The sequence below is a fragment of the Burkholderia stagnalis genome (assembly GCF_039848545.1).
Classification (GTDB): domain Bacteria; phylum Pseudomonadota; class Gammaproteobacteria; order Burkholderiales; family Burkholderiaceae; genus Burkholderia; species Burkholderia stagnalis.
In genome coordinates this window covers 3,513,341-3,625,660 of record NZ_CP156685.1, presented here as the reverse complement: position 1 = coordinate 3,625,660, position 112,320 = coordinate 3,513,341, and the positions used below count along the sequence as shown (strand labels likewise).

Annotated in this window: 109 protein-coding genes, 1 tRNA gene, 1 other RNA gene and 2 pseudogenes (2 of these 113 only partly in view); 69 read left to right on the top strand and 44 right to left on the bottom strand. The window is 67.7% G+C overall.

What is annotated here, in order from left to right:
* Window positions 1-519: the 3' portion of an ATP-binding protein gene (locus ABFO07_RS16860; protein WP_059564585.1), read on the top strand. 351 nt of this gene lie to the left of the window's left edge; the window shows 519 of its 870 coding nt (coding positions 352-870); the start codon falls outside the window, past its left edge; its stop codon occupies window positions 517-519.
* Window positions 516-959: an NUDIX domain-containing protein gene (locus tag ABFO07_RS16855; protein ID WP_059564584.1), complete on the top strand. Its 444-nt coding sequence runs from the start codon at window positions 516-518 to the stop codon at window positions 957-959. The genes ABFO07_RS16860 and ABFO07_RS16855 overlap by 4 nt, the downstream gene beginning before the upstream one ends.
* 48 nt (window positions 960-1,007) lie before the next feature.
* Here the strand turns inward: ABFO07_RS16855 and ABFO07_RS16850 are convergent, their stop codons facing one another.
* The 9 genes from ABFO07_RS16850 to ABFO07_RS16810 form a co-directional block, all read right to left on the bottom strand.
* On the bottom strand, window positions 1,008-1,208 hold the full coding sequence (locus ABFO07_RS16850) for a DNA gyrase inhibitor YacG (RefSeq protein ID WP_124490831.1): 201 nt from the start codon (window positions 1,206-1,208) through the stop codon (window positions 1,008-1,010).
* 28 nt (window positions 1,209-1,236) lie between these two features.
* Window positions 1,237-1,992: a cell division protein ZapD gene (gene zapD, locus ABFO07_RS16845; protein WP_059878699.1), complete on the bottom strand. Its 756-nt coding sequence runs from the start codon at window positions 1,990-1,992 to the stop codon at window positions 1,237-1,239.
* 132 nt (window positions 1,993-2,124) lie between these two features.
* Window positions 2,125-2,733 (bottom strand): dephospho-CoA kinase, encoded by a 609-nt coding sequence (gene coaE, locus ABFO07_RS16840; RefSeq protein WP_059564582.1) that lies wholly within the window; start codon window positions 2,731-2,733, stop codon window positions 2,125-2,127.
* Window position 2,734: 1 nt separating this feature from the next.
* Window positions 2,735-3,643: a prepilin peptidase gene (locus tag ABFO07_RS16835; RefSeq protein ID WP_059564581.1), complete on the bottom strand. Its 909-nt coding sequence runs from the start codon at window positions 3,641-3,643 to the stop codon at window positions 2,735-2,737.
* A 44-nt stretch (window positions 3,644-3,687) separates the two neighbouring features.
* Entirely contained in the window at window positions 3,688-4,899 is a 1,212-nt protein-coding gene (locus tag ABFO07_RS16830) for a type II secretion system F family protein (protein WP_347467978.1), read from the bottom strand.
* Entirely contained in the window at window positions 4,896-6,155 is a 1,260-nt protein-coding gene (locus tag ABFO07_RS16825; protein WP_059996489.1) for a GspE/PulE family protein, read from the bottom strand. The genes ABFO07_RS16830 and ABFO07_RS16825 overlap by 4 nt, the downstream gene beginning before the upstream one ends.
* A gap of 83 nt (window positions 6,156-6,238) precedes the next feature.
* Complete coding sequence (locus ABFO07_RS16820) at window positions 6,239-7,531, bottom strand: HlyC/CorC family transporter (RefSeq protein WP_059564578.1); 1,293 nt, start codon at window positions 7,529-7,531, stop codon at window positions 6,239-6,241.
* 138 nt (window positions 7,532-7,669) lie between these two features.
* Window positions 7,670-7,746, bottom strand: a tRNA-Pro gene (locus tag ABFO07_RS16815).
* Between the two features lie 218 nt (window positions 7,747-7,964).
* Window positions 7,965-8,960, bottom strand: a complete 996-nt coding sequence (locus ABFO07_RS16810; RefSeq protein WP_059564616.1) for a polyprenyl synthetase family protein — start codon at window positions 8,958-8,960, stop codon at window positions 7,965-7,967.
* A 209-nt stretch (window positions 8,961-9,169) separates the two neighbouring features.
* Between ABFO07_RS16810 and rplU the strand changes: the two genes are divergently transcribed.
* The 4 genes from rplU to proB all read left to right on the top strand — a co-directional run bounded on the left by rplU (window position 9,170) and on the right by proB (window position 12,212).
* Window positions 9,170-9,481, top strand: a complete 312-nt coding sequence (gene rplU / locus ABFO07_RS16805) for a 50S ribosomal protein L21 (RefSeq protein WP_006025184.1) — start codon at window positions 9,170-9,172, stop codon at window positions 9,479-9,481.
* Window positions 9,482-9,505: 24 nt separating this feature from the next.
* Window positions 9,506-9,769, top strand: coding sequence for a 50S ribosomal protein L27 (gene rpmA / locus ABFO07_RS16800; RefSeq protein WP_006400419.1), 264 nt, complete (start codon window positions 9,506-9,508; stop codon window positions 9,767-9,769).
* Between the two features lie 154 nt (window positions 9,770-9,923).
* The gene (gene cgtA, locus ABFO07_RS16795; protein WP_059564577.1) at window positions 9,924-11,018 is read left to right on the top strand and encodes an Obg family GTPase CgtA; all 1,095 of its coding nucleotides are present in this window, start codon (window positions 9,924-9,926) and stop codon (window positions 11,016-11,018) included.
* Window positions 11,019-11,093: 75 nt separating this feature from the next.
* A complete protein-coding gene (proB, locus tag ABFO07_RS16790; protein ID WP_059564576.1) occupies window positions 11,094-12,212 on the top strand; it encodes a glutamate 5-kinase in 1,119 nt (372 codons plus the stop codon).
* Between the two features lie 92 nt (window positions 12,213-12,304).
* On the opposite strand, the gene ABFO07_RS16785 is transcribed toward proB, so the two are convergent.
* Window positions 12,305-12,913: a CNP1-like family protein gene (locus ABFO07_RS16785; protein ID WP_059564575.1), complete on the bottom strand. Its 609-nt coding sequence runs from the start codon at window positions 12,911-12,913 to the stop codon at window positions 12,305-12,307.
* A 13-nt stretch (window positions 12,914-12,926) separates the two neighbouring features.
* Entirely contained in the window at window positions 12,927-13,574 is a 648-nt protein-coding gene (locus ABFO07_RS16780; RefSeq protein WP_059878713.1) for an RNA pyrophosphohydrolase, read from the bottom strand.
* A 217-nt stretch (window positions 13,575-13,791) separates the two neighbouring features.
* On the opposite strand from ABFO07_RS16780, the gene ABFO07_RS16775 reads away from it, so the two are divergent.
* Entirely contained in the window at window positions 13,792-15,528 is a 1,737-nt protein-coding gene (locus ABFO07_RS16775) for a proline--tRNA ligase (protein ID WP_060271548.1), read from the top strand.
* A gap of 21 nt (window positions 15,529-15,549) precedes the next feature.
* Entirely contained in the window at window positions 15,550-16,152 is a 603-nt protein-coding gene (locus ABFO07_RS16770; RefSeq protein ID WP_026045027.1) for a MarC family protein, read from the top strand.
* A gap of 77 nt (window positions 16,153-16,229) precedes the next feature.
* Here the strand turns inward: ABFO07_RS16770 and ABFO07_RS16765 are convergent, their stop codons facing one another.
* Window positions 16,230-16,781, bottom strand: coding sequence for a hypoxanthine-guanine phosphoribosyltransferase (locus ABFO07_RS16765; protein WP_017333491.1), 552 nt, complete (start codon window positions 16,779-16,781; stop codon window positions 16,230-16,232).
* A gap of 94 nt (window positions 16,782-16,875) precedes the next feature.
* Window positions 16,876-18,243: a signal recognition particle protein gene (gene ffh, locus ABFO07_RS16760; protein WP_059564572.1), complete on the bottom strand. Its 1,368-nt coding sequence runs from the start codon at window positions 18,241-18,243 to the stop codon at window positions 16,876-16,878.
* 87 nt (window positions 18,244-18,330) lie between these two features.
* Here ffh and ABFO07_RS16755 point away from each other — a divergent pair, with 87 nt between their 5' ends.
* The 7 genes from ABFO07_RS16755 to ABFO07_RS16725 all read left to right on the top strand — a co-directional run bounded on the left by ABFO07_RS16755 (window position 18,331) and on the right by ABFO07_RS16725 (window position 26,253).
* Window positions 18,331-19,227: a cytochrome C assembly family protein gene (locus tag ABFO07_RS16755; RefSeq protein ID WP_059878718.1), complete on the top strand. Its 897-nt coding sequence runs from the start codon at window positions 18,331-18,333 to the stop codon at window positions 19,225-19,227.
* A gap of 14 nt (window positions 19,228-19,241) precedes the next feature.
* Window positions 19,242-19,550 carry a PP0621 family protein gene (locus ABFO07_RS16750; protein ID WP_059564570.1) on the top strand — a complete coding sequence of 103 codons (309 nt, stop codon included), beginning with the start codon at window positions 19,242-19,244 and terminating at the stop codon, window positions 19,548-19,550.
* Complete coding sequence (gene ampD / locus ABFO07_RS16745) at window positions 19,547-20,137, top strand: 1,6-anhydro-N-acetylmuramyl-L-alanine amidase AmpD (RefSeq protein ID WP_059984888.1); 591 nt, start codon at window positions 19,547-19,549, stop codon at window positions 20,135-20,137. Before ABFO07_RS16750 ends, ampD begins: the two co-directional genes overlap by 4 nt.
* Window positions 20,138-20,587: 450 nt before the next feature.
* Window positions 20,588-23,569 carry a ribonucleoside-diphosphate reductase subunit alpha gene (locus ABFO07_RS16740; RefSeq protein WP_059564568.1) on the top strand — a complete coding sequence of 994 codons (2,982 nt, stop codon included), beginning with the start codon at window positions 20,588-20,590 and terminating at the stop codon, window positions 23,567-23,569.
* Between the two features lie 363 nt (window positions 23,570-23,932).
* Complete coding sequence (locus tag ABFO07_RS16735) at window positions 23,933-25,144, top strand: ribonucleotide-diphosphate reductase subunit beta (protein WP_059564567.1); 1,212 nt, start codon at window positions 23,933-23,935, stop codon at window positions 25,142-25,144.
* 82 nt (window positions 25,145-25,226) lie between these two features.
* Complete coding sequence (locus ABFO07_RS16730; protein ID WP_081059754.1) at window positions 25,227-25,553, top strand: hypothetical protein; 327 nt, start codon at window positions 25,227-25,229, stop codon at window positions 25,551-25,553.
* Window positions 25,554-25,581: 28 nt separating this feature from the next.
* Complete coding sequence (locus tag ABFO07_RS16725; protein ID WP_060016483.1) at window positions 25,582-26,253, top strand: histone H1-like DNA-binding protein; 672 nt, start codon at window positions 25,582-25,584, stop codon at window positions 26,251-26,253.
* A gap of 204 nt (window positions 26,254-26,457) precedes the next feature.
* On the opposite strand, the gene ABFO07_RS16720 is transcribed toward ABFO07_RS16725, so the two are convergent.
* The 11 genes and pseudogenes from ABFO07_RS16720 to ABFO07_RS16670 all read right to left on the bottom strand — a co-directional run bounded on the left by ABFO07_RS16720 (window position 26,458) and on the right by ABFO07_RS16670 (window position 35,793).
* Complete coding sequence (locus ABFO07_RS16720; RefSeq protein ID WP_017333499.1) at window positions 26,458-26,931, bottom strand: glycine zipper 2TM domain-containing protein; 474 nt, start codon at window positions 26,929-26,931, stop codon at window positions 26,458-26,460.
* 19 nt (window positions 26,932-26,950) lie between these two features.
* Window positions 26,951-27,889, bottom strand: a complete 939-nt coding sequence (locus ABFO07_RS16715; RefSeq protein WP_059809209.1) for a carbohydrate kinase family protein — start codon at window positions 27,887-27,889, stop codon at window positions 26,951-26,953.
* An 88-nt stretch (window positions 27,890-27,977) separates the two neighbouring features.
* Window positions 27,978-28,481: a thiol peroxidase gene (tpx, locus tag ABFO07_RS16710; RefSeq protein WP_059564614.1), complete on the bottom strand. Its 504-nt coding sequence runs from the start codon at window positions 28,479-28,481 to the stop codon at window positions 27,978-27,980.
* Window positions 28,482-28,555: 74 nt separating this feature from the next.
* Window positions 28,556-29,572, bottom strand: a pseudogene (locus ABFO07_RS16705) (DUF3426 domain-containing protein); the annotation flags it as partial.
* Between the two features lie 1,227 nt (window positions 29,573-30,799).
* Window positions 30,800-30,994, bottom strand: a pseudogene (locus tag ABFO07_RS34730) (MJ0042-type zinc finger domain-containing protein); the annotation flags it as partial.
* A gap of 45 nt (window positions 30,995-31,039) precedes the next feature.
* On the bottom strand, window positions 31,040-31,942 hold the full coding sequence (gene prmA, locus ABFO07_RS16695) for a 50S ribosomal protein L11 methyltransferase (RefSeq protein ID WP_059809216.1): 903 nt from the start codon (window positions 31,940-31,942) through the stop codon (window positions 31,040-31,042).
* A 4-nt stretch (window positions 31,943-31,946) separates the two neighbouring features.
* Window positions 31,947-33,314 (bottom strand): acetyl-CoA carboxylase biotin carboxylase subunit, encoded by a 1,368-nt coding sequence (gene accC, locus ABFO07_RS16690; protein WP_059564563.1) that lies wholly within the window; start codon window positions 33,312-33,314, stop codon window positions 31,947-31,949.
* 85 nt (window positions 33,315-33,399) lie between these two features.
* Window positions 33,400-33,879 (bottom strand): acetyl-CoA carboxylase biotin carboxyl carrier protein, encoded by a 480-nt coding sequence (gene accB, locus ABFO07_RS16685; RefSeq protein WP_059564562.1) that lies wholly within the window; start codon window positions 33,877-33,879, stop codon window positions 33,400-33,402.
* A gap of 66 nt (window positions 33,880-33,945) precedes the next feature.
* Entirely contained in the window at window positions 33,946-34,398 is a 453-nt protein-coding gene (gene aroQ, locus ABFO07_RS16680) for a type II 3-dehydroquinate dehydratase (RefSeq protein WP_059809219.1), read from the bottom strand.
* Window positions 34,399-34,592: 194 nt separating this feature from the next.
* Window positions 34,593-35,141 carry a TlpA family protein disulfide reductase gene (locus ABFO07_RS16675; RefSeq protein WP_059564613.1) on the bottom strand — a complete coding sequence of 183 codons (549 nt, stop codon included), beginning with the start codon at window positions 35,139-35,141 and terminating at the stop codon, window positions 34,593-34,595.
* A gap of 7 nt (window positions 35,142-35,148) precedes the next feature.
* Window positions 35,149-35,793 (bottom strand): hypothetical protein, encoded by a 645-nt coding sequence (locus ABFO07_RS16670; protein WP_059809222.1) that lies wholly within the window; start codon window positions 35,791-35,793, stop codon window positions 35,149-35,151.
* Between the two features lie 235 nt (window positions 35,794-36,028).
* On the opposite strand from ABFO07_RS16670, the gene mpl reads away from it, so the two are divergent.
* The 18 genes from mpl to ABFO07_RS16580 all read left to right on the top strand — a co-directional run bounded on the left by mpl (window position 36,029) and on the right by ABFO07_RS16580 (window position 55,949).
* Window positions 36,029-37,417, top strand: coding sequence for a UDP-N-acetylmuramate:L-alanyl-gamma-D-glutamyl-meso-diaminopimelate ligase (gene mpl / locus ABFO07_RS16665; protein WP_059907763.1), 1,389 nt, complete (start codon window positions 36,029-36,031; stop codon window positions 37,415-37,417).
* Entirely contained in the window at window positions 37,414-37,983 is a 570-nt protein-coding gene (locus ABFO07_RS16660) for a YqiA/YcfP family alpha/beta fold hydrolase (RefSeq protein WP_059889671.1), read from the top strand. Before mpl ends, ABFO07_RS16660 begins: the two co-directional genes overlap by 4 nt.
* An 84-nt stretch (window positions 37,984-38,067) precedes the next feature.
* Window positions 38,068-40,173, top strand: coding sequence for an RNB domain-containing ribonuclease (locus tag ABFO07_RS16655; RefSeq protein WP_322231406.1), 2,106 nt, complete (start codon window positions 38,068-38,070; stop codon window positions 40,171-40,173).
* The gene (gene aroE / locus ABFO07_RS16650; RefSeq protein ID WP_059564558.1) at window positions 40,170-41,036 is read left to right on the top strand and encodes a shikimate dehydrogenase; all 867 of its coding nucleotides are present in this window, start codon (window positions 40,170-40,172) and stop codon (window positions 41,034-41,036) included. The genes ABFO07_RS16655 and aroE overlap by 4 nt, the downstream gene beginning before the upstream one ends.
* Before the next feature lie 16 nt (window positions 41,037-41,052).
* Window positions 41,053-41,793, top strand: coding sequence for a monofunctional biosynthetic peptidoglycan transglycosylase (mtgA, locus tag ABFO07_RS16645; protein ID WP_059809236.1), 741 nt, complete (start codon window positions 41,053-41,055; stop codon window positions 41,791-41,793).
* 430 nt (window positions 41,794-42,223) lie between these two features.
* Window positions 42,224-43,840: a S10 family peptidase gene (locus ABFO07_RS16640; protein ID WP_124490828.1), complete on the top strand. Its 1,617-nt coding sequence runs from the start codon at window positions 42,224-42,226 to the stop codon at window positions 43,838-43,840.
* 97 nt (window positions 43,841-43,937) lie between these two features.
* Window positions 43,938-44,333, top strand: coding sequence for an EF-hand domain-containing protein (locus ABFO07_RS16635; RefSeq protein ID WP_059878745.1), 396 nt, complete (start codon window positions 43,938-43,940; stop codon window positions 44,331-44,333).
* 329 nt (window positions 44,334-44,662) lie between these two features.
* Window positions 44,663-45,565: an IclR family transcriptional regulator gene (locus ABFO07_RS16630; RefSeq protein ID WP_059564554.1), complete on the top strand. Its 903-nt coding sequence runs from the start codon at window positions 44,663-44,665 to the stop codon at window positions 45,563-45,565.
* Window positions 45,562-46,590: a 2-dehydro-3-deoxygalactonokinase gene (locus tag ABFO07_RS16625; RefSeq protein WP_347467969.1), complete on the top strand. Its 1,029-nt coding sequence runs from the start codon at window positions 45,562-45,564 to the stop codon at window positions 46,588-46,590. Before ABFO07_RS16630 ends, ABFO07_RS16625 begins: the two co-directional genes overlap by 4 nt.
* A gap of 29 nt (window positions 46,591-46,619) precedes the next feature.
* Window positions 46,620-47,297: a 2-dehydro-3-deoxy-6-phosphogalactonate aldolase gene (locus ABFO07_RS16620; RefSeq protein ID WP_059564552.1), complete on the top strand. Its 678-nt coding sequence runs from the start codon at window positions 46,620-46,622 to the stop codon at window positions 47,295-47,297.
* Window positions 47,297-48,076: an SDR family oxidoreductase gene (locus ABFO07_RS16615; RefSeq protein ID WP_059923771.1), complete on the top strand. Its 780-nt coding sequence runs from the start codon at window positions 47,297-47,299 to the stop codon at window positions 48,074-48,076. Before ABFO07_RS16620 ends, ABFO07_RS16615 begins: the two co-directional genes overlap by 1 nt.
* Window positions 48,077-48,188: 112 nt before the next feature.
* On the top strand, window positions 48,189-49,184 hold the full coding sequence (locus ABFO07_RS16610) for an arabinose ABC transporter substrate-binding protein (protein ID WP_059809249.1): 996 nt from the start codon (window positions 48,189-48,191) through the stop codon (window positions 49,182-49,184).
* 66 nt (window positions 49,185-49,250) lie between these two features.
* The gene (gene araG / locus ABFO07_RS16605; protein WP_347467967.1) at window positions 49,251-50,762 is read left to right on the top strand and encodes an L-arabinose ABC transporter ATP-binding protein AraG; all 1,512 of its coding nucleotides are present in this window, start codon (window positions 49,251-49,253) and stop codon (window positions 50,760-50,762) included.
* A gap of 72 nt (window positions 50,763-50,834) precedes the next feature.
* On the top strand, window positions 50,835-51,851 hold the full coding sequence (gene araH, locus ABFO07_RS16600) for an L-arabinose ABC transporter permease AraH (RefSeq protein ID WP_059564610.1): 1,017 nt from the start codon (window positions 50,835-50,837) through the stop codon (window positions 51,849-51,851).
* A gap of 19 nt (window positions 51,852-51,870) precedes the next feature.
* Window positions 51,871-52,659, top strand: a complete 789-nt coding sequence (locus ABFO07_RS16595) for an SDR family NAD(P)-dependent oxidoreductase (RefSeq protein WP_059923761.1) — start codon at window positions 51,871-51,873, stop codon at window positions 52,657-52,659.
* Between the two features lie 59 nt (window positions 52,660-52,718).
* Window positions 52,719-53,786: an aldose 1-epimerase gene (locus ABFO07_RS16590; RefSeq protein WP_059923762.1), complete on the top strand. Its 1,068-nt coding sequence runs from the start codon at window positions 52,719-52,721 to the stop codon at window positions 53,784-53,786.
* Between the two features lie 39 nt (window positions 53,787-53,825).
* Window positions 53,826-54,653 (top strand): orotidine-5'-phosphate decarboxylase, encoded by an 828-nt coding sequence (pyrF, locus tag ABFO07_RS16585; RefSeq protein ID WP_059809258.1) that lies wholly within the window; start codon window positions 53,826-53,828, stop codon window positions 54,651-54,653.
* 237 nt (window positions 54,654-54,890) lie between these two features.
* On the top strand, window positions 54,891-55,949 hold the full coding sequence (locus tag ABFO07_RS16580; RefSeq protein WP_059878763.1) for a phosphorylcholine phosphatase: 1,059 nt from the start codon (window positions 54,891-54,893) through the stop codon (window positions 55,947-55,949).
* 13 nt (window positions 55,950-55,962) lie between these two features.
* Here the strand turns inward: ABFO07_RS16580 and ABFO07_RS16575 are convergent, their stop codons facing one another.
* The 3 genes from ABFO07_RS16575 to thiL are packed head-to-tail and all read right to left on the bottom strand — an operon-like array spanning window position 55,963 to window position 58,079.
* Window positions 55,963-56,463 (bottom strand): CinA family protein, encoded by a 501-nt coding sequence (locus tag ABFO07_RS16575; protein ID WP_059564545.1) that lies wholly within the window; start codon window positions 56,461-56,463, stop codon window positions 55,963-55,965.
* Between the two features lie 43 nt (window positions 56,464-56,506).
* Window positions 56,507-57,055: a phosphatidylglycerophosphatase A family protein gene (locus ABFO07_RS16570; RefSeq protein ID WP_059564544.1), complete on the bottom strand. Its 549-nt coding sequence runs from the start codon at window positions 57,053-57,055 to the stop codon at window positions 56,507-56,509.
* Window positions 57,045-58,079: a thiamine-phosphate kinase gene (gene thiL / locus ABFO07_RS16565; RefSeq protein ID WP_347467964.1), complete on the bottom strand. Its 1,035-nt coding sequence runs from the start codon at window positions 58,077-58,079 to the stop codon at window positions 57,045-57,047. The genes ABFO07_RS16570 and thiL overlap by 11 nt, the downstream gene beginning before the upstream one ends.
* A gap of 140 nt (window positions 58,080-58,219) precedes the next feature.
* Between thiL and ABFO07_RS16560 the strand changes: the two genes are divergently transcribed.
* The 5 genes from ABFO07_RS16560 (at window position 58,220) to ABFO07_RS16540 (ending at window position 63,140) form a co-directional block, all read left to right on the top strand.
* Window positions 58,220-60,520 carry an NADP-dependent malic enzyme gene (locus ABFO07_RS16560; protein WP_059878769.1) on the top strand — a complete coding sequence of 767 codons (2,301 nt, stop codon included), beginning with the start codon at window positions 58,220-58,222 and terminating at the stop codon, window positions 60,518-60,520.
* A 340-nt stretch (window positions 60,521-60,860) separates the two neighbouring features.
* A complete protein-coding gene (locus ABFO07_RS16555) occupies window positions 60,861-61,292 on the top strand; it encodes a ribonuclease (RefSeq protein ID WP_059564541.1) in 432 nt (143 codons plus the stop codon).
* A gap of 16 nt (window positions 61,293-61,308) precedes the next feature.
* Window positions 61,309-61,875, top strand: a complete 567-nt coding sequence (locus tag ABFO07_RS16550; RefSeq protein ID WP_059564609.1) for a barstar family protein — start codon at window positions 61,309-61,311, stop codon at window positions 61,873-61,875.
* Window positions 61,876-62,084: 209 nt separating this feature from the next.
* Window positions 62,085-62,822 carry a hypothetical protein gene (locus ABFO07_RS16545; RefSeq protein ID WP_063894157.1) on the top strand — a complete coding sequence of 246 codons (738 nt, stop codon included), beginning with the start codon at window positions 62,085-62,087 and terminating at the stop codon, window positions 62,820-62,822.
* Between the two features lie 39 nt (window positions 62,823-62,861).
* Window positions 62,862-63,140 (top strand): hypothetical protein, encoded by a 279-nt coding sequence (locus ABFO07_RS16540; RefSeq protein WP_059878771.1) that lies wholly within the window; start codon window positions 62,862-62,864, stop codon window positions 63,138-63,140.
* A gap of 86 nt (window positions 63,141-63,226) precedes the next feature.
* Here ABFO07_RS16540 and ABFO07_RS16535 read toward each other — a convergent pair whose 3' ends face one another.
* The 3 genes from ABFO07_RS16535 to speE all read right to left on the bottom strand — a co-directional run bounded on the left by ABFO07_RS16535 (window position 63,227) and on the right by speE (window position 65,361).
* Window positions 63,227-63,994, bottom strand: coding sequence for a 16S rRNA (uracil(1498)-N(3))-methyltransferase (locus ABFO07_RS16535; protein WP_059889690.1), 768 nt, complete (start codon window positions 63,992-63,994; stop codon window positions 63,227-63,229).
* On the bottom strand, window positions 63,991-64,407 hold the full coding sequence (locus tag ABFO07_RS16530) for a VOC family protein (protein WP_059564608.1): 417 nt from the start codon (window positions 64,405-64,407) through the stop codon (window positions 63,991-63,993). The genes ABFO07_RS16535 and ABFO07_RS16530 overlap by 4 nt, the downstream gene beginning before the upstream one ends.
* A 96-nt stretch (window positions 64,408-64,503) precedes the next feature.
* Window positions 64,504-65,361: a polyamine aminopropyltransferase gene (gene speE, locus ABFO07_RS16525; protein ID WP_059878777.1), complete on the bottom strand. Its 858-nt coding sequence runs from the start codon at window positions 65,359-65,361 to the stop codon at window positions 64,504-64,506.
* 252 nt (window positions 65,362-65,613) lie between these two features.
* On the opposite strand from speE, the gene tkt reads away from it, so the two are divergent.
* Both tkt and gap read left to right on the top strand, forming a co-directional pair.
* Window positions 65,614-67,686: a transketolase gene (gene tkt, locus ABFO07_RS16520; RefSeq protein ID WP_059878796.1), complete on the top strand. Its 2,073-nt coding sequence runs from the start codon at window positions 65,614-65,616 to the stop codon at window positions 67,684-67,686.
* A gap of 90 nt (window positions 67,687-67,776) precedes the next feature.
* The gene (gene gap, locus ABFO07_RS16515) at window positions 67,777-68,787 is read left to right on the top strand and encodes a type I glyceraldehyde-3-phosphate dehydrogenase (protein WP_010091320.1); all 1,011 of its coding nucleotides are present in this window, start codon (window positions 67,777-67,779) and stop codon (window positions 68,785-68,787) included.
* Window positions 68,788-68,873: 86 nt separating this feature from the next.
* On the opposite strand, the gene ABFO07_RS16510 is transcribed toward gap, so the two are convergent.
* Entirely contained in the window at window positions 68,874-69,764 is an 891-nt protein-coding gene (locus ABFO07_RS16510; protein WP_059809272.1) for a LysR family transcriptional regulator, read from the bottom strand.
* Window positions 69,765-69,908: 144 nt separating this feature from the next.
* Between ABFO07_RS16510 and ABFO07_RS16505 the strand changes: the two genes are divergently transcribed.
* The gene (locus tag ABFO07_RS16505; protein WP_059881637.1) at window positions 69,909-70,682 is read left to right on the top strand and encodes an SDR family NAD(P)-dependent oxidoreductase; all 774 of its coding nucleotides are present in this window, start codon (window positions 69,909-69,911) and stop codon (window positions 70,680-70,682) included.
* 11 nt (window positions 70,683-70,693) lie between these two features.
* Window positions 70,694-71,752 (top strand): L-idonate 5-dehydrogenase, encoded by a 1,059-nt coding sequence (locus ABFO07_RS16500; RefSeq protein WP_347467958.1) that lies wholly within the window; start codon window positions 70,694-70,696, stop codon window positions 71,750-71,752.
* Window positions 71,753-71,839: 87 nt separating this feature from the next.
* Here ABFO07_RS16500 and ABFO07_RS16495 read toward each other — a convergent pair whose 3' ends face one another.
* A complete protein-coding gene (locus tag ABFO07_RS16495; RefSeq protein WP_060159877.1) occupies window positions 71,840-73,039 on the bottom strand; it encodes an MFS transporter in 1,200 nt (399 codons plus the stop codon).
* Between the two features lie 216 nt (window positions 73,040-73,255).
* On the opposite strand from ABFO07_RS16495, the gene cynR reads away from it, so the two are divergent.
* Window positions 73,256-74,146 (top strand): transcriptional regulator CynR, encoded by an 891-nt coding sequence (cynR, locus tag ABFO07_RS16490; RefSeq protein WP_059564533.1) that lies wholly within the window; start codon window positions 73,256-73,258, stop codon window positions 74,144-74,146.
* Window positions 74,147-74,203: 57 nt separating this feature from the next.
* Here the strand turns inward: cynR and ABFO07_RS16485 are convergent, their stop codons facing one another.
* Window positions 74,204-74,926: a FadR/GntR family transcriptional regulator gene (locus ABFO07_RS16485; protein WP_081059829.1), complete on the bottom strand. Its 723-nt coding sequence runs from the start codon at window positions 74,924-74,926 to the stop codon at window positions 74,204-74,206.
* A 213-nt stretch (window positions 74,927-75,139) separates the two neighbouring features.
* On the opposite strand from ABFO07_RS16485, the gene ABFO07_RS16480 reads away from it, so the two are divergent.
* The 3 genes from ABFO07_RS16480 (at window position 75,140) to ABFO07_RS16470 (ending at window position 78,089) form a co-directional block, all read left to right on the top strand.
* Window positions 75,140-76,462 carry a C4-dicarboxylate transporter DctA gene (locus ABFO07_RS16480; RefSeq protein WP_059564531.1) on the top strand — a complete coding sequence of 441 codons (1,323 nt, stop codon included), beginning with the start codon at window positions 75,140-75,142 and terminating at the stop codon, window positions 76,460-76,462.
* 80 nt (window positions 76,463-76,542) lie between these two features.
* A complete protein-coding gene (gene alc / locus ABFO07_RS16475; protein WP_059564530.1) occupies window positions 76,543-77,550 on the top strand; it encodes an allantoicase in 1,008 nt (335 codons plus the stop codon).
* 14 nt (window positions 77,551-77,564) lie between these two features.
* Window positions 77,565-78,089 carry an ureidoglycolate lyase gene (locus tag ABFO07_RS16470; protein WP_059564605.1) on the top strand — a complete coding sequence of 175 codons (525 nt, stop codon included), beginning with the start codon at window positions 77,565-77,567 and terminating at the stop codon, window positions 78,087-78,089.
* A 91-nt stretch (window positions 78,090-78,180) separates the two neighbouring features.
* Here the strand turns inward: ABFO07_RS16470 and fur are convergent, their stop codons facing one another.
* A complete protein-coding gene (fur, locus tag ABFO07_RS16465; protein ID WP_017333432.1) occupies window positions 78,181-78,609 on the bottom strand; it encodes a ferric iron uptake transcriptional regulator in 429 nt (142 codons plus the stop codon).
* A gap of 142 nt (window positions 78,610-78,751) precedes the next feature.
* Between fur and ABFO07_RS16460 the strand changes: the two genes are divergently transcribed.
* From ABFO07_RS16460 to ABFO07_RS16420, 9 genes are all read left to right on the top strand, one after another.
* A complete protein-coding gene (locus ABFO07_RS16460; protein ID WP_059564529.1) occupies window positions 78,752-79,534 on the top strand; it encodes an outer membrane protein assembly factor BamE in 783 nt (260 codons plus the stop codon).
* 62 nt (window positions 79,535-79,596) lie between these two features.
* Window positions 79,597-80,394, top strand: coding sequence for a 4-hydroxy-tetrahydrodipicolinate reductase (gene dapB / locus ABFO07_RS16455; RefSeq protein ID WP_059809288.1), 798 nt, complete (start codon window positions 79,597-79,599; stop codon window positions 80,392-80,394).
* 18 nt (window positions 80,395-80,412) lie between these two features.
* Window positions 80,413-81,081: a MotA/TolQ/ExbB proton channel family protein gene (locus ABFO07_RS16450; RefSeq protein WP_059908894.1), complete on the top strand. Its 669-nt coding sequence runs from the start codon at window positions 80,413-80,415 to the stop codon at window positions 81,079-81,081.
* A 22-nt stretch (window positions 81,082-81,103) separates the two neighbouring features.
* The gene (locus tag ABFO07_RS16445; RefSeq protein ID WP_060027040.1) at window positions 81,104-81,553 is read left to right on the top strand and encodes an ExbD/TolR family protein; all 450 of its coding nucleotides are present in this window, start codon (window positions 81,104-81,106) and stop codon (window positions 81,551-81,553) included.
* 245 nt (window positions 81,554-81,798) lie between these two features.
* A complete protein-coding gene (gene leuS, locus ABFO07_RS16440; RefSeq protein WP_347467952.1) occupies window positions 81,799-84,393 on the top strand; it encodes a leucine--tRNA ligase in 2,595 nt (864 codons plus the stop codon).
* 39 nt (window positions 84,394-84,432) lie between these two features.
* A complete protein-coding gene (lptE, locus tag ABFO07_RS16435; RefSeq protein ID WP_059996460.1) occupies window positions 84,433-84,984 on the top strand; it encodes an LPS assembly lipoprotein LptE in 552 nt (183 codons plus the stop codon).
* A gap of 18 nt (window positions 84,985-85,002) precedes the next feature.
* Window positions 85,003-86,106: a DNA polymerase III subunit delta gene (gene holA, locus ABFO07_RS16430; protein ID WP_059809293.1), complete on the top strand. Its 1,104-nt coding sequence runs from the start codon at window positions 85,003-85,005 to the stop codon at window positions 86,104-86,106.
* Between the two features lie 134 nt (window positions 86,107-86,240).
* A complete protein-coding gene (locus tag ABFO07_RS16425; protein WP_347467950.1) occupies window positions 86,241-87,512 on the top strand; it encodes a glutamate-5-semialdehyde dehydrogenase in 1,272 nt (423 codons plus the stop codon).
* A gap of 17 nt (window positions 87,513-87,529) precedes the next feature.
* Window positions 87,530-87,952 carry a CopD family protein gene (locus ABFO07_RS16420; RefSeq protein ID WP_155631841.1) on the top strand — a complete coding sequence of 141 codons (423 nt, stop codon included), beginning with the start codon at window positions 87,530-87,532 and terminating at the stop codon, window positions 87,950-87,952.
* Window positions 87,953-88,034: 82 nt separating this feature from the next.
* On the opposite strand, the gene ABFO07_RS16415 is transcribed toward ABFO07_RS16420, so the two are convergent.
* Window positions 88,035-88,883, bottom strand: a complete 849-nt coding sequence (locus ABFO07_RS16415; RefSeq protein ID WP_059809302.1) for a MurR/RpiR family transcriptional regulator — start codon at window positions 88,881-88,883, stop codon at window positions 88,035-88,037.
* Window positions 88,884-89,178: 295 nt separating this feature from the next.
* Here ABFO07_RS16415 and edd point away from each other — a divergent pair, with 295 nt between their 5' ends.
* The 4 genes from edd to ABFO07_RS16395 all read left to right on the top strand — a co-directional run bounded on the left by edd (window position 89,179) and on the right by ABFO07_RS16395 (window position 93,786).
* Entirely contained in the window at window positions 89,179-91,035 is a 1,857-nt protein-coding gene (gene edd, locus ABFO07_RS16410) for a phosphogluconate dehydratase (protein WP_347467947.1), read from the top strand.
* Window positions 91,036-91,060: 25 nt separating this feature from the next.
* Entirely contained in the window at window positions 91,061-91,687 is a 627-nt protein-coding gene (gene eda / locus ABFO07_RS16405; protein ID WP_059564518.1) for a bifunctional 4-hydroxy-2-oxoglutarate aldolase/2-dehydro-3-deoxy-phosphogluconate aldolase, read from the top strand.
* A gap of 220 nt (window positions 91,688-91,907) precedes the next feature.
* The gene (locus tag ABFO07_RS16400; RefSeq protein ID WP_059564517.1) at window positions 91,908-93,269 is read left to right on the top strand and encodes a gluconate:H+ symporter; all 1,362 of its coding nucleotides are present in this window, start codon (window positions 91,908-91,910) and stop codon (window positions 93,267-93,269) included.
* A 13-nt stretch (window positions 93,270-93,282) separates the two neighbouring features.
* Window positions 93,283-93,786, top strand: coding sequence for a gluconokinase (locus tag ABFO07_RS16395; protein WP_059962055.1), 504 nt, complete (start codon window positions 93,283-93,285; stop codon window positions 93,784-93,786).
* A 240-nt stretch (window positions 93,787-94,026) separates the two neighbouring features.
* Here the strand turns inward: ABFO07_RS16395 and ABFO07_RS16390 are convergent, their stop codons facing one another.
* The 4 genes from ABFO07_RS16390 to ABFO07_RS16375 all read right to left on the bottom strand — a co-directional run bounded on the left by ABFO07_RS16390 (window position 94,027) and on the right by ABFO07_RS16375 (window position 96,348).
* Window positions 94,027-94,302, bottom strand: a complete 276-nt coding sequence (locus tag ABFO07_RS16390) for a hypothetical protein (protein WP_347467944.1) — start codon at window positions 94,300-94,302, stop codon at window positions 94,027-94,029.
* On the bottom strand, window positions 94,283-94,828 hold the full coding sequence (locus ABFO07_RS16385; protein ID WP_347467942.1) for a DUF4105 domain-containing protein: 546 nt from the start codon (window positions 94,826-94,828) through the stop codon (window positions 94,283-94,285). Before ABFO07_RS16385 ends, ABFO07_RS16390 begins: the two co-directional genes overlap by 20 nt.
* 3 nt (window positions 94,829-94,831) lie before the next feature.
* Window positions 94,832-95,398, bottom strand: coding sequence for a PAAR domain-containing protein (locus tag ABFO07_RS16380; protein WP_155713684.1), 567 nt, complete (start codon window positions 95,396-95,398; stop codon window positions 94,832-94,834).
* A gap of 287 nt (window positions 95,399-95,685) precedes the next feature.
* The gene (locus tag ABFO07_RS16375) at window positions 95,686-96,348 is read right to left on the bottom strand and encodes a TetR/AcrR family transcriptional regulator (RefSeq protein WP_059809311.1); all 663 of its coding nucleotides are present in this window, start codon (window positions 96,346-96,348) and stop codon (window positions 95,686-95,688) included.
* 286 nt (window positions 96,349-96,634) lie between these two features.
* Here ABFO07_RS16375 and ABFO07_RS16370 point away from each other — a divergent pair, with 286 nt between their 5' ends.
* On the top strand, window positions 96,635-98,053 hold the full coding sequence (locus ABFO07_RS16370) for an NAD(P)/FAD-dependent oxidoreductase (protein WP_347467939.1): 1,419 nt from the start codon (window positions 96,635-96,637) through the stop codon (window positions 98,051-98,053).
* 158 nt (window positions 98,054-98,211) lie between these two features.
* Here ABFO07_RS16370 and purB read toward each other — a convergent pair whose 3' ends face one another.
* A complete protein-coding gene (purB, locus tag ABFO07_RS16365) occupies window positions 98,212-99,600 on the bottom strand; it encodes an adenylosuccinate lyase (protein WP_060027034.1) in 1,389 nt (462 codons plus the stop codon).
* A gap of 374 nt (window positions 99,601-99,974) precedes the next feature.
* Window positions 99,975-101,366 (bottom strand): MFS transporter, encoded by a 1,392-nt coding sequence (locus ABFO07_RS16360; protein ID WP_347467936.1) that lies wholly within the window; start codon window positions 101,364-101,366, stop codon window positions 99,975-99,977.
* Window positions 101,367-101,773: 407 nt separating this feature from the next.
* Here ABFO07_RS16360 and ABFO07_RS16355 point away from each other — a divergent pair, with 407 nt between their 5' ends.
* The 6 genes from ABFO07_RS16355 (at window position 101,774) to ABFO07_RS16330 (ending at window position 107,535) form a co-directional block, all read left to right on the top strand.
* A complete protein-coding gene (locus tag ABFO07_RS16355) occupies window positions 101,774-102,727 on the top strand; it encodes a LysR substrate-binding domain-containing protein (protein WP_347467934.1) in 954 nt (317 codons plus the stop codon).
* A gap of 186 nt (window positions 102,728-102,913) precedes the next feature.
* Window positions 102,914-104,200, top strand: a complete 1,287-nt coding sequence (locus ABFO07_RS16350; protein WP_059564510.1) for a Glu/Leu/Phe/Val family dehydrogenase — start codon at window positions 102,914-102,916, stop codon at window positions 104,198-104,200.
* 217 nt (window positions 104,201-104,417) lie between these two features.
* Entirely contained in the window at window positions 104,418-105,311 is an 894-nt protein-coding gene (locus ABFO07_RS16345; protein WP_059880853.1) for a glutamate/aspartate ABC transporter substrate-binding protein, read from the top strand.
* A gap of 84 nt (window positions 105,312-105,395) precedes the next feature.
* On the top strand, window positions 105,396-106,136 hold the full coding sequence (locus tag ABFO07_RS16340) for an amino acid ABC transporter permease (RefSeq protein ID WP_017333367.1): 741 nt from the start codon (window positions 105,396-105,398) through the stop codon (window positions 106,134-106,136).
* Window positions 106,136-106,813, top strand: coding sequence for a glutamate/aspartate ABC transporter permease GltK (gene gltK / locus ABFO07_RS16335; protein ID WP_059564509.1), 678 nt, complete (start codon window positions 106,136-106,138; stop codon window positions 106,811-106,813). The genes ABFO07_RS16340 and gltK overlap by 1 nt, the downstream gene beginning before the upstream one ends.
* Window positions 106,810-107,535, top strand: a complete 726-nt coding sequence (locus ABFO07_RS16330) for an amino acid ABC transporter ATP-binding protein (protein ID WP_059908072.1) — start codon at window positions 106,810-106,812, stop codon at window positions 107,533-107,535. Before gltK ends, ABFO07_RS16330 begins: the two co-directional genes overlap by 4 nt.
* Before the next feature lie 96 nt (window positions 107,536-107,631).
* Here ABFO07_RS16330 and ABFO07_RS16325 read toward each other — a convergent pair whose 3' ends face one another.
* On the bottom strand, window positions 107,632-108,534 hold the full coding sequence (locus ABFO07_RS16325) for a class II glutamine amidotransferase (protein ID WP_059565187.1): 903 nt from the start codon (window positions 108,532-108,534) through the stop codon (window positions 107,632-107,634).
* A gap of 211 nt (window positions 108,535-108,745) precedes the next feature.
* Here ABFO07_RS16325 and pyrC point away from each other — a divergent pair, with 211 nt between their 5' ends.
* From pyrC to rnpB, 3 genes are all read left to right on the top strand, one after another.
* A complete protein-coding gene (gene pyrC, locus ABFO07_RS16320; RefSeq protein WP_059880728.1) occupies window positions 108,746-109,810 on the top strand; it encodes a dihydroorotase in 1,065 nt (354 codons plus the stop codon).
* Window positions 109,807-110,679: a DUF3025 domain-containing protein gene (locus ABFO07_RS16315; protein ID WP_347467930.1), complete on the top strand. Its 873-nt coding sequence runs from the start codon at window positions 109,807-109,809 to the stop codon at window positions 110,677-110,679. The genes pyrC and ABFO07_RS16315 overlap by 4 nt, the downstream gene beginning before the upstream one ends.
* A gap of 29 nt (window positions 110,680-110,708) precedes the next feature.
* Window positions 110,709-111,122, top strand: an RNA gene (gene rnpB, locus ABFO07_RS16310) — RNase P RNA component class A.
* Window positions 111,123-111,188: 66 nt separating this feature from the next.
* Here the strand turns inward: rnpB and ABFO07_RS16305 are convergent.
* Both ABFO07_RS16305 and ABFO07_RS16300 read right to left on the bottom strand, forming a co-directional pair.
* A complete protein-coding gene (locus ABFO07_RS16305; protein ID WP_081059826.1) occupies window positions 111,189-111,653 on the bottom strand; it encodes an OsmC family protein in 465 nt (154 codons plus the stop codon).
* Between the two features lie 418 nt (window positions 111,654-112,071).
* On the bottom strand, window positions 112,072-112,320 hold the 3' portion of the coding sequence (locus tag ABFO07_RS16300; RefSeq protein WP_347467928.1) for a DUF1090 family protein. Its footprint extends 54 nt past the window's final position; 249 of the gene's 303 nt are visible here — the last part of the coding sequence; its start codon lies off the right edge, out of view — the gene reads right to left on this strand; the stop codon is at window positions 112,072-112,074.

Sequence of the window (112,320 nt, the reverse complement as noted above, 5' to 3'; positions counted from 1 at the left end):
GAGGTGGACAAGGACGACCTGCACGATCTCGGCGACATCGTCGACCTGATCGCACAGCGTCCCGAGCGCTTCATCGTGTTCTGCGACGACCTGTCGTTCGAGGAAGGCGAATCGGGCTACAAGGCGCTGAAGGTCGCCCTCGACGGCTCGATCGCCGCGCAGTCGGACAACGTGCTGATCTACGCGACGTCGAACCGGCGCCATCTGCTGCCCGAGTACATGAGCGACAACGAGACGTACAAGCACCTGCCCGACGGCGAGATCCATCCGGGCGAGGTCGTCGAGGAAAAGATCTCGCTGTCCGAGCGCTTCGGCCTGTGGGTCAGCTTCTATCCGTTCAAGCAGGACGATTACCTCGGCATCGTCGCGCACTGGCTGCGCCATTTCGGTTGCGGCGACGCGGAAATCGAGCAGGCGCGCGGCGATGCGCTGGTGTGGGCGCTCGAGCGCGGTTCGCGCTCCGGGCGCGTCGCGTGGCAGTTCGCGCGCGATTGGTCGGGACGCAAGGAGCAGGCATGAGCACGGATCTCGCACCGGGCGCCGTGCGCGCGCCCGACGGCCGGAAGGTGACCGAGGTCGCGGTCGGCATCATGGTGCAGCCGGACGGCCGCTACCTGCTCGCGCAGCGGCTGAAGGGTAAGCCGTACGAGGGCTACTGGGAGTTTCCGGGCGGCAAGCTCGAAGCGGGGGAAAGCGTCGAGGACGCGCTCGCGCGCGAACTGCACGAGGAGCTCGGCATCGTCGTCACCGCATGCCACCGCTGGCATACGCTCGAGCACGATTATCCGCACGCGTATGTGCGGCTCTACTTCTGCAAGGTGACGGGTTGGCGCGGCGAGCCGCACAGCAAGGAAGGGCAGGCATTCGTCTGGCAGCACCTGCCGGTCGATGTCGCGCCGCTGTTGCCCGCGGCGCTGCCGGTGCTCGAACTGCTCGCGAAGGACGAAGCGCAACGCTGAGGCCGGGCGGCGCGCCGGGAGGCGGGCCGCACCGCGTCGTGCGCCGGTTCAGCTCGGGCGGCGCTCGTCCGTGCTGTCGTCTTCCTCGGACAGCGGCGAGTCGTCCGATCCACCGATCCGGTATTTTTCCGCGGCCCATGCGCCGAGATCGAGCTGCTTGCAGCGCGCGGAGCAGAAGGGACGGAAGCGATTTTCAGGCGTCCAGCGCACGTCGGCGCCGCAGGACGGGCATTTCACAACGGTAGTCATACGAAAGCGTCGATCCGGCACATGGCCGTTACAGATTGCACAGGGTCAGGTGGAACGGTACGTCGATGTCCACGGCACGCGGCCGGACATCGCCGTCCTGCATGGTGAACCGCACCCACAGCATGTACTTGTTCGCGCTTGCCTCGGGAATCACGCGCAGCTCGGGCGCCACGCGCACCTGCATCAGTTGATAGCTGCGACCGGACAGCATCTGCTGATAGCTGCCCTGCATCGCCATCACCTTCGACGCCTGGCCGGACTCGCGCGCGAGGCGCAGCACGATCGCCGCCGCATCGCGCAGCGGCAGCAGCGGCAGGATCCACTTGGCAATGTCCTGGCGCCGCTGCTCCGCGGGCCATTGCTGCCATGCGTAGTACGACGGCAGATCGAATTTGCAGGTGCCGCCGGGAATCACCGCGCGGCTGCGGATGCTCGCGAGCCACTCGTTGTCGACGAGGTGCTGGCCCGTCTTGCCCTGCATCTGCGTGAGGTTCGCGAGCGTCTGCTCGATCTCGCCGAGCACGGCCTCGAGCGCGTTCTGTTCGATGCCGGGATTGCCGCGAAACGGGGCGAGCGTCTGGCGCTGGCGTTCGAGCTCCTTCAGCAGATCCGACTTCAGATCCGCACGGCCCGTGACTTCGGCGATTTCGAACAGCGTCGTCAGCGCGACGTGATGTTCCCGCGCGTCTTCTTGAGCCAAAAAGAACGCGAAGCGCTCGAACAGGTCTTCGAGGCGCAGCAGCGTGCGAATTCGCTCATTGAACGGATACTCGTAAAGAATCAAGCGCGCTCGCCTCTAGGGTAGGGGGTGAAACAATGCAGGACATTCTAATGCCCACGCTCTACCCTAGCAACGCGCCAATTTCGTGCACCATCATTGCGTGCGTGGTGCATGCGCGAAGCTGCCGCGCGGTGCTCATTTTGCCGCGGCTGCGCATGCGAGATAGCGCTGGTGCAGCGCATCGACCTGGGCGGCGAGCGCATCGGGCGTCGTTGCATCGTTGACGATGACGTCGTCGGCGGCGGCAAGGCGGGCATCGCGCGTCGCCTGCCGCGCGACGATCGCCTCGACCTGCTCGCGCGTGAAACCGTTGCGGCGCATCACGCGCGCGATCTGGGTCTCGACGTCGCAATCGACGACGAGCACGCGATCGGCCCGCGCTTTCCAGCTGCCGGATTCGACGAGCAGCGGCACCACGTACATCAGGTATGCGCCTTGCGCTTCTCGTGCTTCGCGATCGGTCTCCGCGCGGATCAGCGGATGCGTGATCGCCTCGAGACGCCGCCGCGCGGCATCGTCGCTGAAGATCAGCGCGCGCATCTTCGCGCGGTCGAGCGAGCCGTCCGCCGCGACGAACCCGGGGCCGAACGCCTGCTCGATCGCGGGCATTGCGAGCCCGCCCGGCGCGGTGATGCGGTGGGCGATCAGGTCGGTGTCGACGATCGTCGCGCCGCGCGCCGCGAACAGGTCGGCGACGGTCGTCTTGCCGCTGCCGATGCCGCCGGTGAGTCCTACCGCAAACATGTCAGCCTCCGAGCGCCGAATAGAAAGGGGTGCCGAAAAACAGCGTCGCGGCGCCGCCGGCCGCAAGAAACGGGCCGAACGGAATCGGCTCCTCGAAGCGCATGCGTCCGCGCCAGGTTGCCGCGAGCCCGACGATCGCGCCCGTCACCGCGGCGAACAGCACCACCTGCGGCAGCGCGGCCCAGCCCATCCACGCGCCGAGCGCGGCAAGCAGCTTGAGGTCGCCGAAGCCGATGCCCTCGATGCCGCGCAGCAATCGGAACAGCCAGTAAATCGACCACAGGAACAGGTAGCCGGCCATCGCGCCGATCACTGCCGCGCGCAGCGACGCGAACGTGCCGCCGAGATTGAGCACGAGCCCGGCCCACAGCAGCGGCAGCGTCATCGAATCGGGCAGGTAGCCGGTCTGGATGTCGATCGCGCTCATCGCGAGCAGCGCCGCGCACAGGCCGAACGCGGCCAGCGCGGCGACGGTGGGCCCGAACGACGCGAGCGAGCCGGCGGCGAGCAGCGCGCCCGCCAGTTCGATCAGCGGGTAGCGCGCACCGATCGGGTGGCCGCAGCTGCGACAGCGCCCGCGCTGCAGCAGGTAGCTGACGAGCGGGATGTTCTCCCACGCGCGCAGCACGTGGCCGCAATGCGGGCAGGCGCTGCGCGGCCGCCACAAGTCGTAATGCGTCGGATACCCGTCGTCGGGCTCCGCGCTCGCGCCCGTTGCTTCGGCGATCTCGGCGTGCCACGCGCGCTTCATCATCACGGGCAGCCGGTGCACGACCACGTTGAGGAAGCTGCCGACGCACAGCCCGAGCACGATGGCGAATGCGTACTGCACGGCGGGCGGCAGCAGTGCCAGCGCGGACAGCGCACTCGCGGGCGAATCGGGGGCGGCGTACAGGGGCACGGGCGTCATGTTGGGTGGTGATCGGACTAAAGGCGACAGATTCGGTTGCGATGCTACACCACGTTGCCGAGCTGAAGGATGGGCAGATACATCGCGACGACCAGGCTGCCCACCAGCGCGCCGAGGACGATCACGATCAGCGGTTCGCCGAGCGCGGCGAGCGCATCGAGCTGCGCGTCGAGCTGGCGCTCGCACAGGGCGGCGATGTCGGCGAGCATCGTGTCGAGCGCGCCGGTTTCCTCCGCGACGGCGATCGGCTGCACGACGTCGTCCGGAAAGCAGCCGGCCGCATGCATCGCGTCGGCGAGCCGCGCACCGTGCAGCACGCGCGCCGCGATGCGCGCGGTTGCCTGTTCGAAGACCGGATGGCCGGCGGTGCGCTCGACGGTCGCGAAGGCATCCGCGAGCGGCACGCCGGCCCCGAGCAGCGTCGCGAGCGAACGGCACCATCGCGCGGCCGCGAAGCGGCTCAGCGCATTGCCGACGAGCGGCGCGCGCAGCAGGTGCCGGGCGAGCGAGAAGCGCAGCGCGGGAGAACGCCGGATCGCGTGGCGCGCAGCCGCGCTTGCCAACGCGAGGCCCGCCAGCAACGGCGCACCCCACGCGGACGTGGCGGATGCGAGCATGAGCAGGATTCGGGTCGGTGCCGGCAACGCCGCGCCGAACCCGTCGAAGATCTGGCGAAAGGTCGGCACGACCCACAGCATCAGCGCAATCGTGATCGCGAGCGCGAACAGGATGACCGACACCGGGTACGCGAGCGCGGCGCGCAGCTTGCGCCGCTGCGCGTCCGAGCGTTCGCGATGATCGGCGACGCGCGTCAGCACCGTGCCGAGCGCGCCGGACGTTTCGCCGACCTCGATCAGCTGGCGATACAGCGCACCGAATTGCGACGGGTAGCGGGCGAGGGCGGCGGCGAAACGACGGCCGTCGACGATCTCGCGCGCGAGGCCGGCCGCGACGCGCGGCATGCCGTCGGGCCCGCGGGTGCGTGCGAGCGTCTCCAGCGACGGCGCGAGCGGCAGGCCGGCCTGCAGCAGGCTGGCGAGCTGGCGCGTGAAGCGGGTGACGTCCCGGGCGCGGGCGATCGGCGGCCGGGCCGCGCCGCGCGCAGCGAGCGACAGCACGGTGATGCCGGTGCGCGCGAGCGTGGCCCGCGCGCCGGCGGCGTCGAACGCGATCACGGTGCCGTGGCAAGGCGTGCCATCGTGACGGCGGCCGCGCCACGCAAAGCGGGTCTCGCGCGGCGGGGTGTGCACGGTCATGCGTCCGGCGTCGCGGCGAGCGCTTCCGCGAGACTCGTCGTGCCGTCCGCGACGCGCGCGAGCGCGGCATCGCGCAGGCTGCTCACGCCTTCGCCCATCGCCTGCCGGGCGAGTTCGCCGACGCTTGCGCGCGCGACGATCCGCTCCGCGAGGCCGGACGAAACCGGCATCGTCTGGTGCAGGCCGATGCGGCCGCGATAGCCGATGCCATGGCATTCGGCGCAGCCGCGTGCGACGAACGGCCGCCACCCGGCCGCCAGCGCCGCCGGCTCGCAGCCGGCTTCCCGCAGCAGGCGCGGCGGCGCGTCGGACATCGTGCGGCATGCCGCGCACAGCCGGCGCACGAGGCGTTGCGCGGTGACGAGACGCAGCGCCGCCGCGAGGTTGTATGGCGCCACGCCGATGTCGAGCAGCCGCGTGATGGCGGCCGGCGCGTCGTTCGTGTGAAGCGTCGACAGCACGAGGTGCCCGGTCTGCGCGGCCTTGATCGCGACGTCGGCCGTCTCCGCGTCGCGGATCTCGCCGACCATGATGATGTCCGGGTCCTGCCGCAGCAGTGCGCGCAGCGCGGTTGCGAAGGTCAGCCCGGCCTTCTCGGCGACGCCGACCTGATTGATGCCGTCGAGCTGGATCTCGGCCGGATCCTCGACCGTGCAGATGTTGCGCGCATCGCGATCGAGCATTTGCAGCGCGCAATACAGCGACAGCGTCTTCCCGCTGCCCGTCGGCCCGGTGACGAGCACGAGGCCGTGCGGCGCGCGGATCGCCGCTTCCATCGCATCGGCCTGTTGCGCATCGAAGCCCAGGCGCGCGAGCGTGAGGTCCGGCGGCAGCGTTTCGAGCCGGCGCAGCACGAGCTTTTCGCCGAACAGCGTGGGAAGCGAGCTGACGCGGTAGTCGCCGCGCCGGCCGGCGGCGAGCGCGACGCGCAGCCGGCCGTCCTGCGGGACGCGGCGTTCGGCGATGTCCATGCGCGCGAGCACCTTGATGCGCGTGACGAGCGCGTCCCGCAGGTGCGCGGGCGGCCGCGCGTGTTCGTGCAGCACGCCGTCGACGCGCAGGCGGATGCGCCAGCCCGTCTCGAACGGCTCGACATGAATGTCGGATGCTTCGCGGTGCGATGCGGCGTGCAGTGTGTCCGCGAGCAGCCGCACGGCGGGTGCGTCGTCGAGCTGGGTTGCGTCGAGCGGGCGGGAAATGGATGCGGGAGCGGGATCGGGGATCGCGGGCGTCCCGTCAGAGGGGGTGAAAAGCATCGATGCCGGCGCGTCGGCCGCCTGGTTACCGTGACCTTCGCATGGTCGCGCGGCAACGGCGGCGCCGGCAGTCGTTCGTCCGGCTAACGCTTGAGCCCGCGGGCGCCGCGCGACGGGCGCGGCCTGAAGAGCTTGACGGTGCGCACGGCCTGGTCGTCGCTGCGCATCACTTCGAGCATCACGTCGCCGATCTTCAGGCACACGTCGTCTTCGGGGATCTCCTCGAGGACTTCGAGGATCAGGCCGTTGAGCGTCTTCGGCCCGTCGGTCGGCAGCTTCAGGTGCAGCCAGCGGTTCAGTTCGCGCAGCGGCATGCTCGCGGCGACGATGCACTCGCCGTTCTCGTCCCATCCGCCCTTGCGCTCGCTGCGCGGCATCGACGTCGTGAACTCGCCGATCAGCTCCTCGATGATGTCCTCGGGCGTGACGAGGCCTTCGAGCTCGCCATATTCGTTGACGATCAATGCGGTGCGCTGGCGCGATTCCTGGAAAAACTGCAGCTGCTGGAACACCGGCGTGCCTGACGGCACGTAGTACGGCTCGGCGAGCAGTGTGCGCAGCGTCTCGCGGTCGAAATCCTGGTTGTGCAGCGCCGTCAGCGTCTTGCGCACGTGCAGCACGCCGAGCACCTTGTCGATGTCGCCCTCATAGACCACGAGGCGGTTGTGATAGCAGGTCTCGAGCTGGTGCAGGATGTCGTCGAGCGGCGCGTAGAAGTTGAGCGATTCGATCTGGCGGCGCGGCACCATCACGTCGTCGACGGTGATGTTTTCCAGGTCGAACAGGTTGAGCAGGATGCTGCGGTGCTTGGTCGGCATGAAGCTGCTCGACTCGAGCACGATGGTGCGCAGCTCGTCGGCCGACAGCCGCTGATCGCGGCCCTTCCCCGTGTCGATGCGCAGCACCCGCAGCACACCGTGCGCGAGCGCGTTGACGAACCAGACGATCGGCTTGAGCACGCGCATCAGCGGTGCGATGACGAGGCTCGCGGGCAGCGCGATGCGCTCCGGGAACGTCGCGCCGGCGATCTTCGGCGCGATTTCGGCGAACACGATGATCAGGAACGCGACGATGCCGGTCGCGATCGACAGCGCGAGGTTGTTACGGCCGAAGGTGTGCAGGGCGATCGACGTCGTGAGGACCGGGATGATCGTGTTGAACAGGTTGTTGCCGATCAGGATCACGCTGAGCAGCTGGTCGGTGCGCGTGAGCAGGCCCTGGGTGGTTTTCGCGCCGAGCGCGCCCTGGCCGGCGAGATGCTTCAGCCGATGGCGGTTGAGCGCCATCATCGCAGTCTCGGAAATGGAAAAGAAGCTGGAACAGAGGAGAAGCAGGAAGACGGCGCCGATTTGCGCCCATAAGGGAATTTGGTCCACGCGTCGGAAAGGGCAGTGAAGGACAGGGATGGAGGGACTATAGCAGAGGCCGGTGGCCGGGGCGTGTCGGCGGCACGGGCCGCGCAGTGCGCAGGCAAAAAAAAACCGTGCACCTCGGTGCACGGTTTTTCACAAATCTGGTCGGGGTGAGAGGATTCGAACCTCCGGCCTCTACGTCCCGAACGTAGCGCTCTACCAGGCTAAGCTACACCCCGATTTGGACTCTTTCGACTTGCTGGTCTTCTTCAAGACCGCTGCGTCGTCGAGCAAGAACATAACTATAACAGCGCTTTTTCGAAAATGGAATACCTTGGCGAAGAAATTTTTTGAGACGGGTGCGCTGCGGTCCATTTCGAATCGGCTTTGCCGCTTGCGGCGGGGCCGAAGGTGCTTCAGATGGCGGGCGGCGCGCGCCCGCCGGTCATGCAGTGAGTTACGACTGTCGCGACGTCGAGTACGAGCACAGCTCGAGCAGGCTGTCCTTGTAGACGGAGTTCGGGAACGCGGCGATCGCGGCCGCCGCGGCCTGCGCTTCCTGGCGTGCGCATTCGAGCGTGTGGTCGAGCGCGCCCGAGCGCGTGATCGCGTCGAAGATCGTGTCGAAGCGGTCGGTGCCGCCTTGCTCGATCGCCTCGCGCGCGAGCGCGGCCTGTTCGGGCGTGCCGCGTTCGATCAGATAGATGAGCGGCAGCGTCGGCTTGCCTTCGCGCAGGTCGTCGCCGGCGTTCTTGCCCATCGCCTCGGCGGTGCCGGCATAGTCGAGCCAGTCGTCCATGATCTGGAACGCGGTGCCGATCCGGCGGCCGTACTCGGCCGCGGCAGCCTCGGTCGGCGCGTCGGCGCCTGCGAGCACCGCGCCCAGCCGGGCCGACGCCTCGAACAGCTTGGCTGTCTTGTAGCGGATCACCTGCATGTAGCGGGCCTCGTCGACGTCCGCATCGTGCATGTTGAGCAGCTGCAGCACTTCGCCTTCGGAGATGATCGTCGTCGCCTCCGACAGGATCTCCATCACGCGCATCTTGCCGACGCCGACCATCATCTCGAACGAGCGCGAATAGAGGTAGTCGCCTACCAGCACGCTCGCCGCGTTGCCGAACAGCGCGTTGGCCGTCTGGCGGCCGCGCCGCAGCTCGGATTCGTCGACGACGTCGTCATGCAGCAGCGTGGCCGTGTGGATGAATTCGACGACGGCGGCGAGCACGTGCCGCTGGTGCGACGTTTCGCCGAGCGCGCCCGCGACGAGCAGCAGCAACGCCGGACGCAGCCGCTTGCCGCCCGCGCCGATGATGTACTCGGCGATCTGGTTGATCAGCAGCACGTCGGACGCGAGACTTTGCCGGATGACGCGATTCACCTGCTCCATATCGCTGGTGATCGGGGCGAGCAGGTGGGCGGCGCTGAGGGAAGGGGAGGCGGTGGACGACGACATGATCATGGAATTGGGTGATGCCGCGGATTATAAGTCGAATCCGCGCCACGCCGGTCCGCGACGCGCGCCGCGGGCGCGATTTTGGCCATCCGGCCGAGGGCCCGCGCGGCAATCGCCGATTGGTTTTGACAGCGATGCTAACTCTCTGTATAATCACGCCTTTTCCGCGCGTGGTGTGCGGAAAAATTGGATCCAGAGTGAGGTTCTCAATGTACGCGGTCATAAAAACCGGCGGCAAGCAGTACAAGGTTGCCGTTGGCGAAAAACTCAAAGTAGAACAGATACCGGCTGACATTGACGCTGAAATCACGCTCGACCAGGTTCTCGCAGTGGGCGAAGGCGAATCGATTAAGTTCGGTACGCCGCTGGTCAGTGGGGCTTCCGTCAAGGCCACCGTTGTGTCGCACGGTCGTCATGCCAAGGTCACCATCTTCAAGATGCGTCGCCGGAAGCACTACCAAAAGCACGGCGGCCACCGCCAGAACTACACTGAGCTGCGCATCGACGCGATCAACGCGTAAGCGCCTCGGTAAAGGAGCAATCAGATGGCACACAAAAAGGCAGGCGGCTCTTCCCGGAACGGCCGCGACTCCGAGTCGAAACGTCTCGGCGTGAAAGTGTACGGCGGCCAGGCGATCAACGCCGGCGGCATCATCGTGCGTCAGCGCGGCACCCGCATGCACGCTGGCGAGAACGTCGGCATGGGCAAGGATCACACCCTGTTCGCGCTGGTCGACGGCCACGTGAAGTTCGCGACCAAGGGCGCGGACAAGAAGCATACGGTCATCGTCGTTCCGGCGGCTGCCTAATTCAGGCATCCACGGGCTTCGTAGCCGAAAGGCCCCGCAGTTGTCGCGGGGCCTTTTTTATTTTGTCGCCGTGCAGGCGCGATTGGCCGGACGGCCGATTGTTCAAGCATGGCGGAGCGCGGCACAATAGCGGAAATACTGGGCGGAGTAACGAATGAAGTTCATTGACGAAGCGCGAATCGAAGTCATCGCCGGAGACGGAGGCGATGGCAGCGCGTCGATGCGCCGCGAAAAATTCGTTCCGTTCGGCGGGCCGGACGGCGGCGACGGCGGCCGGGGCGGCAGCGTCTACGCGATCGCCGACCGCAACATCAACACGCTGATCGACTACCGGTACGCGAAGAAGCACCTGGCGCGCAACGGCGAGAACGGCCGCGGCTCGGACTGCTACGGCAAGGGCGGCGACGACATCACGCTGCGCATGCCGGTCGGCACGGTCATCAACGACATGGACACCGGCGAGCTGATCGCCGACCTGACCGAGCACGACCAGAAGGTGATGCTCGCGCAGGGTGGCGCGGGCGGCCTCGGCAACCTCCATTTCAAGTCGAGCACGAACCGCGCGCCGCGCCAGAAGACCGACGGCAAGCCCGGCGAGCGGCGGATGCTGCGGCTCGAGCTGAAGGTGCTGGCCGACGTCGGCCTGCTCGGCATGCCGAACGCAGGCAAGTCGACGTTCATTTCGTCGGTGTCGAACGCGAAGCCGAAGATCGCCGATTACCCGTTCACGACGCTGGCGCCGAATCTCGGCGTCGTGCGTGTCGGGCCGAGCAAGAGCTTCGTGATCGCCGACATTCCCGGGCTGATCGAGGGCGCGGCCGAAGGCGCGGGCCTCGGGCATCAGTTCCTGCGCCACCTGCAGCGCACCGGCGTGCTGCTGCATCTGGTGGATCTCGCGCCGTTCGACGAGAACGTCGATCCAGTCGCGGAGGCGACGGCGATCGTCGGCGAGCTGCGCAAGTACGACGAGTCGCTGTACGAGAAGCCGCGCTGGCTCGTGCTCAACAAGCTCGACATGGTGCCGGAGGACGAGCGCGAGGCGCGCGTCGCGGATTTCCTCGAGCGCTTCGGCTGGGATGGCCCGGTGTTCGAGATCTCGGCGCTGACCGGCCAGGGCTGCGAGTCGCTGTGCTATGCGATCTACGACTACCTCGCGGAGCATTCCGATGCACACCGCGCGGCCGAGGCGGAAGACCTGGCGGCGGACGTGCGTTTCCGCGACGGGCAGGCGGCGTCGGACGACGCCTGAGCGGTACGTGAGCGCCGGGCGCTGGCCGTCCGGCGCCGGATTCAATCGCGCATCACATAGAGGAGACAGCGCACGATGCGTTCGATCATCGCGGATTCGAAGCGACTGGTGGTGAAAGTGGGATCCAGCCTCGTGACCAACGACGGCAAGGGGCTCGATCATGCCGCAATTGGCCGCTGGGCCGCGCAGATCGCCGCGCTGCGCGCGCAGGGCAAGGAAGTGGTGCTCGTCAGCTCGGGCGCGATCGCGGAAGGCATGCAGCGGCTCGGCTGGAGCAAGCGTCCGCGCGAGATCGACGAGCTGCAGGCCGCGGCCGCGGTCGGCCAGATGGGGCTCGCGCAGGTCTATGAAAGCCGCTTCTCCGAGCACGGCATCCGCACCGCGCAGATCCTGCTGACCCACGCCGATTTGGCGGACCGCGAACGCTACCTGAACGCGCGTTCGACGCTGCTCACGCTGCTGCGGCTCGGCGTCGTGCCGATCATCAACGAGAACGACACGGTCGTCACCGACGAAATCAAGTTCGGCGACAACGACACGCTCGGCGCGCTCGTCGCGAACCTGATCGAAGGCGATGCGCTGATCATCCTCACTGACCAGACCGGCCTGTTTACCGCCGATCCGCGCAAGGACCCGGCCGCGACGCTCGTCGCGGAAGCGAATGCGGGCGCGCCCGAACTCGAGGCGATGGCGGGCGGCGCGGGGTCGAGCCTCGGCCGCGGCGGCATGCTGACGAAGATTCTCGCGGCCAAGCGCGCGGCCCATAGCGGCGCCAACACGGTGATCGCGAGCGGGCGCGAACCCGACGTGCTCGCGCGGCTCGCGGCGGGCGAGGCGATCGGCACGCAGTTGATCGCCCGCACCGCGCGGATGGCCGCGCGCAAGCAGTGGATGGCCGATCACCTGCAGGTGCGCGGGCACGTCGTGATCGATGCCGGTGCGGTCGAGAAGCTGACGGCGGGCGGCAAGAGCCTGCTGCCGATCGGCGTGATCGACGTGCAGGGCGCGTTCGCGCGCGGCGAGGTGATCGCCTGCGTCGGGCCGGACGGGCGCGAAGTCGCGCGCGGCCTGACCAACTACAGCAGCGCGGAAACCAAGCTGATCCAGCGCAAGCCGAGCGGCGAGATCGAAACCGTGCTCGGCTACATGATGGAGCCGGAGCTGATCCACCGCGACAACCTGGTGCTCGTGTGACCTGCACGGTTCGCTGACAACCGACACGAAAAAGCCCGCGCAACGCGGGCTTTTCGCATTCGGTGACATCGCCGCCCGGCAGGCCGGCGCGATCAGCGCATCTGGTTCAGCACGGTGCGGTGATACTTGATGTTCTCGAGAATCGACTGCGTCGTGCCAGTCGGCATCTTGTTCGAGCAGAAATAGTCCTGGTAGAGCGCCGCATGGTACGCGTTCAGCTCGCCGTTCTCGATGCGTCGCCAGTCGTTTTCGACCGTGCGGTCCCAGCCGTCGTGGTCCGAGTTGAGGCCCGCATACTGGCGCCATTCGTAGGTGTCGCAGCGGATGCCCTCATAGATGACGTTGCGCGCGCCGGCCGGGCTCGTGACGACCACCGTATACCGCACGATGCCGTCAGTGCCGACCGCCAGCGACTTCGCGTCGACGAAGAACTTGAGCGGCGTGTTCTGCGACACATTGAACGACAGCAGGTCGCCCGGCGTTGGCAGCGCGGGCAGCGCGTCGACCTTGTTTTCCTTCCATTCCCCCTGGCGGTCCAGCAGATAGACGAACGTGCCGTCATCCTTGTTGGTCGGCGTATTCGAATTCGCACAGCCGGCCAGCGCGGCCGCCGCGGCGATCGACGCGAGCGCGAGAGCAATCGCTTTCAATATGCATTCCTCGTAAAAAAAGGGCGCGACACCAAGGTCGCGCCCGGTCATGCAGTCCGACTTGTCATTCGCCGAGGATCAGGCGAGGAGGCGTCTCGTCGAGCGTGCTCGCGCCTGCTTCGACCTCGGAACAGACTACCGATGTGTCGACAATCGTCAACGTCTGCCGGGGCTGCACATCCACGACGCGCGGATAGCGCGATGGACGCAAGCCCCGCGGCTTGTCGGCCCGCTGCGCCGGGCGGCGCAGGAAGCGCGACAATTCCGTCAGCGCCAACTGATAGACATCCCGCTTGAACTCGATCACCGCATCGAGCGGCACCCAGTACTCGTTCCAGCGCCACGCATCGAACTCCGGGTGGTCGGTCGCGCGCAAGCAAATGTCGCAATCGCGTCCGACCATCCGCAGCAGGAACCAGATCTGTTTCTGGCCGCGGTAATGACCGCGTACTTCACGCTTGATGAACTTGTCAGGCACCTCGTAACGCAACCAGTCGCGAGTGCGGCCGATTATCTTGACGTGTTCCGGGTGCAGGCCGGTTTCCTCGTGCAGCTCCCGGTACATCGCCTGCATGGGGGTCTCGCCGTACTTGATCCCACCTTGAGGAAACTGCCAGGAATGCTCGCGGAGCCGCTTGCCCCAAAACACCTCGTTGCGCGCGTTCAAGAGGATGATGCCGACGTTCGGGCGAAAGCCTTCACGATCCAGCATACAACCACCTTCGAATCCTTTAAAATTGCTTTGATTATAAACAGATAACGGGCGCCGCGCACCGTAACGGAGCGAATCCGCGCAGGGTGTGCCGGCTGAATTGTCCCTGAATTGTCTGCTAGGTCATCTGCGCCATCGCCGTTCGCCGCGCGCAGCTTTTTCTCATTGAATCTTTTTCGGGCGCCCCGCATGGGGCGCCGTTTTTGGAACCGTCCGCATGAAAGCTTCCCGTTTCTTTATCGGCACCCTGAAAGAAGCACCCGCCGACGCAGAGATCGTCAGCCACAAGCTGATGGTGCGCGCCGGCATGATCCGTCGCGTCGCCGGCGGCATCTATAACTACCTGCCGGTCGGCCTGCGTTCGATTCGCAAGGTCGAGGCGATCGTGCGCGAGGAAATGAACCGGGCGGGCGCGATCGAGCTGCTGATGCCGGCGGTGCAGCCGGCCGAGCTGTGGCAGGAGTCGGGCCGCTGGGAGCAGTACGGCCCCGAGCTGCTGCGCTTCAAGGACCGCAAGGACAACGACTTCGTGATCGGGCCCACGCACGAGGAAGTGATCACCGACATCGCGCGCAACCAGATTCGCAGCTACCGGCAGATGCCGGTGAACTTCTACCAGATCCAGACGAAGTTCCGCGACGAGATCCGTCCGCGTTTCGGCGTGATGCGCGGCCGCGAATTCGTCATGAAGGACGCATACTCGTTCGACAAGGACGCCGACGGCCTGAACGAGTCGTATCGCAAGATGTATGACGCATACGTGCGCATCTTCACGCGCCTCGGCCTCGAGTTCCGGCCGGTCGCGGCCGACAGCGGCTCGATCGGCGGCAACTTCTCGCACGAGTTCCACGTGATCGCCGACACCGGCGAGGACTCGATCGCCTATTGCCCGACCTCCGAATTCGCGGCGAACGTCGAGGCAGCCGAGGCGCTGCCGCTGATCGCCGAGCGCGCGGCCGCCGCCGAGCCGATGGCGAAGGTGGCGACGCCGGGCAAGGCGAAGTGCGAGGCCGTTGCCGAGCTGATGGGCATTCCGCTCGCGCGCACGATCAAGTCGATCGTGCTCGCGACCGACAACGAAGGCGCCGAGCCGACGATCTGGCTGCTGATGCTGCGCGGCGATCACGACCTCAACGAGGTCAAGGTGTCGAAGCTGCCGGGCCTGAAGAACCACCGCTTCGCGACCGAGCAGGAAATCGTCGAGTGGTTCGGCACGCCGCCGGGCTACCTCGGCCCGATCGGCACGAAGAAGCCGGTGAAGGTGATCGCCGATCGCACGGTTGCGAACATGAGCGATTTCGTCGTCGGCGCGAACGAGGTCGACTATCACATCGCCGGCGTGAACTGGGGCCGCGACCTGCCGGAGCCGGACGTCGCCGACATCCGCAACGTGCAGAAGGGCGACCCGTCGCCGGACGGCAAGGGCGTGATCGACATCTGCCGCGGCATCGAGGTCGGCCACGTGTTCCAGCTCGGCACCAAGTACTCGGAAGCGATGGGCGCGACGTTCATCGACGAGTCGGGCAAGCCGCAGCCGATGCTGATGGGCTGCTATGGCGTCGGCATCACGCGCATTCTCGGTGCGGCGATCGAACAGAACTTCGACGAGCGCGGCATCATCTGGCCGGAGTCGATCGCGCCGTTCGAAGTCGTGCTGTGCCCGATGGGCTACGACCGCAGCGACGCGGTGCGCGAGACGGCCGACAAGCTGTACGCGGAGCTGGCCGCGGCCGGCATCGACGTGATCCTCGACGACCGCGGCGAGCGCCCGGGCGTGATGTTCGCCGACTGGGAGCTGATCGGCGTGCCGCATCGCCTCGTGATCGGCGAGCGCGGCCTGAAGGAAGGCAAGATCGAGTACCAGGGCCGCCGCGATACCGAAGCGACGCTGCTGCCGGCCGACACGGCCGCGGCGACGGTCGCGGAGAAGATTCGCGCCGTGCTCGCGCGCTGAGCCTGACGCCTGGAGGATACGGTGGAATACACCTTCCTGTCGGCCACCGTGCTTCTCGTGCTGATCACCGATCCGCTCGGCAACATCCCGCTGTTCATCTCGGCGATGCGGGATGTGCCGCGCGAGCGGCGCGTGAAGCTGATCCTGCGCGAGGTCGGGATCGCGTTCGTGATCCTGCTGTTCTTCATGGTCGTGGGCGACCGCTTCCTGCGGATGATGAACCTCACCGACCTGTCGCTGCGGCTCGGCGGCGGCATCGTGCTGTTCCTGATCGCGCTGCGGATGATCTTCCCGCACCCGGACGGCGCGCTCGGCAGCGATCCGCGTGCGGGCGGCGAGCCGTTCATCGTGCCGCTCGCGATTCCGGCGCTGGCCGGGCCGTCGGCGCTCGCGACGGTGATGCTGCTGACGTCGCAGGCGCCCGGCAAGATGCTCGAATGGGCCGGCGCGCTGACGGTCACGATGATCGTCTGTGCGGTGACGCTGGTGCTGGCCGAACGGATCCAGCAGTGGCTCGGCGAGCGGACGGTCGCGGCGTTCGAGCGGCTGATGGGCCTCGTGCTCGTCGCGATCTCGGTCGAGATGATGCTGGGCGGGATCCGCGCGTTCGTACACCAGCTGTAGTCGGGCGGCACACCAATGAAAAAGCGGCGCTCCGGGCAATCCGGAGCGCCGCTTTTTTCATGCGGATCGCGCGGGCGTCAGACGTTCGCGGTCAGCGCGCGGATCGTCGGCAGGTTGCGCCAGTAGCCCTTCGCGTCCATCCCGCAGCCGAACACGTAGCGGTCGGGCACCGCGAAGCCGCAGAAATCCGGGTGCAGCGGCTTGGCCTTCGCGAGCGTCTTCTCGCACAGCACCGCCGACATGAAGCGCTTCGCGCCCATCTCGAGGATGCGGTCGCGGATCGCGGCCATCGTTTCGCCTTCGTCGAGGATGTCGTCGAGCACGAGCACGATGCGGTCCTTCACCGATTCGCGCGGCGCGACACGCCAGTGCATCTCCGGGCTGCCCTGCGTCGTGTTGCGGTAGCGGGTCAGGTGGATGTAGTCGAACTCGAGCGGGAAATCGAGATGCGGCAGCAGCATCCCGGTAAACACCGCGGCGCCGCCCATCACCGAGAGGACGAGCGGGAACGCGTCGCCGATCTCGGCGCGGATCGCGTCGGCCATCCGGGCGATCGACGCGTTGACGGCGTCGGCCGAGACGATCTCTTCGGAGTGGTCGAAAATGTGGAGGGCTTCTTCGCGGTTCATGGGTTCTGGCGGGCAGTCGGTATACAAATAAGAATGAAGCAGATCGGGCGGCGCGCGCTACAGCAAAAACCCGCGCGCCGGCCGACGGGCGGAATCAGCGCAGGCCGGGCATCATGCCCTTCAGGCCGCGCATCATCTTCTGCATGTTGCCGCCCTTCAGCTTCTTCATCATCGTACGCATCTGGTCGTACTGGTTCAGCATCCGGTTGACTTCCTGCACCGGCACGCCCGCGCCGGCGGCAATGCGGCGCTTGCGCGTCGCCTTGATGATCTCGGGTTTCGCGCGCTCGGCGGGCGTCATCGAGCTGATGATCCCTTCCATTCGGCGGATCTGCTTTTCGGCCTGGCCCATGTCGGCGCCGGCGGCCGCCTGCTGGAACTGCGCGGGCAATTTATCCATCAGCGACGACAGGCCGCCCATGTTCTTCATCTGCGAGATCTGCGCGCGGAAATCGTTCAGGTCGAAGTCGCCGCCTTTCTTGACCTTGTCGGCGAGCTTCTGCGCGGCCTGCACGTCGACGCCGCGCTGCGCTTCCTCGACGAGCGCGAGGATGTCGCCCATGCCGAGGATCCGGTTCGCCATCCGGTCGGGATGGAAGATCTCGAGGCCGTCGAGCTTCTCGGCGACGCCGACGAACTTGATCGGCTTGCCCGTGATGTGGCGCACCGACAGTGCAGCGCCGCCGCGCGAATCGCCGTCGAGCTTGGTCAGCACGACGCCCGTGAGCGGCAGCGCGTCGTTGAACGCCTTCGCGGTATTGACGGCATCCTGGCCGAGCATCGCGTCGACGACGAACAGCGTTTCGGCCGGCTTCAGCGTGCCGTGCAGCGCCGCGATCTCCTGCATCATCGCTTCGTCGATGCCGAGACGGCCGGCCGTATCGACGATCAGCACGTCATGGTAGTGGCGCTTCGCCCAGTCGACCGCGGCGACCGCGATGTCGACCGGCTTCTGGTCCGGCGTGGACGGGAAGAAGTCGGCGCCGACCTGTTCGCTCACCGTTTTCAGCTGCATGATCGCGGCGGGACGGTACACGTCGCACGACACGGTCAGCACCTTTTTCTTGTACTTCTCGCGCAGCAGCTTCGCGAGCTTGCCGACGGTCGTGGTCTTGCCCGCGCCCTGCAGGCCGGCCATCAGGATCACCGCGGGCGGCGTGACGGCGAGGTTCAGCTCGGCGGCCTTGCCTTCGTAGTCGCCGCCGATCACGGCGGTCAGTTCCTTCTGGACCACGCCGACGAGCGCCTGGCCCGGCGACAGGCTGCTGATCACTTCCTCGCCGAGCGCCTTTTCCTTGACCTTGGCGATGAATTCGCGGACGACGGGCAGCGCGACGTCGGCTTCGAGGAGCGCAAGACGCACCTCGCGGAGCATCTCCTGCGTGTTCGCCTCGGTAAGCCGGGCCTCGCCGCGCAGCGTCTTGACGACGCGCGCCATCCGTTGAGTGAGATTGTCGAGCATGGGGAGCGATGGACAGTGGGGCCCGAAGGCGCGGCGGGCTGAACAAGGGAGCCGTCGCGGGAAGGGGGCCTAGTGTAAACTTCGAACATGGATATTGTACTGTATGCCCTCACCGCATTCCTGTACGGCGGCCTCGCCGTCGCAGGCTGGCGCGCGCACCGCCAGGGCGCCGCAGCGCCGCTCGTCGCGAGCGTGCCGGCCGTGCCGGTTCCCGCGTCCGCCGCGTCCGGCATGAGCGGGGCGGGCCGCGCGCTGCTGTTCGCCGCGCTGGTTGCGCACGGCGTGCTGCTCCACATGACGATCTTCCCGCACGACGCGATGGTGTTCGGCTTCGCGTTCGCGCTGTCCGCGATGTTCTGGCTCGGCGCCGGCATCTACTGGATCGAGAGCTTCTTCTTCCCGCTCGACAGCCTGCGCCTGCTCGTGCTGCCGCTTGCGTGCGGCGCGTCGCTGCTGCCGCTCGTGTTCGGCGGCGTACGGGTGCTGCCTTATGCCGCAGCGCCGCTGTTCAAGCTGCACTTCCTGATCGCGAACATCGCGTACGGGCTGTTCGCGATCGCGGCGCTGCACGCGGTCCTGATGCTGATGGTCGAGCGGCGCCTGCAGTCGCTGCGCAGCGGCGGGCGCGACGGCTCGACGGGCTGGATCGCGAGCTGGCTCGAGACGCTGCCGCCGCTGCTCACGCTCGAGAAGCTGCTGTTCCGCCTGATCGGTGCGGGCTTCGTGCTGCTGACGCTGACGCTCGCGTCCGGGATCCTGTTCAGCGAGCAGGTCGACGCGCGCGCGTTGCGGCTCGACCACAAGACCGTGTTCGCGATCGTGTCGTGGCTGATGTTCGGTGCGCTGCTGGTCGCGCGCCGGACGTCGGGCTGGCGCGGGCGCGGCGCCGCGCGCTGGGTGCTCGCGTCGTTCGGCGCGCTGCTGCTCGCGTATGTCGGCAGCCGGTTCGTATTCGAGGTGCTGCTGCACCGCTCCGTGGTTTGATCGACTGACTTTCGATGCGACAGATTCTTCTCCTCATCCTGCTGTTCTTCGCGACCTCGTGGGTCGCGCGCAAGCTGCGCCAGGCACAGGCGCGCGCCGGGCGCGACGCGGGGCCGGGCGGCGCTGCGCCGGGCCACGGCGGCGGTGCGGGCGCCACGCGCGCCGGCGGTGCGCAGTCGCTCCCCGAGCCGATGGTGCGCTGTGCCGAATGCGGCGTGCACGCACCGAAGGGCGACGCGATCGTCGCGGGCGGCGAAACCTTTTGCAGCGCCGAGCACGCGCAGCGCCACGCCGCACGCGCGAGCGACCGCGACGCGCGATGAGCGGCGGGGCATCCCTTTCGATCGACGCACACGGCTGGGTGCGCGAAGCGCGCCATGCGCCGTCGCCGAACTTCGAGGCGCGGCCCGCGGGTGCGGTGCCGACGCTCGTCGTCGTCCACAACATCAGCCTGCCGCCCGGCGAGTTCGGCGGCGACGCGATCGAGGCGCTGTTCCTGAATCGCCTCGACTGCGACGCGCACCCTTATTACCAGGCCCATCTGCGCGGCGTGCGCGTGTCCGCGCACTTCCTGATCCGCCGCGACGGCGAGCTCGTGCAGTTCGTGTCGTGCGACGAACGGGCGTGGCATGCGGGCGCGTCCGATTTCTTCGGCCGGCCGCGCTGCAACGACTTCTCGATCGGCATCGAGCTCGAGGGCGCGGACGACGTGCCGTTCGAGGCCGCGCAATATGCGACGCTCGCCGCGCTCGCGCGCACGCTCGCCGGCCGCTATCCGGTCGATGCGATCGCCGGTCACGCCGACGTCGCGCCGGGCCGCAAGACCGACCCCGGTCCGCACTTCGATTGGCAACGCTTCGCGAGCGATGCCGGCTTTTCCGCCGAATACTTTCCTTACCGGCAGCACTGATCGCGGGGTTTTTCGACCCGTAAATTTTTTTTCTCCGACCAATGCCTTGCCGCGCCTGCGCGCGAGCGATGTCAAGGCCTTTGGCGCAAATTATCCAGTTGGACGACGTCCGAATGTCCACTATACTTGGTGCCAGTTGAGCAGTTCTGCACTAGATATAGTGTGTGTCGCAGGGAAAACCCGGGCGACACGAACCGGCGGGCAACGCCGGCGGACAGAGTTCTCAGGGCGACGCGTCAGGCCGGCGGTCCGGGCGTCGCGATCAGCGCAGCGAGTGTCGACGGGGCACAGGACACATGACGAAGCACCACACCGGATCACGTGCAGCACGACGGACGAACCGGCCCCCTCGACGCATCGCTCGCGTCTTACCGCTCGCGCACCGCATTGCGCAGCGATCGTTTTAATCCGCGGTTCCCCCCGCATCACCCAACACCAGGAGCTTTGCACATGCAAACCACCGACAACGCGACGTCGCAATTCGAGAGCGCGTCGAGCCGTCCTCTCGGCGGCGCCGAACAAGGCGCGCAGGCGCTCGCGCCGCAGGCCACGTTCGCCGACTACAAGGTGATCCGCCGCAACGGCAGCGTGGTGTCGTTCGAGCCGTCGAAGATCGCGATCGCGGTGACCAAGGCTTTCCTGGCCGTCAACGGTGGGCAGGGCGCGGCATCGGCACGCGTGCGCGAACTGGTCGAGCAGCTGACGCACAACGTGGTGCGCGCGCTCGTGCGCAGCCGTCCGAACGGCGGCACGTTCCATATCGAGGACATCCAGGACCAGGTCGAACTGGCGCTGATGCGCGGCGGCGAGCACAACGTCGCGCGCGCGTACGTGCTGTACCGCGAGAAGCGCCACCTCGAGCGCCAGCACGCGGGCGAGGAAGCGGCCGCGGCGGAAACGGGCGGCGGCGCCATCAACGTGATCGACAACGGCGTCACGCGCCCGCTCGACCTGAACGCGCTGCGCGCGCTGATCGTGTCGGCGTGCGACGGCCTCGGCTCTGCGGTTAACCCTGACCCGATCGTCGCGGAGACGGTGAAGAACCTGTACGACGGCGTGCCGATGAGCCAGGTCTACGACTCGGCGATCCTGGCCGCGCGCACGATGATCGAGAAGGATCCGGCATACAGCCAGGTCACGGCCCGCATCCTGCTGCACACGATCCGCCGCGAGATCCTCGGCGAGGAAGTGGTCCAGGCCGAAATGTCGACCCGCTACGCGGAGTACTTCCCGCAGTTCCTGAAGCGCGGCGTCGACGCCGGTCTGCTCGACGACAAGCTGCTGCAGTTCGACCTGAAGCGCCTCGGCGAGGCGCTCGACGCGAACCGCGACCTGCAGTTCGGCTACCTCGGCCTGCAGACGCTGTACGACCGCTACTTCCTGCACGTCGACGGCTCCCGCATCGAAATGCCGCAGGCATTCTTCATGCGCGTCGCGATGGGCCTGTCGCTGAACGAGATCGACCGCGAGACGCGCGCGATCGAGTTCTACAACGTGCTGTCGAGCTTCGACTTCATGAGCTCGACGCCGACGCTGTTCAACTCGGGCACCCACCGCTCGCAGCTGTCGTCGTGCTACCTGACGACGGTCGCGGACGATCTGGACGGCATCTATGAAGCACTGAAGGAAAACGCGCTGCTGTCGAAGTTCGCCGGCGGCCTCGGCAACGACTGGACCCGCGTGCGTGCGCTCGGCTCGCATATCAAGGGCACGAACGGCAAGTCGCAGGGCGTCGTGCCGTTCCTGAAGGTCGTCAACGACACCGCGGTCGCGGTCAACCAGGGCGGCAAGCGCAAGGGCGCGGTGTGCGCGTACCTGGAATCCTGGCACCTCGACATCGAGGAGTTCCTCGAGCTGCGCAAGAACACCGGCGACGATCGCCGCCGCACGCACGACATGAACACGGCGAACTGGATTCCCGACCTGTTCATGAAGCGCGTGATGGAAGGCGGTGAATGGACGCTGTTCTCGCCGTCGACCTGCCCGGACCTGCACGACAAGTTCGGCGCCGAGTTCGAGGCGGCCTACACGGCGTACGAGGACAAGGTTGCCCGCGGCGAGATCAAGCTGTTCAAGAAGATCCCGGCGCAGCAGCTGTGGCGCAAGATGCTCGGCATGCTGTTCGAGACCGGCCACCCGTGGATCACGTTCAAGGATCCGTGCAACATCCGTTCGCCGCAGCAGCACGTCGGCGTCGTCCACTCGTCGAACCTGTGCACGGAAATCACGCTGAACACCAGCGACACCGAAATCGCGGTCTGCAACCTGGGCTCGGTGAACCTGCTCGCGCACCTGGTGAAGCAGGCGGACGGCAGCTACGCGCTCGACCACGACAAGCTGAAGCGCACGATCAGCGTCGCGATGCGCATGCTCGACAACGTGATCGACATCAACTACTACGCGGTGCCGAAGGCGCGTAACTCGAACCTGAAGCACCGCCCGGTCGGCCTGGGCATCATGGGCTTCCAGGACTGCCTGCACCTGCTGCGCACGCCGTACGCGTCGCAAGCGGCGGTCGAGTTCGCCGACCGTTCGATGGAAGCGGTCTGCTACTACGCGTACTACGCGTCGACCGAGCTGGCCGAGGAGCGCGGCCGCTACTCAAGCTACCGCGGCTCGCTGTGGGATCGCGGCATCCTCCCGCAGGACACGCTGAAGCTGCTGACGGAAGCGCGCGGCGGCTACGTCGAGGTCGACACGTCGGAGTCGCTCGACTGGACGACGCTGCGTTCGCGGATCGCCGCGCACGGCATGCGCAACTCGAACTGCGTCGCGATCGCGCCGACGGCGACGATCTCGAACATCATCGGCGTGTCGGCGTGCATCGAGCCGACCTTCCAGAACCTGTACGTGAAGTCGAACCTGTCGGGCGAATTCACGGTGGTCAACGAGTTCCTGGTGCGCGACCTGAAGGAGCGCGGCCTGTGGGACGAAGTGATGGTCGCCGACCTGAAGTACTTCGACGGCATGCTGTCGCGCATCGACCGCATCCCGGCCGACCTGCGCGCGATCTACGCGACCGCGTTCGAAGTCGACCCGACGTGGCTGGTCGAGGCGGCATCGCGCCGTCAGAAGTGGATCGACCAGGCGCAGTCGCTGAACATCTACATGGGCGGCGCGTCGGGCAAGAAGCTCGACGAGGTCTACAAGCTCGCGTGGCTGCGCGGCCTGAAGACGACGTACTACCTGCGCACGATGGCGGCGACGCACGTCGAGAAGTCGACGGTCGCGCACGGCGCGCTGAACGCGGTGCCGTCGAGCGGCGGCGTGAGCGGCGGTGGCGCGCAGGGCGCAGCCGGCGGCTTCGGCGCGGCGGGCGGCGAAGCGTCGTCGTCGGGCGCGGTGAACGCGGCGCCGGTCGAGGCGGAAGGCCCGGTGTGCATGATGCGTCCGGGCGACCCGGGCTTCGACGAGTGCGAAGCGTGCCAGTAACGCAACGCGCCTGACTCGGCGAGGCTCCGGGCGGCGCGCACTGCAACCGATAAAGGTTGAAGTGCGCGCCGCTCTCAACTAAAAAAATGATAAGGAATCTGTAACGCGCCACGCGCGTTGCAGGCAGTGACAAGCGATCGAAACAACCCCGACGGCGTCGTGTTTCGATCAGCGTTCGATGCGTCGAGCGCACCTCGCGATACACGCGCGTCACACGTCACGCGCGGCACGAACGACGATGCGTTGCTCAAAGTGTTGTATCGAGGTCGCAACGCGAATCGAAAAAGGGATTTTTCGTGAGCGAACCCTTTTATCGCTCAGGAAAAGATGGTACAAACCGTTCTAAATTGATGGTGAGAATTTATGCTCAACTGGGATGACGAGAAGACTGCCGTAACTCCCGCGAGCGGAGCGCAGCAAAACGCGATGCGCACCCCCGCAGGAACGGCTGTCGGAATGCAGGCCGCAGCGCCTGCCGCCCAACAGGCTCGTGACATTTTCGAAGGCGATCTCGCGGTGCCGCCGCAAGCATCGGCTGTTCCCGCTGCGGCTTCGGAAGCACGGGTCAATGTCGCCGACAAGCGCATCATCAACGGCCAGACCGACGTCAATCAGCTGGTGCCGTTCAAGTACAAGTGGGCGTGGGAAAAGTATCTGGCGGGTTGTGCGAACCACTGGATGCCGCAGGAAATCAACATGTCCCGCGACATCGCGCTGTGGAAGGATCCGAACGGCCTGACCGAAGACGAGCGCCGCATCGTCAAGCGTAACCTCGGCTTCTTCGTGACGGCCGACTCGCTGGCGGCGAACAACATCGTGCTCGGCACGTACCGTCACATCACGGCGCCCGAGTGCCGGCAGTTCCTGCTGCGCCAGGCGTTCGAAGAGGCGATCCACACGCACGCGTACCAATATATTGTCGAATCGCTCGGTCTCGACGAAGGCGAGATCTTCAACGCGTACCACGAGGTCGCGTCGATTCGCGCGAAAGACGAATTCCTGATCCCGTTCATCCACACGCTGACGGACCCGGCCTTCAAGACCGGTACGCTCGAGGCGGATCAGAAGCTGCTGAAGTCGCTGATCGTGTTCGCCTGCATCATGGAAGGCCTGTTCTTCTATGTCGGGTTCACGCAGATTCTCGCGCTCGGCCGCCAGAACAAGATGACGGGTGCTGCAGAGCAATATCAGTACATCCTGCGCGACGAGTCGATGCACTGCAATTTCGGCATCGACCTGATCAACCAGATCAAGCTCGAGAACCCGCATCTCTGGACCGCGGAATTCCGCGCGGAGATCCGCGAGCTGTTCAAGCAGGCTGTCGATCTCGAATACCGCTACGCCGAGGACACGATGCCGCGCGGCGTGCTGGGTTTGAACGCGTCGATGTTCAAGAGCTATCTGCGCTTCATCTGCAACCGCCGTTGCCAGCAGATCGGCCTCGACCCGCTGTACCCGAACGAGGAAAACCCGTTCCCGTGGATGAGCGAGATGATCGACCTGAAGAAGGAACGCAACTTCTTCGAGACGCGAGTGATCGAGTATCAGACGGGTGGCGCGCTGTCCTGGGAATAACCCGCAGCAGCGACTCACGTCATGACGATGTAAGGCCGGCGCCACGCGGCGCCGGCACAAGGTTTAGGAGCAAGAACGCCTGATGCAAAGCACGCCCGGTGCCTTAGCGGCCCAACGATACGACAGGCACTTTGCGAACCCTTCAGTGGGATGGGCAAACTTCCCTCCGGAAAAAGCGGACAGCCGTGTGGCGATCCGCTTGATCAAGCGATCTGGGGTGGCGGCGCGTGGCGCGTCGGCCGCCGACTTGATTTGGCGCGCGAGGCCCGATGGCCACGCGCGCCATACCGTATTCATTAGCGTAAGCGCGTGGTATCCGCGTACGCCGATGAATAGCCCGCTTCGAAGCGCACGTCCTGAACAGCGTCCGCGGGAAGCGGGTTTTGACGAAGGGTGTAGTTTGAACTGACTCTCATCTGAACCTGAAGGAGAACAACATGGCACTCGCCAAGAAGAAACCGGCTGCGAAGAAGGCAGCTGCGAAGAAGACCGTTGCCAAGAAGGCTGCTGCGCCGGCGAAGAAGGCCGCTGCAGTGAAGAAGGTTGCTGCCAAGAAGGTCGCGGTGAAGAAGGTTGCTGCAAAGAAGGCAGCACCGGCGAAGAAGGCAGCGGCCAAGAAAGTCGCAGTGAAGAAGGTTGCCGCGAAGAAGGTTGCTGCGAAGAAAGTCGCAGTGAAGAAGGTTGCTGCGAAGAAGGCGGCACCGGCGAAGAAGGCCGCAGCGAAGAAAGTCGCCGCGAAGAAGGTTGCAGTGAAGAAGGTCGCGGCCAAGAAGGCTGCACCGGCGAAGAAGGCTGCTGCGAAGAAGGCCGCACCGGCGAAGAAGGCTGCTGCGAAGAAGGCTGCGCCTGCCAAGAAGGCTGCTGCGAAGAAGGCCGCGCCCGCGAAGAAGGCTGCTGCGCCCAAGGCGGCTGCGCCCGCGAAGACCGCTGCTGCTGCCCCGAAGAAGGCCGCTGCGCCGAAGAAGGCTGCTGCACCGAAGAAGGCAGTCGTGAAGAAGGCCGCACCGGCGACGACCGCGTCGACGGCATCGGTTGCGCCGGCATCGGGCGTGAAGACCGCGCTCAACCCGGCAGCAGCATGGCCGTTCCCGACCGGCAGCCGTCCGTAATCGCGGACCGCACCCACTACCCGGACACTCATGCGGTGTCCGCGGGTTGAGTAGCGCTACTCAATCGACCCCGCCATCTGGCTCAGGTGGCGGGTTTTTTTTCGTCCGCGCGTGCCGCGCTACGGCGTCCGGGCGAAAAAAAACGCATGCGCAACTTCGCGCATGCGTTCGACCGCGGCTTGCGCCGCGTGCTGAGGATACCGGTCAGTGCGTGACGCGGGTGACGCCGCCGCTCGACAGCAGCCGCACGCGCTCGCCGGCGCGGAATGCTTCGCCGCTCGCCGCTTGCGTGATCGAGCGCAGGTCGCCGTTGTCGAGGCGCACGGTGATCTCGACACCATTCGCCGTGCTGAGGTTTTCGCCGATCGCATTGCCCGCGACCGCGCCGGCGAGGCCGCCCGCGATGGCGGTCAGGATCGAGCCCTTGCCGCCGCCGATCGCGCTGCCGGCAACCGCGCCGAGTGCGCCGCCGCCGAGTGTGCCAACCGCGCTGCCGGCGCCTTCGGACTGGATGCGCACCGCGCGAACGCTCTCGACCGTACCCATCCGCACGGTCTGCTCGCGTTGCGCCTGGCCGACGCTATAGACGTCGGCCGAACCCGGCGGCGTGAAGCAGCCTGCCAGCGTCAGCGTGGCGGTCAGCATGGCCCCGAGCGTGAGGGTTTTCTTCATCAACATTTCTGCTCTCCCACAGTGTTCATTTGAGGCTGTAGCCAAAGGCAGCCTCGAAGCGTGCGTCGATCTCGGCGCGAGTCAGCGAGTAGGATTGCGGCCCCTGGTGGGCGATCTTGATCGAACCCATCAGGCTGGCCAGGCGCCCCGTGGTCGCCCAGTCGAGGCCCTTTTCGATACCGTACAGCAGACCGCCGCGAAAAGCATCGCCACAGCCCGTCGGATCGGCGATCCGCTCGGCCGGCACGACGGGAATCTGCTCCACGCCCTGCTTGTGGCGGATTGTCGCGCCATGCTCGCCACGCGTGATGACGAGCGCGTCGACCCGGCTGGCGATTTCGTCTTCGGACCATCCCGTCTTGTCGCTCACCAGCTTGGCCTCGTAGTCGTTGACCGCAACGTAGGTCGCAAGTTCAATGCTGCGGCGCAGCGTCGCGCCGTCGAACAGCGGCAGGCCCTGGCCCGGATCGAACACGAACGGCACGCCGGCCTTCGCGAGTTCCTCCGTATGCTGCACCATCCCGTCGAAGCCGTCCGGGCCGACGATGGCGAGCGTGATGTCCGGTGCGTCGCCCGCGTGGTTCAGGTGCGACTGCATCATCGCGCCCGGGTGAAACGCCGCGATCTGGTTGTTGTCGAGATCGGTCGTGATCATCGCGTGCGCCGAGTGCATCTCGGGCAGCACGCGAACGTGGTCGCGGCGCAGGCCGAGCCGGTCGAGGCGCTCGAGATACGGTTGTGCGTCGAGCGCGCCGAGCGTGCCCATCATCCGTGCGTCGCCGCCGAGCAGATGCAGCGCATAGGCGATGTTGCCCGCGCAGCCGCCGAATTCGCGACGCATCGTCGGCACGAGGAAGCTCAGGTTGATGAGGTGCACCTGGTCGGGCAGGATGTGCTCGCGGAACCGCCCTTCGAAGGTCATGATGGAGTCGTAGGCGATCGAGCCGCAAATCAGCGTAGCCAAGGTGTGCGTTCCTGTAGAAATGAGGGACCCTGCGTGACAGCGCCGCGCGAAAAAGGCGCGGCGCGACAAGGGAAAGCGGGAAAAAGGCTTACTTCAGCGCAGCGAGCGCGGCGTCGTAGTTCGGCTCGTCCTTGATCTCGCCCACGAGCTGCGCGTGCAGCACCTTGTCCTGCGCGTCGAGCACGACGACGGCGCGTGCGGTCAGGCCGTTCAGCGGGCCGCTCGTCACGTCGACGCCGTACGCGTTCGCGAACGCGCGGCCGGTGCGGAACGTCGATGCGGTCAGCACGTTCGCGAGGCCTTCGGTCGTGCAGAAGCGGGTCGCCGCGAACGGCAGGTCGGCCGACACGACGATCACGACGGTGTTGTCGAGCGACGACGCGGCTTCGTTGAACTTGCGGGTCGACGTCGCGCAGGTCGGGGTATCGAGGCTCGGCACGATGTTCAGCACCTTGCGCTTGCCGGCGAAGCTGGCGAGCGTCAGGTCGGCGAGATCCTTGCCGACCAGCGAGAAGTCGGGGGCCTGCGAACCGACGGCCGGGAACGTGCCGGCGATTTCGATCGGGTTGCCACCCAGCGTAACTTTGCTCATGTTCGTGCTCCGAAATAGCGCGTCGCCAGGACGCGCGGGGTTGAGACGGGCGCGCATCTGCGCGCCGCGGGGCGTCACGGATAGAAGATCTGGACGCGGAAATTCGAGGCGGGCGTGCCGTTCGTCTCGAGGCGGACGACCATCGTCTGCGTTGCGCCGGCCGGCAGCCCCGCGTCGATTCGCGTGCCGGGCCGGACGTAATCGCGCGGCGCGAGCACGCGGCGGACGGTAACGTGGTTGGTGTCGTCGAGCAGCGTCAGCTCGAGCGACGGATACGCGAGTGCGACGCGGTAGCGGTTCGTCAGCGGCGCCTTCAGCTCGAGCACGCGCGGGCCGTCGAGCTGGTGCAGGTCGGTCGCTTCGAGCCGCAGCCCGTCGATCGCGCGCGGCGGCGCGACGGTGCAGCCGAGCGGCGCGCAGATGCGCTGGAACCAGCCTTGCGTGATCGGCCAGTAGATCATCACCGTCTCGCGCTGCCACCACGCGAGCTGGCCGGCCAGCAGCACGCCGAGCACGGCGGCCACCAGGCCGCCGAAGAAGCCGCCGAGCAGGCCGCGTCGTTGCGGCGCGCGGGCTTCGCGTGTGACGGCGAACGGCGGGCGATCGTCCTCCGCGGGGAGGGCCGAGAACGGCTCGTTTGGTGCGCCGACGGCGAAACCCGGTTCGCGTGCGGTGCGGGCGCCGGTGTCGGCGGTATCGTCTGGAGCGGGTTGCGGGTCGGCTACGAAGCGGGGCTCGTGCGTGTCGCGTGCCGCGGCAAACGGCGCGTGTTCGTGGGCGTTGTCGAGCGGCGCGTCGGCGGCGAGGCGCGGCTCGTGCTTGTCATGCGCGGGGGGCAGGGCAGTCGACGCCGGCGGTGCGAGTTCGTCGGCGCGTTGCGCCGGAGCAGCCGGCCGGGCGGCGGCGGACGCCGCTGCCGCTGCCGGGAAAGCGGGGGACGATTGCGGTGTGCCGGTCAGGCGGACTGCGCCTGGTTTGGCGTCGGGCGAGTTTCCGTCGGGCAGCGTGACGGGCACGAGGGGCTCGGCGCTGATATTGCTGCCGCTATGCTGCAGCGACGGATCGACGTTGCCGTCGAGCCACGGTGCCCACATGTCCCAGTGGTCCGGACGGAAGTCCGCGTGCGCGGGGTGCGCGCTGCTCGCGCTGTCGACGAACAGCCGGGGCAGGGCTGCCTCGTGCGCGGTGGCGGCATCGTGGGCTTCGGCGGTCGGCGTTTCGGCAGCGGTTGCCGCGAAGGCCGACGCTTCGGCACTGCGCGCAGCGTCAGGCGTGACTTTGGCGGCAGGGGCTTCGGCAACGCGAGCGTCAGCGAACGTTTCGTCGGCCGAACCTTTTGGTGCATGCATGTCGGCAGCGGTCGCGTGGCGGGAAGGCGCTTCGGCAACATGCGCTTCGACAGCGGGGGCCTCGGTTGCATGCGAGTCGGCGGCAGCGGTATCGGGCGCATGTGCGCCGGTTATAGGCGCTTCGTCTGCAGACGCTTCGGCCACATGCGCTTCGGTGGCAGCGGCTTCGGAAGCATGTGCGCCGGCAACAGGCACTTCGACTGCGGGTGCTTCGGCCAGATGCGTTTCGGCAGCAGCGGCTTCGGAAGCGGGTGCGCCGGCAACAGGCGCTTCGACTGCAGACGCTTCGGCCACGTGCGCTTCGGCGACAGCGGCTTCGGAAGCCGGTGCGCCGGCGCCAGGCACTTCGACTGCAGATGCTTCGGCCACATGCGCTTTGGCAGCAGCGGCTTCGGAAGCGCGTGCGCCGGCAACAGGAACTTCGACTGCAGACGCTTCGGCCACGTGCGCTTCGGCGGCAGCGGCTTCGGAAGCAGGTGCACCGGCAACAGGCACTTCGACTGCAGATGCTTCGGCCACATGCGCTTCGGCGGCAGCGGCTTCGGAAGCATGTGCGCCGGCAACAGGCACTTCAATTGCAGATGCTTCGGCCACGTGCGCTTCGGCAGCAGCGGCTTCGGAAGCACGTGCGCCGGCGCCAGGCACTTCGACTGCAGATGCTTCGGCCAGATGCGCTTCGGCAGCAGCGGCTTCGGAAGCAGGTGCGCCTGCTACAGGCACGTCGACCGCAGGCGCTTCGGCTGCGTGCGTATCGGCGGCAGCGGCTTCAGGAATATGCGTGTCGGCAGCGGGCGCTTCCGCCATGTTGACGTCGGCAGCGGGTGCATCGGGAACAAGCGTGTCGGCAGCGCGCTTTTCGACGGCAGGCGCCTCGTCACCATGCGCCTCTGCAGCAGGCGCTTGCGCGACGGTCGCCTCGGCAACACCCGAGGCAACCGCCGGCACGTCTACGACACCCTTGCCAGCCGCGCTTCCCGATGCGGCACCGCTTTCTCCCGCAAGCGCCGATTCACGCTGCGGCGCATGCTCGCGGACCAGCGAGTCCGCCGCATCGAACACGTGCCGGCAATGCCCGCAACGCACCAGCCCGCCATGCAGCGCGAGCTGTTCCTGCTGCAGGCGGAAGACGGTATTGCAATGAGGGCAGCGCGTCGCGAGAAGCATGTCGAGCCGGGCGGCCTGCTGGCCAGAGTGAAGGACAGCGCTATTCTAATGGCTTTCGCGGCGGGTTCCGGCGAGGCATACCCAACCTTCGTGTTCGCGCCAGACCGAGATGTCGACGTAGCGCGCGTAGACGGCCGCGACTTCGTCCGCCTGGCGCGCGAGCACGCCCGACAGCGCGATGCGCCCGCCCGGTTTCACCTTTGACGCGAGCATCGACGCCATCAGCTTCAGCGGATTCGACAGGATGTTGGCGACGACGATGTCGAATTCGCCTGCCGGGCATTCGTCCGGCAGCCCGTACGTGACGTCCGCATGGTTGCGTTCGCTGTTCAGGCGCGCCGATTCGACCGCCTGCGGATCGATGTCGATGCCGATCACGGGGTTCGCCCCGCATTTGCGCGCCAGGATCGCGAGGATCCCGGAGCCGCAGCCGTAGTCGAGCACCGACTGGCCGGGCTGCACCGATTGCTCGAGCCACTCCATGCAGAGCCGCGTCGTCGGATGGCTGCCGGTGCCGAACGCGAGGCCCGGGTCGAGTTCGAGCACGAGCGCGTCGGGATCCGGCGCATCGTGCCAGGACGGCACGACCCAGATCCGCTCGCCGATCGGAATCGGATCGAACTGCGATTGCGTGAGGCGCACCCAGTCCTGTTCCTCGACTTCGCGCACCTCGAAGCGCGGCGCTTCGCCGAGCCCGATCTCGTTCGCGGCCGCCGCGAGCAGCACGGCGGGATCGTGATCGGGCGGCAGCAGCGCGATCACGCGCGAGTGCTGCCATGCGGTGCGATCGGGCACGAGGCCCGGTTCGCCGAAGAGCGGCTGCTCGTCGGGCGTGTCCGCATCGGCATCCTCGACGGACACCGACAGCGCGCCCAGCTCGAGCAGCGCGTCGGACAGCGCCTCCGCGTGCTCCCGGGCCAGTTCGACGACGAGTTCGCGATAGCTCATGCGATTACGCTTCTTCCGGTGCGACCTGCTGCTTCTGCGCGAGCCGGTTTTCGAGGTAGTGGATGCTGGTGCCGCCTTCGACGAACTTCGAGTCGATCATCAGCTCGCGGTGCAGCGGGATGTTGGTCTGGATGCCTTCGACGACCATCTCCGACAGCGCGATGCGCATCCGGCTGATCGCCTGCTCGCGGGTCGCGCCGTAGGTGATCAGCTTGCCGATCATCGAATCATAGTTCGGCGGCACGAAATAGCCATTGTAGGCATGCGAGTCGACGCGCACGCCCGGGCCGCCCGGCGTATGCCACGACGTGATCCGGCCCGGCGACGGCGTGAATTTGAACGGATCTTCGGCGTTGATCCGGCATTCGATCGCATGTCCGCGGAACTGGATGTCGCGCTGGCGCAGCGTGAGCTTCTCGCCGGCCGCGATGCGGATCTGCTCCTGCACGATGTCGACGCCCGTGATCAGCTCCGACACGGGGTGCTCGACCTGCACGCGCGTGTTCATCTCGATGAAGTAGAACTCGCCGTTTTCGTACAGGAATTCGAACGTGCCCGCACCGAGGTAGCCCATTTTCTTGCAGGCATCCGCGCAGCGGTCGCCGATCCGGTCGATCAGGCGGCGCGGAATGCCGGGCGCCGGCGCTTCCTCGATCACCTTCTGGTGGCGGCGCTGCATCGAGCAATCGCGCTCGCCGAGCCACAGCGCATTCTTGTGCGCGTCGGACAGCACCTGGATCTCGATGTGGCGCGGGTTCTCGAGGAACTTCTCCATGTACACCTGCGGGTTGCCGAACGCACGGCCGGCTTCCTCGCGGGTCATGTTGACCGCGTTGACGAGCGCGGCCTCGGTGTGCACGACGCGCATCCCGCGGCCGCCGCCGCCGCCCGCGGCCTTGATGATGACCGGATAGCCGATCGAGCGCGCAATCTTCACGATCTCCTTCGGATCGTCCGGCAACGCGCCTTCCGAACCCGGCACGCACGGCACGCCGGTCTTGATCATCGTCTGCTTCGCGGTGACCTTGTCGCCCATCAGGCGGATCGTCTCCGGGCGCGGGCCGATGAACGTGAAGCCCGATTGCTCGACGCGTTCGGCGAAATCGGCGTTCTCCGACAGGAAGCCGTAGCCGGGGTGGATCGCCTCGGCATCGGTGACTTCCGCGGCGCTGATCAGCGCCGGCATGTTCAGGTAGCTCAGGTTCGACGGGGCCGGGCCGATGCAGACGGCTTCGTCCGCGAGGCGCACGTACTTGGCTTCCTTGTCGGCTTCCGAGTAGACGACCACCGTCTTGACGCCGAGTTCGCGGCACGCGCGCTGAATGCGCAGCGCGATTTCACCGCGGTTGGCAATGAGGATTTTTTCAAACATAGCGAGTATTCGTCTCTTCGAGGGGCGCACGAATGGCGCCTGGAGAGCATCGGCGGCGCGCGGCGCTGCGGCCGCGCGGCGGACTTTAGCCGATCACGAAAAGCGGCTGGCCGTATTCGACGGCCTGGCCGTTCTCGACGAGGATTTCCTTGATCACGCCGGCCTTGTCGGACTCGATCTCGTTGAGGAGCTTCATCGCTTCGATGATGCAGAGCGTCTGGCCTTCCTTGACCGTGTCGCCGACCTGCGCGAACGGGTCGGCGCCCGGCGACGGCGCGCGGTAGAACGTGCCGACCATCGGCGACGTCACGACGTGGCCCTGCGGCGCGGCTGCTGCGGGAGCCGCTGCGGCGCCCGGCGCGGCAGCGGCCGCGCCCTCGGTCGGCAGCGCCACCGTCTGCGCGGGCATGCTGATCTGCGGGGCGTACCCGCCCGTCGGCTGCACATAGACCGGCGGCGCGTTCTTGACGATACGCACCTTGCCTTCGCCTTCCGTCACTTCCAGCTCGGAGATGCCGGATTCGGAGACGAGGTCGATCAGAGTTTTCAGCTTACGAAGATCCATCGGGAATTCCCCTTTCAATACGTGAAAGCGCCGGTTCGGACCGGCGCTCAATCTAGATCGCGAAAATCAGCCGCGCGACGCGCCTTGCAGTTTGTCGAGCGCGTATTCGAGCGCGTACAGATAACCTTTCCAGCCGAGCCCGCAGATGACGCCTTCGGCCTGGTCGGAAAAGTAGGAGTGGTGCCTGAACGCTTCGCGGCGGTGCACGTTCGACAGGTGAACCTCGACGAACGGAATGCCGACGCCGGCGAGCGCGTCCCGGATCGCGACGCTCGTGTGCGTGTACGCGGCCGGATTGATCAGGATGAAATCGGTCTGTTCATCCCGCGCAGCCTGGATGCGGTCGACGAGCGCGCCTTCGTGGTTGCTCTGGAACGACGTCAGCTCGACACCCGCTTCCTGTGCCCGCGCGGCGAGCGCCTGATCGATCTGTGCGAGCGTCACGCGGCCGTACACCTCCGGTTCCCGGGTGCCGAGAAGGTTCAGGTTGGGGCCGTGCAGCACCAGCAATCGTGTCATGGTCGCTTCTATTTCTGCGGAATTGCGCGAACTTTAGCGCTATTTAGAGAAATTTGTCTAGTTTCGCCGAATGGCCGGGCGCGCAGCATCCGTAAGAATTACCGGCGTGCTTGCAAAGTATCGGCGAATTCACGCGAAGTTGCCGCGATCGCGATCCAAATCGCCGGCAACGTGCAACACGTTCTTCAGCGCGCTCAAAGGGCGTCGAGCGTCTTTTTCAGCTCCGCCGGCTGGATTTGGCCGAGTTTCGTTTCGCGGATTTTGCCATGTTCGTCGATCACGACGGTAAAAGGCAGCGCGCCGGCCGTATTTCCAAAATTTCGGGCCAGATCGGCGCCCGCATAACCGCTGACGAACACCGGGTAGTCGACCTTCACCTTTTGCAGGAAGTTCTTCACGTTCTGGCCCGAATCGACGCCGATCCCGACGAAGCGGATGCCTTTCTGCTTGTATTCGTGCGACAGCGCGACGAGCTCCGGCATCTCCTCGACGCACGGGCCGCACCACGACGCCCAGAAATTGACGACGACCTTCTGGCCCTTGAATGCGCTCAGCGTCGCCGGCTTGCCGTCGGCGTCGGTCAGCGCGGCGGCCCATAGCTGGTCGACCGGGTTGCCGGCGGCGGGCGCGGCTTCGGCGACGTTCTCGACCGGGCCGCCCCGGAACCAGTGGCCGGCGGCGAGGCCGCCCGCGACGGCGGCGGCCGCCACGACGGCGAGCGCCAGCATGCGTTTCGTGTTCATCATCGGATCAAGTGGATTCGGAAGGGGAGTCGCCCGCCGCGAGCAACGCGCGCAGCGCGGCCGCATCGGCGCGCGGCAGCCGGCCGCGCGCGTCGGCCTTCACCGCGCCGCGCAGGTCGTCGCTCGCGTACAGCGAGACGTGGATGCCGACCGGCTCCGCGTCGCGCAGGCCGCGCCAGAGGAAGCTCAGCGTCTCGATGTCGCCGCGGCCCGCGAAGTGCCGGGTTTCGGACACGTCGTACTGGATGTTCTGGTTCAGCAGGTGGATCGCGACGTCCTTCGCATTGTCGGTAAAGATCTGCAGGTGGATGTCCGAATGCGCGTTCGCGGTGCCGTTCAGCACTGCGCCCGTCACGTACGGATTGAAATCGGCGAGCCGGCGCATCCAGTCGAGCGCCACCTCGCGCAGGCGGCGCAGCTCGTCCGGCTGCGTATCGCTCTGGAACAGCGCCAGGTACTCGCGCAGTTCCTCTTCGATCTGGTCGTTATCCGGCAGCCATTCGCCGGCAACGCGCACATCGCCGAGCAGCTGGCGCGCGGCCTTGCGCTTCGCGCCGGCGTAGTCCAGGCCATCCTCCGCGATGAGGCGCGCGGCGGCCTGGGCAATTTCCTCGCGGACGCGCCGCGGGTCGACTAAGGGTTTGCGAGACATGATGCGGCAATCATACTCGATCGCCGCCGCGCCCGATCGGCGGTGCGGCCGCTTGCCGCCCGGGCCGCCGGCGCGGCCCGCTTCGGTCGCGCGGGCCGCCGGGCCCGCCATGCCGTCAGTTACAATGGCGTCCTTTGTGTCGCGGTGACGCGCGCCGGCCGCGCGGCCTGTCCGGCGCACCGCAGACCCATCCTTTCCGAATCGACGGCGCCCGGCGGCGCGAAAGCATTCACCTATGCACATCCACATTCTTGGCATCTGCGGCACCTTCATGGGCGGTCTGGCCGTTCTCGCGCGCGCGGCGGGGCACACGGTCACCGGCTGCGACGCGGGCGTCTATCCGCCGATGAGCACGCAGCTCGAGGCGCAGGGCATCCGGCTGATCGAAGGCTACGGCGCAGAGCAGATCGACCTGAAGCCGGACCTGTTCGTGATCGGCAACGTCGTGACGCGCGGCAACCCGCTGATGGAGGCGATCCTCGATCGCGGCCTGCCGTACACGTCGGGTCCGCAGTGGCTCGGCGAGCACGTGCTGGCAGGCAAGTGGGTGCTCGCGGTCGCGGGCACGCACGGCAAGACGACCACGTCGTCGATGCTCGCATGGCTGCTCGAGGACGCCGGCCTGAACCCGGGCTTCCTGATCGGCGGCGTGCCGCTGAACTTCGGCGTGTCCGCGCGGCTCACCGATTCGAGCTTTTTCGTGATCGAGGCGGACGAATACGACACCGCGTTCTTCGACAAGCGTTCGAAGTTCGTCCACTACCGGCCGCGCACCGCGGTGCTGAACAATCTCGAATTCGATCACGCCGACATCTTCCCGGATCTCGCTGCGATCGAGACGCAATTCCACCATCTCGTGCGCACCGTGCCGGGCGTCGGGCGGCTCGTCAGCAACGGCCGCGAAGACGCGCTCGAGCGCGTGCTCGCGCGCGGCTGCTGGAGCGAGGTCGAGCGCTTCGGCGTCGACGGCGGCTGGCAGGCGCTGCCTGCCGAGGATGGCGTGCCGGCCGACGAGCGTTTCGCGGTGTACTGGCGCGGCGAGCGCTTCGGCGAAGTTGCGTGGCAGGTGCAGGGCGAGCACAACCGGATGAACGCGCTCGCGGCGATCGCCGCCGCGCGCCACGTCGGCGTGCCGCCGGCCCAGGCCGCCGCGTCGCTCGCGTCGTTCCGCAACGTGAAGCGCCGCATGGAAGTGCGCGGCAGCGTGAACGGCGTGACTGTATACGACGACTTCGCGCATCACCCGACCGCGATCGATACTACGATCGCCGGCCTTCGCGCGCGTATCGGCCGGCAAAACACCCGCATCCTCGCCGTGCTCGAGCCGCGTTCGAACACGATGAAGCTCGGCGTGATGAAGTCGCAGCTGCCGGCGAGCCTCGCCGATGCCGACCTCGTGTTCGGCTACGGCGCGCCGGCCGGCCGCGACGCGCTCGGCTGGAACCTCGGCGAGGCGCTCGCGCCGCTCGGCGAGAAGGCGCACGCGTTCGACGATCTCCATCTGCTGGTGAAGGCGGTCACGGCGGCCGCGCGGCCGGGCGACCATGTGCTCGTGATGAGCAACGGCGGCTTCGGCGGCGTGCACCAGAAGCTGCTCGACGCGCTCGGCGGGAGCCACGCGTGATCCTTTACCTGCACGGTTTCCGCTCGTCGCCGCAGTCGGCGAAGTCGCAGCTGCTCGCCGCGCGCATGGCCGAACTGGGCCGCGCCGGCGAATGGCGCTGCCCGTCGCTGTCGATGTCGCCGCTCGCGGCGATCGCGGCGGCCGAAGCCGAAGTGGCGGGCGCGCGCGACGTGACCGTGATCGGCAGCTCGCTCGGCGGCTATTACGCGACGTGGCTCGCCGAGCGGCACGGCTGGAAGGCGGTGGTGCTGAATCCGGCCACCGAGCCGCAGCGCGACCTCGAGCAGTATCTCGGCGAGCAGCCGCTGTGGCACGGCGGCGGCACGATCGTCGTCGAGCGGCATCACCTGCACGAGCTCGACGCGCTGCGCGTGCCGGCGATCACGCGCCCCGAGCGCTACTATCTGTTCGCGGCGACCGGTGACGAAGTGCTCGATTATCGCGAGATGCTCGCCCATTACCCCGGTGCGAAAACCCGCGTGATCGAAGGCAGCGATCACGGGATCAGCGAATTTGCCGACTATATCGACGACGTTCTCGCATTTTGCGACGCCAAGGCGATATAAACCGGCCGCAGGCCATCGAACCCCCATCATCACGCGGCGCCGCCGGCCGACGGCGGCGCCCGGCAGTCTGAACGAGAGTACTGAGTGAACGTTTTCTTCGAGGAATCGGGCAGTTTCAAGGCGGGCAGCGTGCTGTCGCGCCAGGGCGACGCGTTTCAGGTCGAGTTGCCCGGCGGGCGGCGCGCCAAGGTGCGCGCGAAGGACGTGCTGATCGAATTCGAGAAGCCGGCCGCGAGCGAACTGATGCAGGAGGCCGACGCGGCCGCGCAGCAGATCGACCTGGATTTCCTGTGGGAATGCGCGCCGGCGGAGGAATTCGCATATACGGCGCTCGCCGACGAATACTTCGGCACGACCTACGGCCCGGTCGAGCGCGCGGCGCTCGTGTTGCGCCTGCATGGCTCGCCCGTGTATTTCCGCCGCAAGGGGCGCGGCCAGTATCAGCGCGCGCCGGAAGAGCAGCTCAAGATGGCGCTCGCGTCGCTCGAGCGCAAGCGCCAGCAGGCGCTCGTGCAGGCGCAGTACGAAGAGGAGCTGAAGGCCGGCAAGCTGCCGGAAGCGTTCGACGGCAAGGTGCTCGCGCTGCTCACGCGCCCGGACAAGAACGCGATCGAATACAAGGCGCTCGAGGCGGCGGCCGGCGCGCGCGGCGTGTCGCCGGCGCGGCTGATGCTCGACTGCGGCGGCATCGCGTCCGCGCGCGCGCTGCACGAGGCGCGCTTCCTCGCCGAATTCTTCCCGCACGGCACCGGCTTTCCGCCGGTCAGCGTCGGTGCGCTGCCGGACGACCTGCCGCGCGCGGACGTCTCGGCGTTCTCGATCGACGACGTCACGACGACCGAAATCGACGACGCGTTCTCGGTCGAGCACCTGAGCGACGGCCGCGTGCGGATCGGCGTGCACATCGCGGCGCCGGCGCTGGGCATCGCGCGCGGCGACGCGGTCGACGCGATCGCGCGCACGCGCCTGTCGACCGTGTACATGCCCGGCGACAAGATCACGATGCTGCCGGACGACGTCGTCGACGTGTTCACGCTGAAGGAGGGCGACTATCGCCCGGCGCTGTCGCTGTACATCATCGTGAACCGCGAAACTCAGGAGATCGTCGCGAACGAGACGCGCGCCGAACTCGTGTTCGTGAAGAACAACCTGCGCCACAACACGCTCGACGAGCTCGTCACCGAGGAGACGCTCGCCGACGGCAGCGGCGACTATCCGCACAAGGACGACATCGCGGTGCTGTGGCCGCTCGCGCAGGCGCTGTTCGAGAGGCGCCAGCTGGCGCGCGCGGGCTACGGCCTGAAGCGCGAAGTGCAGCGCAACACCGACTACAACTTCTACGTCGACGGCGAACGCGTGACGATCACGCCGCGCCGGCGCGGCTCGCCGCTCGACCTGATCGTGTCGGAGCTCGCAATCCTCGCGAACTCGACATGGGGCGCGTTCCTGCACGACCACACGGTGCCGGGCATCTATCGCTCGCAGCGCGGCTTCGGCGCGCCGGGCCCGAAGCGCACGCGGATGCAGACGACGGCCGCGCCGCACGAAGGCCTCGGCGTGCCGCAGTACGCGTGGAGCACGTCGCCGCTGCGCCGCTACGTCGACCTCGTCAACCAGTGGCAGCTGCTCGCGTGCGTGCAGCACGGCGTCACCGCGAAGCTCGCCGCGCCGTTCAAGCCGAAGGACGCCGATCTGTACGCGGTCGTGCAGGGCTTCGACGACACCTATTCCGCATACGCCGACTACCAGCGCCGGATGGAATATTTCTGGTGCCTGCGCTGGCTCCAGCAGGAAGGCAAGAAGCAGGTCGTCGCGAGCGTCGTGAAGGGTGACCTCGTGCGTCTCGAGGACGTGCCGCTGCTGCTGCACGTGCCGGCGCTCGGCGTGCATGCGCGCGGCACGCGCGTTCTGCTCGACGTGATGTCGATCGACGAGCTGACGATCGAGGCATCGGTGCGGCTGCTCAACGTGCTCGACGCGCCGGTCGTGTCGGGCGGCGAAGCGGGCGAGGAGGAAGACGGCGAGGGCGGCGACGACGTGCTGCTCGACGCGGGCGACGCGTCGGCGGAAGCCGAGGCCGAGGCGCTTGCCGAGGCTGGAGCCGATGCCGATGCCGGCGCAGGCGGCAGCGACGGCGACGGCGACGGCGCCGCGGAAAACAACGGCAACGAGGAGGAGCGCGCATCATGACTTCGGCCGCGTCGGCGAGCGGGCCGGACCGCTACGTCGTGTTCGGTAACCCGGTGGCGCACAGCAAGTCGCCGTTCATTCATGCGCGGTTCGCCGCGCAGACCGGCGAGCCGGTCGTGTACGAACACCGGCTCGCACCGGTCGGCGGGTTCGAGGCGGCCGTGCGCGAATTCATCGCCGAAGGCGGCCGCGGCGCGAACGTGACGGTGCCGTTCAAGCTCGACGCGCATGCGCTCGCCGACACGCTGTCGCCGCGCGCGGCCGCCGCGGGCGCGGTGAATACGCTGCGCTTCGACGCCGACGGCGGCATTCATGGCGACAACACCGACGGCGTCGGCCTCGTGCGCGACATCGAGACGAACCTCGGCGTGCGTCTTGCCGGCACGCGCATCCTGCTGCTGGGCGCCGGCGGCGCCGCGCGCGGCGTCGTGCTGCCGATGCTCGAGCGCGCGCCGCTGTCGATCACGATCGTGAACCGCACCGCGAGCAAGGCGGAAGCGCTCGTCGGCCAGTTCACGCAGGCCGCGCACGACGCGGGCTGCACGCTGGCGGGCGGCGGCCCGGACACGGTGCGCGCGCAGCCGTACGACGTGATCGTCAACGCGACCGCGGGCAGCCTCGACGCGGCGCTGCCGGATTGCGACCCGGCCGCCTTCGGGCCGGGCACGCTCGCGTACGACATGATGTACGGCGCGCAGCCGACCGTGTTTATGCAGCATGCGGCGTCGCTCGGCGCGCGCACGGCGGACGGGCTCGGCATGCTCGTCGAGCAGGCGGCCGAATCGTTCTTCATCTGGCGCGGCGTGCGGCCGGACGGCGCGCCGGTGCTCGCGGCGCTGCGCCAGGCGCTCGCCGCGCACTGAGCGGAGCCGGCGGCAGGTGGTCGCGGTGAGCGGTGCGCAGCGGCGCGAGCGGGCGGTCGGCCCGGCGCGCTGGCTCGTCTACGCGGGTTCCGTGTTGGCGGGCGCGTGGCTCGCGACGCAGCTGTTCTATTTCGCGCAGATCGCGCTGTGGTCGGTCGTGAACCCCGGCTCGACCGCGTTCATGCGCACCGACGCGTGGTGGCTGTCGCGCGACACGCCGCCCGCGCGCATCCAGCACCAGTGGGTGCCGTACGACCAGATCTCGCGCAACCTGAAGCGCGCGCTGATCGCGTCCGAGGACGCGACCTTCGCCACCAACAACGGCTACGACGTCGACGCGATCCTGCAGGCGTGGGAGAAGAACAAGATGCGCGGGCGCATCGTCGCCGGCGGCTCGACGATCACGCAGCAGCTCGCGCGCAACCTGTTCCTGTCGCGCGAGAAGAGCTACATCCGCAAGGGGCAGGAGCTGATCATCACGTGGATGCTCGAGACGCTACTCGACAAGGAGCGGATCTTCGAGATCTATCTGAATTCCGTCGAATGGGGGCGGGGCGTGTATGGCGCCGAAGCGGCCGCGCGCTACTACTACCGGATCCCGGCCAGCCGGCTCGGCGCGTGGCAATCCGCGCGACTCGCGGTGATGCTGCCGAAGCCGCGCTATTTCGACGCGCATCGCGGCACCGCGTACCAGGCGCAGCGCGCGGCGGTGATCGCACGCCGGATGGGCGCGGCCGCGCTGCCGCAATCGGAGTGAGCGCCCGGCGCGCCGTTCGGCGCATTGCCGGTTCCGTCGCTGCGGCATGATTCCCTCCCGGCGATGCACGCATGCTGCGGCGCATCGTGCCCGCATTATTTAGATGAATCCGTCTATTTCGATTTCGTGGCCAATGCCTGGGTCCGATGCGCATCGTCGCGTCGATGCGGGCCGAAAGGCGTCGCTTTTTAGCCGAACCGGATAAACACGCGGATCGCTGAAAGGCGCGTGAAATTCGATGTTTCGGGATTCGAATCATTTCTGAAAGCTGCCCGTCACGCTGCATTTCCTTCGAATATTTCCAAGTTTTTCAAAGCCGGGCACGTCGCGTATATTGGCCGGCGCCTCGGCCTATCGGCCGCGCATGCGAGGCGGGGGGCGGCCTATCCGGCTGCTCGACACGACAACATTCGAGAGAAGGAAAGCAACGATGCCAGCGAGCAAAGCGAAGCTGTTGGTGGGTGTGGTTCTCTCTTCGCTGATCCTGGCGGCGTGCAACGGAGACGACATTACGTCGGCCTCCGGTGCCACCAGCGCCGACAGCTCAGCCGATCCCGCCGCCCGGGCGGACAAGCCGTACAACGATCCCAACCGCTATTCCTCGAGTCCGGGCGCGTCGCTCGCCGCGTCGGCCGCGCTCGAACGCGCGGCCGTCACGCATCACCAGATCACGCTGAACGGCAAGACGATCAGCTACACCGCCACCGCCGGCCACCTGACCGCGCGCAACCCGCAGACGGGCGCGCCGGAAGCGTCGTTCTTCTACGTCGCCTATACGGCCGACAACCAGCCCGCGGCGAACCGGCCGGTCACGTTCCTGTACAACGGCGGCCCGGGCTCCGCGTCGGTGTGGCTGCATCTCGGCTCGTTCGGCCCGCGGCGCATCCAGACCGGCGACCCGAACGCGAACAACGCGTCGTTCCCGTTCGTCGACAACGCGGAGAGCCTGCTCGACACGACCGATCTCGTGTTCGTCGACGCGATCGGCACGGGCTTCTCGGAAGCGATCGCGCCGAACACGAACCAGAGCTTCTGGGGCGTCGACCAGGACGGCGGCGCGTTCCGCGACTTCGTGGTCCGCTACCTGGCCGTGAACCAGCGCGGCGCGTCGCCGAAATACCTGTTCGGCGAGTCGTACGGCACGCCGCGCACCGACGTGCTCGCGAACCTGCTCGAGACGGCCGGCGTGAATCTCGCCGGCATCGTGCTGCAGTCGTCGATCCTCGACTACAACGCGAACTGCGACATGGCGAGCAACAACGTCGGCAACTCGAACAACGGCTCGAGCCCGATCAGCTGCGCGGGCTTCGTGCCGAGCTACGGCGCGGTCGGCGCGTATTACCAGCTCGACAACCCGAACCCGTCGAACCTGCCGCAGTACGCGGACCAGATGCGCCTGCTGACGGCCGGCACCTACGTGCCCGCGGTGAACGCGTACCTGGCGAGCCATGCGCAGCCGTCGAGCGGCCTCGTCACGACGATGGCGAACGCGACGGGCGCGAAGGCGTCGCTGTGGCATGCCGACTTCAACGTGATCCCGACCTTCTACGACAACAGCTACCAGCTGTCGCTGATCCCGGGCACGCTGATCGGCCGCTACGACGCGCGCGTGAACGTGCCGCTGTCGAGCCCGCTCGCGGCGGACGGCGATCCGTCGAGCTCGTTCATCACGAAGCCGTTCACCGACACGATCGGCCGCTATCTGCCGAACGAGCTGAAGTACTCGGCGCAATCGGCCTATTCTGTAAGCAGCAATGCGATCCAGACGTGGGACTGGAGCCACGACGGCCTCGCGATGCCCGACACGATTCCCGATCTTGCCGCTGCGCTGACGCTGAATCCGGCGCTGAAGATCCTGTCGCTGAACGGGTACCACGACATCGCGACGCCGTTCTACCAGACGGAGCTCGATCTCGCGCGGCTCGGGTCGCAGCGGAACCTGACGATCAGGGACTATCAGGGTGGACACATGGTCTATCTCGACGATACGTCGCGCCCGCAGGAGAAAGCCGACCTGGTGACCTTCTACAACGCGGCCGCGCATTGACGCCATGCGCGTTTCCGGCGACGGACACCCGGCGGGCGCGCGCCCGAGGGTGCCGCCGGCCGGGTGTCGACGACCTCATTCCAGACTGGAGCCTGACATGAAGAAGCGATTTATCGTCGTTGCCGCGGCGCTCGCGTGCGGGAGCCTCGTCACATCCCTGTCCGCGTTCGCGCAGGCGAGCGATGCCGCGCCGGTGCGTGCCCGCCAGGCGCAGCTCGGCGATCCGTACGTGCCGCCGGCCGCGCGCAAGCCGACCGCCGGCACGCAGACCACCGGCGCCGCGCTGCACGCGCAGGTGGTCGCCAAGCTCGCGCGGCAGTTCCGCGCGGCCGACACGCAGAACACCGGCACGGTGACGGAGGCGCAGGCACGCGCGGCCGGCCTCGGCTATGTCGCGAACCACTTCCGGCAGATCGACGCGACCGGCAGCGGGCGCGTGTCGTTCAGCGACGTGCAGCGCTACATGCAGACGCAAAGCGCAACCCAGCAGTAAGCACCGCGCGCGGAAAACAGGGACGGGCCCGCGAAGCATGCGGGCGCGGCCCCATTTCGCCGCTGCCGCGCGGCTTCGTGCCGCCTGTTCTCAGTATCTGGACAACGCATTCAAATATTGGAGCCGAATGCGTGCGCTCCTACAATCCGAAGCACATCGACAAGCTTCGGACTCCCGCATCGCGTGGCGCCCGACGCATACGGAGACACTTTCCATGACGTTCGCCGGGCGCATTCCTCGGTGCCTCGACCGCCGCTTCGCCGCGGCGCCGGACAGCGGTCCGGCGCGCGCGCCGCGGCTTCACCGATTCCGTTGAAGGCAGCCCGCCCATGACCAAGATGCCCGTACCTCTTGCCCTCGACGGCCGCCGTCCGATAGTGGACGACGCGCCGGCGCTCACCGACAGCATCGGCGCGACCAGCACGCCGCTCGACCTCGCCGCGCAGCAGGCCGGCACGCAGACGCTGCTGCGCGGCCTCGCGATCCTCGAGGCGATCGCGAACGGCGCGCGCGACATGCGCTCGATCGGCGCGGCGCTCGGCACGACGCGCAGCACCACGCACCGTCTCGTCAGCAGCCTCGTGCAGGCGCGCTACCTGCGCCAGGTGCAGGGCGGCTACCTGCTCGGCCCGAAGCTGATCGAGCTCGGCACGATCGCGCTCGAGCAGATGCCGCTGACGGCCGTCGCCCGGCCGCACCTGGAAGCGCTCGCCGAAGCGACGCTCGACACGATTCATCTCGGCGTGCGCGACGGCGACGACGTGCTCTACATCGACAAGATTCCCGGCACGCGCGGCCTCGAGATGCGCTCGCGGGTCGGCCACCGGATGCCGCTCGCGTCGACCGGCATCGGCAAGGCGATGATGCTCGACCTCGAGCCCGACACGTGGCGCACGCTGTTCGAAGCCGCCAAGCGCGCGCTCGCCGGCGTGAATTTCAAGCCCGACAACCGGCCCGACACCGGTGCGTTCCTGCAGCGCATGGCGCATTACGCGGCGGGCGGCTACACGTTCGATCTCGAGGAAAACGAAGCGTCGATCCGCTGCGTCGCGGCGCCGATCCGCGACGCATCCGGCGCGATCGTCGCGGCGGTGTCGGTCGCGAGCACGATTCCGTATATGCCGCACGACCGCATGGACGAACTGATTCCGCTCGTGCAGCGCGAAGCGCGAGCCATTTCCGCGGAACTGGGCTGGAGCCCGCCGCAGGGTACCCGCAGGATCAAACGATGACGAACTCGACCGGGACCGCTCCGGAAACCTTCACCGCCGCCCCGTCGCTGATCGCGCTCGACTGGGGCACCACGTCGCTGCGCGCGTACCTGTACGACGCGCACGGCGGCGTGCTCGCGACGCGCAGCCGTGCGGCGGGCGTGATGCACGTGCCGGCCGGCGGCGCGCGCGCGTTCGACGAGGCGTTCGAGGACGCGTGCGGCGACTGGCTCGCGCGTGCGCCCGGCGTGCCGGTGCTCGCCGCGGGCATGGTCGGCAGCGCGCAGGGCTGGCGCGAGGCGCCGTACGTCGAAGCGCCGGCGGGCGCCGACGCGCTCGCGGCCGGCCTCGTGACGGTCGAGAGCGCGCGCGGCGCGGTCGTGTCGATCGTGCCGGGCGTGATCGCGACGGGCGAGCTACCCGACGTGATGCGCGGCGAAGAAACGCAGATCGTCGGCGCACTCGCCGATGGCGCTTCATTTGATTCCGATCGTTCAGGGCTACTGATCGGATTGCCGGGCACGCACGCGAAATGGGCGTGGGTGAAGGACGGGCTGATCGAGCGCTTCCAGACCTACATGACGGGCGAGCTGTTCGCCGCGCTGCGCGATCACACGATCCTCGGCCGTACGATGCGCGCGCCCGAGACGCCGGACCGCGCGGCGTTCCTGCGCGGCGTGTCGATCGCGCGTGGCGCGCAGCGCGCCGGCATGCTCGCGACGATCTTCAGCACCCGCACGCTGGGCCTGACCGGCCGGCTCGCGCCGCACGCGCAGGGCGACTACCTGTCCGGCCTGCTGATCGGCCATGAGCTGAACGCGCTCGACGCGATGCTCGCGGAGGAACGCGGTATCGCGCTCGCGAGCCAGCCGCTGCTGCTGATCGGCGACGACCGCCTGTGCGCGCGCTACGTCGATGCGCTGCATGCGTTCGGCAGCATGCACGCGCGGGTCGTCGCGCATGCGACCGAACGCGGCCTGTGGCAGATCGCGGCGCGCGCGGGGCTCGTGCGCGCCGATGGCGTACCCGCCTGCGCCGCCCGATGAAGCGAACCATTCGAGGAGGAAAGCCCTTCATGTCGTCCGAACTCACGCTGCCCGCGCCGTACGCGCCGCATGCCGCGCTGATGCAGGCGTTCGCCGCGTGCCCGCTGATCGCGATCCTGCGCGGCATCACGCCCGCCGACGCCGCGGCGCACGGCCACGCGCTGTATGAAGCGGGCCTGCGCATCGTCGAGGTGCCGCTCAATTCGCCCGAGCCGTTCGACAGCATTGCCGCGCTGCGCCGCGCGCTGCCCGGCGACGCGATCGTGGGCGCCGGCACCGTGCTGCGCCCCGAATACGTCGATCGCGTGCAGGACGCGGGCGGCGCGCTGATCGTGATGCCGCACAGCGACGGCGCGGTGATCCGCCGCGCGCGCGAGCGCGGCCTCGCGAGCGCGCCCGGCGTCGCGACGCCGACCGAGGCGTTCGCCGCGCTCGCGAACGGCGCGGACGTGCTGAAGATGTTCCCGGCCGAGCAGCTCGGCGTGCCCGTCGTGAAGGCGTGGCGCGCGGTGATCGATCGCGCGGTGCCGCTGATCCCGGTCGGCGGCGTCACGCCCGACAACATGCAGCCGTTCCTCGCGGCCGGCGCGAACGGCTTCGGGCTCGGCTCGGCGCTGTACCGGCCCGGCCAGTCCGCCGACGCGACCGCGGCGAACGCGCGCGCATTCGTGGCCGGCCTGCGCGCGGCGCGCGGCGGAGCGGCATGATGGGCCGCCTCGCGGGCAAGGTCGCGATGGTGACGGGCGCGGGCCGCGGCATCGGCGCCGCGATCGCGCATGCGTTTGCGCGCGAAGGCGCGGCGGTGGCGCTCGTCGATCGCGATTTCCCGCAGGCGAGTGCGACCGCCGCCGCGATCGCCGGCGCGATCGACGACGCGCGCGTGCTGCCGCTGCATGCGGACGTCGCGCAACAGGACGCGGTGCGCGACGCGCTCGCGCAGGCCGAAGCGGCCTTCGGCGCGCTGGACGTGCTGGTCAACAACGCGGGCATCAACGTGTTCTGCGATCCGCTGACGATGACCGACGACGACTGGCGCCGCTGCTTCGCGGTCGACCTCGACGGCGTGTGGCACGGCTGCCGCGCGGTGTTGCCGGGCATGGTCGAGCGCGGGCGCGGCAGCATCGTGAACATCGCGTCGACGCATGCGTTCCGGATCATCCCGGGCTGCTTTCCGTACCCGGTCGCGAAGCACGGCGTGCTGGGCCTCACGCGCGCGCTCGGCATCGAATACGCGGCGCGCAACGTGCGCGTGAACGCGATCGCGCCGGGCTACATCGAGACGCAGCTCACGCGCGACTGGTGGGGCGCGCAACCGGACCCGGCCGCCGCCAAGGCCGACACGCTCGCGCTGCAGCCGATGAAGCGGATCGGCACGCCGGACGAAGTCGCGATGACGGCCGTGTTCCTCGCATCGGACGAGGCGCCGTTCATCAACGCGACCTGCATCACCGTCGATGGCGGGCGCGCGGCGCTGTACCACGACTGACGGATTGGCAGCACCGAATCGACAGACCGCAGCGCGCGGCGGCCGCGCGCACGCTGCATCGAAACCAATAAGCGGCCGTATTCCGATCGATGAAGACAAGGAGACACTGGAGATGAAACGCAGAACATTCGTCACGCTCGCCGCCGCGACCGCGGTGCTGATGGGCAACCCGCTCGCGCACGCGGCCGACCCGGTCAAGATCGGCTTCCTCGTGAAGCAGCCCGAGGAGCCGTGGTTCCAGGACGAGTGGAAGTTCGCGGAGCTCGCCGCGAAGGACAAAGGCTTCACGCTCGTGAAGATCGGCGCGCCGTCCGGCGAGAAGGTGATGAGCGCGATCGACAACCTCGCCGCGCAGAAGGCGCAGGGCTTCATCATCTGCACGCCCGACGTGAAGCTCGGGCCCGGCATCGTCGCGAAGGCGAAATCGCACGGGCTGAAGATGATGACGGTGGACGACCGCCTCGTCGACGGCGCGGGCAAGCCGCTCGAGGCCGTGCCGCACATGGGCATCTCCGCGTACAACATCGGCAAGCAGGTCGGCGACGGCATCGCGGCCGAGATCAGGAAGCGCGGCTGGAACATGAAGGACGTCGGCGCGATCGACATCACCTACGAGCAGCTGCCGACCGCGCACGACCGCACGAGCGGCGCGACCGACGCGCTCGTCGCCGCGGGCTTCCCGAAGGCGAACGTGATCGCCGCGCCGCAGGCGAAGACCGACACCGAGAACGCGTTCAACGCGGCCAACATCGCGCTCACGAAGAACCCGCAGTTCAAGCACTGGGTCGCGTACGGCCTGAACGACGAAGCCGTGCTCGGCGCGGTGCGCGCGGCCGAAGGGCGCGGCTTCAAGTCGGCCGACATGATCGGCATCGGCATCGGCGGCTCCGACTCCGCGCTGAACGAATTCAAGAAACCGCAGCCCACCGGCTTCTTCGGCACCGTGATCATCAGCCCGAAGCGCCACGGCGAGGAAACCTCCGAACTGATGTACGCGTGGATCACGCAGGGCAAGGCGCCGGCGCCGCTCACGCTGACCACCGGCATGCTCGCGACGCGCGAGAACGTCGGCAAGGTGCGCGACGAGATGGGGCTCGCATCGAAGTAAGCGGCCCGCGCGGCTGCCGCGTGGCGCGGCGGCCGGCGGACGATCGATCGTAACGGGAGAGGCGAAGTGTCAGCGGCACTGCGTTTTGACAATATCGGCAAGGTGTTTCCCGGCGTGCGCGCGCTCGACGGCATTTCGTTCGACGTGCACGCGGGCGAGGTGCACGGCCTGATGGGCGAGAACGGCGCGGGCAAGTCGACGCTGCTGAAGATTCTCGGCGGCGAATATCAGCCCGATGCGGGCAGCGTGCTGGTCGACGGCCGGCCCGTGCATTTCGCGAATGCGGCCGCGTCGATCGCGGCCGGCATCGCGGTGATCCACCAGGAGCTGCAGTACGTGCCCGACCTGACGGTCACGGAGAACCTGCTGCTCGGCCGGCTGCCGAACGCGTTCGGCTGGGTGAGGAAGGGCGGCGCGAAGCGCCACGTGCGCGAGCGGCTCGCCGCGATGGGCGTCGATCTCGATCCCGATGCGAAGCTCGGCAAGCTGTCGATCGCGCAGCGGCAGATGGTCGAGATCTGCAAGGCGCTGATGCGCAATGCGCGCGTGATCGCGCTCGACGAACCGACCAGCTCGCTGTCGCATCGCGAGACCGAGGTGCTGTTCAAGCTCGTCGACGACCTGCGCGCCGACGGCCGCGCGCTGATCTACATCTCGCACCGGATGGACGAGATCTACCGGCTGTGCGACGCGTGCACGATCTTCCGCGACGGCCGCAAGATCGCGTCGCACGCCACGCTCGCCGACGTGCCGCGCGAGCGCCTCGTCGCGGAGATGGTCGGGCGCGAGATCGCCGACATCTATCACTACGCGCCGCGCGCGCTCGGCGACGTGCGGCTCGCGGTCGACGGCATCGAGGGCGACGCGCTGCGCGCGCCGGCCAGCTTCGACGTGCGCGCGGGCGAGATCGTCGGCTTCTTCGGCCTCGTCGGCGCGGGCCGCAGCGAGCTGATGCGGCTCGTCTACGGCGCGGACCGCAAGCGCGCGGGCACGCTCGCGCTCGACGGCGCGCGCATCGACGTGAAGCGCACCGGCGACGCGATTCGCCACGGCATCGTGCTGTGCCCGGAAGACCGCAAGGAGGAAGGGATCATCGCGATGGCGTCGGTCGCGGAGAACATCAACATCAGTTGCCGCCGGCACTCGCTGCGCGCCGGGCTGTTCATCGACCGCAAGACGGAAAGCGACACCGCCGACCGCTTCATCCAGCGGCTGAAGATCAAGACGCCGAGCCGCCGCCAGAAGATCCGCTTCCTGTCGGGCGGCAACCAGCAGAAGGCGATCCTGTCGCGCTGGCTTGCCGAGCCCGACCTGAAGGTCGTGATCCTCGACGAGCCGACGCGCGGCATCGACGTCGGCGCGAAGCATGAAATCTACGACGTGATCTACCGGCTCGCGGAGCGCGGCTGCGCGATCGTGATGGTGTCGTCGGAGCTGCCGGAAGTGCTCGGCGTGTCCGACCGCATCGTCGTGATGCGCGAAGGGCGCATCGCGGGCGAGCTGCCGCGCGCGCAGGCAAGCGAGCATGCGGTGCTGAGCCTCGCGCTGCCGCAGGCAAGCGCCGCGCACGCGGCCTGAACCACCAGGACAACCGATTCGACCACGCGCGGCGCCGATGCGCCGCGCGATGCAGGAGCAGGAGACATGACCATGCAAGTCAGAGAAAACCTCGCCGGCGCGGCTGTAAAACAGGCCGCCGACGCACCGGCGCCGCAGCCCGCCGACCGCCAGACGTGGTGGCAGCAGCTTGCCGACTACAGCCTGATCGCGATCTTCGCGGTGATGTTCGTGACGATGTCGCTGACCGTCGATCACTTCTTCTCGATCGACAACATGCTCGGCCTCGCGCTGTCGATCTCGCAGATCGGCATGGTCGCGTGCACGATGATGTTCTGTCTCGCGTCGCGCGATTTCGACCTGTCGATCGGCTCGACCGTCGCGTTCTCGGGCGTGCTGTGCGCGATGGTGCTGAACGCGACCGACAACACGTTCGTCGCGATCGTCGCCGCGGTGGCGGCGGGCGCGGCGATCGGCTTCGTCAACGGCGCGGTGATCGCGTACCTGCGCATCAACGCGCTGATCACGACGCTCGCGACGATGGAGATCGTGCGCGGGCTCGGCTTCATCGTGTCGAAGGGGCAGGCGGTCGGCGTGTCGTCGGATACCTTCATCGCGCTCGGCGGCTTGTCGCTGTTCGGCATCTCGCTGCCGATCTGGGTCACGCTGCTGTGCTTCGTCGTGTTCGGCGTGCTGCTGAACCAGACCGTGTACGGCCGCAACACGCTCGCGATCGGCGGCAACCCGGAAGCGTCGCGGCTCGCGGGGATCAACGTCGAGCGCACCCGCGTGGTGATCTTCCTGATCCAGGGCGCGGTGACCGCGCTCGCCGGCGTGATCCTCGCGTCGCGCATCACGTCGGGCCAGCCGAACGCCGCGCAGGGCTTCGAGCTGAACGTGATTTCCGCGTGCGTGCTCGGCGGCGTGTCGCTGCTCGGCGGCCGCGCGACGATCTCGGGCGTCGTGATCGGCGTGCTGATCATGGGCACCGTCGAGAACGTGATGAACCTGCTGAACATCGACGCGTTCTATCAGTACTTGGTGCGCGGCGCGATCCTGCTCGCGGCCGTGCTGCTCGACCAGCTGAAGAACCGCGGCGGGCGCGACTGATCCACCGGAGGCGAACCGCATGACCATCGATACTTCCGCGAACGATCCGCGCTACGCGCGCTACCCGAGCCTCGCCGACCGCGCGGTGCTGATCACCGGCGGCGCGACCGGCATCGGCGCCGCGTTCGTCGAGCATTTCGTCGCGCAGGATGCGCGCGTCGCGTTCGTCGATCTCGACGCCGCGGCGGGCCGCGCGCTCGCCGAGCGCCTGGCGCCTGCGCGCCATGCGCCGCTGTTCATCGAATGCGACCTCACCGACGTCGCCGCGCTGCGCCGTGCGATCGACGCGATCCGCGCGCGGATCGGCGCGATCGCGGTGCTCGTCAACAATGCGGCGAACGACGTGCGCCACGCGATCGGCGACGTGACGCCCGAATCGTTCGACGCGGGCATCGCGGTGAACCTGCGTCACCAGTTCTTCGCCGCGCAGGCCGTGATCGACGACATGAAGCAGCAGGGCGGCGGCGCGATCATCAACCTCGGCTCGATCAGCTGGATGCTGAAGAACGGCGGCTATCCGGTGTACGTGACCGCGAAGGCCGCCGTGCAGGGGCTCACGCGCGGCCTCGCGCGCGATCTCGGCCCGTTCGGCATCCGCGTCAATTCGCTGGTGCCCGGCTGGGTGATGACCGACAAGCAGCGGCGGCTGTGGCTCGACGACGCGGGCCGCGCGTCGATCAAGGCCGGCCAGTGCCTCGACGCGGAGCTGCTGCCCGCCGATCTCGCGCGCATGGCGCTGTTCCTCGCGGCCGACGACAGCCGGATGATCACCGCGCAGGACGTGATCGTCGACGGCGGCTGGGCCTGAGCCGCCGCCGCGCGATGCGAACCGACACCTCGATGCAGAACGATGCAGGAGCGCCCGTCATGACCGCCACTTCCTCGCGCGCGTCGTCATCGCCGACGACGACGCAATCGCGCCGCGCGCGCCTCGCCGCCGCCGCGCAGCCGGTCAGCGCCGGCCCGCAGACCGCCGCGTTCGCGCAGGGCGCCGGCGCGTCGCATGCACGCGCCGTCACGCTGTCGAACGCGGCGCTGCGGCTCGACGTGCTGCCGCATCTGGGCGGCGGCATCGCGCGCTTCGACTGGCGCGGCGACGGCGGCGCGCTGACGCCGGTGTTCCGCCGCTGCGAGCGGCCCGATGCGGCGACCGATCCGAACGAGCTCGCGTGCTACCCGCTGCTGCCTTACTCGAACCGGATCGGCGGCGCGCGCTTCGAATGCGACGGCCGCAGCGTCGCGGTGCCGCGCAACCGCCGCGACGAGCCGCTGCCGATCCACGGCGACGGCTGGCTCGCGCGCTGGCAGGTCGACGAGGCGACCGACACGCTGCTGCAGCTGTCGCTCGATCACGGCCACGGTGCGCCATATGCATTCCGCGCGACGCAGACCTTCATGCTCGACGACGCCACGCTGTCGATCGCGCTGACGATCGAGAACGCCGGCCGCGCGCGGTTGCCGTTCGGGCTCGGCGTGCATCCGTTCCTGGTGCGCGACGACGCGACCGAGCTGGCGGCCGCGGCCGGCGGGCTGTGGCTGTCGGGCGCGGATTTCCTGCCGGTGCGGCACGTGAGCGTGCCGCCGGCCTGGCAGTTCGGCGTCGCGTATCCGCTGCCGGCCGCGCTGGTCAACCATGCGTTCACCGGCTGGGGCGGCCACGCGACGGTGAGCTGGCCGCGCCGCGGGCTGATGCTGACGGTCGCGGCCGATGCCGACGCGTACGTGCTGTATACGCCGCCGGGCGAGGATTTCTTCTGCTTCGAGCCGGTCGATCATCCGATCAATGCGGTGAACCTGCCGGGCGGCGCGGCTGCGCACGGGATGACGCTGCTCGCGCCCGGCGAGCGGCTCGCGCGGCGCTTCGCGTTCACCGTCGGGCGCAACGATGCGCGCGGCGAGGGCCCCGCGCGCGAAAGCCGGCGGCGACGCGGGTAAAATACGCGGTCTACCAACGGTTTGCCGCGAGTACCCGCCATGTCTTCCCCGCTTACTTTCATCGAATCGCTGCGCGCCGCGTGGCAGCGCACCAATTCGCTGCTGTGCGTCGGCCTCGATCCCGAGCCGTCGCGCTTCCCCGCGCAGTTCGACGGCCAGCCCGACGCGATCTTCGAGTTCTGCCGGCAGATCGTCGACGCGACCGCCCCGTACGCGAGCGCGTTCAAGCCGCAGATCGCCTACTTCGCCGCGCATCGCGCGGAAGACCAGCTCGAGCGGCTGATCGCGCACATCCACCTGCAGCATCCGGGCCTGCCGGTGATCCTCGATGCGAAGCGCGGCGACATCGGCAGCACCGCCGAGCAGTACGCCCGCGAAGCGTTCGAGCGCTACCGCGCGGACGCGGTGACGGTGAACCCGTACATGGGCTTCGATTCGGTCGAGCCTTACTTCGAGCACGACGGCAAGGGCGTGATCGTGCTGTGCCGCACGTCGAACCCGGGCGGCTCGGACCTGCAGTTCCTCGAGACGAACGGCCGCCCGCTGTACCAGGTGGTCGCCGATCTCGCCGCGAACAAGTGGAACGCGAAGAACGGCCAGCTCGGCCTCGTCGTCGGCGCGACCTTCCCGAAGGAAATCGAGATCGTGCGCGGGATCGTCGGCGACATGCCGCTGCTGATCCCCGGCATCGGCGCGCAGGGCGGCGACGTGCAGGCGACCGTCAGCGCGGGCCGCACCGCCGACGGCACCGGGATGATGATCAACTCGTCGCGCGCGATCCTGTACGCGAGCAAGGACGAGGACTTCGCCGAAGCCGCGGCGCTCGCCGCGCAGAAGACCCGCGACACGATCAACGCGCATCGTTGAGCGGGGCGGGCGGGCCGACGCATCGACTTCGCGCGTCGAGCCGCCCGTTTCAATTCCCCCGTCGCTGCGGCCGGCCTGCGGGCGAGGCCGTCACCCCGCCTTCCCGGGCCGCCGCGCGCGCATGACGCGCGCGGACAACTTCCCGTCGCATCCGCATCGCACGTTCGCACGGCAATCGCGCGAAGCTGCCGCTTGTCATCGATCCGTCACGAAAATGTCAAGAAAGGAGCCGACGCCATGCCCATGCTGCCCCGACGTCTTCTGGCCGCGCTTGCCGCGTCCATGTCCCTCACGTTTGCCCATGCGGCCGAGCTCGCGCACTGGCCGGCCGACAGCGCGAAGGCGCTGAACGCGATGATCGCCGCGCACGCGCATCGCGGCGACTACGCGGTGTTCGACGCCGACAACACGACCTACCGCAATGACCTCGAGGAATCGCTGCTGCCGTATCTCGAGCAGCGCGGCGTGCTGACGCGCGACACGCTCGACGCGTCGCTGAAGCTGATCCCGTTCAAGGATTCGCCCGAGTACAAGGAATCGCTGACGAGCTACTACTACCGGCTCTGCGAGATCGACGACCTCGTCTGCTATCCGTGGATCGCGCAGGCGTTCGCCGGGCTGTCGCTCGCCGAGCTGAAGCGGCACATCGACGCGATGCTCGCCGACGGCCGGCCGATCCCGATCCGCTACTGGCAGGGCGACAAGGTCGCCGACGGCACGGTGAACCCGCCGCGCTTCTTCCGCGGGATGCAGGAGCTGTACAACGCGCTGCACGAGAACGGCATCGACGTATACGTGATGACGGCCGCGCACGAGGAGCTCGCGCGGCTCGTGCTGTCCGATCCGAAGTACGGCTACAACGTGAAGCCCGACCACGTGATCGGCGTGACCACGCTGCTGCGCAACCCGGCGACCGGCGCGCTGACGACGTCGCGGCTGCAGATCAAGGCCGGCAAGTACGACGAGGCGGCGAACCGTAATCTCGTGATCACGCCGTTCCTGATGAACCCGATGACGTGGTACGAAGGCAAGCTCGGCTCGATCGTCGGCTGGATCGACCAGTGGAAGAAGCCGGTGCTCGTCGCGGGCGATACGCCGACGTCGGACGGCTACATGCTGCTGAACGCGACGGACGTCGCGCGCGGCGGCGTGCGGGTGTGGGTGAACAAGAAAGACAGGCAGATGACGCAGATCCGCGCGTGGTCGGACGAATCGGCCGCGAAGCAGAAGGCGCTCGGCCTGCCCGTGACGGCCGACAAGAACTGGATCGTCGTGAAGCCCGACGCGATTCAGTAAGCGCCGCCGCGCGTCAGCCTTCGCGTTCGTCGAGCAGCTTCAGCAGCCCGCGCAGCGCATGCGCGGCTGCCTGCGTGCGGATCTGCTCGCGATCGCCCTTGAACACGAGCGTCTCGGCATCGGTATGCAGCCGGTTGCTCCACGCGAACGACACGGTGCCGACCGGCTTCTTCTCGCTGCCGCCCGCGGGGCCGGCGATGCCGGTGACCGCGAGCGACACCTGCGCGCGGCTGTTGCGCAGCGCGCCTTCGGCCATCGCGCGCGCGACCGGCTCGCTGACGGCGCCGTGCTTGTCGATCAGCTCGGCCGGCACGCCGATCATCTCGCTCTTGGCCTGGTTCGAATACGTGACGAAACCGCGCTCGAACCACTGGCTGCTGCCGGAAATGTCGGTGACCGCCGCGGCGATCATCCCGCCCGTGCAGGATTCGGCGGTGGCGAGCAGCAGGTGCTCGTCGCGCAGCTTGTTGCCGGCGCGGATCGCGAGCTGATGGACGACGGAATCGGTTGGCATGCGGATCGGAAGAACGGAAGTCGGAAGGGCCGGCCCGGCAGGGTCAGCCGGCGAACGATCGCCACAGCGCGATCACGAGCAGCGACATGAACGCGGCGATCAGGTCGTCGGCCATGATGCCGAGGCCGTCCTTCAGGCGGCGCTCGACGTAGCGGATCGGCGGCGGCTTCAGCATGTCGAAGAAGCGGAACGCGACGAACGCCCAGAGCTGGCCGACGAAGGTCGCCGGCGTGACGAACAGCATCACGATCCAGATCGCGACGATCTCGTCCCAGACGACCGGGCCCGGATCGGCGTTGCCCATCTTCTTCGCGGTGAAACCGGTGAGCCAGATGCCGCCGGCGAACGCGGCGGCGATCAGCGCCCACCATTCGGGCACCGTCAGGTAGCGGTTCAGCGCGACGAACGTCAGCCAGCCGAACAGCGTGCCGAACGTGCCGGGCATGAACGGCGCGAGCCCGCTGCCGAACCCGAGCGACAGGATGTGCGCGGGATGCGACAGCATGAAGCGCAGGGTGGCGCGCTGCGGCGCGTGCTGCGTTGCGCCGCCGGCTTCGGCCACGGCGCGCGGGGGCGTCGGGTCAGTCTGCATGGAAGTGGTCGAAACCGTGCAACGTGAGTGCAAGGGGCGCGCCGGCGGCGTCGCGCCACGCGATCGCGGGCCGCTCCGACGGCGCGGACAAGCTTCGTATTGTACCGATTCGCGTGACCGCGACGCCCGCCTGCCGGCCGGCTGCCTCGACCGCCGCGCGGGCGGCCGAGGGTGCGGTGAAGCACAGCTCGTAGTCGTCGCCGCCCGCGAGCGCGCAGCGCCGCTGCACGTCCGGCGGCAGCGTCGCGAGCGCGGCCGAGCGGGGCACCGCGTCCGCGTCGATGTCCGCGCACACGCGCGAGCTGGCGAGGATGTGCTGCAGGTCGCCCGCGAGGCCGTCGGAAATGTCGAGCGCCGCGTGCGCGACGCCCGCGAGCGCGAGCCCGAGCGCGACGCGCGGCTCGGGGCGCTCGAGCGCGGCCCGGAACGCGGCCGCTTCGGGCGCGCCGGCCGTCCATTCGCCGCGCGCGACGCCGAGCCCGGCCCGCGCGTCGCCGAGGGTGCCGGACACCCAGACGTCGTCGCCGTCGCGCGCGGCATCGCGTCGCAGCACGGCGTCGGGCGAGACTTCGCCGAACACGGTCACGCACAGGTTCAGCGGCCCGCTCGTGGTATCGCCGCCGATCAGCTCGCAGCCGAACCGGTCGGCGAGCGCGAACAAGCCGTCACTGAACGCCGCGAGCCATGCCTCGTCCGCGCGCGGCAGCGCGCACGCGAGCGTGAACGCGCGCGGCTCGGCACCCATCGCGGCCAGGTCGGACAGGTTGACCGCGAGCGTCTTGTGGCCGAGCGCGTGCGGCGCGACGTCGGGGAAGAAGTGGCGGCCTTCGACCAGCATGTCCGTCGAAATGGCGAACAATTTTCCGGAACGTGGTGCGATCAGCGCGCAATCGTCGCCGATTCCGAGTGTCGCGGCACGCGCTCCCCGGGCCGCGCGGCGCGCGAAGAAGCGGTCGATCAGGGAGAATTCGGACAGGGCGGCTGGCACGGCGGACGGACCCGAGGCGGTTGGAGTGAACGGCATTGTACGAGCCGAACGGCGGCGTTCCTGCACCGTTCAGTACATTTTTGTCGCGGCTGTTGCACCCGAATCGCCATTTTGGAGCCATCGAATGGCGCTACAATGCGTCGACTAGTTATTCTAATCCGCTCGTCACGAGACACATGTCCACTCAAGCCTCCTCCAAAGCCAAGCTCCGCGAAGCCGCCCTCGACTATCACGAATTCCCGACCCCCGGAAAGGTCGCCATTGCGCCGACCAAGCAGATGATCAACCAGCGCGATCTGGCGCTCGCCTATTCGCCGGGCGTCGCGTTCGCGTGCGAGGAGATCGTCGAGAATCCGCTCAACGCGGCCCGCTTCACCGCGCGCAGCAACCTGGTCGGCGTCGTCACGAACGGCACCGCGGTGCTCGGCCTCGGCAACATCGGCCCGCTCGCGTCGAAGCCGGTGATGGAAGGCAAGGCCGTGCTGTTCAAGAAGTTCGCCGGTATCGACGTGTTCGACATCGAGCTGAACGAAACCGACCCGCACAAGCTGGTCGACGTGATCGCCGCGCTCGAGCCGACCTTCGGCGGCATCAACCTGGAAGACATCAAGGCGCCGGACTGCTTCATCGTCGAGCGCGAAGCCCGCAAGCGGATGAAGATCCCGGTGTTCCACGATGACCAGCACGGCACCGCGATCGTCGTTGCCGCGGCCGTCACCAACGGCCTGAAGGTGGTCGGCAAGGACATCAAGAAGGTCAAGCTCGTCGCATCCGGCGCAGGCGCGGCCGCGCTCGCGTGTCTCGACCTGCTCGTCGACATCGGCTTGCCGCTCGAGAACATCACGGTGACCGACCTGGCCGGCGTCGTATACAAGGGCCGCGCCGAGCTGATGGATCCGGACAAGGAGCGTTTCGCGCGCGAAACCGAAGCCCGCACGCTCGCCGAAGTGATCGACGGCGCGGACATCTTCCTCGGCCTGTCGGCTGCCGGCGTGCTGAAGCAGGAGATGGTCAAGGGCATGGCGGAGCGCCCGCTGATCCTCGCGCTCGCGAACCCGACCCCGGAAATCCTGCCGGAACTCGCGCTCGAAGTGCGCCCGGACGCGGTGCTCGCGACCGGCCGCACCGACTATCCGAACCAGGTCAACAACGTCCTGTGCTTCCCGTTCATCTTCCGCGGCGCGCTCGACGTCGGCGCGACGACGATCACGCGTGAAATGGAGATCGCGGCCGTCAATGCGATCGCCGAACTCGCGCAGCAGGAGCAGAGCGATATCGTCGCGACCGCGTACGGCATCCAGGACCTGTCGTTCGGGCCCGAATACCTGATTCCGAAGCCGTTCGACCCGCGCCTGATCGTGAAGATCGCGCCGGCCGTTGCGCAGGCCGCGATGGACGGCGGCGTCGCGACGCGTCCGATCGAGGACATGGAGGCGTACAGGGTTCACCTGCAGCAGTTCGTGTACCACAGCGGCACGACGATGAAGCCGATCTTCCAGCTCGCGCGCAGCGTGGCGGAGGAGAAGAAGCGCGTCGTGTTCGCGGAAGGCGAGGAAGAGCGCGTGTTGCGCGCTGTCCAGATCGTCGTCGACGAAAAGCTCGCGAAGCCGATCCTGATCGGCCGCCCGGCCGTGATCGAGCACCGCATCCAGCGCTATGGCCTGCGCCTGACGCCGGGCGTCGATTTCACGGTCGTCAACACCGAGCACGACGAGCGCTACCGCGAGTTCTGGCAGGACTACGCGAAGATGATGGCGCGCAAGGGCATCAGCGAGCAGCTCGCGCGCGTCGAGATGCGCCGCCGCACCACGTTGATCGGCGCGATGATGGTGAAGAAGGGCGAGGCGGACGGGATGATCTGCGGCACGATCAGCACGACGCACCGCCACCTGCACTTCATCGACCAGGTGATCGGCAAGCGCCCGGGCTGCAGCGTGTACGCGGCGATGAACGGCCTCGTGCTGCCGGGCCGCCAGATCTTCCTGGTCGACACGCACGTGAACGTCGATCCGACCCCGGAGCAGCTCGCCGAGATCACGATCATGGCGGCGGAAGAAGTGCGCCGCTTCGGCATCGAGCCGAAGGTCGCGCTGCTGTCGCACTCGAACTTCGGCACGAGCAACGCACCTTCGGCGCAGAAGATGCGCGATACGCTCGCGATCCTGCGGGAACGCGCGCCGGAGCTGAAGGTCGACGGCGAAATGCACGGCGACGTCGCGCTCGACGCGGCGCTGCGCAAGGAAATCCTGCCGGATTCGACGCTCGAGGGCGACGCGAACCTGCTGGTCCTGCCGAACATCGACGCCGCGAACATCGCGTACAACCTGCTGAAGACGGCCGCGGGCAACAACATCGCGATCGGGCCGATCCTGCTGGGCGCCGCCCAGCCGGTGCACGTGCTGACCGAATCGGCGACGGTGCGCCGGATCGTCAACATGGCCGCGCTGCTGGTTGCCGACGTGAACGCGACGCGTTAAGACGCGTTAGGCGAATTTGTAAATAAAAGAAAAAAATGGCGTGCCCGCAACGGGCACGCCATCGGGCAGGGCGCAAACGCGCTTCCCCTAAGCAACAGCAGCATCTCTCCACTCCAGTAGCGAAGCGTGGCAAGGAGGCAGGTCTTGCCATGCGAGAGATGCCGCCGGCATTTTATCCTGAACAAGATAAAATTGGCTAGAAGTCGGTAAGAATTTCCCGGATCGTGGCGCGGCGTAGCTTTCGATACCCAAACGAACATTGATTCGCGCGGACAATAGCGCTACGCTAACGCCTTCGTTGGTCGTCAACTACTTGATTTAACAGCGGGAACCCTGGTTCATGGCACGCAAGTGGCTCCGCAACGGCGCGCTCGCGTCCGTCTTCGCGATGTTCGCGATGGGTATCGTCGGCACGCCGACGGGCAGTCTGGTTTCCGCCGCCTACGCACGGGGGGCCGTCTCGGCCGACGTGGCCGCCGGCGGGCTCGACACCGTCCCGACCGCCCGTCTTCCGCGCGAGGCCGTGACCACGCTCGGCCTGATCGCCGCCGGCGGCCCCTATCCGTACGAGAAAGACGGCGTCGTGTTCGGCAACCGCGAGCGGATCCTGCCGAAGGCGAAGCGCGGCTTCTACCATGAATACACCGTGCCGACTCCGCGCGCGCGCAATCGCGGCGCCCGCCGGATCGTGTGCGGCGGGCCGCTGCGTCGGGTCGACAATTGTTATTACACGGACGACCACTACAGCAGTTTTAAACGCATTGTTGATTGATTACGGGATGAACGGCATGAGCGACACTATCTACACGCACGACACGGCGTCGGCGGCGGATCTGTTCGCGGCCGGCGACGGCAATCTGTTTCAGCGCGTCATGCAGATGCGCGCGACGGCACAGGCCGGCGACGCGCCGTCGGAGCAGGACACCAGCCCCGGGCTTTCATCGAACGAGGAGCCTATGAGCCTTTTCACGACCGTGCGACCCAATCTCGTGCAGTCGATCCGCGCGTTCCGCGTGCAGGATCTCGCCGACGAAGCCGGCCGGCTCGGCCAGCATTTCCTGTATGCGTACTGCGGCGCCGCGCAGTCGAAGCAGGAAGTGATGGAAACGATCGCGACGTCGTTCCTGTTCCCGAAGCACTTCGGCAAGAACTACGACGCGCTGTACGACTGCCTGACCGATCTCGTCGCGAAGGCGGGCGCGCAGCCGGGCTTCGTGATCGTGCTCGAAGGGTTGCCGATCGCGCAGAAGTTCGACAAGGAAGGCCGCGAGACGCTGCTCGACGTGTTCCGCGAAGCGGCCGAGTTCTGGGCCGAGCGCAAGGTCGCGTTCCGCGTGTTCTATTCGTTCGCGTAACGCGCGAGCCCGCCGGCCCATCGGGCCGGCACACCCGGCCAAGCAGAAGACGCCCGCCTCGAGCGGGCTTTTTTGCGCCCGCGCGCCGTCCGGCTCGACCGGGCTTTCATCGTGCACGCATTTCCCGGACAATCCTGGCCAACCTGGCCGCGGTGCCTGCCGCGCGCCGGGCGCACAAGACAATTCATCCGAGAGAGGGCCGTTTTCCCATGACGATTTCCCGTTCCGCGCGCGGTTGCGCGCGTGTTCCGTTCATCCGCGCCGCGTGCGCGGCCGTGCTGTCCTCGCTTGTCCTTACCGGCGCCGTGCACGCCGCGCCGCTTACGCCCGAGCAGACCGTCGACCTGTACCTCGGCATGTTCGTCAACGGCGACGCATCGAAGGCCGTGCAATACAACGACGCGGTGCGCGCGCGCTATGACGGCAAGGATTCGCTGGACACCGACGCGATCGCGCATCTCGGCGACGCGATGCACAAGGAGATGGCCGACGGGATGCTGTCCCGGATGCCGCCGAAGACGCGCCCGGCGCTGCGCGCACCGGTCGACGCGATGGTCGGGGCGTACCTGCGTGCGCTCCACCGCACGCAGTGCAAGTCGACCGGTTCGACCCAGGCGCCGAACGAATACATCGAAGGCGAGTCGATCGCGACCGTCTCGTTCGAATGCCAGGTCGCGGACGTGGAACCGGGCGCGAAGGCGCTGCAGGCGAAGATGGGCAATCCGCGCCCGAAGGGCGACAAGGCGTGGATCGCCGCCTTCACGACGATGTTCTCGGGCATGGCGCGCGTGTTCGACGAAGCGCCGCCGAGCCGCACGGTGTCGTCGAAGTTCGACGTCTACGGGAGCAACGGAGAAGGCTGGATCAATGGCCGGCCGGGCGAGGTGCTGTCGCCCGTCGTCGATGCGCTGGTGGACGCGATTCCGGTACCCGGCGCGGCGAAGTAACGCGCGGCGGGCTCGACGATCGAATGGGCGGGGCACACGATGATCCGCTTCAGACGGGCTTCGCTCGTGTTCGCGGCTGCGCTTGCGGGGAGCGGCTGCGCGTTCGCGAGCGATGCCGCAACTGTACCGGCCGGCGTCGAGGTCGCGCCGCACGAGGATGGCGCGCTCGCACGCCTGCTCGCCGAGCTGCACATGCGCGCGACGCCCGCCCAGTATGCGGCCGATGCGATACACGCGTCGCCTGCGCTGGCCGCGGCATGCGAGACGTCCTCCGTGATCGACATCGAGCCGATGAACGCGGCGACATTCCGCCCGTGAGTCGGGAGCCTGCGCCGTCCGCAAAACCCACTCGCGCTCAACAGATGATCGTCGGCAGGTGCTTTGCTTGTCAGCCTGCTCGCATATCACCACCCGCCCCAGCGCGCCGCCAGCGCCGCCAGCACCGCCGCGCCGGCCGTCTCCGTGCGCAGCACGCGCGGCCCGAGCGACAGCGCGGTGAACCCGCGCGCGCGCGCCGCGTTCTCCTCGTCGGGCGACAGCCCGCCTTCCGGGCCGATCAGCAGCGTGACGTTCGCCGCGGGCGGCGCATCGGGCAGCGACGCGAACGGGATGCTCGCGCGCGGCGACAGCAGCAGCCGCAGCTCGCCGTCGGCCGGCGCGGCCGGCAGCGCGTCGAGCCACGCGTCGAAGCCGCGCACCGGCGCAACCTCCGGCACGCGGTTGCGCCCGCACTGTTCGCACGACGCGCGCACGACGCCGCGCCAGTGCGCGACGCGCTTCTCCGCGCGTTCGCCCGCCAGCCGCACGACGCCGCGCGACGTCGACAGCGGCACGACCGCCGCGACGCCGAGCTCGACGGCCTTCTCGATCACCCAGTCCATCTTGTCGCCGCCGGCGATGCCCTGCGCGAGCGTCACGCGATAAGGCGGCTCCGCTTCGGTCGGCTCGAACGCGCCGAGCTGCGCGATCGCGTTGCGCTTGTCGATCTCGACCAGCCGCGCGCGGTACTGGCCGCCCGTGCCGTCGAACAGCGCGAGCGTGTCGCCCGGCTGCAGCCGCAGCACCTGCGCATGGCGCGCGACATCGGCGGGCAGCGTGAGCATCGCGTCGGCGCGCAGCGCCGCGTCGACGAAGAAGCGCGGCACGGCCGCGGTGGTCGTGGCTTCGCTCATGCTTCGAGACGGCGCGCGAGCGCCCAGCGGTAACCGTCGAGATCCTCGATCTGCGCGAAGCGATCGCCCCAGAACTGGTTCTGCGGCGCCGTCAGCGATTTCGCGCCGGCATCGAGCGCGCGCTGCCAGGTTGCGTCGACATCGTCCACGTACAGGTAGAACGACTGCGGCGCGGTCGCGCCCGCGCTCTTCGGCGTGCGCGCGGTCGAGCCGAACGCGCCTTCCGGCGCGAACATCACGATCAGCTGGCCGCGATAGACCATCTCGACGTGCATGATCGCGCCGTCCTCGTCGAGCATGTCGCGCAGTTCGAAGCCGAAGGCGGCCTTGAAGAAATCGATCGTCTCGCGTGCGTTGCGCACGGCCAGGTAAGGCGTCAACCAAGGCACGTCGGCCGGACGTGGATCGGTCATGAATATCTCCTGTCGATCGCGGCCGGCGCTTGGCGCGCGGACGCCGATCGGATGCAAGTGCGGGGGAAAAGCGACATGCCGCGACGGCGCGAACGGTCAGCGGCGAACGCCCAGTGTATCGCGCAGCGTGCGCGGCAGCGCGAACAGCGCCGGGTGCAGCCGCGCATCGTAGTAGCGCAACCCTTCGATGCCGCGGCTGGCGAGGCGTTCCTCGACGTCGTGCATGAACAGCGACGCGGCGTCGAGCGTGTCGCTCGCGATCGCCATCAGCCACTGGGAGCCGTACAGCGGTACGTGCGCGGACAACGGATCGACGACCGCGAAGCTCGCGCGCAGGTCGGCGAGCAGCGCGGCGATGCGCGACGCATGGAACACCGGCGAGCCGAGATGCATCGTGATCGCGCCGCACGGCGTCAGGATCCGCTTCAGATGCGTATAGAAGTCGCGCGTATAGAGGCCGGCGGCCGGCGAATCCGGCGGCGTGAGGTCGAACACGACGAGATCGAAATGCTCGACGGTCGACCGGACGAAATGCGCGGCGTCGCCGATCACGACCTCGACGCGCGGATCGTCGAGCGCGCCCTGGTGCACGTCGTCGAGATAGCGGCGCGCCATGCCGACGACTTCGTCGTCGAGCTCCGCGACGACGATCCGCTCGATGCACGCATGCTTGAGCAGCTGGCGCGCGGCGCCGCCGTCGCCGCCGCCGAGCACGAGCGCCTTGCGCGGCGCCGGGTGCGTGAGCGCGGCCGGGTGGGTCATGCACTCGTGATAGATGTACTCGTCGCCGACGGACGTCATCGGCCGGCCGTCGAGCGTGAACAGGCGGCCGAGCTGCGGCGTTTCCCACACCTCGATCTGCTGGTGCGGGGACGCGACGTGCGCGAGCCGCCGCGCATGCGGAAAACCGTAGGCGGAATCGGGCGTCGGGTGGAACAGAAGCGTCGTGCTCACAGGAAGGCCGCGCGGGGCGGGGAGTGCCAACTCCTGAATTATAGAGGGCGGGAAATGCATGGCGGAAGGACGGCGCAAGGGCGGCGAGAAGCTTGACGGAAATCCGGGCCCGAACACCGGCCGCCGGGAAGGGAAATGTCAGCCATTCTGTTAAAATGACAGGCTTTGCTGCCCTGTCCGTCGGCTCCATCAGCCTCGCCTCCGTCTGGCGCCGCACTGCGCGCCGGGAGCGGCCGGCCCGCGAGCTTCCGGATACCGCACGTGCCCCGTTTTCTCGACTCGATCTCCGGACTCGACATGACGACTTCGTCTCCCGCCTCCACCACCCTGATGGCCAACGCGATCCGCGCGCTCGCGATGGACGCCGTCCAGCAAGCGAACTCCGGCCACCCCGGCATGCCGATGGGCATGGCCGAAATCGGCGTCGCGCTCTGGTCGCGCCACCTGAAGCACAACCCGGCAAACCCGCACTGGTCGGACCGTGACCGCTTCGTGCTGTCGAACGGCCATGGCTCGATGCTGCTGTACGCGCTGCTGCACCTGACCGGCTACGACCTGCCGATGGAAGAGCTGAAGAACTTCCGCCAGTTGCACTCGAAGACGCCGGGCCACCCGGAGTACGGCATCACGCCGGGCGTCGAGACGACGACGGGCCCGCTCGGCCAGGGTCTCGCGAACGCGGTCGGCATGGCGCTCGGCGAAGCGCTGATGGCCGCCGAGTTCAACCGCGACGGCGCGAAGATCGTCGATCACCATACGTACGTGTTCCTCGGCGACGGCTGCCTGATGGAAGGCATCTCGCACGAGGCCTGCTCGCTGGCCGGCACGCTGAAGCTGAACAAGCTGATCGCGCTGTACGACGACAACGGCATCTCGATCGACGGCGACGTAGTCAACTGGTTCCACGACGACACCCCGAAGCGTTTCGAGGCGTACGGCTGGAACGTGATCCCGAACGTGAACGGCCATGACGTCGACGCGGTCGATGCGGCGATCGCGAAGGCGAAGCTGTCGGACAAGCCGACGATCATCTGCTGCAAGACCGTGATCGGCCAGGGCGCGGCGACCAAGGCGGGTGGCCACGACGTGCACGGCGCCGCGCTCGGCGCGGAAGAAATCGCGAAGACGCGCGAGGCGCTCGGCTGGACCTGGGCGCCGTTCGTGATTCCGCAGGAAGTCTATGCGGCGTGGGACGCGAAGGAAGCCGGCAAGCGTGCCGAAACCGAATGGGATGCGACGTTCGCGCAATATCGTGCGAAGTTCCCGGCGGAAGCGGCCGAATTCGAGCGCCGGATGGCCAACAAGCTGCCTGCCGACTGGGCGGAGAAGGCGAAGGCGATCATCGCCGGCGCGAACGAGCGCGCCGAGACGGTGGCGACCCGCAAGGCGTCGCAGCAGGCGATCGAAGGGCTGGCCGCCGCGCTGCCGGAGCTGCTCGGCGGCTCGGCCGACCTGACCGGCTCGAACCTGACCAACTGGAAGGCATCGAAGGCCGTCCGCGCGAATCCGGAAGGCCCGGGCGTCAAGCTGGGCAACCACATCAACTACGGCGTGCGCGAATTCGGCATGAGCGCCGCGATCAACGGCCTCGCGCTGCACGGCGGCCACAAGCCGTTCGGCGGCACGTTCCTGACGTTCTCCGACTACAGCCGCAACGCGCTGCGCGTCGCCGCGCTGATGAAGGTGCCGTCGATCTTCGTGTTCACGCACGACTCGATCGGCCTCGGCGAGGACGGCCCGACGCACCAGTCGATCGAGCACGTGTCGAGCCTGCGCCTGATCCCGAACCACGACGTGTGGCGTCCGGCCGACACGGTCGAAACGGCCGTCGCGTGGACCCACGCCGTCGCCGCGGATCGTCCGTCGAGCCTGATCTTCAGCCGCCAGAACCTCGCGTTCAACCCGCGCACCGATTCGCAGATCGCGAACATCGAGAAGGGCGGCTACGTGCTGAAGGACTGGGACGAGGAAATCGTCGCGCGCAAGATCATCCTGATCGCGACGGGCTCGGAAGTCGAACTCGCGATGAAGGCCGTCGAGCCGCTCGCACAGCAGGGCATCGCGGCGCGCGTCGTGTCGATGCCGGCGACCACCGTGTTCGACCGCCAGGACGCCGAGTATCGCGAGCGCGTGCTGCCGCACGGCGTGCGCCGCGTTGCGATCGAAGCGGGCGTGACGAGCTTCTGGCACAAGTACGTCGGCCTGGAAGGCGGCGTGGTCGGGATCGACACGTTCGGCGAATCGGCGCCGGCCGGCGTGCTGTTCAAGCACTTCGGCTTCACCGTCGACAAGGTCGTCGAGACGGCCAAGGCCGTGCTGGCCTAAAAGGCTTATTCGCGGCGCGCGCGTCCCCACGCGCGCGCCGCACCGTGAAGCTGCACGAAACGAATTTTTTCAGCCATCAGGAGATAGACCATGACGATCCGCGTCGCAATCAACGGCTACGGCCGCATCGGCCGCAATACGCTGCGCGCGTTCTATGAAAACGGCAAGAAGCACGATCTCGAGATCGTCGCGATCAACGACCTGGGCGATGCGAAGACCAACGCGCACCTGACCCAGTACGACACCGCGCACGGCAAGTTCCCGGGCGAAGTGTCGGTCGACGGCGACTACCTGGTCGTCAACGGCGACAAGATCCGCGTGCTGGCGAACCGCAACCCGGCGGAACTGCCGTGGGGCGAACTGGGCGTTGACGTCGTGATGGAATGCACGGGCTTCTTCACGACCAAGGAAAAGGCGAGCGCGCACCTGAAGGGCGGCGCGAAGAAGGTCATCATCTCGGCGCCGGGCGGCAAGGACGTCGACGCGACGATCGTCTACGGCGTGAACCACAACGTGCTGAAGGCCGAGCACACGGTCATCTCGAACGCATCGTGCACGACGAACTGCCTCGCGCCGCTCGTCAAGCCGCTGAACGACAAGATCGGCCTCGAAACCGGCCTGATGACGACGATCCACGCGTACACGAACGACCAGGTGCTGACGGACGTCTACCACGAAGACCTGCGCCGTGCGCGCTCGGCCACGCACAGCCAGATCCCGACCAAGACGGGCGCGGCTTCGGCGGTTGGCCTCGTGCTGCCGGAACTGAACGGCAAGCTGGACGGCTACGCGATTCGCGTTCCGACCATCAACGTGTCGATCGTCGACCTGTCGTTCATCGCGAAGCGCGATACGACGGTCGAGGAAGTCAACGCGATCATGAAGGAAGCGTCGGAAGGCGCGCTGAAGGGCATCCTCGGCTACAACGACGCGCCGCTGGTGTCGATCGACTTCAACCACAACCCGGCTTCGTCGACGTTCGACGCAACGCTGACCAAGGTGTCGGGCCGTCTCGTCAAGGTGTCGAGCTGGTACGACAACGAGTGGGGCTTCTCGAACCGCATGCTGGATACGGCAGTCGCATTCGCGAACGCGAAGTAATCCCGCACGTTGCGCGGCCGCCGCAAGGCGGCGCGCGGCGAACCAACCCGGTCCGGTTCTTCCGGCCGGGTTTTTTATTGCCGCGATCATTGCCGCGATTGCGCGGCCACCTGCTCGACCGCGTCGACGAACGCGCGCTTGAGCGGGCTGTCGAGATCGGTCCATGCGAGGCCGATGCCGCTGCGGTGCCCGGCGAGATCGAGCGGCCGCGCGAGCACGTTCGGCGGCAGCGCGCTCGCCGCTTCCGCCGGGATCAGCCCGATCCCCATTCCCGCCGCGACGAGCGCGAGCATCGTCGTGAATTCGCCGAACTCCTGCGCGATCTCGAGCGTCGTGCCGGCGCGGCTCAGCGCGAGCAGCATGTCGTCGTGGAAGCCCGGCGCATAGCGGCGCGCCAGCACGAATGCCGGATGGCCGCGCAGGTCGGCCGGCGAGATCGCGTCGCGCGCGGCGAGCGGATGCCCGGGCGGCAGCGCGACGACGAAGCCCTCCTCGAGCACCACCCGCGTGTCGATGCCCGCATACGCGGCCGGCAGCCGGATCATCCCGAAGTCGATGCGGCGCTCGCGCAGCGCCGCGACCTGGTCGGGCGTCGGCATGTCCTTCAGTTCGACCGTGATCAGCGGGTAACGCGCGCGCATCTCGCGCAGGACCGCCGGCAGCAGCACCGGCAGCACCGACGACACGAACGCGAGGCGCAGCGTGCCGATCTCGCCGCGGCTCGACAGCCGCGCGATCTGCTCGGCCCGCGCGGCCTGCTGCAGCGTGGCACGCGCCTCCGGCAGGAACACCCGCCCGGTGTCGCTCAATTCGACCTTGTGCCGGTCGCGTTCGAACAGCCGCGCGTCGAGTTCTGCCTCGAGCGACTTGATCTGCATGCTCAGCGCGGGCTGCACGATGAACAGGCGCTGCGCGGCGCGCCCGAAGTGCAGTTCTTCCGCGAGGGTGACGAAGGCGCGCAGTTGCTTGAGTTCCATGGGCGGCGGAATCCGGTGATCAGATTCCATGATAACCACATCAAAAAAGACCATTGGCGCGAGGCCCCGCCGAGCGCCGAAGATAGGATCGACGCGAGACCGTCCGCGATGGGCGGCCGGCTCGACCGGCACGAGGAGACAGACATGACGAACGCGCTTGACCGGTTCCGCCTCGACGGCCGCCGCGCGCTGATCACCGGATCGGGGCGCGGGATCGGGCTGACGCTCGCCCGAGGCCTGGCCGAAGCGGGGGCGGCGATCGTCATCAACGATCGCAATGACGACAAGGCCGCTGCGCTCGCGCGGCACTTTCGCGACGAAGGCTTCGCGGCCGACCACGCGGTGTTCGACGTGACCGACCACGGCCAGGTGCGCGCGGCGATCGACGACGTCGAGGCGCGGGTTGGCGCGATCGACATCCTCGTGAACAATGCGGGCATCCAGCGCCGCGCGCCGCTCGACGCGTTCGACCCCGACGACTGGCATGCGCTGATGCGCGTGAACCTCGACGGCGTGTTCAATGTCGCGCAGGCGGTCGCGCGCCACATGATCGCGCGCGGGCGCGGCAAGATCATCAATATTTGCTCGGTGCAGAGCGAGCTCGCGCGGCCGTCGATCGCGCCGTATGCGGCCACCAAGGGCGCGGTGCGGATGCTGACGAAGGGCATGTGCGCGGATTGGGCGCGCCACGGCATCCAGGCCAACGGCCTCGCGCCCGGCTATTTCGAAACCGAGCTGAACCGCGCGCTGGTCGACGATCCGGCGTTTTCCGACTGGCTGTGCAAGCGCACGCCGGCCGGCCGCTGGGGGCGCGTCGACGAGCTGTGCGGCGCGGCGATCTTTCTCGCGTCGGCGGCGTCCGATTTCGTGAACGGCCAGACGCTGTTCGTCGACGGCGGTTTGACGAGCGCCGTCTAAGGAGCATTCAGATGCGTATGCGTTGCATGTGTCTCGTGATCCATGGGCCGAACGACCTGCGGCTCGAGGAGCAGGATGCGGGCGAGATCGGCCCGGGCCAGGTGCGGGTCGACGTCGCGATGGGCGGCATCTGCGGGTCCGACCTGCACTACTTCCGGCACGGCGGCTTCGGCGCGGTGCGCCTGCAGCAGCCGATGGTGCTCGGCCACGAGGTGGCCGGCACGGTTGCCGCGGTCGCGCCGGACGTGACGTCGGTGCAGATCGGCGACCGCGTCGCCGTCAACCCGAGCCGGCCGTGCGGCGCGTGCCGCTATTGCCTCGAGGGCCTGCCGAACCATTGCCTCGACATGCGCTTCTACGGCAGCGCGATGCGGATGCCGCACGTGCAGGGCGCGTTCCGCAATGCGCTGGTGTGCGATGCGCGCCAGTGCGTGAAGGTCGCGGACCCCGTGCCGCTGTCGCTCGCCGCGCTCGCGGAGCCGTTCGCGGTGGGGCTGCACGCGGTGTCGCGCGCCGGCCCGCTGATCGGCCGCCGCGTGCTCGTGTCCGGTTGCGGGCCGATCGGCGCGCTCGCGGTGGCGGCCGCCCGCGCGCATGGCGCGGCGGAAGTGGTCGCGACCGATGTGGTCGACGAGCCGCTCGCGATTGCGCGCGCGCTCGGCGCCGATCGCACGATCAACGCGGCGACCGATACGGAATGGGTGGCGCGCTACGGCGCGGACAAGGGCACGTTCGACGTGATGATCGAATGCTCGGGCAATGCGCAGGCATTGCGCGACGGGCTCGACGTGATGCGCCCGCGCGGCGTGGTCGTGCAGCTCGGGCTCGGCGGCGACGTGAGCCTGCCGCAGAACGTCGTCGTGGCGAAGGAACTGTCGATCTGCGGCTCGTTCCGCTTCCATGCGGAGTTCGCGCTGGCCGTGGAACTGATCAATGCAGGGCGCGTCGACCTGCGGCCGGCCGTGACCGGGGTGTTCCCGATGCGCGACGCGAGCCGCGCGTTCGAACTCGCGGGCGACCGGCGGCGCGCGATGAAGGTGCTGATCGATTTCGCGGACGACGCCGCGTGACGCCGGCGGGGCGGGCGGGTGGCCGGGCCGCCCCGTCCGGTTCCGCACGATTGCGCGACAGGGTGCGCCGTGCCGGCGGGCGTCGCGCTACTGCGCCGCCTGCCTGGCGCCGATACGCTGCGACGCAAGCCAGAGCGCGATCAGCACGCCCGCCAGCACCGCCCCCGCGGTGCAGACGCCGCGCCATCCGTCGACGCTGAACGCAACGCTCGCCGCGAACGAACCGAGTGCGCCGCCGACGAAATAGCTCGTCAGGTAGATCGTCGTCACACGGCTGCGCGCGTCGCCGGCCAGCGCGTAGATCACACTCTGGTTCGAGATGTGCATCCCTTGCACGCCGACGTCGAGCAGCAGGATCCCGGCAATCAGCGCCGCGAGCGAGTGCGCGCCGGCCGCGATCAGCGCGAACGACGCGAGCACCGCGGCGCCGAACAGCCCCGTCGCCGCATTGCCGTGCCCGCGGTCGACGAGCCGCCCGGCCGAGGTTGCCGCGAGCGCGCCCACCGCGCCGACGATGCCGAACAGGCCGATCCGGCCTTCCGTATAGCCGTACGGCGGCTGGCTGAGCAGGAACGTAAGGCCCGTCCACAACAAGCTGAAGCACGCGAACACCAGCGCGCCGTACGCGGAGCGCAGTGCAATCAGCGGCTGCGCGCGCACCAGCGCGACGAGCGACTTCATCAGCGCCGCGTAGTCGAGGCGCGCATCGCGGCGATCCTTCGGCAGCTTCACGGCGAGCACGGCGGCCAGCGCCAGCACCATCGCCGCGGCGATGCCGTACACCGCGCGCCAGCCGAGCCAGTCGGCGAGCGCGCCGGCCGCGACGCGCGCGAGCAGGATCCCGAGCAGCAGCCCGCTCATCACCGTGCCGACCGCGCGGCCGCGCGTGCGCGCGTCGGCGAGCGACGCGGCGAACGGCACCAGCAGCTGCGTCGAGCAGGTGACGAAGCCCAGCGCGACATTCGCGGCGACGAACATCGCGAAGTTCGTGCTGAACGCGACGGCGACGAGCGCGACGACGTTGAGCACGAGCAGCCGCACGATCAGCGTGTGGCGGTTGAGCGCGTCGCCGAGCGGCACGATCAGCAGCAGGCTCGCCGCATAGCCGAGCTGCGTCAGCGTGACGAGGTAGCCGAGTTCGGCCGGCGCGCGGCCGAAGCTGCGCGCGATCGCGGCGAGCAGCGGCTGCGCGTAGTAGATGTTGCCGATGACGATGCCGCATGCGCAGGCGAACAGCAGCGTCATCGCGCGGGTCAGGGGAGGGTGGGTGTCGTGGTGCGGTGTCATGGTCGCGAAGGACAAGCGGCGCCGGCCGGCGGCGTCGGGCCGCCGGTTGCGCGGGGTTGAGGGAATCGGGGCCGGCGGCGACGGTCGGTGACCGGGCCGGTGCGGCGACAGGCGTGCCGCGCCGGAGTGGACGTGCGTATGATGCGGGAGCCGAACCATAGCGTCCAAGACTGGCTCATTATGGTATTCATTGGTCAATCCAATACCTGAACCGCGATGCTTCTCCGCCATATCCGCTATTTCCTGGCCGTCGCCGAGCAGCGCAACTTCACGCGCGCGGCGGACGCGCTGCACGTGTCGCAGCCGACGCTGTCGCAGCAGGTGCGCCAGCTCGAGGACATGCTCGGCGTGCAGCTGTTCGACCGCTCGGGCCGCACGGTGCGGCTCACCGAATTCGGCGAGGTCTATGCGCGCCATGCGCGCGCGGCGCTGCATGAACTCGAGACGGGGCAGCGCGCGCTGCACGACGTCGCCGATCTGGGCAGCGGTTCGCTGCGGCTCGCGATGACGCCGACGTTCGCGGCCTACCTGAGCGGCTCGCTCGTCGACGCGTTTCATGCCGACTATCCGAACATCGCGCTGACGATCGACGCGATGCCGCAGGAGCGCATCGAGGCGCTGCTCGCCGACGACGCGCTCGACGCGGGCTTCGCGTTCGTGCCGGCGCGCGCGCCGGACATCGACGCGCTGCCGCTGTGGAACGAGTCGCTCGCGCTCGTGACGGGCCGCACGCACCGCCTCGCGCGGCGCCGCCGCGCGCTGACGCCGGCCGAGCTCGGCGGCGAGCCGCTGGTGCTGTTGAGCCGCGCGTTCGCGACGCGCGAGAGCATCGACCGGTATTTCATCGAGCATGACGCACGGCCGCGGATCGCGATCGAGACGAACACGGTCAGCGCGGTGCTGGAACTGGTCCGGCGCGGCCGGCTCGCGACGGTGCTGCCCGACGCGATCGCGCGCGAGAGCGGCGAGCTGTGCGCGCTGGAGATCGATCCGCCGCTGCCGACGCGCACGGCCGCGCTGCTCACGCGCAAGGGCGCGTACCGCAGCGTCGCGGCGCGCGCGTTCATCGAGCGCGCGCTCGCGTATCGCGATCCGTCGGGAGATTGACCGGTACGACCGGGCGGCGAATGTGCCGGTTGCGGCGACTGCCGCGTGCGCCGGCCGTCAGGCGCCCGGCGTCGGGAAGAACACGCCCGCGCGCTGCGCGGCGTTCGAGATGTGCGCCTCGATCGCCGCGCCGGCGGCGGCCGGGTCGCGCGCGATCAGCGCGTCGACGATCGCGCGGTGCTCGTGCCAGGTCGAGAACAGCAGCTCGCGCCGGTAGAACGGCATCCGCTGGCTTTCCTTCATGATGTCGGCGCTGCTGCGCAGGATCGACTCGATCGCGGCATTGCCGGCCACGTTGACGATCCGCATGTGGAACTCGAAGTCGAGCTGCGACGCGTCGTCGAGCGCGTTCTCGGTCAGCGCGACGTGCAGCTCGGCGAGGTTGTCCTCGAACCACGCGATGTCGTCGTCGGTGACGACGCGCGCGGCCATCCGCGCGGCGAACCCCTCGAGCGCGTAGCGCATCTGGTAGGTGTCGGGCGGCGACGACTGCTCGGCGAAACGCCACGCGTGGCTGGCCGTCGCCTGCGCGCTTTCGACGTAGACGCCCTTGCCCGCGCGGATGCGCAGCATGCCGAGCGCCTCGAGCGTCGACAGCGCCTCGCGCAGCGACGCGCGGCTGATCTCCAGCTCCTCGGAGAGCTGGCGCTGGGCCGGCAGCAGGCTGCCGACCGGATAAACGCCTGTCTCGATCCGGTCGCGGATCGTCGCGATGGCGGCGTCGGTCACGGTGTGCGGAACGTTTTTCATGATGCGAATGATGGCCGGTCTGACCGGCATTGTAATCCGCACGTGCAGGGTGCATCGCCGGCCTACGGGAAAGTCACGATCCGGCCGGTGTTCGGCCCTGCCGAACAGGGCCCGAAGGACCGGGAAATCCCTATTTTGTTCTTTCTTGACGCGACTATATCGGCTTCCTACTATCCACCATAACATCACTGGTCTTACCAGTATGAACAGACGAAACTGCAACCGTTGGTTCGGGAGAGCGCCGTGTCGAAATTCCTCAATTCGCTGTTTGGCCGGGTAGTCGTCGCATTGATCCTCGGGGTCGCGCTAGGCGCGTTCTTCCCGCATTTCGCCGAGTCGCTCAGGCCGCTCGGCGATGGTTTCCTGAAGCTCATCAAGATGGTCATCGGCCCGATCGTGTTCTGCGTCGTGGTCAGCGGGATGGCCAATGCGGGCGACCTGAAGAAGGTCGGCCGGGTCGGCCTGAAGGCCGTCGTCTACTTCGAGATCATGACCACGCTCGCGCTCGGCATCGGGCTCGTGCTCGCGTGGCTCACGCGCCCCGGCGTCGGCATGAACATCGACCTGCATTCGCTCGACGCGGCGTCGCTCGCGACGTACGCGAAGAATGCCGAGGGCCTGAAGGACACGGCCGGCTACCTGATGAAGATCATCCCCGACACCGCGATCGACGCGTTCGCGAAGGGCGACATCCTGCAGATCCTCGTGTTCGCCGTGCTGTTCGGCTCGGCGCTGTCGCTGCTCGGCGACAAGGCGAAGCGCGTCAACTCGCTGATCGAGGAGCTGTCGCACGTGTTCTTCCGCGTGATCGGCTTCATCATCAAGCTCGCGCCGCTCGGCGTGCTCGGCGCGATCGCGTTCACGACCGGCAAATACGGCGTCGCGTCGCTCAAGCAGCTCGGCTATCTGGTCGCGGTGTTCTACCTGAGCTGCATCGTGTTCGTCACGGTCGTGCTCGGCGCGGTGATGCGGCTCGCCGGCTTCTCGGTGTTCAAGCTGATCCGCTACCTGCGCGAGGAGCTGTCGATCGTGCTTGGCACGGCGTCGTCGGACGCGGTGCTGCCGCAGGTGATGCGCAAGCTCGAATACATGGGCGTGAAGGATTCGACCGTCGGCCTCGTGATCCCGACCGGCTACTCGTTCAACCTCGACGGCTTCTCGATCTACCTGACGCTCGCCGTGCTGTTCATCGCGCAGGCCACCAACACGCCGCTGTCGACGCATGACCTGATCGTCGTGCTGCTGGTGTCGCTCGTCACGTCGAAGGGCGCGCACGGGATTCCCGGCTCGGCGATCGTGATCCTCGCGGCGACGCTGTCGGCGATTCCGGCGATTCCCGTCCTCGGCCTCGTGCTGATCCTGCCGGTCGACTGGTTCGTCGGCATCGCCCGCGCGCTGACCAACCTGATCGGCAACTGCGTCGCGACCGTCGTCGTCGCGGTGTGGGAGAACGACATCGACCGGGCGCGTGCGACGCGTGTGCTCAATCGCGAGCTGCGCTACGTGCCGGCCGACGAGGAGGAGGCGGGCGCGCCGGTCGCAGGCGACCAGGCGCACGCGATCTGAGCGCGCGGTTCGATCCTCATTCGCAACATTGCGCCGGCGCCTCGACGCGCCGGCGTCACAGTCAATATTCCGGAGACGACATGGCAGCCCCCATCCTCGACCCGAACGCGCCGGCCTTCACGCGGCGCTTCATGAACCTCGCCGATCCGCGCGTCGGCGCCAAGGCGCTCTACGCGAGCGACGAGTTCTTCGCGCCGAAGGAGCGCATGCTGAACCCCGAGCCGGCGGTGTTCATCCCCGGCAAGTACGACGACCACGGCAAGTGGATGGACGGCTGGGAGACGCGCCGCAAGCGCACCACCGGCCACGATTTCTGCGTGCTGCGGCTCGCGCGCCCGGGGGTGATCCACGGCGTCGACCTCGATACCAGCCACTTCACTGGCAACTTCCCGCCGGCCGCGTCGATCGACGCGTGCATCGCCGACGGCGAGACGCCGCCCGACAACGCGGAATGGCGCACGATCGTGCCCGCGACCACGCTGCAGGGCAACAGCCACCACTATGTCGACGTGACCGATCCGCTGCCGTACACGCACCTGCGCGTGAACCTGTATCCGGACGGCGGGCTCGCGCGGCTGCGCGTGTACGGCCAGCCGCAGCGCGACTGGAGCCGGGCGCCGGCGGGCGAGCTGGTCGATCTCGCGGCGCTCGAGAACGGCGGCTGCCTGGTCGCCGCGAACAACCAGCACTTCGGCGCGGCGTCGCAGATGCTGATGCCGGGGCGCGGCGTGAACATGGGCGACGGCTGGGAAACCCGCCGCCGCCGCGAGCCGGGCAACGACTGGGCGATCGTCGCGCTCGCGCGGCCCGGCGTGATCCGCCGCGTCGAGGTCGACACCGCGTTCTTCAAGGGCAACTTCCCGGATCGCTGCTCGCTGCAGGCCGCGTATGTCGCGGGCGGCACCGACGATTCGCTGGTCACGCAGGCGATGTTCTGGCCCGAACTGCTCGGCGAGCAGAAGCTGTCGATGGATCACGTCCACACGTTCGACCAGCTTGCGGCGCTCGGCCCGGTGTCGCACGTGCGCTTCAACATCTTCCCGGACGGCGGCGTGTCGCGCCTGCGTCTGTGGGGCGAACCGGCCTGACGCGGGAGGCGGACATGACCCAGCTTCGCACCTTGCGCGTCGAGCGCCTGACCCGCGACGCGTTCGCGCCGTTCGGCGACGTGATCGCGCTCGAGGGCGCCCGGCATTTCCCGATCAACGGCGGCACGACCGAGCGCTTCCACGACCTCGCGACGATCGACGTGTGCGAGGACGGCGGGCGCCCGCTCGTCAGCGTGTTCCGCGCGCAGCCGCGCACGCTGCCGGTCGCGATCACGATGATGGAGCGCCATCCGCACGGCAGCCAGGCGTTCGTGCCGCTCGCGGCGGTGTCGCGCTACGCGATCGTCGTCGCGCCGGCCGGCGAGTTCCGGCCGGACGCGATGCGCGCGTTCCTGGCCGACGGCTGGCAGGGCGTGAACTACGCGAAGGGCGTCTGGCACCATCCGCTGCTCGCGCTGGATGCGGTGAGCGATTTCGTCGTCGTCGACCGCGGCGGCACGCAGCCGAACTGCGATGAAATCCCGCTCGACGGCACCTGGCGGCTCGAACTCGAGCCGGCCTGCGCGAGCGTGGCCTGACGCGCGGCCGCGCGCCGGGCGGCGCCCCGAAACACGACGGCCCGGCCGGCGAGATGCCGGTCGGGCCGTTTTGCGTGCGCGTGCGCGCGAATCAGTGCTTGCGGTGCGGGCAGTTTTCGGTCGTGCAGTTGCCGTACAGCGCGAGCGAGTGTTCCTGGAGCCTGAAGCCGCGCTCCTTCGCGATCGACTGCTGGCGGCTCTCGATCTCCGCGTCGAAGAATTCCTCGACCCGGCCGCAGTCGAGGCAGACGAGGTGGTCGTGGTGCGAACCTTCGTTCAGCTCGAACACGGCCTTGCCGGATTCGAAGTTGCTGCGCGTGAGCAGGCCGGCCTGCTCGAACTGCGTCAGCACCCGGTAAACCGTCGCGAGCCCGATGTCGAGCTGCTCGTTGAGCAGGTTGCGGTAGACGTCTTCGGCCGTCAGGTGGCGGACCGGGCTCTGCTGGAAGATCTCGAGAATCTTGAGGCGCGGTAGGGTGGCCTTCAGCCCGATATTTTTGAGATCCGTCGGATTGGTCATGGCTAGGCATCCCTAGAGTACAATGCAGGGCTTCAATGTTACCGGCTTTTCGCCGTTCCAGATACACGCGCGGCCTGCGACGCGGGCCAGCACGGTGAGGGAAATGATTCCAACATCTCTTTTGCACTTTCAGAGGAGCCGCATGCGGAGTGCCATCATCGCTGCCGTCGCCGTTGCCGCGCTGGCTGGTTGTTCGTCGTACGACAGCGTGACGCAGCGCATCGCGCAGAGCATCACGCCCTACCGGATCACGGTCGTGCAAGGCAACTTCGTGTCGCAGGAGAAGGCCTCGCAGCTGCAGGTCGGCATGACCCGCGACCAGGTTCGCGCGCTGCTCGGCACGCCGCTGCTGTCGGACATGTTCCACGCCGATCGCTGGGATTACCTGTTCTACTTCAAGCGCGGCTCGACGGCCGTCGTCCAGCAGCGCGACCTCGTGCTGACGTTCTCGGGCGACCGCCTCTCGAGCTGGACGGGCGCCGACAACCTGCCGTCCGAACTCGACCTGCTGGCCGACATCGACGGCGACAAGCGCGGCAAGAAGGCGAAGCCGGCGGCAACCGCTGCCGCCGCGAGCAGCGCGAGCGCCGTGCCGGCGACGAGCGCACCGGCCGCTGCCGCGGTGCCGGAAGCGGCGATCGTCGACCAGGACGCGAACGCGCAGGCCGCGCGCGCGGCCAACCGCGCGACCAGCCAGGTGTCGGGGCAGGGCACGACCGCGCGCCGTTTCACGCCGTCCGCGCAGGCGTCGAGCGGTGCACCGGTGCCGGGCGGGCAGCCGCCGGGCGCGAACCCGGCGATCCAGCCGCAGTTCCAGTTCCATCGCCCGCCGCAGCCGAACGTGCCGAACGAGGCCGCGCCGCCGGTCGGCCCGCAGGGCTCGGACACGCTGCGGAACCAGCCGATCACCGCGCCGGCGCAGTAAGCGCGGCGCGCGAAACGGGGCGGCATGCGCCGCCCGTTCTTGACCCTTTCGTGTAGAAAGCCATGAAGATTGCGATTGCCGGGGCGTCGGGCCGTATGGGCCGGATGCTGATCGAAGCCGTTCTCAACGATTCCGACGCGCAGCTCGTCGGCGCGCTCGACCGCGCCGGCTCGCCGTTTCTCGGCCAGGACGCGGGCGCGTTCCTCGGCAAGCAAACCGGCGTCACGCTGACCGACGATCTTGACGCCGTGTTCGCGCAGGCCGACTACCTGATCGATTTCACGCGCCCGGAAGGCACGATCGCCCACGTCGAGGCCGCGCTGCGCCACGACGTGAAGCTCGTGATCGGCACGACCGGCTTCACCGACGAGCAGAAGGCCACGCTGCACGCGGCCGCCGCGAAGATCGGCATCGTGTTCTCGGCGAACATGAGCGTCGGCGTGAACGTCACGCTGAAGCTGCTCGAATTCGCCGCGAAGCACTTCTCGCACGGCTACGACATCGAGATCATCGAGGCCCATCACCGCCACAAGGTCGATGCGCCGTCGGGCACCGCGCTGATGATGGGCGAAGCGGTCGCCGGCGCGCTCGGGCGTTCGCTCGACGACTGCGCGGTCTACGGCCGCCACGGCGTGACGGGCGAGCGCGATCCGTCGACCATCGGCTTCTCGGCGATCCGCGGCGGCGACATCGTCGGCGACCACACCGTGCTGTTCGCGGGCGTCGGCGAGCGCATCGAGATCACCCACAAGTCGTCGAGCCGCGTGTCGTATGCACAGGGCGCGCTGCGCGCGGTGCGCTTCCTGTCGGAGCGCGGCGCCGGCCTGTTCGAGATGCAGGACGTGCTCGGCCTGCGCTGACGCGCGCCGGAAACTCCGATGGCGACTCCCACCGGCGTTCTCCATTACCTCGAAAGCGGCGATGCGCTCACGCACGCCGTCGCCTATGTCCTGCTGGCGATGTCCGTCGCCAGCTGGTGTTTCCTCGTCATGAAAGCCTGGCTGCTGGTCCGCGCGAAGCGGCAGGGGCCGCGCGCGCTCGCCGCGTTCTGGCGCGCGCCGTCGCTCGACGCGGGCATCGCGGCGCTCGCGGGCGCCGATCGCGAGCGCGTGTTCGTGCCGCTCGCGGAAGCCGCGCGCGACGCGGCCGACGACCACGATCCGGCCGCGCTGGCCGCGCGCGTCGAACGCAGCGAGCGGGTGCTGCGCGCGCTGCGCCATGCGATGCTGCGCTCGCAGCGGCGGCTCGAGTTCGGCCAGGTGCTGCTCGCGTCGATCGGCAGCACCGCGCCGTTCGTCGGGCTGCTCGGCACCGTCTGGGGCATCTATCACGCGCTCGGCAGCATCGCCGCGAGCGGCCAGGCGCAGATCGAGAGCGTCGCGGGGCCGGTCGGCGAGGCGCTGATCATGACCGCGTTCGGGCTCGTGGTCGCGATTCCGGCCGTGCTCGCGTACAACATCCTCGGGCGGCTCGTGCGCCAGCTCGCCGAGGAACTCGACGGCTTCGCGCGCGACCTGCACGTGTTCGTGTGCGCGAGCGGCGGCTGACGCGCGTTCGGAAGGAGCGACCATGGCATTCGGCGGGCTGGAGCACCACAAGACGTCCGCGCCGATGGCGGAGATCAACATGACGCCGCTGATCGACGTGATGCTCGTGCTGCTCGTCATCTTCATCATCACCGCGCCGCTGATGACGCACGCGATCCGGCTCGACCTGCCGAAGGTCGCGGCCCAGGCCGCGCGCGACACGCCGCGGAGCATCACGCTGTCGATCGACGATGCGGGCAGGCTCTACTGGGACAATGCGCCGGTCGCGCTCGACGTGCTGCCGGCGCGCTTCCGGGCCGCCGCGGCAGGCGGCGAGCCGCCCGAGCTGCGGCTGCGCGCGTCCCGTGGGACGCGCTACGACGTGATCGCGCAGGTGATGGGCGCCGCGCAGGCCGCGGGCCTCGCGCGGATCGGTTTCGTGACCGACCTGCCGGCGCAGCCGGCCGGCTCCGCCACGCCCGCGAACCGCTGAGCGGGTCCGCCCGCGAGACGGGCCGTGCGAGCCGGCGCGGACGGTATAATCGACGTTTTTCCCCGTCGGCGGATATTTCCCCGGTCACCCGGCCCTGCGCGGGGTGACCGGGGAAATATCCGGAACACCGCGGGCAGGCCCGCCAGCCGCGAGCCTGCTCCTCCGCCGGGCGAGCACGACTTTCGATCCACTCCCGCGCGCGAGCTGTCGCGGCGCGCCGCTTAAAGCCTAGTCCGAACCACACCATGCACGAGAGATACGTACCCGCCGACGTCGAAGCCGCCGCCCAGCGCGACTGGCGCGCAGCCGATGCTTACAAGACGAAGGAAGACACGCAGAAGCCGAAGTTCTACTGCGTGTCGATGCTGCCTTACCCGTCCGGCAAGCTGCACATGGGTCACGTGCGCAACTACACGATCAACGACGTGATGTACCGCTATCTGCGGATGAACGGCTACAACACGCTGATGCCGATGGGCTGGGACGCGTTCGGGATGCCGGCCGAGAACGCCGCGATGGCGAACGGCGTGCCGCCCGCGAAGTGGACCTACGACAACATCGACTACATGAAGGGCCAGATGCAGTCGATGGGCCTCGCGATCGACTGGTCGCGCGAGATCGCGACCTGCAAGCCCGACTACTACAAGTGGAACCAGTGGCTGTTCCTGAAGATGCTCGAGAAGGGCATCGCGTACAAGAAGACGGGCACCGTGAACTGGGATCCGGTCGACCAGACCGTGCTCGCGAACGAGCAGGTGATCGACGGCCGCGGCTGGCGCTCGGGCGCGCTCGTAGAGAAGCGCGAGATCCCGATGTACTACCTGCGCATCACGCAGTACGCGGATGAGCTGCTGAACGACCTCGACGGCCTCGGCTGGCCCGAGCGCGTGAAGATCATGCAGCAGAACTGGATCGGCAAGAGCTTCGGCGTGAACTTCGGCTTCCCGTACGAACTCGACGGCGAGCAGAAGCTGCTGCGCGTGTTCACGACGCGCGCCGACACGATCATGGGCGTGACGTTCTGCGCGATCGCGGCCGAGCACCCGCTCGCGACGCGTCTCGCGCAGGGCAGGCCGGAACTGCAGGCGTTCATCGACGAATGCAAGCGCGGCGGCGTCGCCGAAGTCGACATGGCGACGATGGAGAAGAAGGGCGTCGCGACCGGCTTCACGGTCAAGCATCCGCTGACGGGCGAGCCGGTCGAGGTGTGGATCGGCAACTACGTGCTGATGAGCTATGGCGAAGGCGCGGTGATGGGCGTGCCGGCGCACGACGAGCGCGACTTCGCGTTCGCGAAGAAATACGACCTGCCGATCAAGCAGGTGATCGCGGCCGAAGGCCAGGCGTACTCGCTCGACGCATGGCAGGAGTGGTACGGCGACAAGGACGTCGCGACCTGCATCAACAGCGGCAAGTACGACGGCCTCGCATACGGCGCGGCGGTCGACGCGATCGCGGCCGACCTGAAGGCCGGCGGCTTCGGCGACAAGCAGGTCACGTGGCGCCTGCGCGACTGGGGCGTGTCGCGCCAGCGCTACTGGGGCACGCCGATCCCGATCATCCACTGCCCGTCGTGCGGCGACGTGCCGGTGCCGGAGCAGGACCTGCCGGTCGTGCTGCCGGAAGACCTCGTGCCGGACGGCTCGGGCAACCCGCTCGCGAAGTCGGAAGCATTCCTGAACTGCGCGTGCCCGAAGTGCGGCGCGGCCGCGAAGCGCGAAACCGACACGATGGACACCTTCGTCGATTCGTCGTGGTACTTCTCGCGCTACACGGCGCCGGACGCCGAGACCATGGTCGACGCGCGCACCGATTACTGGATGCCGATGGACCAGTACATCGGCGGCATCGAGCACGCGATCCTGCACCTGCTGTACTCGCGCTTCTGGACCAAGGTGATGCGCGATCTCGGCCTCGTGAAATTCGGCGAGCCGGCGAAGAACCTGCTGACGCAGGGCATGGTGCTGAACGAGACGTTCTACCGCGAGGACGCATCGGGCAAGAAGACCTGGTACAACCCGGCCGACGTGACCGTCGCGTTCGACGACAAGGGCCGCCCGGTCGGCGCGACGCTGAACGCCGACGGCCAGCCGGTCGTGCTCGGCGGCATCGAGAAGATGTCGAAGTCGAAGAACAACGGCGTCGATCCGCAGGTGCTGATCGACCAGTACGGCGCGGACACCGCGCGCCTGTTCACGATGTTCGCCGCGCCGCCCGAGCAGCAGCTCGAGTGGTCGGGCGCGGGCGTCGAGGGCGCGAGCCGCTTCCTGCGCCGCGTGTGGAGCTTCGGCGCCGCGAACCGCGCGGCGCTCGCGGAGCGCGCGGCGTTCGACGCGGCCGCGCTCGGCGATGCCGACAAGGCGCTGCGCCGCGAGATCTACAGCGTGCTGAAGCAGGCCGATTTCGACTACCAGCGCCTGCAGTACAACACGGTCGTGTCGGCCGCGATGAAGATGCTGAACGCGATCGACGGCGCGAAGGGCGCGACGCCCGCCGTGCTGCGCGAAACGTACGGCGTGCTGCTGCGCGTGCTGTACCCGGTCGTGCCGCACGTCACGTTCGAGCTGTGGAAGGCGCTCGGCTACGCGGACGAATTCGGCCCGCTGCTCGACGCGCCGTGGCCGAAAGTCGACGAGGCGGCGCTCGAGCAGGCCGAGATCGAGCTCGTGCTGCAGATCAACGGCAAGGTGCGCGGCGCGCTGAAGGTCGCGAAGGACGCGAGCCGCGACGCGATCGAAGCCGCGGCGCTGGCCGACGAGATGTTCGCGAAGTTCGGCGAGGGCAAGCCGGCGAAGAAGATCGTCGTCGTGCCGGGCCGTCTCGTGAACATCGTCGTCTGACGGCCGCGCGCCTCACGGACGCACACAGAAGGAGCGAAGGTGATCCGCAGATCGTTTTTGATGCTCGTCGGCAGCGCGGTCGCGCTGTCGGCATGCGGTTTCCAGTTGCGTGGCCAGCAGGACTACGCGTTCAAGCACCTGCTGATCGTCGGCGCGCCGCCGTTCGTGGCGGCGCGGCTCACGCGCCTCGTCGAGGCCGGCAGCGACACGAAGGTCGTCAAGTTGGCGGACGACGCGGACGCGGTGCTGCGCATGTCGGAATCGCGCGGCCAGGGCACGCTGACGCTCAACAAGTACGGCTCGGTCGCAGAGTACGCGCTCAATTATTCGATGAGCTATACGCTGACGAACAAGGACGGCACCGTGCTGATCCCGCCGAGCGTGATCGCGCTGAACCGCGCGATGACGTATAGCGATCAGTTCACGAACGCGAAGGCGCAGGAAGCCGAAATCATCTACGCCGACATGCAGCGGGACGCGGTCGACCAGCTGATGCGGCGTCTCGCGATCGTGCATTCGCTGAATCCGGCGCCGGAAGACGTGGTGCCGGGCGTTGCGCCGCGCGCGCCGCTGCCGCCGCCGCCGCTGTAAACCGCGGGCGACGAACCGATGCAACTGCGACTTGACGCGCTGGAGCCGCACCTCGCGAAGGGGCTGGCCGGACTCTACACCGTATTCGGCGACGAGCCGCTGCTCGCGCAGGAGGCGTGCGACCGGATCCGCGCCGCCGCGCGCGCGGCCGGCTTCACCGAACGGTCGGTGCATACGGTCGAGCGCGGCTTCGACTGGAGCGTGCTGCTCGGTGCGACGCAGGCGATGTCGCTGTTCGGCGAGCGCCAGCTGATCGAGCTGCGGATTCCGTCCGGCAAGCCGGGCAAGGAAGGCGCCGACGCGCTGAAGGCGCTCGCCGCGACGCCCAACCCGGACGCGCTGATGCTCGTCACGCTGCCGCGTCTCGATGCGGCGACGCAGAAGTCCGCGTGGTTCACGGCGCTCGTGAACGGCGGCGTCGCGCTGAAGATCGATCCGGTCGATCGCGCGCAACTGCCGAACTGGATCGGCCAGCGGCTCTCGATGCAGGGCCAGCGCATCGCCGCCGGCGAGGATGGCCGGCGCGCGCTGCAGTTCATCGCGGAGCGCGTCGAGGGCAACCTGCTCGCCGCGCACCAGGAGATCCAGAAGCTCGGCCTGCTGTATCCGCAGGGCGCGCTGACGTTCGAGCAGGTGCACGACGCGGTGCTGAATGTCGCGCGCTACGACGTTTTCAAGCTGAACGAAGCGATGCTCGCCGGCGACGCCGCGCGGCTCTCGCGGATGATCGACGGCCTGAAGGGCGAGGGCGAGGCGATCGTGCTCGTGATGTGGGCGGTCGTCGAGGAATTGCGCACGCTGCTGCGGATCAAGCGCGGCGTGACGGCCGGCAAGCCGCTCGCGACGCTGCTGCGCGAGAACCGCGTCTGGGGCCCGCGCGAGCGGCTGATCGGCCCCGCGCTCGGCCGCGTGTCGGAGGCCGTGCTCGAGAAGGCGCTCGCGTTCGCCGCGCGGCTCGACCGCCAGGTCAAGGGGCTGTCCGCGGTGACGCCGGGCCGGCGCACGCAGGACGAGCCGCCGCCCGATCCGTGGGACGGCTTGTTCCAGCTCGCGATGACCGTCGCGGGCGCGCAGGGCGCGCAAGGTGAGCGACCGCCGACCGCGGGTCGCGTGCGGCGCTAGGCCGCGGGCCTCGGCGCACCGTCCGCAACCCGCTTACAATGCTTCGATAGGCCGACGCGGCGGCGCTGCCGCCGCGTCGCGCATGCTCCGACGAATTCATGCCGCGTTCAGCGGCTCGCCTTTCGAGTCACACGATGGATATCGATCAATACATGACGGACCTGGGCCGCCGCGCCCGGCAGGCTTCCCGCGCGATGGCGCGCGCGAGCACGGCGGCGAAGAACGCGGCGCTCGATGCGGTCGCCCGTGCGATCGAGCGCGATGCGCAGGCGCTGAAGGACGCCAACGCGCGCGACGTCGCGCGTGCCCGCGAAAAAGGGCTGGATGCGGCGTTCATCGATCGCCTGACGCTGTCGGACAAGGCGCTGAAGACGATGGTCGAAGGCCTGCGCCAGGTCGCGTCGCTCGCCGATCCGATCGGCGAGATCGGCAATCTCAAGTTCCGTCCGAGCGGCATCCAGGTCGGCCAGATGCGCGTGCCGCTCGGCGTGATCGGCATCATCTACGAATCGCGCCCGAACGTGACGATCGACGCGGCGGCGCTGTGCCTGAAGTCCGGCAACGCGACGATCCTGCGCGGCGGCTCCGAGGCGCTCGAATCCAATACCGCGCTCGCGAAGCTGATCGGCGAGGGGCTCGCCGCGGCGGGCCTGCCGCAGGACGCGGTGCAGGTCGTCGAGACCGCCGATCGCGCGGCGGTCGGCAAGCTGATCACGATGACCGAATACGTCGACGTGATCGTGCCGCGCGGCGGCAAGAGCCTGATCGAGCGCCTGATCAACGAGGCCCGCGTGCCGATGATCAAGCATCTCGACGGCATCTGCCACGTGTACGTCGACGATCGCGCGGATCTCGACAAGGCGCTCACCGTCTGCGACAACGCGAAGACGCACCGCTACGGCACCTGCAATACGATGGAAACGCTGCTCGTCGCGCGCGGCATCGCGGCCACGGTGCTGCCGCCGCTCGGCAAGCTGTATCGCGACAAGCAGGTCGAGCTGCGCGTCGACGCCGCCGCGCGCGCGATGCTCGCCGATGCGGGCGTCGGCCCGCTCGTCGAGGCGACCGAGGAAGACTGGCACACCGAGTACCTTGCGCCGGTGCTCGCGATCAAGGTGGTCGACGGCCTCGACGCCGCGATCGAGCACATCAACCATTACGGCTCGCATCACACCGACGCGATCGTCACCGAGGATCACGACCGTGCGATGCGCTTCCTGCGCGAAGTCGATTCGGCGAGCGTGATGGTCAACGCGTCGACGCGCTTCGCGGACGGCTTCGAGTTCGGCCTCGGCGCGGAGATCGGCATCTCGAACGACAAGCTGCATGCGCGCGGCCCGGTCGGCCTCGAGGGGCTGACGTCGCTGAAGTACGTCGTGCTCGGGCACGGCGAAGGGCGTCAGTAACGCGAGGCGCGCAACCGATGACAATGCTCTGGATCAAGACCTTCCATATCGTTCTGATCGCATCGTGGTTCGCGGGGCTGTTCTACCTGCCGCGCATCTACGTGAACCTCGCGATGGAAACCGATCCGGCCGCGGTGCGCCGGCTGCTCGTGATGGCGCGCAAGCTGTTCCGCTTCATGACGTTCATCGCGGTGCCGGCGCTCGCGTGCGGGCTGTGGCTGTGGCTCGCGGTCGGCATCGGCCAGGGGCAGGGCTGGGTGCATGCGAAGCTCACGGTCGTGCTGCTGCTGATCGTCTATCACGCGTATTGCGGCCACCTGCTGAAGGTGTTCGAGCGCGGCGAGAATCGCCGCACCGACAAGTGGTATCGCGTGTTCAACGAACTGCCGGTGTTCGGCATGCTCGCGGCGGTCGCGCTCGCGGTCATCAAGCCGTTCTGATCCGCCCGCCCGCGTGACATGCGAAACGGCGCCCCTCGGGGCGCCGTTTGTCGTTGTGCGTCCGCGCGATGCGCGCGGGCGGCTATTCCTTCGCGTGCGCGTCGATCCGGCGGCGCGTGATCGCTTCCTTCGCGCGGCCGACCCGTTCCATCAGCGCGGGGCCGCGCGACAGCGCGACGCCGACGGCGAGGATATCGCCGATCGCGAGATGCGACATGCGCGACGTCATCGGCGAGAACACGTCGGTTTCCTCGGCGACGTTCGACGCGAGGCTCACCGTGGCGAGCTTCGCGAGCGGCGAATGGCTCTGCGTAATCGCGACGACCTTCGCGCCGCAAGCGAGCGCGGCCCGCGCGGCCTCGACGATGTCGCGCGTGCGGCCGGTATTCGAGATCGCGACGACGACGTCGTGCGGCCCGAGCAGCGCCGACGACATCGAGAACGTGTGCGGGTCGGAATACGCGACGCTCGGCACGCCGAGCCGGAAGAACTTGTGCTGGATGTCCTGCGCGGCGATGCCCGAGCCGCCCGCCCCGTAGAACTCGATCCGCGACGCGTTCGACAACAGCGTGATCGCGTCGGCGACGCTGCCCGCCGACAGGCTGTTGCGGACTTCGATCAGCGCGCCGATCGTGCGGTCGAACACCTTGCCGATGATGCCGGGCGCGGGCTCGTCGGGCTCGACGTCGCGGTAGACCGACGACACGCCCGGCGCGACGCTCTGCGCGAGCCGGATCTTGAATTCGCGAAAGCCGCTGCAGCCGAGCGCCTGGCAGAAGCGCGCGATCGTCGGCTGGCTGACGCCGGCGCGCGCCGACAGCTCGGTCATCGCGAGATCGAGCACCTCGCGCGGCGCGGCGAGGATGTAGTCGGCGAGCTTGCGCTCGGACGGGCGCAGTTCCGGGCGGATGGCTTCGATGCGGGGCAGCATGGGGCAGCTAACGTGAATCGGGTTCGGATGGGCGAGTGTATCGCAATCGCATTGTAGAAAATCTACACAAAATTGCTAGCCGAAGTTGGGTTTGCGGCAGGCGCGAAGGATAGGGGGAAACCTAGGGTAAATACCAATATTTGTAGGAATTAATGGGCTATTTTGTGAATTCCAGCCGAGAATCCGCATTGCGGGCGTGTAGTTTTTCTACTAGACTGCCTGCGTTCAGTCGATGCTTTCGACCGTCCCCACGATTCCAACCGCCGGTGTCGGCCGGCATACAGGAGCGCCCAGCATGACCTCGCTGCATCCCACCCTGGCGAACGTCACCGCACGCGTGATCGCGCGCAGCCAGTCGACCCGTTCCGCTTACCTGAAGCGCATCGACGGCGCGCAGGGCAAGTTCCCGGCGCGCGGCGCGCTGTCGTGCGCGAACCTCGCGCACGGTTTCGCGGGCCTCGAAGGCCACGACAAGTTCGAAATCAAGGCGATCAAGCAACCGAACATCGGCATCGTGTCCTCGTACAACGAGATGCTGTCCGCGCACGCGCCGTACAAGGATTTCCCGGACATCATCAAGGCGGCCGCGCGCGAGAACGGCGGCGTCGCGCAGTTCGCGGGCGGCGTGCCGGCGATGTGCGACGGCGTCACGCAGGGCAACCCGGGCATGGAGCTGTCGCTGTTCTCGCGCGAGGCGATCGCGATGGGCACCGCGATCGCGCTCACGCACAACATGTTCGACGCGGCGCTGTGCCTCGGCATCTGCGACAAGATCGTGCCGGGCCTGTTGATCGGCGCGCTGCAGTTCGGCCATCTGCCGACGATCTTCGTGCCGGCCGGCCCGATGACGAGCGGCCTGTCCAACGACGACAAGGCGAAGATCCGCCAGCAGTTCGCGACCGGCCAGGTCGGCCGCGACGCGCTGCTCGAGGCCGAATCGGCCGCGTATCACGGCCACGGCACCTGCACGTTCTACGGCACCGCGAACAGCAACCAGATGCTGATGGAGCTGATGGGCCTGCACCTGCCGGGCTCGGCGTTCGTCCATCCACACACGCCGCTGCGCACCGCGCTGACGGCCGAGGCCGCGCGCCGCGTGCTCGACCTGACCGTCGAGCGCGGCCACTACACGCCGATCGGCCACGTGATCGACGAGAAGGCGATCGTCAACGGCATCGTCGCGCTGCTCGCGACCGGCGGCTCGACCAACCATACGCTGCACCTCGTCGCGATCGCGCGCGCGGCCGGCATCCTGATCGACTGGGACGACTTCGACGAGCTGTCCGCGGCGGTGCCGCTGCTCGCGAAGATCTATCCGAACGGCAAGGCCGACGTGAACCATTTCCACGCGGCGGGCGGCATCGCGTTCCTGGTGCGCAACCTGCTCGAAGGCGGGCTGCTGCACGAGGACGTGACGACGGTCGCGGGCCGTGGCCTGTCGCACTACACGAAGGAGCCGAAGCTGATCGACGGCAAGCTCACGTGGGTCGACGGCGCGGCCGAGAGCCACGACACGAAGGTGCTGCGCGCGATCGGCGAGCCGTTCCAGGCGGACGGCGGGCTGCGCCTGATGCAGGGCCGGCTCGGCCGCGGCGTGATCAAGATCTCGGCGGTCGCGCCGGAGCACCGCAAGGTGAGCGCGCCTGCGATCGTGTTCGATTCGCAGGAAGCCGTGCAGGAAGCCTTCGATCGCGGCGAGCTGAAGCGCGATTTCGTCGCGGTGGTGCGCTTCCAGGGCGCGCGCGCGAACGGGATGCCGGAGCTGCACCGTTTGACGCCGCTGCTCGGCGTGCTGCAGGATCAGGGCTTCCATGTCGCGCTCGTCACCGACGGGCGCATGTCCGGCGCGTCGGGCAAGGTGCCGGCGGTGATCCACGTGTCGCCGGAGGCGCTGTTGAACGGCCCGCTCGGCAAGGTGCAGACGGGCGACACGATCGTGATCGACGCCGAGGCCGGCGTGCTCGACATCGCGGTCGACGACGCCGAATGGCAGGCGCGCCCGGTCGCGCAGCCGCTGCACCAGGCGGACAACGAAGTGGGCTTCGGCCGCGAACTGTTCGGCGTGTTCCGCGCGGCAGCCGCGCCGGCGGAGCACGGCGCGTCGGTGTTCGGGGCGCTGGTCGGCGAAGCAGCCGAGCGCGTCAGCGCGTAATTTCAGGATTCAAGGAGAGGTATCGATGAAGACGATTGGCGAAATCGTGAAGCTGGGCCCGGTGATTCCGGTGCTCGCATTCGACTCGGTCGAGCAGGGCGAGCATGTGTCGCGTGCGCTGCACGCCGGCGGCGTGAAGGTGCTCGAGATCACGCTGCGCACCGCGGCGGGGCTGGAAGCGATCGAGCGCGCGAGCCAGCTCGCGGACGACATCGTCGTCGGCGTCGGCACGATCACGAAGCCCGAGCACTGCGCGCAGGCGAAGAAGGCGGGTGCGCAGTTCGGCGTGTCGCCGGGCCTGACGAAGGACCTGCACCTCGCGTCGCTCGACGCGGGCCTGCCGCTGCTGCCGGGCGTGATGACGCCCAGCGACATCATCCAGGCGCTCGAATTCGGCTACGAGATCGTCAAGTTCTTCCCGGCCCAGCAGGCCGGCGGCGTACCGATGCTGCAGGCGTTCCACGGCCCGTTCCCGAACCTGAAGTTCTGCCCGACGGGCGGCATCACGGTCGACACCGCGCCGAATTTCCTGAAGCTGCCGAACGTCGTGTGCGTCGGCGGCTCGTGGCTGACGCCGAAGGCGGCGCTCGCCGCGCAGGACTGGGCGGAAGTCACGCGCCTCGCGCAAGCGGCGAGTCAGCTGCACCGTTGAACTTGTACGAAATGGCAAGATCACCCTTGGTCGACGAGCGCTTAGTGCTTGTTTTACCAAGGGTTTTTGCTGATGGAACCGGTTCTATCGCTCGACCGTAAAGATAAGTAAAATTCAGCGTCCTGACGGTGGGGGTCTGCCCGCTGTTTCGGAGACCTGCATACCCGGGCATACTCGCAACGATCCGCCCGGTTCGAATAAATCCCAAGGAGGAGTCCACATGGGGGCTGTCCAAGGCAGCATGCTGCTCATCTACACCGTGATCGCGATCGTGGCGCTGATCGTGATGATCGCGCGGTTCAAGATCTATCCGTTCCTGGTGCTCATCATCGTGTCGCTCGGCCTCGGCCTGGTGGTCGGGATGCCGATGGACAAGATCGTCAAGTCGTTCGAGACGGGCAACGGCAATACGCTCGGCCACATTGCGGTCGTCGTCGGCCTGGGCACGATGCTCGGCAAGATGATGGCCGAATCGGGCGGCGCCGAGCGGATCGCGACCACGCTGATCGACTGGTTCGGTGAAAAGAACATCCACTGGGCGATGATGTTCGTCGCGATCATCGTCGGCCTGCCGGTGTTCTTCGAAGTCGGCTTCGTGCTGCTGATCCCGATCGCGTTCAACGTCGCGAAGCGCACCGGCAAGTCGCTGCTCGTCGTCGGCCTGCCGATGGTGGCCGGCCTGTCGGTCGTGCACGGGCTGATCCCGCCGCACCCGGCCGCGCTGCTCGCGGTCCAGCAGTACGGCGCCGATATCGGCAAGACGATCGCCTTCGGCCTGATCGTCGGCGTGCCGACCGCGATCGTCGCGGGCCCGCTGTTCGCGCTGACGATCTCGAAGTTCGTGAAGCTGCCGGAGAACAACCCGCTCGCCGCGCAGTTCGTCGAGTCGCACACCGAAGGCAAGAAGCGCGAGCTGCCGGGCTTCGGCATCACGCTGTTCACGATCCTGCTGCCGGTGATCCTGATGCTGGTGGGCAGCTGGGCCGACCTGATCTTCACGCCGAAGTCGCTGCCGAACAACCTGCTGCGCTTTGCCGGCAACTCGGACGTCGCGCTGCTGATCGCGGTGCTGGTGAGCTTCTTCACGTTCGGCAAGCTGCAGGGCTTCAACCGCGACCAGATCCAGAAGTTCTGCGGCGAGTGCCTGGCGCCGATCGCCGGGATCACGCTGATCGTCGGCGCGGGCGGCGGCTTTGGGGGTATCCTGCGTGACAGCGGGATCTCGCAGCAGATCGTCGCGACCGCGACGCAGGCGCACCTGTCGCCGCTGCTGCTCGGCTGGTTCGTCGCGGCGCTGATTCGTCTGGCCACGGGCTCGGCGACGGTTGCGATGACGACCGCCTGCGGCATCGTCGCGCCGATCGCGGCGGCGTCGGGCGCGGCGGTCAAGCCGGAGCTGCTGGTGCTGGCGACGGGGTCGGGCTCGCTGATCTTCTCGCACGTCAACGACGGCGGCTTCTGGCTGATCAAGGAATATTTCGGGATGACGGTCGGCCAGACGTTCAAGACCTGGACGCTGCTCGAAACGATCATCTCGGTGCTCGGCCTGACCTTTACGCTGGTGCTGAGCGCGGTTCTGTAACAAGGGGTAGTCAATGATTCTGATCGCAATGGGCGTGTCGGGCGCGGGCAAGTCGCGAATCGGCGAAATGCTGGCGGAACGCCTGTCGTGCAGCTATACCGATGGCGACGCGTTTCACAGCGCCGCCAACAAGGAGAAGATGCACCAGGGCATTCCGCTGACCGACGACGACCGCTGGCCGTGGCTGCAGACGATCCGTGCCGCCATCGAGGACAAGCAGCGTGCGGGCGAGACGGCCGTCTTCACCTGCTCGTCGCTGAAGCGTTCGTACCGCGACGTGCTGCGCGGCAACGACGCCGACGTGCGGTTCGTGTACCTGAAGGGCTCGTTCGACGTGTTGCACGAGCGCCTGAAGAGCCGCACCGGCCATTTCTTCGATCCGTCGCTGCTGCAGAGCCAGCTCGACACGCTCGAGGAGCCGGGCCCGGACGAAGCGATCGAGGTCAGCATCGAGCTGACGCCGGAACAGATCGTCGATCAGGTGTTGCAGAAGATCGGCAGCGCGCAGCAGCACTGAGCGCGGTTCGCGGCAATCAACTGGCCAGCGCTGCAACAAGATATTTATCGATTGCGCGCCCGAGGGCTGAGTCCTGTACACAGGTCTCGGCCCTTTTCATTTGAACTTGAGGTGACGTCGGCGCGGCTGCTCGAACGGCCGGGGGTTCGTGCGGGAAGGCTTGCTGCGTGAACGCTGGATCGTGGGGTGGTTGCAGATGCGGGAGAGGATCCTGCCAGCGGCACGCTAGCTGGAGTGGAATCAGTTTTTGTCGCGGGGCACCTTTTTGAATTTCCCGCCAGTTACCCAACCTTCGCCAGGTTCACACTTGACCTTGGTGTACATGTCGACCTTGCCCGCCATGTCCATTCCGGGCGTGCAGCTATCCAACGGTTGAAGGAAAAAAATGATCTTTCCATCAACGCCGTCGTAAACGGGAATACGATCTTCCGAAATCCAAGTTTCGCCGGGGTGTGCCGAGCAGCCGAGCATCAAAGTCGATAATAACGAAACGACGCTATTTCTTCGGATAAACATGCCTGGCAATGAGTCGTCGTGAGTGTTTTAATCCTATCATAAGGTCGGCCGGGGAAATGGTATCCACGAACGTCCAGCGAGGGTCATACGCCTGTATCCCCGCCTCTTCCAATATTTCAGCGATATTCGAGGAGCAGTTATTTTCGAACAATGAATAGGGTTGATTGGCGGACATTCGCTTGTTAATCCCGGTGAGGATTTTCTGCCTTTCCGTGGCAGTTACCTTTAACACATAGCCCCACGAGTCTCGCTGCATGCCGACCTGCTGGCGATACAGGTAGTGCTCCTTCGTGTCGGTATCCCAGCCTGATGGGGCACGACCATATTCTCGGCCATCTACAACAATCGCAGTATGACCGAACTGCGATCCTCTGGACACCAACCGGGAGTCGCTGATGATCACCTCGATAGTTTCGCGGCTTGAATTTACAAAAAGTGCTTTTGCATTGGAGTTCGTCGCCGGTGTGGTTGACGTTATCGCAGCCTTGATTAGCAGCTTGCCGGATCTTGAGAGGACTGTGTCCATTTTTTAAATATAAATGTGTACGGCCTCGGATTCCGCTGTCGACGAAAGCAAGTGTGTGTGACCGCTGCGATCCGTGACACCGTGTTCGATCGTGCCGTTGGCACGCAGAACCGCATACTCGATGTTTGCTAGCGGCAAGCCCGTGATGTCATCAAGAAGCTTGAATTGGTCGTCGAAGCATACTGATCCGCTCGAGGCGTGCAGCGGATTTGTGCCAGCACGCAAGCTGGCTTGTGCCGAATCGTGACGATCAAATGTCATGGATCCAGTGTTCTGCGAGGCAATCAATCGAGGAGGTGGGGTGCATTTACAGAGGCAAATGTCGTTGTCGAGCGCAATTTGTTTACCCTTAATCAACATCGTGCGATACGGTGGAGTATTTGTGATTCGACCTGTCGATGTGCAGGTATGGCAATAAATTTCCGCCCCTTCGTAAGCAACTGCTTTTCCGCGATACTTAAATGACCCTTCTCCTTGAATGACAGTGCCTCCGGCTGTTGTTTTGTCACCAACTCGAACGAAATATCGTCTCATGAAATCCCCCGCGAAATGTGGTTGATAGTTTGCCACGGGATTTATCAAGATGCCGTCGATTGCTAAGGCAATGTTAGTGAGTGTAAATGTGGATCGATTGCCGGTTGGGCTATCGATCCGGCCGGATTTTTGCTTGTTAATTTTCGGAATTCTTTGGTGGCGAGTGGATCGAGACGGGTGTTGCGAGAGGGTGGCGAGCTATGGACAAGTAATGCCGGGTAGCGTGACGCTTGAATTTTCCTATGCGCTTTTTCTTAAATGAATGCAGCATTTCTAGGATCGATCCCACGAACGCTATTGGACCGGTAGCGGAGCGTTCAGGTTTATTTTGTGTCCTTAGAGGTGTCTTGCCCCCGCCTTTCGATACCGTCGAGCAGCACGTCGAGCATCGTGTCGTGCACGACGGCCGGATCGAGCTGCGCATAGAGCGGCGCGGCCGATTTCACGAGCGGATGCTCCGCGTCGGACAGCGCATCGATTTCCGCGAGCTCGACGTCGTTGGCCGGCCGCGTCAGGCCGCCGGCTTCGGCGGCGGCGAGCCCGATCACGCTTGCATACCAGCCCACGCACACGCCCGCCCGCGCCGAGTGCGGCACGCCGGCGTCGGCCAGCGCGCGATGCACGGCCTCGATGTGCGCGAGATCGGCCGGCCCGGTGCTGACGTGCCGTTGCAGCAGCGCGAACGCGGCCGGATAGCGGCATGCGAGCGCGCGATACTGGCGCGCGAGGTCGCGCAGCCGGTCGCGCCACGGGAGGCTATCGTCGACCGGCGTTAGCGAGCGCGACAGCGCGTTCGCGATCGCCCGGCTCAGCCCCTCCTTCGACTTGAAGTGGTAGAGCACGCTCATCGGATCGCAGCCGACCGTCTGCGCGAGCTTGCGCACGCTGAACGCCGCTTCGCCGACGTCTTCGAGCAGCGTCAGCGCGGCCGCGACGATCGCGTCCTTGTCGAGGCCGCGCGGGCCTTGGGCGGGTTTGTCCTTCATCGGTGCGGGAGATCGGCCGGCGCACGCCCGAAGGCATGCCGAACCGTAAGCTTGACGAAAGCATATTCTACACTGTAGAATTATTTCTGCGGTGTAGAAATTGGGTGTCCCGGCACCTTTCAATGCGTGCTTTCGCACGGTCCGGGATCCAGGCGGCACGAGCGTGCACGCCGTCAACACGGGCCATGGCGCCCCTTTCTCGTTGACACCCAAGTGGAACCGGCTGCCCCACCCGCGAAGCCAGATGGCTCTTCGACAGGCGGCCCAAGACCATGCAAGTGCAAACATGATCTCGAATAAACCCCTGATCCAGGGCCAATCGCGTTTCGAACCAACGCAACTGAACATCGAAAAAGACAACTGGAACTGGTGCGATCCGGCCGGCTACGACGGCGAACGTCCGGCCAACTGGTACGAGGCGTCGCTGTCGCGCTGGGAAAACGGCGCGCCGCTCGCGCACGACGCCGTGTGCGACGTGCTCGTGATCGGCGCCGGCCTGCTCGGCGCGTCCGCGGCGCTGCATCTTGCCGAGGCGGGCGTCGATACGATCCTCGTCGACAAGCACCACGTCGGCTCCGCGGCATCGGGCCGCAACGGCGGCCAGCTGACGCCCGGCCTCGCGCGCTGGGAAGCCGCCGACATGATCGAACAGCTGTCGCATGACGACGCGAAGCGCCTGTGGCGTTTCGCGTCGGCCGAGTCGATGGACCTGATCGACGCGATCGGCGCGCGCTACGCGCTCGACCTCGACCGCAAGCGCGGCCACATCACGGCCGCGATTCACCCGGGCCACATGAGCGCGCTGCTCGACGGCGCGGATGCGCGCCGCCATCTGGGCGACGACGGCGTGACGCTCGCCGGCAAGCATCAGCTCCAGGACGAATACGTGCGCTCGGCGCTGTACTACGGCGCGGCGATCGACGCGCTGGGCGGCCAGATCCATCCGCTCGCGCTGGTGCGCGGCTTGGTCCACGGCTTCCGCCTGAACGGCGGCGCGCTGTACGAAGGCACCGAGGTGCTCGAGCTCGACGAGACGCCGGCCGGCGTCGTCGCGACCACCGCCGGCGGCACGATCACCGCGCGCAAGGGCGTCGTGCTCGCGCTGCACAACGCCACGTTCCGGCTGCTCGACGACGGCGCGGCGACGACCGTGCCGTTCTTCACGTACGTGAGCGTGACGAAGCCGCTCGACGTCGATGTCGCGACGCTGATGCCGGCCGGGATGCCGGTCTACGACACGCAGTTCCAGATCGACTACTACCGGCCCGTGCGCGGCAACCGCCTGCTGTTCGGCGGGCAGGGCACCGGCACCTGCTGGGCGCAGCCGGACGTGAACGCGTATCTGCTCACGCGGCTGAACGCGGTGTTTCCGCAAGTCGACGGCCGCTTCGCGCTCGACTACTGCTGGAGCGGCGTCAGCGACTTCACGCTGAACGGCGCGACCGACAGCCGCAAGACCGACGGCCGCGTGCCGATGTACATGGTGCAGGGCTGGAGCGGCCACGGCGTCGCGCAGACGGTGCGGATCGGCAAGGCGATCTGCGACGACTTCGTCGGCCGCAACGACGATTTCTCGATGCTGACCGGCATCGATCACCGCGCGATTCCGCTCGGCCGCCAGCTGTCGCCGATCGCGATTCCGGCCGCGAAGGCGGCGATGAGCGTGATGACGGCGCTCAATCCGGGGAAGATGATCTCGTTCTGATCGCGCGACGCGGGTCGCCGGTAGCACAAACGATGGTCCCCAAAAAGAACAATCCCCACTCAGCGTAGTTCGCTGTGTGGGGATCGGGCTGACCATCTCATTAACGCCCGATGCGCAATGCATCGGGCGTTTTTCCTTGGCGCGGCGGGCGCGCGGTGTTACGCGATCCGCTTCGCCAGTTCGACGGCCTTGCCGATGTACGACGCGGGCGTCATCGCGAGCAGGCGATCCTTCGCGTCCTGCGGGATCGCGAGCGTGCCGACGAACTCGTGCAGCGCGTCGCGCGTGATGCCCTTGCCGCGCGTCAGCTCCTTCAGCTGCTCGTACGGGTTCTCGATGCCGTAGCGGCGCATCACCGTCTGCACCGGCTCGGCGAGCACTTCCCAGCAGTTGTCGAGGTCTTCGTTCAGGCGCTGCGGGTTCACTTCGAGCTTGTCGAGGCCGCGGATCAGCGAGTCATACGCGAGCAGCGAGTAGCCGAGCGCGACGCCCATGTTGCGCAGCACCGTCGAATCGGTGAGGTCGCGCTGCCAGCGCGACACCGGCAGCTTGTCGGCGAGGTGGCGCAGCGTCGCGTTCGCGAGCCCGAGGTTGCCTTCCGAGTTCTCGAAATCGATCGGGTTGACCTTGTGCGGCATCGTCGACGAGCCGATTTCGCCCGCCTTGGTCTTCTGCTTGAAGTAGCCGACCGAGATATAGCCCCACACGTCGCGGTCGAGGTCGAGCAGGATCGTGTTCGCGCGCGCGACCGCGTCGAACAGCTCGGCCATGTAGTCGTGCGGCTCGATCTGGATCGTGTACGGGTTGAACGTCAGCTTCAGGCGGTTCTCGATCACGTCGCGCGAGAACGCTTCCCAGTCGAATTCCGGATACGCGGACAGGTGCGCGTTGAAGTTGCCGACCGCGCCGTTCATCTTGCCGAGGATCTCGACCTTCTCGATGCGGGCGATCGCGCGCGCGAGGCGCGCCGCGACGTTCGCGAGCTCCTTGCCGAGCGTGGTCGGGCTGGCCGGCTGGCCGTGCGTGCGCGACAGCATCGGCTGGTCGGCGTGCGCGTGCGCGAGCGCGACGAGGCGCTGGTGGACGGTGCGCAGCGCCGGCAGGATCACGTGCTCGCGCGCGCCGGCCAGCATCATGCCGTGCGACGTGTTGTTGATGTCCTCGGACGTGCATGCGAAGTGGATGAATTCGCTGGCCTTCTCGAGTTCGGCCTGGCCCTTCACCGATTCCTTCAGCCAGTATTCGACGGCCTTCACGTCGTGGTTCGTGACGCGCTCGATGTCCTTGATGCGCGCGGCGTCGTGCGCGGTGAAGCGCTCGACGAGCTGCAGCAGGAACTGCTCGGCGGCGTCGGAGAAGCGCGGCACTTCGGCGAAGCCGGCGCGCGACAGCGCGATCAGCCAGTGCACCTCGACGGTGACGCGGTGACGCATGAAAGCGGCTTCGGAGAGCCAGTCGCGCAGCGCTTCGGTCTTGCTGGCGTAGCGGCCGTCGATGGGCGAGAGCGCGGTGAGGGCGAAAAGCGTATCGGGACGAGTGTCGGACATGATCGGGCGGGCCTTGGAGCCGGGTCGAACGAGGGGGAGGAGAATCCGCGATTTTACCATCGGCGCGGGGCCGCCCCCCAGTCGGGCGTCGATCGCGGCCGGGCCGCGCCGGCTCGCCGGCCGCGCGGCCCGGCGCATGGCCCGGCGCATGGCCCGGCGCATGGCCCGGCGCATGGCCCGGCGCATGGCCCGGCGCATGGCCCGGCGCATGGCCCGGCGCATGGCCCGGCGCATGGCCCGGCGCATGGCCCGGCGCATGGCCCGGCGCATGGCCCGGCGCATGGCCCGGCGCATGGCCCGGCGCGCGGCCCGGCGCATGGCCCGGGCGCGCGCGTCGGCGGGCGGGGCCGGCGGCCGGCAGGCGCGGCGGCCCGTCAGTCCGCGGCGCCGGCGAGCGGCGCGGCAACCGGGACGGCCGGGGCCGCCGCCGCGGGCGCGGCCCAGCGCAGCCACGGCGCGCGCAGCAGCACGAGTACGCCGCACGCGCAGGCGGCGAGCGCGCCGAACGTCGCGAAGCCGAGCTGGTAGCTGCCGGTGCTTTCCTTCGCGATGCCCATCACGACGGGCAGATAGAAGCCGCCGATCCCGCCGGCCGCGCCGACGATGCCCGACAGCAGGCCGGTCTTGCCCGGCCAGCGGTGCGGCACGAGCTGGAACGTCGCGCCGTTGCCGAGCCCGAACGCGACGTACAGGCAGATCAGCAGCGCGATGCCGCCCGTCACCGGCGGCATCCACGCGGCGAACGCGAAATCGGCGGCGGCGATCGCGGCGAGCAGCACGATCAGCGCGCGCACGCCGGTGACGCGGTCGGCGAGGTGGCCGCCGAGCGGTCGCACGATCGCGCCGAGGAAGGCCAGCAGCGACATGAACAGGCCGGCCTCGATCTTCGGCATCTGGTAGAGCGTCGTGAGCAGCAGCGTCACATACGACGACATGCCGACGAAGCCGCCGAACGTGATGCTGTAGATCAGCATGACGGCCCATGTGTCGCGTTCGGCGAGCACCGCGCGGTAGCGCGCGGGCAGCACCGCGATCGCGAGCAGCGCGCCCATCACCGGCAGCAGCAGCACACCGGTCTTGCCGGCGCCGAACAGCCCGCCGTGCACCGCGAGCACGAGCGCGACGAGGCCCGCGAGCGTGATCGCGAACGCGCCGAGCGCGCGCGGTGCGCTGCCCGATTTCTCGCCGCGGTCGTCGGCCCACGCGAACAGCGCGAAGCCGGCGATCGCGAGCAGCGGCAGCGCGGCGGCGGTCGAGAACTGCCAGCCGAGCGCGGCCGCGACATGCGGAAACATGAACCCGTCGAGCACCGCGCCGATGTTGCCGGCCGCGGCCAGGCCGAGCACGAGGCCCTGCACCTTCGGCGGGTAGCTGCTGCCCGCCATCGGCAGCGCGACCGCGAAGCTCGCGCCGCCGATCCCGAGGAACACGCCGAGCACCAGCAGCAGCGCGTACGACGGCGCGCCAGGCACGCACGGCAGCACGACCGCGGGCAGCGCGGACAGCAGCACGCCCATCAGCGCGACGCGCCGGCCGTTCGCGGACTGGTACAGGTTGCCGAGCGTGACGCGCAGGATCGCGGCGGCGAGCACGGGTACCGCGACGAGAAAGCCCTGCTGCGCGGCGGACATCGCGATGTCCTTGCCGATGAACGGCGCGAGCGGGCCGTACAGCACCCAGACGGTGAAGCCGGTGTCGAAGTACAGGAAGCACGCGAGCAGCGAACGCCAGTTGCCGCTCTGCAGGGAAGTGCGCAAGGTCTTCATCGGTGGAGCCTCCGGGGTTGCGGCCGCGAAGCCGGGCGAGGCCGGATGGAACGTCGGGCGGCCGCGCGGCGGCGGATCCGGGAATCCGTTCCGCAATGTCCATGCCAACGCGCGGCGGCTTTTGCCGGGCCGTTGCCTGATGCGGCGTCCGGCCTGCGCGGGCCGCGCGCGGGCGGAGCCGGCCGGGACGTGCACCCGCGGGCGCAATGCAGGGCACCGGCACCGCGGGCGTGCGCGCGGCGCGGCGCTGGTGCGGCGATGCACAACGGATGTCATGCGCCCGGCGGTGCACCGCGGGGAAGCGTTCATGCCGGGGCGGGCCGGCGCCGCCGCGCCGCACGCCGCGCCCCCGCGGCGCCGGTAGAATGCAGGCTTCTTCCCGACCGCCGCCCGCCGCGCCCGCCCGCATGGAACTGAAATGGCTCGAAGACTTCGTCTCGCTCGCGGAGACGCGCAGCTTTAGCCGCTCCGCCGAGTTGCGGCACGTGTCCCAGCCGGCGTTCTCGCGGCGCATCCAGGCGCTCGAGGCGTGGCTCGCGACGGAACTGATCGATCGTTCGGTCTATCCGACCCGGCTCACGCAGGCCGGCCAGATCTTCTACGAGCAGGCGCTGACGATGCTGTCGCAGGCGCACGAGGCGCGCACGCTGCTGCGCGGCCACGTCGGCGCGCCGGTGCCGACGATCGAGTTCGCGGTGCCGCACACGCTGTCGCTCACCTATTTCCCGCGCTGGCTGCAACGCATCGAGGCGAAGATGGGGCCGGTTCATACGCGGCTGCGCGCGCTGAACGTGCACGACGCGGTGCTGTCGCTCGTCGAGGGCGGCTGCGATCTCGTGATGGGCTATCACCACCCGAGCCATCCGGTCGCGCTGGACCCCGCGCGCTACGACATGCTGGCACTCGGCAGCGAGCCGATCAGCCCGTTCTCGGCGCCCGGCCGGGCCGGGCGGCCGCGCTATACGCTGCCCGGCACCGCGGACGCGCGCGTGCCGTATCTGTCCTATACGCCGAACGCGTATCTCGGCCGGATGACCGAGGTGATCATCGCGAACGCGTCGGCGCCGCTGTTCCTCGACCGCGTGTACGAAACCGACATGGCGGAAGGGCTGAAGGCGATGGCGCTCGCCGGCCACGGCATCGCCTTCCTGCCGCACAGCGCGGTCGAGGACGCGGTCGCGGGCGGCCGCCTGATCCGGCTCGACCGCGGCGGGCGCGGCGGCGTGCATCCGTTCACGCTGACGATGGAGATCCGCCTGTACTGCGACAAGGTCGCGCTGCAGGGCGACGAGCCGCGGCAGAAGCTCGTGCGCGCGCTGTGGGACGTGGTGAGCAACGAGCTGCGCGACGCGGCCGCATAGCATTCATGCGGCATTCGCGCGGCGGCGGATCGACGGCCGATCGCGGCCGTTCTTGCGCAAATCGACCGCACTTTTGCGAAAAATAACGATCATGCATGAAACGCATAATCGAATAAGCAAACGGCATTGGATAAAAAAAACGGGTTTTTCGACAATGTGCGCCATCCGTTGACCGTTGGAGAATCCATGTCTTCGCAACTGCAGTCCATCCCGTCCTACTTGCACGCCGACGATCTCGGCCCGTGGGGCAACTACCTTCAGCAAGTCGACCGCGTCGCGCCGTACCTCGGCTCGCTGTCGCGCTGGCTCGAAACGCTGAAGCGTCCGAAGCGCATCCTGGTCGTCGACGTGCCGATCGAGCTCGACAACGGCACCGTCGCGCACTTCGAGGGCTATCGCGTGCAGCACAACGTGTCGCGCGGCCCGGGCAAGGGCGGCGTGCGCTACCACCAGGACGTGACGCTGTCGGAAGTGATGGCGCTGTCGGCATGGATGTCGGTGAAGAACGCAGCCGTGAACGTGCCGTACGGCGGCGCGAAGGGCGGCATCCGCGTCGACCCGCGCAAGCTGTCGCGCGGCGAGCTCGAGCGCGTGACGCGCCGCTACACCAGCGAAATCGGCATCATCATCGGCCCGAACACCGACATTCCGGCGCCGGACGTCAACACCAACGAACAGGTGATGGCGTGGATGATGGACACCTACTCGATGAACCAGGGCCAGACGGCCACCGGCGTCGTGACCGGCAAGCCGATCTCGCTCGGCGGTTCGCTCGGCCGCAAGGAAGCGACCGGCCGCGGCGTGTTCGTGGTCGGCTGCGAAGCGGCGAAGAAGAAGGGCCTCGAGATCGAAGGCGCGCGCATCGCGGTGCAGGGCTTCGGCAACGTCGGCGGCATCGCGGCTAAGCTGTTCCAGGAAGCGGGCTCGAAGGTGATCGCGGTGCAGGATCACACCGGCACGATCTACCAGCCGGCCGGCCTCGACGCGAGCAAGCTGCTCGACCACGTCGCGCAGACCGGCGGCGTCGCGGGCTTCCCGGGCTCGGAGCCGATGCCGAACGACGAGTTCTGGACGGTCGAAACCGACATCCTGATCCCGGCGGCACTGGAAAACCAGATCACCGAGAAGAACGCAGCGAAGATCCGCACGAAGATCATCGTCGAAGGCGCGAACGGCCCGACGACGACCGCGGCGGACGACATCCTGAGCGCGAACGGCGTGCTCGTGATCCCGGACGTGATCGCGAACGCGGGCGGCGTGACCGTGTCGTACTTCGAGTGGGTGCAGGATTTCTCGAGCTTCTTCTGGACGGAAGACGAGATCAACCACCGTCTCGAGCGCGTGATGCGCGAAGCGTTCGCCGGCGTATGGGCGGTCGCGGAAGAGCACAAGGTGTCGGTGCGTACCGCGGCGTTCATCGTCGCGTGCAAGCGCATCCTGATGGCGCGCGAAATGCGCGGCCTGTACCCCTGATCGTCGAACTCGATCAAGGCATGACGCAATCCACCCGGTTGCGTGCATGAGCCCCGCGGGCGGCACCGAATCCGGTGCCGCCCGCGCGCGCATTCCGGGTGCCCGAAGCCGGGAGGACGGCTTCCGATGGGGCGATCCGTAGTGCGGTAAACAACAGTACTTTCATAAATATTACTTTGATACACTGGCTCGGGTTTTCGCCAAGGAGATGAACAAAATGAAATACCACAAGGCAGTCCTGATGGCCGCCGCGCTCTGCGCGTTCGCGAGTGGCGCCCATGCCCAGGAGACCAGCACGCTGAAGAAAATCAAGGACACGGGCGTGATCGCGCTGGGCCACCGCGAATCGTCGATTCCGTTTTCCTACTACGACCAGAACCAGCAGGTGGTCGGCTATTCGCGCGAGATCCAGCTGAAGGTCGTCGATGCGGTGAAGAAGAAGCTGAGCCTGCCGAACCTGCAGGTGAAGAACATCCCGGTCACGTCGCAGAACCGCATCCCCCTCGTGCAGAACGGCACGGTCGACATCGAGTGCGGCTCGACGACCAACAACGTCGAGCGCCAGCAGCAGGCTGCCTTCTCCGACACGATCTTCGTGATCGGCACGCGCCTGATGACGAAGAAGGATTCGGGCGTCAAGGATTTCGCGGACCTGAAGGGCAAGACCGTCGTGACGACGGCCGGCACGACGTCCGAGCGCCTGCTGCGCAAGATGAACAACGACAAGCAGCTCGGCATGAACATCATCAGCGCGAAGGATCACGGCGATTCGTTCAATACGCTGGAATCGGGCCGCGCGGTCGCGTTCATGATGGATGACGCGCTGCTGGCAGGCGAGCGCGCGAAGGCCAAGAAGCCGGACGACTGGGCGATCGTCGGCACGCCGCAGTCGGAAGAAGCTTACGGCTGCATGATGCGCAAGGGCGATACGGAGTTCAAGAAGGTGGTCGACGACGCGATCGCGCAGGTCGAGAAGTCGGGCGAAGCCGCGAAGATCTACGCGAAGTGGTTCGAGAACCCGATCCCGCCGAAGGGGCTGAACCTGAACTTCCCGCTGAGCGAATCGATGAAGAAGCTCTACGCGAACCCGAACGACAAGGCACTCGACTGACCCCGCGTCCGTTGATGCAGTGTTGACGCTGATGAAACGGAAGAGGCCACGCTTCTTCCGTTTCTTTTTGCTGGAGTCTTGCCCATGTCATACCACTGGAACTGGGGCATCTTCCTGAGCCCCGTCTCGACCGGCGAGCCGACGACGTATCTCGGCTGGCTGATGTCGGGCTTCTGGGTGACGATCAAGGTGTCGCTCGTCGCCTGGGTCATCGCGCTGATCGTCGGTTCGCTGTTCGGCGTGCTGCGCACCGTCCCGAACAAATGGCTGTCCGCGCTCGGCACGCTGTACGTGTCGATCTTCCGGAACATTCCGCTGATCGTGCAGTTCTTCGTCTGGTACCTCGTCGTGCCCGAACTGCTGCCGGCGTCGATCGGCACCTGGATCAAGCAGCTGCCGCCGGGCACGCAGTTCTTCACCGCGTCGATCGTCTGTCTCGGCCTGTTCACCGGCGCACGCGTGTGCGAGCAGGTGCGCTCGGGCATCAACGCGCTGCCGAAGGGCCAGCGCGCCGCCGGCCTCGCGATGGGCTTCACGCAGTGGCAGACGTATCGCTACGTACTGCTGCCGGTTGCCTACCGGATCATCGTGCCGCCGCTGACGTCGGAATTCCTGAACATCTTCAAGAACTCGGCGGTCGCGTCGACGATCGGCCTGCTCGACCTGTCCGCGCAGGCGCGCCAGCTCGTCGACTACACCGCGCAGACGTATGAGTCGTTCATCGCGGTCACGCTCGCGTACGTGATCATCAACCTCGTCGTGATGGCGTTCATGCGCTGGATCGAAAGCCGCTCGCGGCTGCCCGGCTACATCGGAGGCAAGTGATGCATCAGTTCGACTGGAGTAGTATTCCCGGCGCGCTGCCGACGCTCTGGACGGGCGCCGTCATCACCTTGCAGATCACCGTGCTCGCGATCGTCGTCGGGATCGTCTGGGGCACGCTGCTCGCGCTGATGCGGCTGTCGGGCGTGAAGCCGCTCGCGTGGTTCGCGCAGGGCTACGTGACGGTGTTCCGCTCGATCCCGCTCGTGATGGTGCTGCTGTGGTTCTTCCTGATCGTGCCGCAGGTGCTGCAGGGCGTGCTCGGGCTGTCGCCGACGATCGATATCCGGCTCGCATCGGCGATGGTCGCGTTCTCGCTGTTCGAGGCCGCGTATTATTCGGAGATCATCCGTGCCGGCATCCAGGCGGTGCCGCGCGGGCAGGTGAATGCCGCGTTCGCGCTCGGCATGAACTACGCGACGGCGATGCGCCTCGTGATCCTGCCGCAGGCCTTCCGCGCGATGGTGCCGCTCTTGCTCACGCAGGCGATCGTGCTGTTCCAGGACACGTCGCTCGTCTACGTGATCAGTCTCGCGGACTTCTTCCGCACGGCCGCGAACATCGGCGATCGCGACGGCACGAGCGTCGAGATGATCCTGTTCGCAGGCGCATGCTATTTCGTGATTTGCTCGGTGGCGTCCGCCCTCGTCAAAGGTCTCCAGAAAAAGGTCACAAGATGATTTCCATCAAGAACGTTTCGAAGTGGTACGGCCAGTTTCAGGTCCTCACCGATTGCACGACGGAAGTGAACAAGGGCGAGGTGGTGGTGGTGTGCGGGCCGTCGGGCTCGGGCAAGTCGACGCTGATCAAGACGGTGAACGGCCTCGAGCCGTTCCAGCAGGGCGAGATCCTCGTCAACGGCCAGTCGGTGGGCGACAGGAAGACGAACCTGTCGAAGCTGCGTTCGAAGGTCGGCATGGTGTTCCAGCACTTCGAGCTGTTCCCGCACCTGTCGATCACCGAGAACCTGACGCTCGCGCAGATCAAGGTGCTCGGCCGCGGCAAGGACGAGGCGAACGAGAAGGGGCTGAAGCTGCTCGATCGCGTCGGCCTGAAGGCGCACGCGCACAAGTATCCGGGCCAGCTGTCGGGCGGCCAGCAGCAGCGGGTCGCGATCGCGCGCGCGCTGTCGATGGATCCGATCGCGATGCTGTTCGACGAGCCGACTTCGGCGCTCGATCCGGAGATGATCAACGAAGTGCTCGACGTGATGGTCGAACTCGCGCAGGAAGGGATGACGATGATGGTCGTCACGCACGAGATGGGCTTCGCGAAGAAGGTTGCGCACCGCGTGATCTTCATGGACAAGGGCGCGATCGTCGAGGACGACCGCAAGGAAGAATTCTTCGCGAACCCGAAATCGGATCGCGCGAAGGACTTCCTCGCGAAGATCCTGCACTGAGCGGGCAGGGCGGCGGGGCCGCCCTTCGTGCGGTGCGTCAAATGGAAACGCCCGGCGAATGCCGGGCGTTTTGTCATCCGCGGGCGGGCGGCGCGCTTAGAAGTCGAACGCGTCCTCGCTGACGTCCGCTTCGACCGCGGGCAACGGCCGCGTGGGCGCGGACGCCGACGCATCGAGCGCCGGGTTGCGCAGCTTCTCGAGCACGGCGGGCGGCACCGGGATCTGCATCCGCGCCGCGACGTCACCGCACTGGAACATGATCAGCTCGCCCGGCTCGAACGCGGTCCAGACTTCGTTGTCGGTGAGCGGCTGGGTTGCGATCACCGCGACGCGATCCTCCGGCGTCGTGTATTTCGCGAAGTCGATCGACAGGTCTTCGTCGACGAGATGCGCGGTCGAGAACGGCCAGCGGCGCACGAGATAGTGCAGGCGCGTCGAGCAGTGCGCGAACAGCGCCTGGCCGTTCGACATCAGGAAGTTGAACACGCCGTGATCGGTGATGCCGCGGGTCAGCTCGCCGACCCGCTCGAACAGCTCGGGCAGCGGCGGCTGCGCACCGGGAAACGCTTCGCGCAGGCCCTGCATCAGCACGCAGAACGCCTGCTCGCTGTCGGTCGTGCCGACCGGGTGATAGACGCTGCCCTCCATGTCCGGCGCATAGTCGTGCAGGTCGCCGTTATGCGCGAAGATCCAGTGCCGGCCCCACAGCTCGCGCATGAACGGATGGCTGTTCTCGAGCAGGATATGGCCCTGCGTTGCCTTGCGGATGTGCGCGATCGTGTTCTTCGATTTGATCGGGTAGCGCTTCACCATTTCGGCGATCGGCGACGTGGCCGATGCCTGGTGATCAATGAACAGGCGGCAGGCTTTATCTTCGAAGAACGCGATGCCCCAGCCGTCGGCATGGTGGTCGGTGAGCCCGCCCCGGGCCGCGAAGCCCGTAAAGGAGAATGTGACGTCCGTCGGCGCGGCGCAGTTCATTCCTAAGAGTTGGCACATTTTACTTGGGGCGGCAGGCTGAAGCGGGTATCGAACCGGTTGGGACCGGGCGAACCCCGGTACAATGCATGCTTCTAGCATATCACCGAGCCAACAGCGGTAAAAAGCGGATTCCGCCGACGAACGGCCCCGTGTTGCGGTTAGTCGTCAGCCGGCCCGCGCCGGCGGCATTCGGCACCGTTTTCCGCTTCCGTTTCTCACGACGCCTCCTATGACTGCCTCGAACGCTTCCTCCCCGGCGACGCTGACGCTCGCCCGTCCCGACGACTGGCACCTGCACGTCCGCGACGGCGACATGCTGGCCGCCGTGCTGCCGCACACCGCGCGCCAGTTCGGCCGCGCGATCATCATGCCGAACCTGAAGCCGCCCGTGACGACCACCGCGCAGGCGCAGGCGTACCGGGAGCGGATCCTCGCCGCGGTGCCCGCCGGCGTGACGTTCGAGCCGCTGATGACGCTGTACCTCACCGACAACACGCCGCCCGACGAGATCCGCCGCGCGCGCGAAAGCGGCTTCGTGCATGGCGTGAAGCTGTATCCGGCGGGCGCGACGACCAATTCGGACCACGGCGTGACCGATCTCGCGAAATGCGCGAAGACGCTCGAGGCGATGCAGGAAACCGGCATGCCGCTGCTCGTGCACGGCGAAGTGACCGACGCGTCGATCGACCTGTTCGACCGCGAAAAGGTGTTCATCGACCGCGTGATGACGCCGCTGCGCCGCGACTTCCCGGGCCTGAAGGTGGTGTTCGAGCACATCACGACGAAGGACGCGGCCGACTACGTGCGCGACGCCGATGCGGCGCCCGGCCTGATCGGCGCGACGATCACCGCGCATCACCTGCTGTACAACCGCAATGCGATCTTCGTCGGCGGGATCCGCCCGCATTACTACTGCCTGCCGGTGCTCAAGCGCGAGACGCATCGCATCGCGCTCGTCGAGGCGGCCACGTCGGGCAACCCGCGCTTCTTCCTCGGCACCGACAGCGCGCCGCATGCGCGCAACGCGAAGGAAGCCGCCTGCGGCTGCGCGGGCTGCTACACGGCGCTGCACGCGCTCGAGCTGTATGCGGAAGCCTTCGACAATGCGGGCGCGCTCGACAAGCTCGAAGGGTTCGCGAGCTTCTTCGGCGCGGATTTCTACGGCCTGCCGCGCAGCCCGGAAACGGTGACGCTGCGCCGCGAACCGTGGGAGCTGCCGCTCGAGATCCTCGCGGGCGATACGCCGGTCGTGCCGCTGCGCGCCGGCGAGTCGATCGGCTGGAAACTCGCGTGAATGCCGCGCCGCCGCGCGGGGCCGGCCAGCCGGCCGGTGTCGGCGCGGCGGCGTTTGCGCGGATCGACTGGTCCGCGCCGTGGCTCGCGGGCTTTGCCGAAACGGGCCGTGCCGCGCAGGTGGCCGCGCTCGACGGCGAGCCCGCGCTGCTCGCCGCGCTGAACGGCGCGGCGGCCAAGGCAGGCGAGACGCCGCTCGCGAGCGGCCGCGGCAGGCCGCTGCGCTTCATTCCTCAAGCCGAACTGCCGGCCGGCGTCGCGTACGAGACCCATATCGCCGAAACCGGCGGGGTGCCGACCCGCCACAATCTCCACGATTTCTTCAATGCGCTCGTGTGGCTCGCGTATCCGCGCATCAAGGCCGCGCTGAACGCGCGCCAGGCCGCGGCGATCGACGCGGCGGGCGGCGTCGGCCCGGTGCGCGGCACGCTGCGCGACGCGCTGACGCTGTTCGACGAGAACGCAGCGCTGCTCGTGGCGGCCGACCCGGCGCTCGGCGACGCGCTGCGCGGCTTCGACTGGCCGCGGCTGCTGGTGGCCGCGCGCGGGGCGTGGGGCGCGCGTTGCGAGGTGCGGCTCGTCGGACACGCGCTGCTCGAGAAGCTCGTCGCGCCGTACAAGTCGTGTACCGCGCACGCCTGGATCGTCGAGGTGAGCGCCGACTATTTCGGCTGGCCGGCCGCGCGCCGTGCGGCGCACGTCGACGCGCGGGTCGCGGATGCGCTCGCGACGCGCGCGCTGACGAGCCGCGACCTGTCGCCGCTGCCGGTGCTGGGCGTGCCGGGCTGGTGCGCGGAGAACGCCGATCCTGCGTTCTATGACGATCCGGCGGTGTTCCGCAGCGGGCGGCGCGCGCGGCCGCTGTCATGAACGGCGCGCGGTGCTAGAATGCGCGTCGCAAAGCAGGCCAGGCAGTCGCGGCCTCGCCGCCTTCGGGCAGGCGGGGGCGAGGAAAGTCCGGACTCCACAGGGCAGGGTGATGGCTAACGGCCATCCGTGGCGACACGCGGAACAGGGCAACAGAAAGCAAACCGCCGATGGCCCGGCGCAAGCCGGGATCAGGTAAGGGTGAAACGGTGCGGTAAGAGCGCACCGCGGCGACGGCGACGTTCGCCGGCACGGTAACCTCCACCCGGAGCAATTCCAAGTAGGCAGGCGCGCATTTTCGGATGCAGGACGGGGCCCCCGTCTCGTCTGCGGGTAGGAAGCTTGAGCGCGTCAGCAATGGCGCGCCTAGAGGAATGGCTGCCACGCGCCGCGCGTCTTCGGACGCGCGGCGTGCACAGAATCCGGCTTATCGGCCTGCTTTGCCGCTCGCATGCGAAGGGCCGGCGCCCCAGACGGGACGCCGGCCCTTTTTTCATCCGATGCGCTGCGCGTCAGGCCGCGACGATGTCGAACGAATGCGTGAGCTCGGCCGTCTTCGCGATCATGATCGACGCGGAGCAGTACTTGTCGTGCGACAGGTTGATCGCGCGCTCGACGGTCGCGGGATTCAGGTTGCGGCCGGTGACGGTGAAGTGGAAGTGCACCTTCGTGAAGACCTTCGGATCCTCGCTCGCGCGCTCGGCCTTCAGCGTGACTGAGCAGCCGGTGACGTCCTGGCGGCTTTTCTTCAGGATCAGCATGACGTCGTACGCGGTGCAGCCGCCGGTGCCGACCAGCACCATTTCCATCGGCCGCGGGGCGAGATTATGGCCGCCGCCTTCCGGCGCGCCGTCCATCGCGACGAGGTGCCCGCTTCCGGTCTGGGCGGAAAACGCCATGCCGTCCTGGCCCATCCAGCTTACTTTGCATTCCATGCTTGCGCTCCAGCGTTGCCTGATTCGAGTTCGAACCGGCATTGTAGCCCGCGCCGCCGCGGCCGGCTGATGCGCCGCACGATGCGCGGAAGCGGGCGGCGGCAAGCGCCGCGCGCGGCGACGCAGGGCGGGGAAATCCGCCGGACTTTTAGGGGTTTCGCTCTAGTCGGCCTGCGCGGGCGGCACTCGGCGGTCTTCGCAAGCTGTTGATTTAAATGGAGAAACCCGGAATTGGAAGCAAAATGTCAATATTCCGCATTATGGTTGTAGATTTCGCAATGCAAATTTTCTTGTGCTGCCGACGGGGCGTTCGTATAATGCGTGACATTGGTTGTCGCGCTGCGGCAACCTCCGAATGTCTCCTCCACCCTCCTCCTATGGTGGATTAAGCCCGAACCAGCCGTTCGGGCTTTTTTTCGTCTGATGCAAACATCGGCGCGCACAGCGCGCCTCCCGCACCTTACACGGTGGGCTGCCGGCCGGCGGCCTGCGACGCCCCGTCGGCCGTCGCGCCGCGCGGGCCGGCGGCGGGGGGCTGCACGGCGGATGCCTGGCCGTGGCGGCGCGAGCAGAAGTGGCGGACGCGTTCGCGCACCGCGCGCAGCCGGGCGACGCGATCGTCGGCGCGGGCATCCCGGGCCGCGGCGATGCGCGCGTCGAGTGAATCCAGCTTTGCGTCGCAGCCGGTCGGGTCGGCATGGGCGGGCGA

Bases quoted from the DNA above. Each gene is read 5' to 3' on its own strand.
- ABFO07_RS16855 (WP_059564584.1), top strand. From the start codon at position 516: ATGAGCACGGATCTCGCACCGGGCGCCGTGCGCGCGCCCGACGGCCGG.
- ABFO07_RS16850 (WP_124490831.1), bottom strand. From the start codon at position 1,208: ATGACTACCGTTGTGAAATGCCCGTCCTGCGGCGCCGACGTGCGCTGG.
- coaE (WP_059564582.1), bottom strand. From the start codon at position 2,733: ATGTTTGCGGTAGGACTCACCGGCGGCATCGGCAGCGGCAAGACGACC.
- ABFO07_RS16835 (WP_059564581.1), bottom strand. From the start codon at position 3,643: ATGACGCCCGTGCCCCTGTACGCCGCCCCCGATTCGCCCGCGAGTGCG.
- ABFO07_RS16830 (WP_347467978.1), bottom strand. From the start codon at position 4,899: ATGACCGTGCACACCCCGCCGCGCGAGACCCGCTTTGCGTGGCGCGGC.
- ABFO07_RS16825 (WP_059996489.1), bottom strand. From the start codon at position 6,155: ATGCTTTTCACCCCCTCTGACGGGACGCCCGCGATCCCCGATCCCGCT.
- ABFO07_RS16810 (WP_059564616.1), bottom strand. From the start codon at position 8,960: ATGTCGTCGTCCACCGCCTCCCCTTCCCTCAGCGCCGCCCACCTGCTC.
- rplU (WP_006025184.1), top strand. From the start codon at position 9,170: ATGTACGCGGTCATAAAAACCGGCGGCAAGCAGTACAAGGTTGCCGTT.
- rpmA (WP_006400419.1), top strand. From the start codon at position 9,506: ATGGCACACAAAAAGGCAGGCGGCTCTTCCCGGAACGGCCGCGACTCC.
- cgtA (WP_059564577.1), top strand. From the start codon at position 9,924: ATGAAGTTCATTGACGAAGCGCGAATCGAAGTCATCGCCGGAGACGGA.
- proB (WP_059564576.1), top strand. From the start codon at position 11,094: ATGCGTTCGATCATCGCGGATTCGAAGCGACTGGTGGTGAAAGTGGGA.
- ABFO07_RS16785 (WP_059564575.1), bottom strand. From the start codon at position 12,913: ATGACCGGGCGCGACCTTGGTGTCGCGCCCTTTTTTTACGAGGAATGC.
- ABFO07_RS16780 (WP_059878713.1), bottom strand. From the start codon at position 13,574: ATGCTGGATCGTGAAGGCTTTCGCCCGAACGTCGGCATCATCCTCTTG.
- ABFO07_RS16775 (WP_060271548.1), top strand. From the start codon at position 13,792: ATGAAAGCTTCCCGTTTCTTTATCGGCACCCTGAAAGAAGCACCCGCC.
- ABFO07_RS16765 (WP_017333491.1), bottom strand. From the start codon at position 16,781: ATGAACCGCGAAGAAGCCCTCCACATTTTCGACCACTCCGAAGAGATC.
- ffh (WP_059564572.1), bottom strand. From the start codon at position 18,243: ATGCTCGACAATCTCACTCAACGGATGGCGCGCGTCGTCAAGACGCTG.
- ABFO07_RS16755 (WP_059878718.1), top strand. From the start codon at position 18,331: ATGGATATTGTACTGTATGCCCTCACCGCATTCCTGTACGGCGGCCTC.
- ABFO07_RS16750 (WP_059564570.1), top strand. From the start codon at position 19,242: ATGCGACAGATTCTTCTCCTCATCCTGCTGTTCTTCGCGACCTCGTGG.
- ampD (WP_059984888.1), top strand. From the start codon at position 19,547: ATGAGCGGCGGGGCATCCCTTTCGATCGACGCACACGGCTGGGTGCGC.
- ABFO07_RS16740 (WP_059564568.1), top strand. From the start codon at position 20,588: ATGCAAACCACCGACAACGCGACGTCGCAATTCGAGAGCGCGTCGAGC.
- ABFO07_RS16735 (WP_059564567.1), top strand. From the start codon at position 23,933: ATGCTCAACTGGGATGACGAGAAGACTGCCGTAACTCCCGCGAGCGGA.
- ABFO07_RS16730 (WP_081059754.1), top strand. From the start codon at position 25,227: ATGCAAAGCACGCCCGGTGCCTTAGCGGCCCAACGATACGACAGGCAC.
- ABFO07_RS16725 (WP_060016483.1), top strand. From the start codon at position 25,582: ATGGCACTCGCCAAGAAGAAACCGGCTGCGAAGAAGGCAGCTGCGAAG.
- ABFO07_RS16720 (WP_017333499.1), bottom strand. From the start codon at position 26,931: ATGTTGATGAAGAAAACCCTCACGCTCGGGGCCATGCTGACCGCCACG.
- tpx (WP_059564614.1), bottom strand. From the start codon at position 28,481: ATGAGCAAAGTTACGCTGGGTGGCAACCCGATCGAAATCGCCGGCACG.
- prmA (WP_059809216.1), bottom strand. From the start codon at position 31,942: ATGAGCTATCGCGAACTCGTCGTCGAACTGGCCCGGGAGCACGCGGAG.
- accC (WP_059564563.1), bottom strand. From the start codon at position 33,314: ATGTTTGAAAAAATCCTCATTGCCAACCGCGGTGAAATCGCGCTGCGC.
- accB (WP_059564562.1), bottom strand. From the start codon at position 33,879: ATGGATCTTCGTAAGCTGAAAACTCTGATCGACCTCGTCTCCGAATCC.
- aroQ (WP_059809219.1), bottom strand. From the start codon at position 34,398: ATGACACGATTGCTGGTGCTGCACGGCCCCAACCTGAACCTTCTCGGC.
- ABFO07_RS16675 (WP_059564613.1), bottom strand. From the start codon at position 35,141: ATGAACACGAAACGCATGCTGGCGCTCGCCGTCGTGGCGGCCGCCGCC.
- ABFO07_RS16670 (WP_059809222.1), bottom strand. From the start codon at position 35,793: ATGTCTCGCAAACCCTTAGTCGACCCGCGGCGCGTCCGCGAGGAAATT.
- mpl (WP_059907763.1), top strand. From the start codon at position 36,029: ATGCACATCCACATTCTTGGCATCTGCGGCACCTTCATGGGCGGTCTG.
- aroE (WP_059564558.1), top strand. From the start codon at position 40,170: ATGACTTCGGCCGCGTCGGCGAGCGGGCCGGACCGCTACGTCGTGTTC.
- ABFO07_RS16640 (WP_124490828.1), top strand. From the start codon at position 42,224: ATGCCAGCGAGCAAAGCGAAGCTGTTGGTGGGTGTGGTTCTCTCTTCG.
- ABFO07_RS16635 (WP_059878745.1), top strand. From the start codon at position 43,938: ATGAAGAAGCGATTTATCGTCGTTGCCGCGGCGCTCGCGTGCGGGAGC.
- ABFO07_RS16630 (WP_059564554.1), top strand. From the start codon at position 44,663: ATGACCAAGATGCCCGTACCTCTTGCCCTCGACGGCCGCCGTCCGATA.
- ABFO07_RS16625 (WP_347467969.1), top strand. From the start codon at position 45,562: ATGACGAACTCGACCGGGACCGCTCCGGAAACCTTCACCGCCGCCCCG.
- ABFO07_RS16620 (WP_059564552.1), top strand. From the start codon at position 46,620: ATGTCGTCCGAACTCACGCTGCCCGCGCCGTACGCGCCGCATGCCGCG.
- ABFO07_RS16615 (WP_059923771.1), top strand. From the start codon at position 47,297: ATGGGCCGCCTCGCGGGCAAGGTCGCGATGGTGACGGGCGCGGGCCGC.
- ABFO07_RS16610 (WP_059809249.1), top strand. From the start codon at position 48,189: ATGAAACGCAGAACATTCGTCACGCTCGCCGCCGCGACCGCGGTGCTG.
- araH (WP_059564610.1), top strand. From the start codon at position 50,835: ATGCAAGTCAGAGAAAACCTCGCCGGCGCGGCTGTAAAACAGGCCGCC.
- ABFO07_RS16595 (WP_059923761.1), top strand. From the start codon at position 51,871: ATGACCATCGATACTTCCGCGAACGATCCGCGCTACGCGCGCTACCCG.
- ABFO07_RS16590 (WP_059923762.1), top strand. From the start codon at position 52,719: ATGACCGCCACTTCCTCGCGCGCGTCGTCATCGCCGACGACGACGCAA.
- pyrF (WP_059809258.1), top strand. From the start codon at position 53,826: ATGTCTTCCCCGCTTACTTTCATCGAATCGCTGCGCGCCGCGTGGCAG.
- ABFO07_RS16580 (WP_059878763.1), top strand. From the start codon at position 54,891: ATGCCCATGCTGCCCCGACGTCTTCTGGCCGCGCTTGCCGCGTCCATG.
- ABFO07_RS16575 (WP_059564545.1), bottom strand. From the start codon at position 56,463: ATGCCAACCGATTCCGTCGTCCATCAGCTCGCGATCCGCGCCGGCAAC.
- ABFO07_RS16570 (WP_059564544.1), bottom strand. From the start codon at position 57,055: ATGCAGACTGACCCGACGCCCCCGCGCGCCGTGGCCGAAGCCGGCGGC.
- thiL (WP_347467964.1), bottom strand. From the start codon at position 58,079: ATGCCGTTCACTCCAACCGCCTCGGGTCCGTCCGCCGTGCCAGCCGCC.
- ABFO07_RS16560 (WP_059878769.1), top strand. From the start codon at position 58,220: ATGTCCACTCAAGCCTCCTCCAAAGCCAAGCTCCGCGAAGCCGCCCTC.
- ABFO07_RS16555 (WP_059564541.1), top strand. From the start codon at position 60,861: ATGGCACGCAAGTGGCTCCGCAACGGCGCGCTCGCGTCCGTCTTCGCG.
- ABFO07_RS16550 (WP_059564609.1), top strand. From the start codon at position 61,309: ATGAGCGACACTATCTACACGCACGACACGGCGTCGGCGGCGGATCTG.
- ABFO07_RS16545 (WP_063894157.1), top strand. From the start codon at position 62,085: ATGACGATTTCCCGTTCCGCGCGCGGTTGCGCGCGTGTTCCGTTCATC.
- ABFO07_RS16540 (WP_059878771.1), top strand. From the start codon at position 62,862: ATGATCCGCTTCAGACGGGCTTCGCTCGTGTTCGCGGCTGCGCTTGCG.
- ABFO07_RS16535 (WP_059889690.1), bottom strand. From the start codon at position 63,994: ATGAGCGAAGCCACGACCACCGCGGCCGTGCCGCGCTTCTTCGTCGAC.
- ABFO07_RS16530 (WP_059564608.1), bottom strand. From the start codon at position 64,407: ATGACCGATCCACGTCCGGCCGACGTGCCTTGGTTGACGCCTTACCTG.
- gap (WP_010091320.1), top strand. From the start codon at position 67,777: ATGACGATCCGCGTCGCAATCAACGGCTACGGCCGCATCGGCCGCAAT.
- ABFO07_RS16510 (WP_059809272.1), bottom strand. From the start codon at position 69,764: ATGGAACTCAAGCAACTGCGCGCCTTCGTCACCCTCGCGGAAGAACTG.
- ABFO07_RS16505 (WP_059881637.1), top strand. From the start codon at position 69,909: ATGACGAACGCGCTTGACCGGTTCCGCCTCGACGGCCGCCGCGCGCTG.
- ABFO07_RS16500 (WP_347467958.1), top strand. From the start codon at position 70,694: ATGCGTATGCGTTGCATGTGTCTCGTGATCCATGGGCCGAACGACCTG.
- ABFO07_RS16495 (WP_060159877.1), bottom strand. From the start codon at position 73,039: ATGACACCGCACCACGACACCCACCCTCCCCTGACCCGCGCGATGACG.
- cynR (WP_059564533.1), top strand. From the start codon at position 73,256: ATGCTTCTCCGCCATATCCGCTATTTCCTGGCCGTCGCCGAGCAGCGC.
- ABFO07_RS16485 (WP_081059829.1), bottom strand. From the start codon at position 74,926: ATGCCGGTCAGACCGGCCATCATTCGCATCATGAAAAACGTTCCGCAC.
- alc (WP_059564530.1), top strand. From the start codon at position 76,543: ATGGCAGCCCCCATCCTCGACCCGAACGCGCCGGCCTTCACGCGGCGC.
- ABFO07_RS16470 (WP_059564605.1), top strand. From the start codon at position 77,565: ATGACCCAGCTTCGCACCTTGCGCGTCGAGCGCCTGACCCGCGACGCG.
- fur (WP_017333432.1), bottom strand. From the start codon at position 78,609: ATGACCAATCCGACGGATCTCAAAAATATCGGGCTGAAGGCCACCCTA.
- ABFO07_RS16460 (WP_059564529.1), top strand. From the start codon at position 78,752: ATGCGGAGTGCCATCATCGCTGCCGTCGCCGTTGCCGCGCTGGCTGGT.
- dapB (WP_059809288.1), top strand. From the start codon at position 79,597: ATGAAGATTGCGATTGCCGGGGCGTCGGGCCGTATGGGCCGGATGCTG.
- ABFO07_RS16450 (WP_059908894.1), top strand. From the start codon at position 80,413: ATGGCGACTCCCACCGGCGTTCTCCATTACCTCGAAAGCGGCGATGCG.
- ABFO07_RS16445 (WP_060027040.1), top strand. From the start codon at position 81,104: ATGGCATTCGGCGGGCTGGAGCACCACAAGACGTCCGCGCCGATGGCG.
- leuS (WP_347467952.1), top strand. From the start codon at position 81,799: ATGCACGAGAGATACGTACCCGCCGACGTCGAAGCCGCCGCCCAGCGC.
- holA (WP_059809293.1), top strand. From the start codon at position 85,003: ATGCAACTGCGACTTGACGCGCTGGAGCCGCACCTCGCGAAGGGGCTG.
- ABFO07_RS16425 (WP_347467950.1), top strand. From the start codon at position 86,241: ATGGATATCGATCAATACATGACGGACCTGGGCCGCCGCGCCCGGCAG.
- ABFO07_RS16420 (WP_155631841.1), top strand. From the start codon at position 87,530: ATGACAATGCTCTGGATCAAGACCTTCCATATCGTTCTGATCGCATCG.
- ABFO07_RS16415 (WP_059809302.1), bottom strand. From the start codon at position 88,883: ATGCTGCCCCGCATCGAAGCCATCCGCCCGGAACTGCGCCCGTCCGAG.
- edd (WP_347467947.1), top strand. From the start codon at position 89,179: ATGACCTCGCTGCATCCCACCCTGGCGAACGTCACCGCACGCGTGATC.
- eda (WP_059564518.1), top strand. From the start codon at position 91,061: ATGAAGACGATTGGCGAAATCGTGAAGCTGGGCCCGGTGATTCCGGTG.
- ABFO07_RS16400 (WP_059564517.1), top strand. From the start codon at position 91,908: ATGGGGGCTGTCCAAGGCAGCATGCTGCTCATCTACACCGTGATCGCG.
- ABFO07_RS16395 (WP_059962055.1), top strand. From the start codon at position 93,283: ATGATTCTGATCGCAATGGGCGTGTCGGGCGCGGGCAAGTCGCGAATC.
- ABFO07_RS16390 (WP_347467944.1), bottom strand. From the start codon at position 94,302: ATGTTTATCCGAAGAAATAGCGTCGTTTCGTTATTATCGACTTTGATG.
- ABFO07_RS16385 (WP_347467942.1), bottom strand. From the start codon at position 94,828: ATGGACACAGTCCTCTCAAGATCCGGCAAGCTGCTAATCAAGGCTGCG.
- ABFO07_RS16375 (WP_059809311.1), bottom strand. From the start codon at position 96,348: ATGAAGGACAAACCCGCCCAAGGCCCGCGCGGCCTCGACAAGGACGCG.
- ABFO07_RS16370 (WP_347467939.1), top strand. From the start codon at position 96,635: ATGATCTCGAATAAACCCCTGATCCAGGGCCAATCGCGTTTCGAACCA.
- purB (WP_060027034.1), bottom strand. From the start codon at position 99,600: ATGTCCGACACTCGTCCCGATACGCTTTTCGCCCTCACCGCGCTCTCG.
- ABFO07_RS16360 (WP_347467936.1), bottom strand. From the start codon at position 101,366: ATGAAGACCTTGCGCACTTCCCTGCAGAGCGGCAACTGGCGTTCGCTG.
- ABFO07_RS16355 (WP_347467934.1), top strand. From the start codon at position 101,774: ATGGAACTGAAATGGCTCGAAGACTTCGTCTCGCTCGCGGAGACGCGC.
- ABFO07_RS16350 (WP_059564510.1), top strand. From the start codon at position 102,914: ATGTCTTCGCAACTGCAGTCCATCCCGTCCTACTTGCACGCCGACGAT.
- ABFO07_RS16345 (WP_059880853.1), top strand. From the start codon at position 104,418: ATGAAATACCACAAGGCAGTCCTGATGGCCGCCGCGCTCTGCGCGTTC.
- ABFO07_RS16340 (WP_017333367.1), top strand. From the start codon at position 105,396: ATGTCATACCACTGGAACTGGGGCATCTTCCTGAGCCCCGTCTCGACC.
- gltK (WP_059564509.1), top strand. From the start codon at position 106,136: ATGCATCAGTTCGACTGGAGTAGTATTCCCGGCGCGCTGCCGACGCTC.
- ABFO07_RS16330 (WP_059908072.1), top strand. From the start codon at position 106,810: ATGATTTCCATCAAGAACGTTTCGAAGTGGTACGGCCAGTTTCAGGTC.
- ABFO07_RS16325 (WP_059565187.1), bottom strand. From the start codon at position 108,534: ATGTGCCAACTCTTAGGAATGAACTGCGCCGCGCCGACGGACGTCACA.
- pyrC (WP_059880728.1), top strand. From the start codon at position 108,746: ATGACTGCCTCGAACGCTTCCTCCCCGGCGACGCTGACGCTCGCCCGT.
- ABFO07_RS16305 (WP_081059826.1), bottom strand. From the start codon at position 111,653: ATGCCGGTTCGAACTCGAATCAGGCAACGCTGGAGCGCAAGCATGGAA.